Below are 113,647 nucleotides of genomic sequence, written 5' to 3' on the forward strand. Positions count from 1 at the left end.
CCGCCGCCCCGGGCCTCTCGTCCCCATCCTGCACCGCCCCCACCACATACTTCACATACGCCTCGATCCCCCGCATGAACGTCTTCAAATCCTCCTCACCCCGCGACAACCTCGCCAGCCGCGCCTCCCATTCCCCGGTCATCGCCGCGCTCTTCACGTGCGGATGAACCGACTCCACCAGCAGGATCCCCTTCTCCGTCGCCGCCAGACTCTTCCCCTGCCGGATTACGTATTCCCGCTTGATCAACGTCTCGATGATCGCCGCGCGTGTCGCTGGCGTCCCGAGCCCCGTGTCCTTCATCGCGTCCGACAGCTCTTTCTCCTCGACCGTTTTTCCGGCCGTCTCCATCGCCGTCAAGAGCGTCGCCTCCGTCAACCGGCTCGGCGGCTTCGTCGTCTTTTTTTCTGCTTTTGCTCCCACGACCCGCGCGGCTCTTCCTTCCGCGAGCCCCCGCGGCAGCTTTTGCGCCTCTGCCTCCTCCTCGGCCCCGTCCGCCTCGCTCTTTTTTCGTTTCTTTGGGCCTTCTTTCGTGCCTCCTCCCCCGAGGTCCAGCACCTTCCAGCCCGTTTGCTCGACGACCGTCCCTGCCGATCGGAATCGATCCACCGCGCGCTCACCGCCTTCGCTCGACGTCACCTCCGTGATCACCGTCGTCGTTCGTTCGATCAGATCGTCGTGCCACGCGCAGAGCAGCCTCCGGCAGATCAGGTCGTAAAGCTTCTGCTCCTCCGTGGAGAGCGACGCGCGGCTCGTCGGGGTCGTCGTTGGCACGATCGCGTGGTGGTCGGTCACCTTCGTGTCGTCCACGAACCGCCGCCCGAGTGGCCTTTGCCCCGTCCCCTGGGCCAGGAGCCCCTGGTAGTTCCCCTCGATCGCCTTCACCACCGAAGGCAGCGTCTGCGCCACGTCCGTCGACAGGTGCCGGCTGTCCGTGCGTGGGTAGCTGATCAGCTTGTGCCGCTCGTAGAGCGTTTGCGCGAGGTCCAGCGTCCGCTTTGCGCTCCAGCCGAACAGCCGGTTCGCGTGCCGCTGCAGCTCCGTCAGATCGTACAGAAGGGGCGGCGGGATCCGGCGCGTCTCCGCCGACACCTTCGTGATCTCGGCCTTGCCCCCGAGCACCCGCCGCGTGATGTTCCCGGCTTCTTCCCCGTCCGGCGGCAGCCGCCTTGGTTTTGCCGGGCCGCCTCGTTTTTCCGGGACATCCAGCAGGATCCCCTCGTACCGCCCCTCCGGCCCCTCCGCTGCGCCTTCGGGCGAGAACGTCGCTCGCACCTCCAGGTAGTCTTCTGGCACGAACGATCGGATCGCTTGTTCTCGCTCGACCACCATCGAGAGCGTCGGCGTCTGCACCCGACCCACCGAAAAATCCTCACCGTGCGACAGCGAGTACGCGCGTGACAGGTTCATCCCTACGAGCCAGTCGGCTCGGCTCCGGCCTCGCGCGGCGTTGGCGAGCGCGTCGTAGTCTCGCGCGTCGCGCAGCTTCTGGAAGCCGGCGCGGATCGCGTCCGGCGTGAGCGACGAGATCCAGAGCCGCCGCACCGGCTTCTTGCAGCCTGCGGCGTCGTAGATGTAGCGGAAGATCAGCTCCCCTTCGCGCCCTGCGTCCGTCGCGCAGACCACCCACTCCACGTCCTTGCGGTGCAGGATGGCCTTGACCACGTCGAACTGCTTGCGCGTCTCCTGCAGCACCTTGAGCGGCCAGGTCGGCGGCAGCATCGGCAGCGTCCGCAGGTCCCAGCGCTTCCAGGCCGGGTCCATCTGGTGCGGCTCTGCCAGGGCCACGAGGTGCCCGATCGCCCAGGTGACCACGTAACCTGCGCCTTCGAGCGCCCCTTCGCCCTTGTGGGTCGCGCCGAGCACGGAGGCGATGTCCCTGGCCACGGACGGCTTTTCGGCGACGACGGCGATGGTCATGGGCGAACGCCCCCGGCTCGGGGGCGGCGCATCATGACAAAGGGGGCGGGGATGGGCAATCCATGTCGCGTACGTGAAATTCATGCGCGACATGTCCGTGTTCGTACACACCGATCCGGCGTGACCTCTGGCTGGCGTCAGCAATAGCTCGACGTTTTGGACGATGGACCCGCGTCGCCGACGGGTATATCGTGCGTCCTCGCTCGGGGTGCGCCGAAAGGCGCAGCTTTGGGGGCGCAGCCCGGCTCGTCCGGCGCGCAGCCATCCACATTGAAAGGGGCTTCGATGAGCAGCATTGGCATCGTGGGAGCCGGGATCGCGGGGTTGCAGCTCGGGCTGTACCTCCGCAGCCGCGGTATTTCCTGTACCCTTTACACCGATCGATCGGGCGACGAGATCCGATCCTCGCGCCTCCCGAGCACCGCGGCGCTGCTCGGCTCCACGCGCGCCCGGGATCGCGAGCTCGGCATCCGCCATTGGGATGACGCCGCGTTTGGTTGTTTTCACGTCGATGTACGTGTCAAGGGATTGCCGGAGCTCTCCCTGCGGGGCCGGGTCGATCCTCCCGCGCTTTTCATCGACATGCGGCTCTACCTCCCGCGCCTGCTCGAGGATTTCGAGGCGCGCGGCGGCCCCGTGGTCCGTTCGGGGGCCCTCGGCCCTGCGGAGGTCGCGCGCCTCGGCGACGTGCACGACCTGGTCGTCGTGGCGACCGGCCGCGGCGAGCTCGGGGCCATGTTCCCGCGTGATCTCGACCGATCGCCCTGGCTCGAGCCCCAGCGCCGGCTCTTCGCGGGCCTCTTTCGGGGCATCAACTTCCCGGACGAGCTCGGTCTCCTGTTCCAGATCATCCCTGGGCAGGGGGAAATTTTCGAGAGCCAGCTCCTCACGGCGGACGGCCCCGTCAGTTGCCTCCTGTTCGAGGCCATCCCCGAGAGCTCGCTCGACGCCGTCACGCGTGTCCCTTGCGACGACGATCCGGGCGTCGTCGAGGGCCTCGTGCTCGATTTGCTGGAGGCGCATGCGCCCACGGTCCATGCCCGCGTCGATCGTTCGTCCTTCCAGCTCACGGGCGCCCTCGATTGGATGCAGGCCGCGATCGTGCCCACGGCGCGGCGCGCGTATGTCGCGCTCGGCGAGGGCCGCTTCGCCGTCGCGGTGGGCGATACCTTCGCGACGCACGATCCCGTGCTCTGGCAGGGCGCGAACGCGGCCTCGCGCGGGGCGCGGGCGCTCGGCGAGGCGATCGTGCAGGCGCTCGCCGAAGGGCGCCCCCTCGATCACGCGTTCTGCGCGGGCGTGGACGAGCGCCTCTGGTCGCTCGTCGGCCCCTCGATGCAGTGGACGAACGCCTTCCTCTCCCCGCCGCCGCCCCACGCGATGGCCATCTTCTGCGCGGCGTCGCGGGATCAGGGCATCGCGGACGCGTTCGCCTCGAACTTCGACGATCCTGCCTTGCAATGGCGCATCTTCCGCGGCCCCGAGGGCGCCTCTGCCTTCCTCGAGGGCTTCCGCGGGGCCCGGCCCTCGCGCGCCCGCGGCGCGACCTCGCAGGCGCCTGCTTCTGCCTAGCCTGCCCGTATGTGGTAGGCTGCGCGCCCCATGCGGCGCCGCCTCGAACGAGTCCTCCTGCTCCTCGGGCTGCTCGCCTTGCCGCTCGTGCTCCTGCGCATGCCGGCCGTGCGCGCCGCGCTCGCCTCGCTCGTCGGGTACATGCGCGAGGCGAGCGTCCTGGGCGCGCTCTTGTTCCTGGGCGTCGAGGTCCTCGCCCTCGCGATCACCACGCCCCTCTGGGTGATGTCGGGCCTCGCGGGCTACGCGTATGGCTTCGGCAAGGGGCTCGCGATCGCGTGGCCGGGCGTCACCCTGGGCGTCTGCGCGTGTTTCCTCTTCGGCCGCGCCTCGCTCGGCAAGCTCCTCTCGTCGCGCGCGGGCGAGTCCCATTTCTGGCGCGCCGTCGAGCGCGCCGTCCGCGCCGACGGCTTCAAGATCACCTTCCTCCTGCGCGTATGCTTCGCCCTGCCGCAGAACCTCGGCACGTACATGCTCTCGGCCACGCCGCTCTCCCTGCGTGATTTCGCGGCTGGCTCCTTCCTCGGCCTCTTGCCGGCCACCCTCTTTCACGTCTACGTCGGCGCGAGCGTCGACGACGTCGCCAAGCTCCTCTCCGGCGAGGCCAAGGCGCCCGGGGCGCTCGGCGTATGGACGCTCGTCCTCGGGTTCGTCGTGACGCTCGGCGCGCTCGTCGTCACCTCGCGGATCGCGCGCCGCTCCCTCGACAAGGCGCTCGCCGCGAACGCGAAGGCCATGGAGCCCTGATGGCGGCCCGGAAAAACACCTTCGACGACAAACTCTCTCGAATTCGCGCGCTCGCCCGCGCCGAGCCTCCCGCGGCCGCCGCGCCCGAGCTCGCGCGGCTCCTCGCCGATCCCAGCGCGTTCCTCGTGGGCGAGGCGGCCAAGGTCGTCGTCGATCTGGAGCTCCGCGCCCTCGTCCCCGACCTCGTCGCGGCCTTCGAGAGGCTGCTCTCCTCGCCGGCGACCGCCGATCGCGGCTGCCACGCGAAGACGAAGCTCCTCGAGGCGCTCGTCACGCTCGAAGCGGACGTGTGGGACACATATCGAAAGGGCCTGCGGTACGTGCAGATGGAGCTGACCGTGCCGCCGGCCGTCGATACGGCGGGGCTCGTGCGGGGCCTCTCGGCGCATGCGCTCGTCCGGACGAACTTCCCGCGGGCTGCCCTCGAAATCGCGCCCCTGCTCTTCGATGAAATGCCCGAGGCCCGCGCCGCCGCGGCGGACGCGCTGCGGGACACCTGCGAGGTCGTCTGCGCGGCCGTGCTCCACGCGCGGGTCCTCGTGGGGGAGGGCGAGCCCGACGTGCTCGCCGCTTGTTATCGCGGAATGCTCGCGCTCGAGCCGCGCCACTATTTGCCCATCGTCGCCGCCGCGCTCGAGGCGGGGAGCGAGGCGGCGGCGCTCGCGCTCGGCGAGTCGCGCTTGCCGGGGGCGCTCTCGGCGCTGAAGGAGGCCCTCCGGACCGCGGGCCCCGCGATGGAGAAGAGCATCCTCCTCGGCGTGACCCTGCTCCGCACCGACGAGGCCCTCGCCTATTTGATGGAGCTCCTCGCCGAGGCGCCCGAGCCCCGCGCGGTCGAGGCGATCCAGGCCCTCTCGCTCCACCGGCACGACACGCGGATCGCCTCGCGCGTCGCCGAGATCGTCTCCGCCCGCAAATCGCGAAAAATCGCGCGCGCCTTCGCCGATCGGTTTGGCCCGAAGGAAGAGTGATTCGTGATCGTGCCCGTGATCCGCACGCTGGGTCACGGCGCCGCGTATCATCCTTCGCTCCATGGCATCGAGGTGCAAAGCCTCGTTTGCATGGCGGCGTTTTTGCGACGGGAAAGTGACGAAATCGTGGACATCCGGGCGCGCGTGGTTTTATCTTTCGACTTCGCCCATGACGTCCGTCGCTTGCCGCAGCCATCGCCGTTCGTTCCGGGGGGGCAACGTGTTCTGGGAGGAGTGGGCTCCGCACGGAGGGAGCGCCCACGAGCGCCAGAGGCCCGCCGTCCTCGTGCACGGCCTCGCGGATACCTGCCGGACCTGGAACAAGATCGCCCCGGCGCTCGCGCGGGATCGGCGGCTTTATGCCCTCGATCTGCCTGGGCACGGGCAGTCGTGCCGCTACGACGCCTCGTACGACGTCTCCTGGTACGCGGGCCTCGTCGTCGAATGGATTCGTTCGCTCGGGCTCTCGGATTTCGACATCATCGGCCATTCCCTCGGCGGCGGCATTGCGATGCGCGTGCTGCTCGAGCAGCCGGGGCGCGTGCATCGCCTGGCGCTCGTCGCCGCGGGGGGGCTCGGCCTCGAGGTCGCCGCGCCTCTGCGCCTCGCCTCCTCGGCGGGCCTGCTCGACCTCGCGGCGCCCGCGCTCATGGGGATCGGCACGAACGCCGGGGTGCGCGTGCTCGGGGGCAATTTTGATGAAATGGAGCGCAAGCACCTCGTCGAGATGAACGCCCGCCCGGGCACGGCGCGCGCGCTCTTCCGGACGCTCCGCCAGGCCGTCGATCTGAAGGGGCAACGCGAGCACCTGCTCGACCACGCCCACCGGCTACGCGAGCTCCCGCCGCTCGCGGTGTACTGGGGCGATAAAGATCCGGTGATCCCCGTGCGGCACGCGGAGCGCGTGCACCATTACCTCGACGGCGCCGTCGTGCGGCGGTTCCCGAACGTCGGCCATTACCCGCACCGCGAGGCCGTGCCCGAGATCCTGTCCGAGCTCTTCCGGTTCCTCGACGAACCGCAAGCGCCGCCGCGCGTGCGGCCCGGCGCGCGTCCTCCGCGCGCGCCCGAGGACGCGCGCCCGTCGCTCTGGCGCAGGCTCGCGGGGGCGAGGCTCGCCGAGGTCGAGTGACGCGGCTCGACTATCGATCCGCGATCGCGTCGTAGCCCTCGGCCGAAAACTGAATCAGGCAGAGCCCGTGCCCGAAGGGATCGGAGAGCATCACGATCCGGCCCCAGGCGTTCTCGGCGACGTCTCCCTCTCGAAGGGCCCCCGCGGCCTCGGCCCGCGCGAGCGCCGCGTCGAGGTCGTCCACCACGAAATCGAGGTGGACCGGCGTCCAGTGGCGGGCATAGGACCGAGGCGAGGTCGAGCCGGGGAAGGGGAGGTGATCCGCCGGCTTCACGAGCAGAAAGATCGCGGCGTTCGCGCCGAGGAGCTCCACGCCGGCGCCGCCGAAGCGGCGGCCGATCCGGAGGTCGAAGGCGCCGGTGTAGAATCGGATCGCGCGGTCGAGGTCATCGACGTCGATGTTGACGAGCAGGTTTGTCATCGGGCTTCATGGGAGCACGTCTCGGCGCTGCTCTCCAAGCCACGAGAGCCCCGCGTTGTAGATCACGTCGTGCCCGCCCAGAAAAACCACCACCGTCGCGCGTTCGCTCGTGCGTTCGAAGACCACCTTCGCCTTCGCCGCGTCGTAGAGCGGGCGCGGGTCGGGGATGCCGAGGGCCTCGGGGATGCTCCGCGTCTTCTTGATGCGCACGATGGCGCCCTCCGGGACCCGATCCTCGGGCGCGGCGAGGTCGTTGAAGGCGCGTAATGCGTGGTCCGGGGGGACGAGCTGGTCCCAGATCCCCACGCCGAGATACACGTTCACGCGTCCCCGCGCGCCTCTCAGGTGCGAGCGTGGGCTCCGCCGCCGGCACTCCTCCTCCGCGGGCGTGCCCGGCCGAGGCGCGCCGCCGCACGCCGCGGCGACCTCGTGCGCGTAATGGCGATCGGGCATGTTCGAGCGGAGATGGCCGTACCAGTCCACGAGGTCGTAAATGGGCACCCAGGAGACGACACCCGCCCAGATCTCCGGGTGCCGGCCCGCGAGCACGAGCGACGTCATCGCGCTGCCCGAGTAACCGACGAGGTAGATGCGCGACGTGTCGATCCTGGCGCGCCGCCTGGCATAGGCCACGGCGTCGAGGACGTCCCCGAGCGCGAGCTCGGAGGCCACCGAATGGGGCGTCCGGTAGGGGCCGCGGTGATCGGGGTGGATCATCACCCAGCCATTACGCTCCGCGAAGATCCCGTACGGGATCCCGATGTTCTGCAGGTAGTTCTCGCTCCAGCTATGGAGCGCCACGAGCAGCGGCCGGGGCTCGTCCCGGCCCGGATCGTAAAAGAGGGCGCGTTGCCTGGTCCCGTCGAGGGACGAGGTGATCTCGACCTCCTCGATGCGCGGCACGCGGGAGCGCCACACCAAAAAATCCTGCGCGCCGAACGGGAACGGACCGCCGGTCGCGCGTGGAAACTCCGGAATCAAGGAGAGCCGCTCGACCGCTCGTTCGGCCGGCGAGGGCAATGGCTCTGGCGCCGGCGTAGGCGCAGGTGGGCGGGTCTCCGCGTGAGCCGTGGGCGTCTCCCGACACCCCGAGAGGGGGATCCCCGCGAGCAGCACGAGCATGGAAACGATGGGGCTACGCATTTCGCTCCACCCCGAATCGAAGAGCAATCGCCGTGCCGCCATTTCGATCCGAACGTGCACGGGCGGGCGGGCGCGGCGACGCGCATTTCCGTGCGAATGCATGGCCCTGGCCGGGTGATGCCGCTATACCTGCCCGCTTCGAGAGACGAACGCATGTATCGTATCCAGAATCGTGTTGGGATCCTTGCTCTGGCGGCGCTCGTTGCGCTCTTTTTGATCACACAGGGCCCTCCGGCGCGCGCCGAGGGTTTGAAGCGCGTGGAGCCCGCGTTCACGCTCGCCTCCCGATTTCCAGGCGGCGAGGGCGCTTCGGGGCTCGGGGCCTGGAAGCAGCGCGTGCCCGGGGTCGAGCCCGTGACGATACAATCGTCGGCCGACGGCGCCGCGCAGCGCGCGATGTTTTACGACTCCGGCTCGCCGGGGAAGCGGCCTCTGATCGTGGTCTTGCATAGCTGGAGCACCGACTGGCGGCAGAACATCGGCATCCCGTATGCCATGTTCGCGAGGCAAAACGACTGGGTCTTCGTGCACCCCGATTTCCGCGGACCGTACCTCCGGCCCGAGGCCGCCGCCTCGGACCTCGCCGTGCAGGACATCCTCGACGCCGTCGCGTACGCGAAGCAGCGCGGCCACGTGGACGAGACGCGTATCTATCTCGCGGGCTTCTCCGGCGGCGGGATGACCGCGCTCGCGATGGCGGGCCGGCACCCGGAGGTCTGGGCGGGCGTCGTGGCCTGGGCGCCCGTGTACGACATCCCCGATTGGTACGTGTACAACAAGAAACACGCGCCGAAGCGGCATTATGCGCGCTTCATCGAGGGCGTGTGCCGCGGCGCGCCGAAGCCCGGCACGAAGGCGTTCGAGGCGTGCAAGCGCCGCAGCCCGAGCGCGCTCGCCGCGCGGGCCAAGCAGGCCGGCGTGCCCGTCTACGTCGCCACCGGCATCCGGGACGACGTCGTGCCCCCGCAGCACTCGATCTCCGCATTCAACGACCTCGCCGATCCGGCCGATCGGGTGGCCGACGACGTGCTCCCGAAGCTCCGCTCCCAGAAGGCCACGCGGCGCGTATCGGCGACCTCCGCCGACGATCTTTATCAGCGCGCCGGCGCCCCGGCGTACCTCACGCGCACCTCGGGCAACGCCACGCTCGTGCTCTTCGAGGGCGGGCACGACGTCGTCTTCGAAGCGGGCCTCGCCTGGCTGCGCGACAGGCGCAGGACGACGTCGAAAAACCCGTGAGTGTCGGTCCCACGGGTGGATTGTCGTTGTGGTGAGGCGGGAGAGCCTGTAGGAAAGGGGCTTCCGGGCGACGCGGGCGACGCGTAGGCCCGCTGGAGGTTCCTCTACATGGTTCATTCTCGCCTCGGTTTTGCCTCGGTCCTCGGATGGGTCCTCGTGTGCGCGGCCATCGCTGCTTGCGGTGACGAAAACAGCGGCAGCGGCGGCTCGGGGGGCAATGCGGGCACGGGCGGCACGGGCGGCACCGGCGGCACCGGCGGCATGGGCGGCACGGGCGGCATGGGCGGCGCTGGCGGAATGGGCGGCGCTGGCGGCGCGGGGATGGACCTCGTGATGACCGATGCCGACTTCGATTGTATCCTCGATTGGCAGAAGGTCCGCTCCTTCCGCGTCACGAACAAGCTCGGCAACCTCGACGCGACGCTCGCTGCCGCGAACGACCCCGGCATGTCCGATTACCCCGTGGGGACCGTGATCCAGCTCGTCCCGACGGAGGCGATGGTCAAGCGCGCGCCGGGCTTCTCCGCGACGTCCAGCGACTGGGAGTTTTTCTTCCTGGAGGTCTCGGACATGGGCACGAAGATCGTGCAGCGCGGCGTGACCGACGTCGTGAACCAGTTCGGCGGCAATTGCCTCGATTGCCACGCGAAGGCCCTGCCCGAGTACGATTTCGTCTGCGAGAAGGGCCACGGCTGTGATCCGCTGCCCATCGGCGACGACGTCATCCAGATGGCGCAGAACGGAGACCCGCGCTGCACGATGCCGTGAGGCCGGCGCCGTTCCTCCAGGCTCCGCAGGACGGCCTGTTTTTTTCGGATGCGCAAGGGCCCGCCGTCCGCTAAGTAGGCGCCCCGCATGATCCGGCTCGACTCCATTGGCAAGCGCCACGGCAAGCAGATCCTCTTCGTCGAGGCCTCTGCCGCCGTCAACCGCGGCGAGAAGATTGGCCTCGTCGGCCCGAACGGCTCGGGCAAGACCACGCTCTTCCGGATGATCACCCGCGAGGAGCAGCCGGACGAGGGGCAGATCGCCATCGATCGTGGCGCCACGGTCGGGTATTTCCGGCAAGACGTCGGCGAGATGAAGGGCAAGAGCATCGTCGCCGAGACGATGGATGGCGTCGGCCCCGTCTCCGACATCGCGGCCGAGCTCGCCGAGCTCGAGGCGGCGCTCGCGGATCCGGACCGCGTGGACGAGATGGAGGAGCTGCTCGAGCGATACGGGCAAGCCCAGGCGAAATGGAGCGAGCTCGACGGTTATGCGCTCGACGCGCGGGCGCGCGAGATCCTCGCGGGCCTCGGCTTCTCGAACGAGCTCATGGACAAGGACGTCGGTACGCTCTCCGGCGGCTGGAAGATGCGCGTGGCCCTCGCGAAGATCCTCCTGCTCCGGCCCGACGTGCTCCTGCTCGACGAGCCGACGAACCACCTCGACATCGAGTCGATCATCTGGCTCGAGGGGTTCTTGAAGTCGTACGAGGGCGCGCTCGTCATCACCGCCCACGATCGCGCCTTCATGAACCGGATCTGCACGAAGATCCTGGAGATCGACGGCGGCGATCTGACGACGTTCACGGGCAATTACGATTTTTACGAGCGGCAGCGGCAGATCGCGGCCGAGCAGGCCGAGGCGCAATACGAGCGCCAGCAGGCGATGCTCGCCAAGGAGATGCGGTTCATCGAGCGGTTCAAGACCCACGCGGCCAAGGCGGCGCAGGTCCAGAGCCGGGTGAAGAAGCTCGACAAGATCGAGAAGATGGAGCCGCCGAAGAAGAGCAAGCGGCCGCCGATGTTCGATTTCCGGGCGCCGCCGCGCTCGGGCGAGGACGTCGCCAAGCTCGAGGGCGTGGTGAAGCGGTACGGGAGCCGCACGGTGTACGACGGGCTCGATTTCCTGGTCCGGCGGCGCGAGCGGTGGTGCGTGATGGGCGTGAACGGCGCGGGCAAATCCACGCTGCTCAAGATCATCGCGGGCGAGCTCTCGCCGGACGTGGGGGGCGCGTCGCTCGGCGCGAGCGTGAAGCTCGGGTATTTCGCGCAGCACGCGATGGACGTGCTCGACCCGACGCTCACGGTCATCGGCACCCTCATCCATTCGTTCCCCGAGGCCTCCCTCGGCACGCTGCGCACGCTGGCCGGCTGCTTCGGCTTCTCGGGCGACGACGTGGAGAAATCCGTGCGTGTGCTCTCCGGCGGGGAGAAGGCGCGGCTCGTCCTCGCGCGGATGCTCTACGATCCGCCGAATTTCCTCGTCCTCGACGAGCCGACGAACCACCTCGACATCACCACGAAGGAGATGCTGGTGGAGGCGCTCTCGAATTTCGAGGGCACGATGCTCTTCGTCTCCCACGACCGCCATTTCCTCGCGGCGCTCTCGAACCGCGTGCTCGAATTGACGCCGGAGGGCGTGCACAAGTACGGCGGCGGGTACCTCGAATACGTGGCCACGAGCGGGCACGAGGCGCCGGGGCTCCGGCGGTAGCGGGCCCTTTCTCCCACGATGCCGACGCACGATATCGTCATCGTCGAGGACGACGAGGCCCTGCGGGGCTGGGTCGACGTCGTCGACGCCGCCGACGTCTGGGGTGTCCCCTCGTTCGAGGATGCTCGGTATCTGCGCGGCCTTCACCCGGGCCGCGTGGATTGGGTATTGCAGTATGACGGGCGGCCCGTGGGCGCGGCCTTCGTTCGACCCGCCGGCGGCGGGAGCGCAGGGCCGTGCGGCGTCGCGGGCGTGTGGGTGATTCCCGCGTTTCGTCGCCGGGGCCTGGGCTCGATCCTGCACCACGCGCTCTCGGAGCACGCGCGGCGGCTCGGGTTGCGCGAGCTGCAGATCGAGGCCCACGAGAGCCAGCGCGACGCCCGCGCCTACCTCGAGCGGCGTGGTTACGAGGAGATCGGCCGTGAGGTCGAGCTCGTGCTCGAGCTCGATGCGGTGCCGATGCCCGAGGTGAATCCTCCGGCCGGGATCACGCTCGTGACCCGGGCCGAGCGGCCGGACCTCTTGCACGGCATGTACGAGGTCGCGCGGGAGGCCATTCCCGACATCCCCGTGGACGAGGCGGACGAGGTGGGCTCCTTCGAGGCGTGGCTCGCCACGGACATGGACCGACCCATCCATACCCACGATTTCACGTTCATTGCCCTGGAAGGCGCCGAGGTGGTCGGGTATGCGGTGCTCCAGCGGGGCCGCGGCGGCGTCGCATTCCACAGCCTCACGGGTGTGCGGCGGGCGTGGCGCGGGCGAGGCATCGCGAGCTCGCTCAAACGCGCGCAGGTGGCGGCCGCGAAGCGATCCGGCTTCCGGCGCCTGGTGACGGAGAACGCCGAGGGGAACGACCCGATCCGGCACCTCAACGACGCCATGGGGTACAGGCCCGTCATGAGCACGATTGTCTTCCGCGGGCCGCTCCTCGGGGGCTGCTAGGGCCTGGGCGGCGAGAGCGCGAGATAGACCGTGCTCCAGAGCTGGAGCGCATTCGATTCATCCACGTGGCCCCGCGCCTGACCAAACGGGACGAGCCTGACCTCGCCGCCCGCGGGCTCCCAGCTCCACAGCTCCTCGGCGCGCCGCGCGCGGACGGCCTCGATACCCTCCCATGACGCGCGCTCGGCCGCCCGGAGCATTTCGCGTGTCCTCGTCGGGAGGCCCTCGCGCGCGAGCTGTCGGGACAGACCCGCGACCATGGCGGCTTGTTGCCATGACCAGACCACGGTCCCGTGGTAATCGGCCCGCGTGAACATCGCGGCGAGGGCAGGATCACCCGCGTACGCTGGATTCGCGACCAGCATGCCGACGTCCGTGCGGAGCCCGGCGGGGAACGGCCGCAAGAGCTCGCGGGCCACGATTTCGAGCAGCTCGGGCGAGGGCTCGTCGAAGAGCAGGACGAACGCCGTGTCCGAATGCATCACCGGGATCGGTCGGCCTGCGTCGTCGAGCGCGAGGGCAAGCAAGGGGATCGGGCCTTCGATCGACGCCACCGCACGAGCGCCGTCGAGGCCGAGCGCGGCGGCGTATTCGTTGACGCGCGCGCGCGCGACTTCTTCCGGGATCTCCAATCTGAAATAACGCTCGGCCCCTCTCCAGGCCTGGGCGAGGGCGCGCGCCTCGTCGGCCGCGGCGGGGTCCGGGCCGAGGAGATCACTCGCGAAGAGGCGCGCCGCCGCGCGCAGGGCGGCCGGGACGAGGGCCACGTTGACGTCGAACGGGATACGCCCGCCGCCGAGCCCCTGATTCGAATCGCGCCAGTTGCCCACCGAGAGGCCCGGCCCGAGCGCGATCAACGTCTCCGGGCCCGGGCGGGCCGCGAACGGGGCCGCGCGCGCGAGGACCCGCGCGAGGTTTTGCCGGAGCGCGTCGCGATAAAACCCGCCCGCAGGCGTCTCGCGGGCGAGGAACGCCTGCGCGCGCGCGCGCCCCGCGGGTGTATCGAGCAAGTAAACGGCGGCCAGGGGCGCGAGGAGGAAGTCGTCGTCGATCATCTTGTAGTCGAGGACGGGCGCGCGTAGATCCGCGGGCCGCGGGCCCGCCATCGATTGGAGCCACACCGCATATTCGCCGATCGCCTCCTCGTGCGCGACGTCGCCGTCCGGGGCGAGCCGATCGAGCACCGAGCCGAGGCCCGCCTCGATGGCAGCGGGCTCGAGGGCGGGCAGGAGCATCTGCAGCGCGAGCAACGTGTCGCGCCCGAAATACGTCAAGAAGCGCCAGGAGCCGGCGAGGAATTTCTCTCGATAGGTGAGGAAGGCGAGGGCCCGGCGCGCCACGGGGTCATCCGCCGCATTCTCATGGACGATCGATTCGACCGGAAACGGCGTGAGCGGCGGTTCGTCGAGGAGCGCCGTGACGACGAACCGCACCTCGCCGCCGGGTCCGGCGGAGAGGACGACATCGTCGTCTTCGAGCGTGACGGTGGTCCCCTCCGAGGGCTCGACGCGAAGCTCGATGTGGTGGCCGTCGAGCATGGTGCGGCGCAAGGCGAGGGGCGGCCCGGGGTCGAGCGTGTGCGCGAGCGAGGGAGCGCCGGGGCCAAGGCCGCTCCCCATGGCGTCGCGCAAGAACCGGATGCCGCCCAGCAAGGCGTGGCGGACGCGCAAGGCGGGCGCGCGGGCGGCGAGGCGCGCCGTCACGCCACGTTTACCCTCGGGCTCCTCGACGCCTTCGAGCGTGGCGAGCGGCGCGAGGCCAAAGGCCACAGGCTCCTCGAGGGGCGCGAAATCGACGACGAGGCCGGCGTTGCCCGCGGGGAAAGCCACGAGCAGGCGCGGGGCAGGGCCGGAGGTCGTGAGGAGGTGCGCCGCGATCGGGCCGCGGCGATAAAAATGATTGGTGATGGATCCAGACATGATGTCGAAGCGCAGAAGCTCGGGGGCAGGGGAGGGCGCGTCGCGCGCTTTTGGCGTGACGTCCGCGCCGTGTCCTGCATAGCCGCTGCCCGTGCAGGCGGCGAGCGCCAAGAGCACGCCGCCTATGCGACGGAATCCATGAAATCGTGGAAGGTTCGACGTGGACGGCGCGCGCATGATCTCCCCCACGCCGCGAGAATGCAAGGAGGGCGCCCGGTCGCGCGTGAAAGCGATTACACGAGCTCTGCGATCGCGTCGATTTCTTCTCGCAGCGCCGTCACGAACGCGTCGAGCGCGCTCTCCTCGATATCGAGCCTCGGCTGCAGCCGGAGCGTGCTCCAGCGGTGCCCGCAGACGAAGCAGTAGTAGCCCCGCTTGTACATGCGGTGACAGACGAGCAGGCCGATCGGGGAGAACCCGTGGAGCTCGTCGATGCCGAAATGCTCGAACGAGAGCCAGGGGTGGTCGACCGCGAGGAGCTCCACGCCCGCGATGAGCCCCGCGCCGCGCACCTCCACGACGAGCGGGCAGCCCGAGAGCCCGCGCCGGAGCGCCGCCTGGAAATGATCACCACGCGCCCCGGCCACGGCGAAGACCTCGGGCGTGAGCAGATCCAGCATCGAGAGCGCCGCCACGCAGGACATCGCATTGCCGCCGAACGTCACGTTGTGCGCCTCCGCCGTGGCCATGTCCTTGCCATAAGCCCGCAGGAACGTCTCCTTCCGCGTGAGCATGGCCGAGCAGGGCAAGAGGCCCCCGCCGAGCGCCTTCGCCAGCACGACCACGTCCGGGCGGCGTGGCCAGGTCGAGGTCCCGAGGAATCGCCCGAGCCGGCCGAGGCCCGTCTGCACCTCGTCCGCCACGAGCAACACGCCGTGTTTCTCGGTGAGCTCGCAGAGCGCCGCAATGTAGGACTCGGACAAAGGGAACACCCCTCCTTCGAGCTGGATCGGCTCCACGATGATCGCGGCCACGTCCCCGGGCGTGAGCGCGCGCGCGAGCGCGTCGACGTCCTCGCGCGGGACGGGCGAGACCCCGGGGAGGTGGGGCGCGAAGGGGTCGCGGAACATGCCCGGGTTCATGAGCGCGCAGCTCCCCATCGTGGTGCCGTGATACGCGCCGACGAGCGAGAGCAAGCGCGGGCGGCCCGTGGCGGCGCGCGCGAGCTTCATCGCCGCCTCCACCACGTCGCTGCCCGACATCCCGAAGAAGGCGTTGTCGTAACCCGTCCGCTCGAAGAGCGCGCGCCCGAGCCGCCCCGCATAAGGATTGACCCGCGACGGATACCAGGACGGCGCGTCGGTCGCGAGATAATCACGCAGCGCGTCCGCCACGGCCGAGGCGCGGTGCCCGAGTGATTGCGTGCCGTGCAGATCCTCGATGAGCCGGCCGTCCGGGAGGAGGAGCCGCCCGCCCCGCGTCCCCGCGATTCGATGCGGCTCGCCCGTCACGAGCACCCGCGCCGCGACGAGCGGATTGACGAAATCGCGAAACTCCTCGACGCCCTTGCGCAGGATCTCGGCGTGATCGATCGGGGCCATGGCCTTGTTCACCTCGCGAGATCGAAGGGCTCGATCCCGGCTTCGCGGAGGAGGCGGCAGAGCGAGAGCAGAGGCAGCCCCACGATGGCCGACTCGTCCCCGCCCCGCACGGATTCGAAGAGGCCGATGCCGCGCTTCTCGAAGAGATACCCGCCCGCGCTGCCCACCGGGTCGTCGAGCGTGACGTATCGGTCGATCAGGGCCGGCGAGAGCGCGCGCATCGTGAGCTCCACGGTGACCGTCTCGCCGAGCATCCGGCCCCGTTCGGCCGACCAGAGCACCACGGCGGTGTGCAAGAGGTGCGTGCGCCCCGAGAGCTCTGCGAGCTGCGCGCGGCAATCGTCCGGGCTCTCGGTTTTCCGCAGGATACCGCCGTCGTATTCGGGCACCTGATCGGCGCCGATGACCCAGGCCCCGGCGCTCGCCTCGATGCTCCTCGCCTTGCCCTCGGCGAACGCGCGGGCGACGTCTCGCGGCGCGAGGCCCTCGGGCGGGTCCTCCTCGAACCGCGGGGAGCGGGCTTCATAGGGCAGGCCGAGGCGGTCGAGCAACGCGCGGCGGAAGCGGGACGTGGATGCGAGGATCAGCCGGTCCATCGCCGCGGAGCATACCCCTCGACCCGCGCGCCGCGAAGCGCGCGCGTGACGCCGTCCTGCAGCGTGCTGCACGTGACGAGCCCGCCGAAGCTCGCGTCGAGCGCGAGCAGCGTCTGCGCGACGGAGCCGCGGATGCCCGTCAGGAACACACGCGCGCCGAGCAGGGCGGCCGCGCGCGCGGCCCGCAGGATGCCGTGCGCCACGTGCGAGTCGACGTCGTCGACGCCCGTGATGTCGAGGATCGCCACGCGCGCGCCTCGCCGCGAGATCCCTTCGAGCAACGCCTCGAGCATCTGCTCGGCGCGCGCCTCGTTCAGCGCGCCCACGAGCGGCATCACGATCACGCCCTCGGCGATCGGCAAGAGCGGCGTCGAGAGCGCGCGGATCGCCTCCGCCTGCGACGCGATGATCTCCTCCTGGAGCCGCATCCGCGTCTCCTCCGCCGCGACGAGCGGGCCCTTGTCGCGCAGGAGCAAGAACCGCGCGGAGGCCCGATCCCCCGTCGCGCGCGCGTCGAACGCGGTCACGTCCGCCACGTAGACGCCTCCGTCCGCGCGCCGGAGGTGAAGCTCGCCGCGCCCGCGCCCCTCGCGATCGACCACGTCCGAGAGCCGCGCGAGCGCCTCTCCTGCGCCGTCCGCGAGGAACGAGACGAGCGGCTTGCTCGGGATCCCTTCGCCGCCGAACGTCTCCTTGAAGGCCGCGTTCGCGTAGAGCACGGCCTCGCTGCCCGCCGAGAGCGCGACCGGATCCGGCGAGGCGTCGACGAACATGCGGAAGAGCCTGTCGCCCACGGCCTCCTGCGCCGGAGCGCCGTGGAAAAACCCGTCGATCTCCGCGACGACCGCGGCGAACGCGTCCATCAACCGGAGCACGCCCTCCCGCACGCCCGGGACGCCTTGGGCGAGCGCGTCGAGCGCGACCTCGAGGTAGTCCTTCCGGATCGCCTCCACGGACGCGAGCACGAACGCGGCGCCGTTGCCCACGGTGATCTGGTTCTCGCACCAGCTCCGCGCGCGAGCGCGGAGATCGTCGAAATCGGTGGTGAGCAGGGCGCGGGCATACGCGAGCACATCCTCTCCGACCGAACCCATGAGCGCCTCCCTGGGCATGTCGGCGAGCCACGGCAGGTGCGGCCGCGCCCGCTCGATCGTGCGGTCGACGAGGGTGTCCTGCTGCGCGAGCAGCGCGTCGTGGAACGCCGCGAGGGGGTGTTCTCCCGAGGAGCGTCGGTTCTCTGCGCCCATACGCGCGCGGGGGAAGCGAAAATCGTGCGAGCGCCGGGCACGCACAGTTGCGGGCGAAGACGGCGCGCGCCTTTCGAGTCTGCGACGCGCGCGGGCGCGCCCCTTTCACTCGTGCACGGTCTTCAGACGGGCGGCATCTCCGCGCCCGCGAGATCGAGCTTGCGCCACGCGCCGCCGCGGAACCGCAGGAGGAGCACGAAGGCCATCAAGGCGATGTACCCGGTCAACCAGAAGACGACCCAGCCGATCCCGCCGCCGAGCACCCGCACCGAGACGTACGAGCCCGGCACGAAGACGAACCACGCGGCGATCCCGCGGACCCAGGCGGTGAAGGCCGTGTCGCCCGCGGCGCGCAGGGCCTCGGCGATGGTCATCACGGTCGCGTCGAAGAGCTGCCACGTGATCGAGAGCGTGAGGATCTGGGCCGCGATGTCGAGGAAGGCCTCGCGCTCGGCGCCCGGCGGCGCGAAGGGCAACATGCAGAGCCGCGCGAACGCGAGGTAGACGAGGCCCACGAAGCCCATCCAGCCGCACGTCACGAAGGCCGTGAGCTTCACCGTCTTCGGCACCTCGTCGAGCGCCTTCGCGCCGATCGATTGCCCCACGAGGATCGCCCCGGCGCTCGTCAGGCCAAACGCCGGCATGAACGCGACCTGGTTCACCTGCATCGCGGCCATGAACGCGGCGAGCGTCGTCGTGCCGAGCCCGTTGATCACGAGGTTGATGAACAAGGAGAACGCGGCGAACTCGACGAACCAGTTGAGCCCCGAAGGAAAGCCGAACCGCAGCATGCGCCCGAGCTCGGCGAGGCGCAGCTTCGCCTTGCTCTTGCGCGCGCTCGTGTGCTCGCCGTAGCCGGCGAGGAAACACCCGAGGAGCACGAGGAACGCGATCAACGTCGAGAGCGCGCTCGCGAGCGCCGCGCCGTACACGCCGAGCGCGGGCGCGCCGAGGTGCCCGAAGATGAGCACCCAGTTGAGCGCGATGTTGAGCGCCATGCAGAAGACCTGCGCGGCCATGGGCAGGCGCGTGTTGCCGAGCCCGCCGTAATAATTGCCGAGCGCCTCGAGCCCGATCGCCGCGCCGCCCGTGAAGAGGCGGCAGACGATGTACTGCGACATGAGCGCCGCCACGGCCGGCGAGTAGCCGATCGCGGCGACGGCGCGCGGCGCGAAGAGGGCCGCCACGAGGTAGAGGACCTGCGCCATCGCCGCGACCGCGAGGCCGTAAAACCCGTACCGTCGCGCGCCTGCGTGATCACCGCGGCCGTAGAGCTGCGAGGCGAAGCTCGACACGATGAAGACCACGCCCATCGGCAGGATGAAGAAGGCCATCAAGTTGAGCGCGCCCGTGGTCGTGGCGGCGAGGCCCTCCTCGCCGAGGTGCGCGACCATGGCGGCGTCGGCCACGCTGACCACGGTCTGCGCCGAGCGCGAGACGATGATCGGCCAGGCGAGATCGAGGAGCCGCCGGAGGGAGGGCGCGTGGGAGGCGGTTGCCATGAGAGGGGGCGAGGTTTGACATCGGAAGCGCAGCCGCGCCCGTGGGTCGCTCGCCTCGTGATGTACTTTGGTGCAAGAAACCGACATGCATCACGCGCCTCGCCTGGCGCTCGCCCGTCACTTGTCGGGCCGGGTCGGTTTCGGCATGGGTTTGCCCGTGAAGGGGTTGATACGTGGCTCCCGCGGCGGCGGCTCGGGGGGAAGCTCGGGCGAGCCGGGCCAGGTGATGCCCGCCTCCTGAAGGCGCCGTTGAGCGAAGAGCAGGTCCCCTGGGCCGAGCGGCTTGGGAAACAGCGTCGCGATTTCGTCGGGCGTGAACTCCGTGGGACCCTGCATCCGCCGATCGACGACCGCGTCGATGATCGCGTGAATGGGTGCGTCTCTGTTTCGGACGCGCTCCTCCCGAAACGCGGCGAAGTCCCGATTCCACCAGAGCGGCAGTTGACCGTTTTGGAGCTGGCCCCACGGGACCAGTCGGCGGACGCCAGCGGCCGTCGGCTTGTCGAAGAGCGTGCCCCCGACGCGATCGCCGTAGAGCCAGAAGCCGACGCCTGCATCCCTCTGCCCATGCTCGGGTCCCACGCCGAGCATGCCGACGGCCCTCACGAATGCCGGCTCCAGCTCGGCGGGAAGCCCTGGCACGGCCCCGCGCACATCGTCTGGCCCACCGGTCACCGCGTCGACCGACAGGCCGAGCTGCTCGATCGGACCGAACCCGAGCTCGTACGCGAGACCAACGACGCCCGCCTCGGTCCACGCTAGAACGGCGTAGGCTCCGCACCCGTCGTCGTCGAAGAAGGTGCCCCGCTGGATGTCGCCCGTCCAGTCCGAGTCCGAGCAGACCGGGTACGCCGGGCGATTCGCGAACTTTTTGAGGACGGCTTCCACGTAGGCGCGCAGCGCGGCGCGCACGATGGCATCTCGGTCGAAGACCAGGCGTCCGCGGGGATGGTTCCGTACGACCATGAGATCTCGACTAGGCCACGTGAATCTTGGCGTCAACGTGCTCGCTGCATGCGTCCGGCTGCCGCGTCAGGGCGTGTATACCGGCGCGGCGTTGAGCCGCTTCACCTCCTCCTCCGGCGGGTTTTTATTTGAAAGCCACCTGTTGAGCCCCCGCGAAATTACCGCAGCGTTCTTGTTCGAGTTCGTGCCCCACGGGCAATTGCGCTTGTCGGTCATCGGCACGACGTGGTGCACCTCCGCGACCAAGTCGGGGTGGAAGGGCGGCTTCCTATTCTTCGGATCGTGGAGGACGAGCGGCTCCTCGTACTCTACAGTCACTTTCTCACAGTTCTCGTTCATCACCGTGAAAGTCCACTTGAAGCCCGCGAGATCGGAGTGGATCTCGCCCACGCCCGCGTCGCCCTTGTGCGCGTCGCGGTTGACCTGGAGGATCCACTCCCTCTGCCTGAGGCCGTCGCCGTTCTCGCCGACCATGCCGCTGTTGCAGTAGAAGTTATTTCCGGGCCAGAGGTCTTTCAGCTCCGGCAAATTCCGGTACGGCCCACTCACCTCCGTCGGCACACCGTCGACCTCGACGAGCGGCGTCTGCCTCGGCGCGGGCTCGTAGTAGATGACGATGTGAATCGCGGGGTCCGGCCCGACCTGGCGAAAGTAGTTCTCCGTGCCGGGGATGGGCTTGCACGCCGGGTAGTTCTTGTCGTAGGCCGCCGCTCCGAAGACCTCTGGGACCAGCACGCCAGCGTCGCACGCTTCTTGCGGGGTCTCGTAGAAGCAGTTGAACGCGCCGCCCTCGGACAGGTAACAAGCGTCGCCGAACGCGGCGATGTACTGCTCGCGCAGCGCGAGGTCCATGCTCGGATTGCCCATGAGCTGGATGCGGTAGCGCATGCACGCATCTTCGATGGACATCGAGCATTCGGCCTTCGTCTCGGTCGGGATGTCGGCTGGAGTCGGGCACGATGAGAGAGACCCAGGCTCCTTCGAACCACACGCCCCCGCCATCCAAGCCCCACCCAAGCCCCACACCAGCACGCCCAGCATGACCGAGCGGCGTCTCGCCCTCGCTTGCATCATGTACCGAATCGCACGCTCATCGACGGGGCAGCAACGGAAAACCCGCCAGGGGGCTCACCGCTCCCGCCTCCGCTCCCGCGCGATTTCTCTTGCACTCTCGTTCGCTCCCCCTGTACCGTCCCCGACATGCGTTTCCTCGGACCGAAATCGACGCTCGCCGCGTTCCGCTGGGATCTCATCTATCTCTTCGCCAGCCTCAATGCCGAGGAGGAGAACCTCGAAATCAAGTCCCTCGCTCCCCTCGTGCTCGATCTCTTCCATCACCTCCAGACCGAGCGTGCCGCATTCGAGGAGGCCGAGAACATGCTCGTCGTCGCATTCGCGCTCCGGTCGAGGCGGGATCGGAAGGTCGACGCGAAGACCCTCGCGATCGGCGGCGTGGCGCGCGCGACGGACAAGGCCGTGTATGGGCGGCTCTTTCCCACGGCGAATCCGACCCAGGTGACGAAGATGGCCCTGGATCGCCAGCTCCAGGAGAACAAGCGGATCGCCAAGGAGCTCGGCGATTTGCCCGTCGATCACCCGCTCCGCGCCCCGTATGCCGTGGGGCTCGACGAGGATATCGCGGCCCTCGAGAAGGCCGACGAGAAGGTCGACGAGGCCGAGGTATCCCTCGCGCTCGCGCGGTCGAAGGTGCGACAGACGAAGCTCCACATCGACAAGCAGCGCCTCGACGTGCACGCGAAGCTGCTCCAGCTCCTCGGCGATAAGAAGGCGGCGGATTCGTTCTTCCGGCCCAGCGCGACCGCGCCCGGCGCGGCGGATACGGACGAAGAAGCGGCCCCGAAGGACGGCGCCGAAGCGTAATCGAGAGGAGAGGACGCAGGGGGCGCCTCCTCCTTTCGAGAATCAAGCTCTCCACATCCAGGAATCGCGCCCGCGCGGCGCGCGGACACGCTTCCACGAGGCCGGAGGGCCGTTTGCGTCGCGAGCAAATGCCTCTCCACGTCCCCGGAAGGGCGTTTGCGCGTGAGGCAACGCACCGCCGAGGCCGTGGAGAGGCGTTTGCGCGGCGAGCAAGTGCCTTTCCACGGATCGGGCGAGGCGATTTCCCGGCGCGCGGGTGGGGTGCCGCGGGCGTGGAGAGCCCGTTTCCCGTCGTGCGGACGCGCTGCACGGTCTGGGCGTGGGGTCGCTCACGGCGACACCCGCCGAAAACTGGCGCTGAGGGCGCTGCGGCTCGAACATGCGGCAGCAACATGTCGCATCGAGCTCGTTCTGGCGTAGGGTCCGCGGCGCGCCCGCCGCATCCGGCGACGGTGGTGCAGCCGAAGCTGCCGTTTGGTGTCGTCGCGGCGCGCCCGCCACATCCGGCGACGGTGGTGCAGCCGAAGAGGCCGCTGGGTGCCCTCGTCCAGAGATCACAAGCCGTGGACGTGGATGTGGAGGTGGACAGCGAGAAGGGCGCGAAATTCGAGCGGCGGGAGCAGGTGTGGGAGGGGAAAAGGAAGCCCGTGAGGGCCGTCGTGCACGTCGTGGCCCCGGGGATCGGCGTCGAGGTCCCGAACGACGACGTGTCGTTCCCCCTCTTCATCCACGACACGCTCGAACGAATCCGCAAGGTGCCCATCGGCGACCAGCTCATCCGCGAGTTCCACCCGAAGAGGGGGTTCCGTAGGCCCGCGGAGAAGCTCTACGAAAACATCACGCTCCTCATCGAGCCGATGGCGGACACGCAGCTCCTGGAGACGAAGAGTTTTTATGGGCGCAAACTGGACGGGAACTGGGACCCCGGAAAAGACAGATGGGCACGCACCCCGAAGATCGTCTTCCCCAACCGGCCGACGGACAAGGGCGCGTCGTTGACCATCGGAAAGGGGAAAATGATCGGCTTCAAGGCGATCCCCTCCAGCGTGAAGGTGACGCCCGACGGGATCACCGGGCACGACGATTTCCCGAAGGAGACCTGCGGATTCGAGGAGGTCCTCTTTCACGAGTTCTGCCACGCTTATTATTTCCAGATCGGCGCCTCCCCGGAATACTACGAGATGCCTTACCAGGTCGTCGGAATGCGCGAGGAGATGCTGGTGTGCGGGCTGAGCGCCGGGAGGGGGCTCGAGTATTGCGAAAACCATTACCGCGTCCAGAGCGACCTCCCCTTGCGGACGTCCTACAAAAGCCAAGGGCTCGAAGACAAGGACGTGAGCCCGGAGGATTGGCCCGGCAAGACGTTTGTCCATCCCCTCACCGTCCTCGGGATCTTGGAGATCAAAGAGGCCAAGATCCTCACCGAGGGGACCGGGAACTGGGACGAGGCGATTTATCCCTGAAGAATCAGGCCCACACGTCCGAGGCCGCGCGGCGGCTTGACCCTCCCGCCTCCTCGGTGCGACCATCGCCCTCATGCAGGATGCGATGAATCAGGTGGGGGCAGGCCTCACGAGCCTGAAGATCACGCTCGTCGAATTCGCCGTCCGTTACGGGCTGCAGATCCTCGGCGCGTCCATCATTGTCGTCATCGGGCTCAAAATCGCGGGGTATGCGACGCGCGCCCTCGATGGCTGGCTCGAGAGGAGGACCTCGATCGACGTCGCGCTCCGCACCCTCTTCGTGCGCCTGCTCCGGCTCGTCGTCATCGGCGCCACGGTCGTCATCGCGGCCGAGAAGATCGGCGTCCCCGTCGCCTCGCTCATCGCCGGCCTCGGCGTCGCGGGCGTCGGCATCGGCTTCGCCATGCAGGGCGTGCTCTCGAACCTCATCGCGGGCATGACGATCTTCTTCATCCGGCCCTTCAAGGTCGGCGAATACATCGACGTCCTGAAGGTGCACGGCGAGGTCGTCGACATCACGCTCTTTTCGACCACCCTGCGGCACACGACCGATCAATCCCGGATCGTCATCCCGAACCGCCAGATCGTGGGCGAGATCCTGCACAACTATGGCACGAAGCGCCAGCTCGACCTCGAGATCGGCATTGCGTATGCCTCCGATATCGGCAAGGCGATCGACGTCGCGACGGAGACGGTCCTCGAGGATGCGCGTGTCTTGAAGGAACCGGCGCCGCTCGTCGGGATTCGCAAGGTGGGCGAGGGCGCGCTCGTGGTCTCCGTCCGGCCCTGGGTGCCCGTCGCCGATTACGAGCAGGCGCTGCTCGGCCTGTATCGGTCGATCTTCGAGGCGTATCGCGAGCGGGGCATCGACGTGCCCCTCCCGCAGCGCGAGATCCGTATCCACGCAGAGACCGCCGCGGCGCGCGCGGCGCTCGGCGCGCCGGTCGTCAAGGTCAATTGAAGGTGAGGCTCACTCGTCGTGCACCTTGAGGCCGGGGATCCCCAGGATCACCGCCTGACCGCTCACGGCCGAGCCGGCGATGTGCAGGTTCTTCAGGCCCTTGAGCTCCTTCAGCGGCGAGAGATCGGCGATACGCGTGCGCTTCATCTGCAGCATCTCGAGCTTCTTCAGCTTGGAGAGCGGCGTCAGATCCGTCACCTCGGTCTCGTCGATCTGGAGCTCCGTCAGGTTCACGAGCGTCGCGAGCGGCGCGAGGTCCTTGACGGGCGTGCGGCCGATGTCGAGCCGGTCGAGCTTCACGAGGCCCGAGAGCGGCGCGAGGTCCTTGATCTGCGTGGCCGCGATGCGCAGCGACTCGATCGTCGTGAGCGTCTTCAGCGGGCTCAGATCCTCGATCTTGCCGGGGGGCAGGTAGAGGCCCTTCACCGACGTGAAGAGCGGGAAGAGGCAGGGGTCGATCTCGTCGAGCTTCACCTCGGTGAGGCTCAGCGTCTTCACTTTGCCGAGGTCCGCCTTCGTGATCGTCCCCTCGGGCTTCTGCGCCTGCACGCGCACGATCGCCTCGAACTTGGGATCCGTGAACGTGATGGTCGCGTCCTTCGAGCAAACGACGTCTTTCTTCTTCGGCGGCGGCGCGGGCGCTGCGGCGCTCGGCGTGGGCGCGGGCATGAGGACGGCCAGGTTGCTCGTCGTCGGCGCGGCGCTCGGCGAAGGCGCCGCGGCGTCGGGCTTCTTTTCGTCACATCCGAGGAGCGACGTGACGGCGATCGAGAGGGCGAGACCCGCGAGGGGGGCGATCGTTCGGGGCAGCATCGACGCGGATGGTACAAGGCCCTCGCGCTGGAGGGGAGGGGTAGATCCTGGCGAGAGGGGCGCCTCTCCGGACGAACGCGCGCGTTGCGTCGCGTCGCGATCCTTCGTAGCATCCGGTCTCCCGCGAAAGGGCGAGGGAGCACTTGACGGCCGCACGACTCGACTTCGGCAGCACGCTCAGCGAGGGGGCGCTCGCCCCGACGTACCGGGCGTTCGAGCATTTTCGCGAGGTGCGCGTCACGCAGGGCCTCGCGGAGGTGGCGCACGACAAGCTGCTCGCGGCGCTGAACGCCGCCGTCGCCGCGACGGCCAGGCGGCTCGGCCTGAAGCCCCGCGACGTCGAGGCGATCCTGCCGTGGTCCGGGTACATGGGCCAGCTCCAGCAGCTCGAGCGCGCGCGTATCGAGGCGCTGAGCGTCTTCGAGCAATACGCCGCGTCCGTCGGCGGGCTGCTCACGGGCCTCGCGGGGGCCACGATGGAGGTCGATCCCAAGCGCAAGAGCGCCGCGCAGACGCTCACCAACGTCGCGCGTCGTTTCTCGCGCGAGCGCGCGCTCGTGGGCCCGCTGAAGGTGCTCGCCGCCGAGCTCGAGGCCTGGGAAGAGGCCATGGAGAAGGCCGGTGAGCTCATCGATCGGAGCAAGCTCGTCCACCGGCACCTGCAGCGCCGGCAGCTCTTCCGCGTCTCGCTCGTGTTCCTGATCTTCGCCGTCTGCTCGGTCGCGGGCGCGTTCGTGATCCGCGAGCGCCGCATCACCACGGCCCGCGAGAAGCTCGACGCGAAGATCACGGCCGCGGTCGATCCGTGCTCGATCACGGACCTCGACGAGGACGAGAAGCGGCACGCGCTGCCTGCGCATTTCGCGCGTATCGACGAGAAAAAGAAGGCGTGCGAGGAGCGGCGGGCCCGCGAGCGGTACGAGGCGTCGTGCGACGCGCTCGCGAAGGCGGTCGAGTCGGGCAAGCTCGCCGCGGAGGACAAGGCGACGGCGAAGGCCGCCGCCGAGAAGCTCGAGCGCGCCGCGGAGGCCAAGCTCGTGGCCGCGGATCTTTTGGCCAAAGAGGCCGAGATGCCGTGCGGGGACACGAAGGCGAAGGGCCGCATCTGGCTCGCGTATGCGCGCGGGGCGGCGCGCTCCGTGGCCGCGTGGGCGGACGTGCCGGCGATCTCCGACGACCTGAAGAAGGCGCTCGCCTCGAAGGAGCTCGAGAAGGAGACGGCCTACAAGGAGGGCATCGCGCCCGACGCCGAGGAGGTCGCGACGCGCGCGATCAAGGGCGACGCGGCGGCGATGGTGCGCGCCGAGAAGCTCTGCAAGGGTCGCGCGGAGTACGGCCTCGAGAACGGCAAGAAGTGCCAGCGGTTCCTGCAGATCCTCGAGGGCCTCGCGAAGCAAAAGAAGCGGTGATCCGGCACTCGCCTTGACAGCCCCCGTCCGAGGCGGTTCGATCGGCTTGATGGACCACGTGGCCGCCGCCGACGTCTTGCAACGAGCCCGGGCGCGCGTGGGGCAGGTCTTGCGTGGCAAGTGGCGGCTCGACGGCCTGCTCGGCGTCGGCGGCACGGCCTGCGTCTACGCGGCGACGCACCGGAACGGCAAGCGCGGCGCGGTGAAGCTCTTGCGGCCCGAGTACGCGACCGACGAGGAGGCGCGCCGCCGCTTCCTGCGCGAGGGTTACGTCGCGAACCGCATCGAGCACCCCGGCGCGGTCGCCGTGCTCGACGACGACGCGGCCGAAGACGGCACGGTTTTCCTCGTGATGGAGCTGCTCGAGGGGCAGAACCTCGACGAGCGGGTGCGCTCGTTTCCCGGCGGTCGCTTGCACCCCGCCGAGGTCGCGTTTGTCGCCGAGCGGCTGCTCGACGTCCTCGCCGCCGCCCACGACAAGGGCGTCGTGCATCGGGATCTGAAGCCCGAGAACGTGTTCCTGACGCGGTCGGGCGCGGTGAAGATCCTCGACTTCGGCATCGCGCGTCTGCGCGAGACGACAAACGTCGGAGGCGTGGGGCGCGCGACGGAGGTCGGCAGCGTCATGGGCACGCCGGCCTTCATGCCGCCGGAGCAGGCGCTCGGGCACACGGCCGAGATCGACGCGCGCACCGATCTGTGGGCGCTCGGCGCGGTGATGTTTCACGCGCTCTCCGGCAAGCTCGTGCACGAGGCCGAGACGGTGAACAAGGTGCTGCTCCTGGCGATGACGCGGCAAGCGCCGCCGATCGCCTCGATCGTGCCCGGCCTGCCGCCCGAGTTTTGCGAGGTCGTCGATCGCGCGCTCGCCTTCCGTCGCCAGGATCGCTGGCCCGACGCGCGCGTGATGCAGCGCGCCTTGCGCGCCGCGATGCAACGTTTGCCGCCGGCGCCGCCGCTCGTGATCGGCCCCGGCGAGGGCCCTCCCGGCCCGCTGGAGCGCACGGGTTCGCCGCTCTCGCGGGACGCCTCGTCGGCCGCGTTTCCTTCACGCAAGCCCCTCGTCGTGGGCCTCTCGCTCGCCTTGGCCCTCGCGCTCGGCGGGGCCGTGGTTGTTTTCGTCCGCGTCCGCGCGGCGGCGCCCACGCCGGTGGAGACGAGGCACGCCGCCGCGCCCGAGCCTGCGCCGTCACCGACGTTGCCGCCGGCCCTCCCGCCGCCCGCGTCGGCCGCGCCGGTCGTGGCCTCCGCCGCGGCCGAGCCGACGCCTCCGCCTTCGGCGCGTGTGGCTCCGGCCGCGACGACGACGGGGGCGCGTGTCGCGCCGACCCCGGCACCTCCGACGACGACCACGAAGCCGCAACAAGGCGGGACGAAGGATATCTTCAGCGAATGGTGACCCGGAAGAACGCCCCCTCGACGTCTCGAAGGCGCCTCGTTTGGGCTCTCGGGATGGGCGCGGCTCTTGGTTCGGTCTTGCTCGCGCGTCCGGCCGCGGCCGATCAGATGGAAGACGACATGCGGCGGGCCGAGGAGCTCTTCAAGGAGGCGCGGGCCGCCGTCGAGAACAACGATTACGCCGCGGCTTGCCCCAAGTTCGAGGAGAGCCTCGCGCTCGCGCGCCGGGCCGGCACGCTCTTCAACCTCGCGCAATGCGAGGAGCACGAGGGGCGGCTCGTCACGGCGCTGCGGTATTACAAGGAGGGCATCGTCGTCCTCGACCCCGGCGACCCGCGCCTCGCGCCCTCGAAGCAGAAGCTCGCGGAGATCGAGCCGCGGATCCCGTTCCTCACGATCAAGCCGAAGGGCACGTTGCCCAGGGACAGCCGCGTCACGATCGACGGCAAGGAGGTCGAGGGCCTCGGCGTCGCGTTGCCGGTCAACCCCGGCACACGCACGATCGCCGTGCTCGCGCCGAAGCACACGGTGGAGAAGTTCGTCGTCGAGGTCGCCGAGGCCGAGCAGGTGGAGCTGCTCGTGACCGCCGGCAAGGTGATCGTCGAGCCGACGCGCCCCGTGGCTGCCGTCCTCGGGCCGCGGCGTATCGCGGGCTTCGCGGCGCTCGGCGTGGGCGCGCTCGGGTTCGTGGGGGCGATCATCACGGGCGGGATCATCGTCTCGGCGGACGGCCGCGTCGAGGAGGGCTGCCCGCGGGTGAAATGCGACACGGCCGCCGGGCACGAGGCGGCGGAGCTCGGCAAATCGATGCTCGTGCCGAATGCGATCATGTGGGGCGTGGGTATCGCGGGGGCGGGGACGGGGGCGGTCTTGTTGCTGCTCGAGGCGAAGAAGGGCCCGGAGAAACCGAAGACCGGCCATTCTTTCGTCGTGGGGCCTGGTTTCGTGGGGGTGCGCGGGAGTTTTTGATGCGATCCACGAAAAAGACGCGGGCGCTCGGCCAGGTCCTCGCCCTCTCGTTTGTCCTCGGCGCGGGCGGGTGCGTGGTCCTCGGGTACAACTTCGACAAGAAGCCGCCGGACTCGTGCGAGAGGACGGCGGATTGCCCGGGGGTGGACTCCGATTGCGGCAAACGCGCCTGCACGGAGGGCGTGTGCACGTACGTGGAGGTCAAGGACGCGGGGGAGAAGCCGCTCGGCCAGCCGCGTGATGATTGCCAGGACGTGACGTGTGACGGGAAGGGGCTCGCGGTGTCGAAGCCTGCGCCGCTGGAGGTCCCCTTGCCCGGGGACGAGTGCGCGGTGGGCCAGTGTTTTGATGGAACGCCGCTCGTCGTGCCCAAGGAGAAGGACACGCCCTGCGGCAAGGACGGCGCGCTCGCGTGTGACGGAGCCGGGTTCTGCGCCGGTTGCACGATGCCGAGCGAATGCGGAGACGACAACCTCTGCTTGAAGTGGTCGTGCACGGAGGGCATCTGCATCGGCGCGTACGAGCCGGTCGGTACGATCCTCGCGGACACGGTGAAGGGTGATTGCATGGCCGAGGCCTGCGACGGCGCGGGGGGGATCGACCAGATCCCGTATCCGATGGACGCGGCCGACGACATGAACCCCTGCACCGCCGACATCTGCAAGGGCACCACGACGGAGCACGAGAATGCCGCGAACGGCACGCCGTGCGAGACCGGGTGCAGGGCGTGCACGGATGGGGTGTGCGGCGAGTGCAGCGAGGGGACCACTTGCGTGGCCGAGGTCTGCGTCTCGAATGGTGCGCAACCCGTGGGCTCGGCGTGCGCCGGGCCTGCAGATTGCAAGACCGGCTTTTGCATCGACAATATATGCTGCGAGAGCGCGTGCGCGGAAGACTGCATGGGCTGCGGCAATACGACGACCGGGCAACCGAACGGCATCTGCGCGCCCGCGCTCGACAACACGAACCCGGGCGGCCGCTGCGAGGGGCTCGACGTGTGCATCGGCGGGACGTGCCGGTGCGAGAACGGCGTCCTGGATGGCAACGAGCTGAAGGTGGATTGCGGAGGGACCTGCGCGCCGTGCAAGGGTACGTGGGTGTGTAATGGCACTTCCGGATGCGGCGCCCCGGTCGCGAAGTGCTGCGCGTTCGACTGCATCGGCTGCGACGACGAGACGGCGGCGTGCTTCGAGCTCCAGAACACGCCGTGCTTCATCGGGGAGAATCCCAAGACGTTCACCGGCGGTACGTTTTGGGACATCTGCGCGAAATGCAATCGCATGACGTGCCTCTGCCAGTAATCGCGCCGTCGCGCTTGACCTTGCCGGGCCGCCGACCGAAGCTTCGCCCGTGCATCCGCTCCGTCCGCTCCGTGGCGTCCTCCTCGCGCTGATGTGCCTGGCGCTGCCGCTCGGCGCCGACGCCGCGCCGGACGCCTCGGCGCCCGCGCCGGACGCCGCCGCTGCTCCCGCGGCCGCCTCCGCGTCCGCCTCCGCCGCCGCCGCCGCGCCCGCCGCCGCCTCCGCCGCCGCGCCCGCCCCTCCCATCGTCGAAGGCGTCCCCGTTCGCCTCCGCGACGCGCGTATCTTCTCGCTTCACGCCTCCCGCGCGGGGGAGTCTCCCGAGGAGCGCGCGCGCGCCGCCTCGATGGCCCTGCGCGCCGCCTCCGAGAGCGGGGACGAGGCGCCCGTGCGGGTCGAGCGCCGCGGCGACGAGGCCCTCGTGGTCGTCGGGGACAAAACCATCGTCATCCTCGGCCCCGAAGACGCCGCCGCCGCCGGCGACGCCACCGTCGCCACCCTCGCCGAGGACGTCGCCGGCCGCGTCCGCGTCGCGCTCGCCAAGGAGCAATCGCGCAGCGCCGCCCTGCTCACCTTGCTCTCCATCGCGCTCGTCGTCCTCTCGGGCATGGTCGCCCTCTTTTTTGCCCGCAAGATCGGCCAGGTCGCCGATCGGGCCCGCGTCTTCCTGGAGCAGCACCCCGAGCGTATCCCCGCGATTCGCCTCCAATCCATCGAGGTCGTGCGCCCCGAGTCGCTCCGCGCCGCGCTGCTCATCGCCACCAAGGCCGCGCGTGTCCTCTTTCGGCTCGGCATCGCGTATGGATGGGTGCTCATCTGCCTCTCGCTCTTCGAGCCCACGCGCGGCTATGCCGAGCGGCTCTCGGGGTTCGTCTTCGGGCCCCTTTATTCGCTGCTCGCGCGCCTCATCGGCTCGCTCCCCTTGCTCGTCGTCGCGGTCATCGCCGCGATCGCCCTCATCGTCCTCGTCCGCTTCATCAGCCTCTTCTTCGAGGGGGTCGCGCGGGGACAGACCACCCTCGATTGGCTGCCGGCCGACCTCGCCCCGCCGACCAGCATCCTCGTCCGCGCCGCCGTGGTCATCGCTTTTTTCCTCGTCGCCGCGCCGCTCGTGCTCGGCGACGACGACGGGGCGCTCGTGCGCGCCGGGACGGCCGTCATCGCGGCCCTCGCGCTCTCCACCACGCCGGTCGTGGCCAGCGCCGCCGTGGGGATCGTGGTCGTGTATGGCCGGCGCTTGTCGGTCGGTGAATATGCCGAGATCGGCGGGCGCGAGGGCCGGGTCCGCGCCATTTCGCTCCTCGAGGTCGAGCTCGAGGGCGAGGACGGGATCCTCCGGGTGCCGCACCTGTATTCGCTCGTCCGGCCCACGCGCCTGCTCGGCGCCGAGCCGCCGGTCTCCGTCGAGGTCACGCTCGAAGAGGCGGCCCTCGACGAGGACGTGCGTGAGCTCTTGCGCGAGGCGGCGGGCGCGGTGGGGGCGCGGCCGTTCGTCGAGCTCGTGCGGCTCGACGCCGAGGGGGTTTGTTATCGGGTCACCACGCACCACGCGGGCCCGGGGGCGCAGGGCGCGCTCGTCGGGATCCTCGCCGAGGCGCTCTCCGCGGCCGGCGTGCCCCTCGCGCGGGCGGGCCTGCGCGCCTTGCCTACTTCTCGAGCTGCGCGCGCATGAACGCGCGCCAGCCGTCGGGCTTCATCGTCTCCCTGGAGAGCAATTTCAGCTTGTAGGTCACCCATTCGGGGTGGTTCGGCAGGCTCAATTCCATGTCGACGATGTGGAAATCCTTCTGGTCCACCCAGACGAAGCCGCCCCGGTTCTTCAATCCAGGGCCGTCGATCTCGTACTTGTTGCAGGGCGTGTTCTCGCGCGTCTCGTCGCCCACGTACGAGACCGTGACCTCGCCGCGATACACGAAGATCGGCCCCGTCTCGGCGTACGTCGGGTTCGCGATGCCGATCTTGAACGAGCCGAGCGGGTTCTTGAGGTAACGAAAGGACAGGTTCAGGCTCCCGAGATCGAAGCTGTGCACGTGGAAGGGGGCGTGCTCGATCGAGATGGTATTCGGCGCGAATCCATTGATCTCGGCCCGGAGCGTCCGCGTCATGGGCGTATACTCGACCACCGCCACCTCTCGCTCGGCCCCGCCGCGCGTCATCTGCCGGGATTCGAGGCGCGTCGCCAGGAAACGCGTCCAGTCCATCGTCGCCAGCACGTGGCTCGCGCTCTGGGGCCTCGGCCCCTGGAACTTGAAGGACTCGATCGTCTCGTGGTCGGCCACGTAAAACGACACGCGCTCCGGCTTCGAGCCGTCCGTGTTCGACTTGACGTAGTGGTAGGCGACGCCGACCGGGACCTTCGATTCGTCGAACTCGAACGCCTCGATGCCCGGCGCCTCGGGCTCGCCGCCGAAAAACGGAAACGCGCCGCCACACCCCGACGCGAAGAGCGCCCCCGCCAGACACGATGCCCGCAACAACGCTCGCATGGTTCGGCATCGTAACAACATTTTCATGCCAACCGAAAGATCCTGACGGGCTCCTTTCGCCCTCGCACGTGCAGCGGCGCCGTCGCCGTGGCCTCGGGCAGTTCGAGCGCGCACGCCTCGAAGACACGCTCGGTCACGAGGATCTGGGATCCGAGCTCCTTGTTGAGCCCCTCCACGCGTGACGCGACGTTCACCACGTCGCCGATCACCGTGTACTCTTTTCGCTCGGACGAACCCACGTTCCCGATGAGCGCCTTGCCCGACGCGACGCCGATGCCGACTCGCGTCGCCGGGATCGCGCCCTCCGCGACGAGGGCTTCGAGCTTCGTGACGATCTCGAGCGCCGCCTCGACGGCGTTCTTGCAATCGTTGTCGCCCCGCAGCGGCGCGCCGAAGACGGCCATGAAGCCGTCGCCGAGGAACTTGTTCACGATGCCGTGGTGCGCGTTGACGCTCTCGATCATGAAATCGAAGAGGGCGTTCAGGTAACCCACGACCTCCTCGGGGCTCTTGCGCTCGGAGAACGCCGTGAAGTTGCGGACGTCGAGGAACATCACGCAGACCTCGCGCAGCTCGCTCTTGACGTCCGCCTTCTGCGCGAGCAGCCGCTCCACCACCGCGGGCGAGACGTGCTGGCCGAAGACGCTCAGGATGCGGCTGCGATCTTCGAGCGACTCGAGCGTCCGGCGAAACCCCTTCTCCAGCCGCCGCGCCACGAACCCCGCGGCCACGCCGCTCGCGAGCAGGACGAGCGCCTTGCCTCCGTGGTGCGCCATCGAGGTGAGCGAGGCGCTCGTCTTGCTCGCGTGGGTCGCGCCGCCCGAGAGGAGCGCGAGCAGGCCGTACTCGGCCGCGGCCACGATGCCCGAGAAGACGCAGAGCTTCGGATCGAGCCGGAGCGTCGAGAGCAGGATGAACACGAAGTACACGAACGCCGGCGGCAGGAGCAGCGCCTCGAAGGGCTCGACGATCGACATGTAATAGACGATCGCCAGCGTCGGCAGGCTCGTCTCGACGAACGTATCGATGTAACGCCGCGCCGCGGGGGGCCTCGTGCGTGTCTTGATGAGCTTCTCGAACCCGCGCAACGCGACGAGCTCGTAGGCCGCGAACCCGCCGAGCAAGAGGCCCACGCGGACGCGGTCGAGGCGGCTGTGGAAGAGCTCGGCCATCGCGCCCGGGTAGGAGGCCGAGAACGCGAGGAACGCGATCAGCGCGCCGCCGAAGATGCCCGCGAGGAGCTGCGCCCGGAAGCGCTCGCTGATGAGGATCTCCCGCGCGAGGCTCGCGTCGATCGCCGCCGTCGCGCGCGGCGCGGCGCCCTGTCTCTGCTCCGTCACCAAGGACGGCGATGGTATCACCTCTCAGGGCTTGTACGGCGGCTCGTAACCCGGCGCGGACGCGTGGTGCGCCTCGAAGAAGAGCCGCAGCGCCGAGAGCGCCGGCTGGGCGCGCGCGTGGTCCACGTCGAAGAGGTTCCGCTTCTCGCGCGGATCCTGCGAGAGGTCGAAGACCTCGACGACCTTCCTCCGTGGATCGTCGATCACCTTGAGCCCCTCCCAGTAAAGCACGCGCCGGAGCCGCCCCTCGGCGAGCACGGGCCTCTCGAGCCGCACGTCGTGGCCCGCGAGCAGCGGCACGAGGCTCTGGCCGAGGAACGTCGACGGCGTCTCCACGCCGAAGAGGTCGAGGATCGTCGGCCCGAGGTCGACGAGCGTCACGTGCTCCTCGATGCGCCGCGCGGCGACGCCCGGCCCACGCACGAGGAGCGGGATCCGCAAAAGCTCCTCGTAGAGCGTCTTCGAGTGCTTGAGGGTCCCGTGTTCGCCGAAGGCCTCGCCGTGGTCGCTCGTGACGATGAGGTAGGCGCGGTCCAAAAAGCGCGCTTCGAGCAACGCGACGAGCTCACCGAGCCACCTGTCCGCGACGCCGATCTCCGCGAGATACCGCTGCGACGCCGGGCCGGTCTTGCCGCCGCGGTCGTACGGCGCGTGTGGCTCGAGGAGGTGCGCGTACAGGAAAAGTGGCTCGTCGCCGGCGCGGCGTAGCCGTTCGAGCAGCGGCTTCATCACCTGCTCGGCGTGGGCGTGTCTCCGGCCCTCGGTGACGACCGTCTCCTCGACGAAACCGCGCGCCACGCCGAATTCGTTGGTGAGGAACGTGAGGCTGCAAAAGCTCGCCGTCTTCACGCCCTGTCGCGCGAGGAGCTCGGGGAATCGCGGGGACGGGTCGGTCGCCGGATACAAGAACCGCGTCGGCCCTCGGCCGTGGTCACGAAAGACGAGCTGCGAGAAATACCGGCCGGAGAACATCGAGGAGAGCGAGACGGCCGTCTGGCTGCCCGGCGAGGTCGCGCGCGTGAAGGAGGCGCCCTCCTTTTTGAGCCGCGTGATCGTGGGGAAGTGCGCCTCGTTTTGCTCCCTGTCGATCGCGTCGGCGCGCACGGCGTCGAGGGTGATCAATACGACGAGCGGCGCCCTTCCGGCGAGCAGCGGCGGCGTGGTGGGCGGGGTCGGAAGGAGATCCTCCAGCGGGTGAAAATAAATCGACCCCAGGGCCTCGGAGGGCGGTACGGCGTAGGGGTCCCCGGGCAAACGCCAGATCGTCCGCGCGAAGGCCCACGCCGAGATCGCGCCCGGCTCGCGGAAGAGCTCGATCCGCACGGAGACGGGCGGCGCCACGGCGATCCCGAACAGGCCCGCGCCGAGGCCAAACGCGAGCAGCATTTTCCCCGCCCGCGGTCGTATTCGATATCGCGCCGCAAAGGCGAACGAAGCCGCCGCCTGCCCCCCGAGCGTCGCCGCGAGCCACGCGAGGGCCCCGTGCAGCCCTGCGTAATCGTCCCGCAAGACGAGGTGATTCGCGACCATGACGAACAGCGCGACCCCGAGCGCGACGATCCGCAGGATCGATCGGCGCGATACGAGCGCCCCGGCCACGTGCGCCGCCGGCACGGCGAACGTGAGGGCCGCCGCGCCGAGCGTGTACACGAGCGCGTGGTGACGGCCCCCGAAGCGGCTGTTCGCGAGCCGCTCGAGCTCGTAGCCGACGAGCTCGAACAGGATCACCGACGTGATCGCCGCATACCCGCCGAGCGCGAGCGAGGCCCAGAGCCACCACCTCCCGAGCTCGCGCGTGGTCCGCTCGACGAGCAGCGTCCCCGCCCCGACCACGAGCGCCGCGACGAGCCCGAGGCCGAGCACGCCGGCCGCGTCGAAGAGATGATGCTGAGCGCGAAGCCAGAGGCTCGGCGGGCGCGGGAGCCGGAGCGTGATGAACAGCGCGTTCGTGAGCGCGACGAGCGCGAAGCCGAGCCACGTCGAGAGCCCGGCGCGCAGGGCGCGATCGAGGGGTGTCAGAGGGGGTTCAGCGAGCATGCCGGGCCTCGGGGAGGTGTGATCGGCGGGCCACGGCGGAGGGGCATTTCAGGCGTGGATCACGCGATCTTTTCGTCGGCGATCGAGAGCGCGGCGTCGAGCGCGGCGATGCCCTCGTCGAGCTCCGCCTCCGTCACGATGAGCGGCGGGGCGATCACGAGGTGGCTCACCCACGAGAGCACCGTGACCCCGCGCTTCATCATCTCCCCGGCGACCGCGTCGATGACGAGTGGCTTGCGCGCGGCCTTGTCCTGCGGCGTGTTGAAGGGCTCCTTCGTCGTGCGGTCCTTGACGAGCTCCACGGCCCAGAAGAGGCCGAGGCCACGCACGTCGCCGATCGACGGGTGCTTCGCGGCGAGGGCCTTGAGCTTCTGCCCGAGCAGCTCGCCCATCTTCGCGCTCCGCTCGATGAGCCCGAGCCGCTTGTACTCGTCGATCGCCGCGACCGCGGGCGCGAGCGTGAGCGGGTGCGCCTCGTAGGTGTGGCCGTGCGCGAAGAAGTTGTCGTCGAAATGATCGGCGATCGCGCGGCTCGTGGCGACCACGCCGAGCGGCATCGCCGCGTTCGTCACGCCCTTCGCGGTCGTGAGGATGTCGGGCGTGACGCCCCAGTGCTCCATGGCGAACCACTTGCCCGTGCGGCCCCAGCCCGTCATGACCTCGTCCGCGATGAGCAGGACGCCGCGCTTCTTCGCGAGCTCGGCGAGCCTCGGCATGTAGTCGGGCGGCGGCACGAGCACGCCGTTCGTCCCGACGATGGGCTCGACGAGGACGGCGGCCACGTTCTCCTCGTGGTCGATCATGTACGCGAGGTAATCGGCGCAGGCCGTGGCGCACGTATCCGGCTTTTGCTGGAGCGGGCATCGATAACAATTCGCCTCGGGCCCGAAGATCACGCCGGGGATCTTCCCCGTCGGCTCCACGAACCAGCGGCGCATGTCGCCCGTCGCGGCGATCGAGCCCGCGGTCGAGCCGTGGTACGAGGTGTAACGCGCGATGATCTTGTGTTTGCCCGTGTAGAGCCGGGCGATCTTGATGGCGGCCTCGTTCGCCTCGGTGCCGGAGGTGGCGAAGAAGAACTTGTCGAGCCCCGCGGGCATCACCTCGAGCATCTTGAGCGCGGCCTTGGCGCGGATGTCGCAGGTGTACGAGGGGCCGATGAAGGCGAGCTCCTTGGCTTGCGCGCAAATGGCGTCGATGACCGCCTGGTTCTGGTGTCCCAGGTTCGAGCAGACGAGCTGCGACGAGAAATCCAGGTATCGTTTGCCGGAGGCGTCCCAGAAATGGCAGCCCTCGGCCTTCGTGACGTGCAGGGGCTTCCAGCCGCGCTGCGCGCGCCAGGTGCCGTAGGTATGCCTCGCCGTGAGCTCGGTGATGTCGTCGGTCATGGCGCGCATCCTAGGACATCGGCGCGCGCCAAGGAACGGCTGTCTTGGTGTCCGCACACCCCTCTCCACGGCGTGGAGAGGGGCGGGGGTGAGGTCAGGGCACCTTCACCACGTGGAACGTCTGGACGAAGCCCGGGTTCGCGGGCTTGGCGAACACGCCGAGCAGCTTCGTGTCGGGCACGACGTAGATCGCCTTCAGGCCCCATATCTCGAACCTCCCCACGGGCGGGAACACGACGGGCTTCTGCCCCTCCTTCACGCCCTCGATCTTGCCCTTCGACAACCGGAGCTTCATCCCGAGGCTCGACACGTCGAGCTCGTCGCGGTTGTCCGGCCAGCCGATGCTGCGGATCGCCACGAACTCGCCCTCCTCGACCTTCTGCGCGAGCTTCGGCAAGAGCTCGGTGAGCTTCTCGTCGAAGTGCTCGGCGCACTCGCCGAGCTGGCAGATCTGCATCGGATCGCGGACCTTCCCGTCGTCGCCGACGAAGTGCACCTCGATGCTGAAGGCCTCCTCCGTGCGCTTCTCCATCGGCACCATGAAGAGCTTCTTCGATGCCGACCAGCCGATGCGCCGGCCGCCGCCCTTCACGATCTCCTTCGCGAGAGACTCCGACTCGCTGAGCGCCTTCGCCTCCGCGGGCTTGCGCTCCGGGGCCTTCGCCTCGGCCGGCGCCTCGCCCTCGGGCTTCGCCTCGGCGGCCGCGGCCCCCTCGGCGGGTTTTGCTTCGGTCGCCGCGGGATCGGCTGCGGCTTCGTCACTGCCGCCTTCGGGCGTGACGGGCTCCTTGGCGGGGCCGCAGGCGGGCACGAGTGCGAGCACGAAGGTGAGGGCGGCGAGCGAGCGAAGCATGGGGGGAGACCTCCTGACGACGTGGTCCGCGCACGCTACTCCAGGCCGGGCCCGCGCGGAAAACCTTTTCCAGCGCGCGGAGGCCGGTACACTCGCGCATCATGCAGAACCACTCACGTTCTTTTTCTTTCGCCCTTCGACTTTCGGCGCTCTTCCTCCTCGCCGCGCCGCTCGCCGCGTGTGGCGACGACCCGCCGGCGGGCCCGGGGCCGATCCCGCTCGACGCGCTCCGGGACGAGCTCGCGACCGCGACGTGCGAGCTCAACGTGCGATGCGGGTTATCGCCGGACAAGGCCACCTGCGAGGCGACGCAGGGTGACGCGCAGGAGACGCTCCAGCTCCTCACGGACGCGGTGCTCGGGCGCGTGACGTACGACGAGGCCGCGGGGCGCGCGTGCGTCGAGGCGATCCGCGCTCACGCCTGCGACACGCGCGCCTCGGCGCTGAAGGCGGTCACCGACGCGTGCGCCGGCATGTTCGTGGGTACGGTCCCCGAGGGCCAGGCGTGCCTGCTCGCGGAGGAGTGCGCGGGCGACAGCACCTGCGACACGTCGATGTGTATGGGCGGCGGGGTCTGCTGCCTGGGCGTGTGCGCGAAGCGCCCCGCGCTCGTGGCGGTGGGGGGCGACTGCACGACGAACCCGTGTGTGGCGTCGGCCTATTGTGATCAATCGGCGATGCCGTTCACGTGCAAGGCGCGCAAGGACAACGGCGAGGCGTGCGACGCGGTCGATCAATGCAAGGACGGGATGCGCTGCGACGTCGGTGGCAACCCGCAGACGTGTTACCTCCTGCAGGAGCACGGCGGCCAGTGCAACCCCGCGCTCGCGCAGGGCGCGTGCATCCGCTTCGACGATTATTGCCACCCGACGGACCGCAAATGCGTGCAGCTCCCGGGCGACGGCCAGCCGTGCACGATGGACGACGAGTGCGTGCAGTACGCATTCTGCGATAACGGCACGTGCAAGCGGAGGGCGATCGAGGGCGAGGCATGCATGGACAGCAACAACTGCCTCGGCACGCTCCGGTGCGACGAGATGGTCTGCACGATGCGGCCCTCGAATGAGGTCTGCGCGTTTTGAAGGTCTGCAACGCCCTCCCTCTCCACGTGTGGAGAGGGAGGGCTGGGGTGGGTGAGGCTCAGCGGGCTCGGGCGGGTGAGGCTCAGAACTCCGTGACGCGCCCGCCCATCATCACCTTGCGCACCCCGTCGAGGACCACATTGACATCGGCCAGCGGGTCACCCTCGACCGCGATGATGTCGGCGTAATAACCCACCGCCACCTTCCCGATCTCGTTCTGGGCGCCGATGCTCTCGGCGCCGTTGATGGTGGCGGCGCGCAGCGCCTCGAGCGGCGTCATCCCGGCTTGCACGAGCCAACTGAGCTCCTGCGTATTCTGCCCGAACCCGGTGAACACGGCGTCCGAGCCCATCGCGATCTTCACGCCCACCGAGTGCGCCTGGGTCGCGGCCGCGAGGTTCTCCTGGATGTACGCCTCGAACTTCGCCTCCATGTCCGGCGTGTAGCCGAAGAACTCGATGTTGTCCTTGTAGTATCGATTGTGATCGATGGTCGGCACGTAGATCGTCCCCTTGTCAATCATGTTGCCGCAGTCCACCATGTCGATGCCCTCCGGGTGCTCGATCGAGTCCGGGCCGGCCAGGATGGCGAGCTTGGCCGTGTCCTCGTGGTACGCGTGAATCGCGATGGGCAAATTGTGCTGGTGGGACGTGTCGACGAGGAGCTTGAGCTGGTCGGCCGTGAACGTCGGCACGCAATCGAGCGTGTCGTCGGAGCACTGGTCGGCCCATACCTTCACGAGATCGGCGCCGCGCAGCTTCTGCATCTCCACCCAGCCCGTCAACTCGGTGTCCGTGAGCAGCGTCGGGAACTTGTAGCTGGAGATGCCGCCCATCGAGGCGTACATCCGCGGCCCCGGCGTCTTGCCGGACATGATCTCTTCGCGCAGGGGTTTCAGGAGGAAATCGGGGCCTCCCTTGTCGATCGCGGTCGTGACGCCGGTCTTGAGCGTCGCCAGCGCCGCGCCGCGGGCCAGCTCGAGGAGCTTCAAGGGGTTGTTGTTGTACAGCCAGCTGATGCGATCCCAGGGGAGCGTGCCCGGCTCCCCGTCCGTGTGGTAGGCCAAGTGGACGTGGGCGTCGATGAGCCCGGGCAGCCCCGTGTACGCCGACCAATCGACGACGCTGGCGCCGCACGGGATCTGCTTTTCATCCGTGCCGACGTAGCTGATCCGATCCTCGTGGATCACGACGATCGCATTCTCGAGGACCGAGCCGTCCTCCGGGTTGACGAGCTTGCCCAGCCGGATGGCCTTGTCGTCGGTCGTGCATTCGCCGCCGCCGGTGCCGCCGGTCCCTCCGCCGACGCCGCCGGTGCCGCCGGTACCGCCGTTGCCGCCGTTGCCACCTGCGTTGCCTGTGCCACCTGCGCCACCCGGGGTGCCCGGGGTGCCCTCACCGGGGCCGCAATGGGCGGTCGCGAGGAGGGTGCAAGCCAAGAAGGACGTCCGGAAAGCTATTTTCCACATGAGAGGCTCCTGATCCTGTCGAGGTGCGGCGCCACGGCGAGGCCCTGGATGTCCGCAGAAATTCGACGGTTTTTCGGTGCGGGCTCGAATGCCCGCAGGGACGCATCAGCAAGCGATGTGCCACACGGGCGGAAAGCCCAGGGCCTGCCCCTCTTGCGCGAATTGCGCAACCACGCTCCCTTGCGCGAATTGCGCAACCACGCTCCGTTGCGCGAATCGAGCAAGCGGCCAGGGCTCAGGCGCCGAGCAACAAATCGCGGTCGGCCCGCAGGGTGGCCACCAGAAAGTCGACGAGCACGCTCACCCGCGGGGTCTGCCGCAGGTCGCGGTGCACGGTCAGCCACAACGGCTGCCCGGGCTCGCGTGGCATGGGCACGTGCAAAAGGCCCGGCGTCCGGTCGCCGAGGAACCGCGGCAGCACCGCCACCCCGGCGTCGGCCTGCGCGGCCTCGGCGAGGGCCAGCGACACGTCGCTCACGAAGGCGGGCCGCGCGCCCGGCGACAGGTGTTGCAGCCAGGCCAGCTCGACGCCGCTCCCGGGCAGGAGCAGCGGGTGCGCGTGCAGATCCCCCGGCCCCCGGACCGGGTGCCGGTCGAGATACGCGGCGGACGCGTACAGGCCGTGCCTCACCTCGCCGACGCGGCGGACGCGCAGCGACTCGTGGGACGTACGCACGAAACGTAGCGCCAGCTCGGCCTCGCTGCGGCTGAGGTCGAGCACCGCGCCGGCCGGCAAGAGCTCGACGCAGAGCGCCGGGTACTGGTGGCCAAAACGCGCGAGGCGCGGGGCCAGGTAGGTGATGCCGAAGGTCTCGGGCGAGGTCACCCGCACCGTGCCCTCCAGCGCGCCGCGTTGCGCGTGCACCCCGCGCTCCAGCGCGAGCACCGCGTCCTCGACCTGCTGGAGAGGTGCGAGCAGCCGCTCGCCGTCACGCGTCAGCACGTAACCGGCGGCGGTGCGCGTGAACAGCCGCAGGCCCAGCGCGCGCTCGGCGGCCTCGACGCGCCGGCCGACCGTGGTGTGGTCGACGCCGAGCGCCGCGGCCGTCTTGGCGAGGGAACCCGCGCGCGAGAGCGCGGCGACGAAGCGAAGATCGTCCCAGTTCATGGGATGTGCATTCTTGCACGGCCGTCGGGTGCCGACGTGTATTCTCACCCGGCCGCGCGGGGGTTATGCCTCTCGGGTCCCTGAACCCCCGAGAGAGGTATTCATGCGCCGCTTCCTTCCGTTCGTCTTCGCCCTCGCCCTCGCCGCCTGCGCCGACGAGCCCGCCCCTGGCTCCGTCGCGCCCGTCCACACGTTGACCCTGCCCGCGGCTTATACGTCGTCGTCCGAGGTCCTCGTCTTCGCCGCGGTCGAGGACGGGCGGGCGAGCGACGAGGCCGAGTTGACCTACGGGCTCCTGGAGGGGTACCCGCGCGAAGTGACGCTCGTGCCGCGGCACGGCTACGTCGTTTTGCCCGCCTGCCAGATGCTGGAGCCTGGCCCGGTCGTCTGGCAATCGATCGCCGACGTGCAGGGCACGGCCGCGGCGGTCGAGCTCGTTGACGGCGCGCTCGCCGTCGAGCTGCGGGAGGAGGGCACCGTGACCGTGCTCCTCGAGGGCGAGATCTCCGGGCAGCATTGCACCTCCGCGGACGGCTCGATTGCGACGATGCTGCCGCTCCAGCACCGGATCGTGCTGCACGTCGAGCGCGTCACCGGCTTCGTGGTCGAGCAGATCCACCAGCAACGGGCCGGCTGCGAGGACACCGTGGTGCTGCCCTCGGGCGCGCCCTTCTGGGCGCCGACGGCGCGCCCGCTCGACGCGACGGGAGAGCCCTTTTCGCCGACGAACGCGCCCGCGCCCGTCGCCCTCACGCTTCAATCGGACGGGGGCCTCTCGCATGGGCCTTCGGATCCGCTCCTGATCGCGGGCCCGGGCGCGGTCACGGTGTCGGCCGAGACGACGCTGCCGGTGCAGGGGCTCTCCGCGTTCGAGGTGGTCGGCCCGGACGCGCTGACGTCCGTCGAGGCCTCGCTCTACCTGCGCAAGGTGGCCTCCAAGGGCAATGTCTCCGAGCTGATCGAGGAGGGCGCGTCGTACACGCTCTTCTACCCCGAGGAGCAGAATGGCGTCGACCTGCACGTCGAGGCGGCGACGACGACCCACGGCGCGCTCTGCGCGAACGTGCCGGGGGCCTGGTTCGTGTCGGCGTCGTCGACGCCCGCGCAATGCGAGGGGAGCGTGGGCATCGACGAGCCATTCTCGTCGACCACCATTCCGGTGGCCACGATCGGGGCCCCGGGCGAGTGCCGTCTCTCCGTGACGATCCCGGGCACGGCCGAGGGCTGGACGACGCGGTTCAGCGTCGCGCCGTGAGCGGGGTCTTCACATGAGGCAAAGGCACTTGGGGCAGCCGTTGACCCACGAACAGACGCCGGCCCCGGGGCCCCCGCACTCCTGATCACACGACGCCTCGGTGCAGTACCATCCGCACTTGTTCTGCTCGGCGGCGTCCGTGGGAGCGGCGGACATGGAGACCATCGCGAAGGTCATGGCCGCCGTGGCGGCGAGGGCTTGCAGGAATCGCTTCACTTGCTTCATTTTGGTACCTCCTCGACGAAGCCCGAGCCGGGCTCGCAGGGCGACGTTACCAGGGTCGATCGCGGGATTGAAGCGATGTCGGTGGGCGCGTCGATTTCGCAGTGATACGCCAAAAGTGTGATCGGGACGGTGGGTTAGGGATCCTCGGCGTCACGGCTTCGGCCGACCTGTCCAGAACGACCGCCCGATTTTATAAGGGAGGTCATCACACGCGAGGAGGAGGTCCTCGGACTCCGGAGGGGCCCAGCCCTTCGGCAGCATGCTTTCGTAGGTCGCGCGCGCCAGGGCGAGCCCGTCGAGGGCGGCCTCGATGAAGTCCGCGCCCATGCCATGGCGAAGGGGGGCGGTCTCGGAGGGACCGAAGGCGAAGGCGCATTTCCACGCGCCAAGCTCCGCCTGGTAGGGCTTGAAGACGGTGAGGAGCAGCGCGGTGGCGGCGCCGGTCTCGTCGGGATAGCGGAGCCTTCGGGTGGCGAAGACCTCCAGGGTGCCCGGGTTGTCCTCGGGCGGTGGGATCTCGGGCGGCTGAACCGGCCAGGGACCCTTGTTCATGGGCAAACCGCAGTCGCGTAACCCTTGCCAATGTCCCGTCCTCGACCACTTCGTCGTCTCGAAGTAGAGGCGCGCATCGAGCAGGCCGTCGACGAATGCCTGCAGGACGTCCACGCCGCGCGCCCTGGCGAGCCTCGGCTTGATGGGCGGCTCGAAATCGAACACGCACACCCAGTCCCCGTGGTCATTTTCGAAGGGCTCGAAGATGGTCAGGACCACGTCCTTCTCGGCCTCGACGCCCTCGTCGGTGTACCTCAGGGTTCGTGTCGTCAGGATATTCATCGGGTGCGCCGCGGGTTCAGTTCGGGATCTTTTTCATGCACTCTGCATTCTTGTCCGAGCACTCCCTGTTGCAGCGCCACAGGGCTTCACTGCCGCGCTTATGCGCCTTACCGCACCAATCGTAGCAGTGCTCGTAGAGCCGCGCGCATTCCTCTCTCCGTCGCTCCTTCTCCTCATCGCTCATTTCCTGGGGCACCACGGGCCGACGTCCCGTCGAGCCCGCTGCCGTCTGCACCGCCGCGTTCCCTTCGAGCTTGGCTTCCGTGGGCGCTGCCGTCGCCGCCGTCAATGACATGGGCGGCGGTTCCTGCTGCATGTCACCCACGCCCGACGCCACGCCGAGCGAGCCGTACAGAACAAGCGCCCCGAGGCCTGCGCTCAACTTCATAGGCTCCCTCCGGTTTCCGAGGTACAACCCCCGTACCTCTCCCGTCAAACTTTCGCCTTTCCAGGCGGTAGACCCGAACGACGCGTGAGGTGCGCAGCTCCCCATCGGCATTCCCCTCGCGGCAGCCGGACGCATGCTTCGAGCCCGTTGACGCCGATACCCACGTGGCTTAGGCGAGGCCTCATGGTCGTGCGTAACCATCGCCGCGGACGCCTCGTGTTCGACCGAGATGCCATCGTGCGCGCCGCGCTGCGCGCTTACGTGGAAGCCCGCGTCGCAAAGAGGAGCGCGCCCGCACGACGGACGCACCCATCCACGCGATCATCGACGCGGTGGTCGATCGGCGAATGCAGGGCCCCACGGAGCTCACGACCGACGAGCTCGCCACGCTGATCCCCAAGCCGCACGACCCTTCGCTCCAGCTCAGCGTCCAGCGCATGCTTCAAAAAATCGGCATCACCTGGCCCGGCTCGCCCGAGCTCCCCCCCGAGCCGCCGCCGCGGGAGCCACGTATCAACCCCTTCACGGGAAAGCCCATGCCACCGGCCGGACGGCAGAGCGGTCGGGGGTGAGGACATCTCAACCAGAATCGCGGCTCCGACGAGCGCGGCGAGCACGTCGACAAAGCCCCCGACCCTCGTCGACAAGGCCGGCGGGGACGTCGACAAAGCCCCCGACCCTCGTCGACATGGCCGGCGGAGACGTCGACAAAGCCCCCGACCCTCGTCGACATGGCCGGCGGAGACGTCGACAAAGCCCCCGACCCTCGTCGACAAGGCCGGCGGGCATGTCGACAAAGCCCCTGCCCGTTGCCGACAAGCCCGGCGGGCACGTCGACAAAGCCCCACCCCATTGCCGACAAGCCCGGCGGGCACGTCGACAAAGCCTCTGCCCGATGTCGAGAAGGGTGGCGGGCCTCTCGACAAGGCCCCTCCCCTTTGTCGACAAGCGCGGCGAGCATGTCGACAAAACCCCACCCCGTTGCCGACAAGCCCGCCGGGCTCGTCGACGAAGCCCCGCCCCCTTGCCGGCAACCCCGGCGCGGTTGCTTTCGACCCCCCCGGGCGCTCCCACCTTGACGCCGGCCGTCTGCTTCGTTACGCCGCTTCTCCCATGAAACCTCGTCTTTTCCTGCTCGCACTCCCCCTCGCGCTCGGCATTTCGACAGAGGAGGCCCGCGCCTCCAACTATCCCCCCAGCTACCCGACCTGCGGCATCGTCGACAGCGTCGACGCGGGGCCCTTCGAGATCCTGCGGAACAACGTGGATCTCTACGATGCCCACGCCACGCTCACGATCGCGTACCGCGGATACCTCCGCGACATGTACCCGGACGACGAGATCAACATCTACGTCAAGCTGAACGGCAACGACGCGTTCCTGCCGGCCAGCGCCGGGACGAACGACGACGCCTACGTGATGCTCGATTCCGGGCCGCGGGCCTGCGTCTGGTGCAGCAGCGGTGGGGGCAACCCCTATCCGCAATGCGAGGGGCTCACCTTCCCGCAATATTCGAGCGGGCGATGGGTCTGCGGCGACATGACGCCCACCGAGGCGCACGTCTTTTACTGGGCGTTCAACTCGTCCGGCGCGCAGAACGCGTGGGACATCGAGCTCGCGGCCGAGTCCCACGGAGACTGGGATAGCAACTGGGGCTGGAACCATTACGGCCGCCTGGAGCCGCGCCTCGCCTGTTACTGAGCGCGGAGCGCGGCTCTCGGCCTACGATCAGCAGCAGCGCCTGAAGACCGCCAGGTGGGGGTGCGGTTTCGTGGGGCTCGTCGAGTCGTCCGGGAAATTCGACACGAAGGCATCGGGGTCGATCCTCTTGCCGTTCGACCAGGTACCGTTCACCTCGAGCTCCGATATGAACTCGGGGTGGACGTTGTAAGGATCGTCGGAGAGCGCGACGAAGTCCGCGAGTTTGCCGACCGTGATGGAGCCGAGATCGTGGTCGCGCCGCAGATGATACGCGGCGTTCATCGTGTGCGCCATCAGCGCGTCGTGCAGGGTCACCGCCTGCTCGGGACCATGCACCTTGCCCTTCGGCGACGTGGGGCGGCGCGTGACCATCATTTGAATGTTGAGCAGCGGCTTGGGCGGGCTGACGCTCCCGTCGTTGTGGAAAGACACCCGCGCGCCGGCCCTCACTGCGTCCCCGGCCCGCACCCACTGACTGCCGATCTCGGGCGAGAAGATCTCGCCGTCGAGCAGATCGCCCCAGTAGATGAACTGGAACGGCGGGAGCGAGATCATTATGCCGAGGCCGGCGGCGCGCGCGAACTGATCGCCGCGACAAGCTCCGCAGTGCTCCACGCGCCAGCGATGGTCGGTGCCGAGCCGGCCGTATCTGACGAGTGCGCGCTGGTAGGCGTCGAGCACCACATCGAGCGCGACGTCGCCATTGCAGTGGAAGGCGAACTGCCAGCCCATCCACACGTACTTGTCGAGGATTGCATCGAGCTGTGCGGGCGTGTAGTTGAGATTCTTCGTGCCGCCGGGGTCGCGCGGGATCTGCGCGTCATTCACCGTTTTGGAGTCCTGGTACGGGAACGACGCGGCGAGGTTGCCGACCCACGGCGACCCATCGGCCCAGAGCTTGATGCCCTGCTTCCAGAGCCGGGCCTCCAGGCCGGGAGAATCGGAGGGGTACTCGAGTTTGTCACCGGGCTCCCCGGACGTGTCGGTGGACATGTGGTACAGCCCCACGCGCAGCGGCGAGTGGGGCGCTTTCGCGAGCGCGACGTAGTACTCGAGCATATTCGCCCCGTAGGTGTGCTCCGACGTCATCGTGATGCCGTTCTTGGCCATCAACGCGTACCAGAGCGCAGCGGAGCGTAGCGCATTCGGGATCGCCAGTCCCAGCTGGGCTTTGTTCAGGACCGACATGATCGCGGGCGTCTCGTAGGCACGGCCGTTCGATTCGCCGACCACCAACTTGTTGTCGTCCTTTTGGTCTTCGGCCGTATACGTGCCGAAACTCCCGCCCGTCGGATTCCCGATGGGCTTCTTATCGGGAAACGTATCTGGGTTTCCCTCGATGAGCTTGGTGTTGAAGTACGCCGCGTGCCCGGAGTTGTCGAGGACCAGCACAGGGCGGTCGGGGAAGTAATTATCGAGGGTGTCGCGGCGGAGCTCCGGTGCGCCCTGGAGCATCCGATCGAGGCCGTTGAAGATCAACGGCTGGTCGTGGGGGATCTTCTCGTCGCCATTGATGGTGCGGAAGAAATCCTCGACCAGCGGCCAGGTCTTGTACGGGTACTCCTTCTTCCCATTCGTCTCCCTTGTGACGTAGGGGGCGATCCAGTACGCCGGGGGCTGGGTGGTCGCGCCGGAGCTCACCGGGTGGTTGTGCGGATCGATGAAGCCCGGCATCAGCACCTTCACGGTGGTCACGTCGTCCGTGTGGACATCGGGGAACTTGGTGCACAAATCCTTGAAGTCGCCCACGGCGAGGATGACACCGGTCTCCGAGTCGAAGGCGACGGCCTCGGCGCGCGGCTTGGCCGGGTCCATCGTGATGATGGTGTTGGAAGCCTTGATGATCTTGATCGCGGACATTGGAGCGCCCTTTCCGTTCGGAGTTTCGCGCGCGGCGTTCAGCAAGGCCGATGCCAGGCCGAAGAGCCCTTCCGAGGGCCGACGCGACCGCGTTTCCGGGGGGAGGGGCGGGGGGCGAGGTGTACGTGTACTCGTACGTGTACGTGCGGGCAGGCTCACCCTCGATAATCGTCGAGGTGGATGCCGAGCTTCTCCATCCACCGATGGATGTGAATTCGCGACTTTCCCATGACGCGCGCCACGGCCGTCACGTTGCCCCGGTGCGCCTGGAGCAGGGACACGAGCCGCTCGCGAAGGTCCCCCTGGCTCGAGGGCGCCTCGCTCGTGGGCCTGAGCTTCGCCGGAGCCTTCACGACGCCCTCGGGGAGGTGCGATGGCTCCACCACGCCACGCTCGGCGAGCCCCACGCCCATCGTGAGTGCCTGTTTCAGCTCGCGGATGTTGTGGTGCCATGCATACGAGAGCAGCCGTCGCCCGGTCGCGACGCTCAGGCGGGCATCCATCACGCCTGGTATATTCGTGCGTCGAAAGAGGTCGCTGATCAACAGCCCGACATCCTCGATTCGTTCGCGGAGCGGCGGGAGCGTGTGCTGGTAGCCCGCGAGGCGCGCCAGAAGATCATCCCGGAATTCGCCCCGCAGGCAAAGCGCGTCGAGGGACTTGTGCGTGGCCGCGAGGACGCGCACGTCCACGAGGGTCGGGCGCGTCCCGCCCACGGGGACGACCTCGCGCTCCTGGAGGGCGCGGAGAACGGTGGCTTGCGCGGGCAAGGGCAGATCACCCACCTCGTCGAGGAACAAGGTCCCCCCTTCCGCGCTGCGGATGTAGCCCGGCTCGTCTCGTTGCGCCCCCGTGAACGCGCCTTTGACGTGACCGAAGAGCTGGGACTCCACGAGCGACGACGGCAAGCCGCCGCAATTGACGGCGACCAGAGGCCCTGGGCGGCCCGAGAGCGCGTGGATCCCTTTCGCGAGCACCTCCTTGCCGGTGCCCGTCTCGCCGAGAAGCAGGGTCGAAATCGGCAAGCGTGCGACACGCGCGAGCGTGCCGAGCCCCGCGGCGACGGCAGGCAAGAGGGTCGAAAACCCGAAGGCCTCCGGAGGACGAAGCGCGCTGTCGAGGTCCTCGGCCGCGTCCGGCGGCGCGGGCAAGGCCGCACGATACCGCAGGACGACCGATCCTATCTCGATGAAATCCCCGTCCCGGATGTGCGCCCGGGCGACGCGCTCGCCGTTGACGCAGCAGCCATTCTTCGAATCGAGGTCCTCGAGCAGCCATTCGCCATACGTGCGGACGAGGCGCGCGTGCGCCCGCGAGACGGTCGACGACGGGAGGCGCAGCGCGAGCCGCCGCGCGCCGCGCTCGTCCACGCGCGACGCCTCACGCGTGGAGCCGCGCCCGATCGTGATCTCGTCGACCCCGGAGAGGTCGTAACGAGCGCCGCCGAGGGTCGGGTTGTCGCAGTGGAGCACGACGAAGAGAAAAGGGAGGGGGCGGGCGGCAGGGCGCAGGTCGTCCTCCGGCACGTCCTCGGTCGTGGTGAAGGTCTCGTTCATGATGATCACCTCCCAGGCCTTTCAGCGCGCGCTTCGGTCACGCGGCGCTTGCAGGCCTCCTCGTCTGCGCGCGCGTCGTCGTCCGTCACGTCCAGGAGCTCGATCCGGGTCGCGGGGGGTATACAATAGGAAGTCGCCCTCCAGAGCCGCGGATCGTCGGGGCCGGAGAAGGGGTGCACGTCGGGCCAGAAGCGGGCGACCGTCTCCTCGGATTGAACGGCGATGTGCTCGCCGTCGGGGCTCCAGAACGAGTACCTGACGTGGGCCTGCGCGCCGACGAGGACGAACGGCACGCCCGAGCCGTCGGCATTCCACACGCGCGTCAACCTGTCCCGTGAGTTGGTGAGGAGGCGCGTGCCGTCCGGGCTCCACTGGACATAGGTCTGCTGATTCCCCCGAATACCGAAGACGACGTCCGGCTCCCGGGCACCATCCGTCTTCCAGACCTGCACCGCGCCGTCGTCGAACGCCATGGCGACGCGGCGGCCATCGGGGCTGAAGCTCGTATGCGTCACGGGACCGGACACCGGGAACACGAAGGGCGGAGCCCCGTCGACGTTCCAGATTCGCACGGCGTGATCCACATAGATCGCGAGGACACGAGAGCCGTCCGGGCTCCATTCCGCTGTGTAAACGGCGGCGTCGCGCTCGCCGAGGGTGAGGAGCTCTTCGCCCTCGTCCACGTTCCAGACCTGGATGATTCCGTGCTGCGTATCCCAGACGAGGAGCCGTTTGCACGATGGATCGAAGCTCGTGACCAGGAAATCGGTCCTGACGGGTCTCGTCGTCGTCGAGAGCAGACGCCCGTCCGGGCTCCATCGTCGGAGCATCCCGTCCTGCGACGCCGTGGCGATGGCGTCGCCTTGGGAGCACCACGCGACGGCTCGAACCGCGTCCGGATGACCTCCAAGCACGATGGGCACACCGGAGCCGTCCGCGTTCCATATTCGCGCTGTCTTGTCGGTGAACGCCGTGACGATGCGAGTGCCGTCGGGGCTCCACGCGGACTGCGAGGCATCGGAAGCGGGCAGGACGCTCTCGTCCGTTCCATTCACGTTCCATACATGCGTCGCGCCCGACACCATGACGAAACGTTTGCCATCCGGGCTGAAGGCGGAGGGGCCGACGATGGCCGTGCTGCCTGGAAGGACCAGGGGGGCGAGGATATCGTCGAGGTTCCATACACGCAGGGTATTGTCGAGCGAGGCCGTGACGAGCCGGCGGCCCTCCGGGCTGAATCTCGCCGTGTACACCCAATGGCCGTGGCCACGCAGGACGAGCGGCCCTGCGCCGCCGTTTGCATTCCAGATTCGAGCCGTCTTGTCCTTGCTCGCCGAGGCAATCCGACGGCCGTCGGGGCTCCAGGCGACGGTCATGATCTTGTCGTCGTGCCCGCGCAAGACGAGGCGCTCGGCGCCGCTCGAAGCGTCCCATATCCGGATCGTCCGATCCGCGCTCGCCGTCGCGATGCGTGTTCCATCCGGGTGAAACGCGGCCGCGATGACCGCCCCCGTATGCCCGCGCAGCAGCAGCGGTTCGCCCGCGCCGTCTGCATTCCATACCCGCGCAGCGCCGTCCGCTCCCGCCGTGACGATGCGCCTGCCATCCGGGCTGAATTCAGCAAAGTTGACATCGTCGACGTGGCGAAGAGCGACGAGCTCCTTTCCAGAGGCCGCGCCAAAGACGCGCGCGGTGCCGTCTTCGGACGACGTCACGACGAGCTTCCCATCCGGGCTCATCAAGGCGGAGTTCACGGGAGCTTCGTGGCCACGCAGGACGAGCGGCTCCCCCTTGCCATCCGCAGGCTCTACCCGTGCTGTCTTGTCGCCGGATGCCGTGAGGATGCGCTCGCCGTCCGGGCTCCACGCGGCTCTCCACAAGTGGGCCTCGTGTCCGCGCAAGACCCTTTGCTCTTTGAGGTCCTTGGCATCGAGGACCCGCGCGGTCTTGTCTCCGAGCGCCAGGACGATACGCTCGCCGTCCGGGCTCATGGTGGCGTCATAGACGAGCGGTTTGGGGGCTCCCGGCGCGACCCACGCCGCGCTCGCGACGCCCTGCGAAAGCGCGGCGCTCACGAGCTCGGACCATTCCTTCGGGATGTCCTCTTTTTCGACCTCCCGCAGGAGCGCGAGCACGAGCATCGGATCGTCCTGCCGCTTGCGCGCGGCGAGGATGCGCATCGCATTGCGGCCTCGGAGCGCTTGAAGCGCGAGGGCCTCGTTCTGCTCCTTGACCCGCGCGGCTTCCGCGTCCGCGCGCGTTGCCTGGGCGTCCGCGCGCATCGCCAAGAAAAACACCACGACGGCCACGGCGCTGACGAACACGAACGCCCCCGCGAGGAGCCGCGTGCGCTGACGTCGCGCGCGGTCCGCGAGGGCCAAGACGGCCTCGAGGTACCGCTCCTCGACCTTTCCCACGAGGTTGCCGCGCGCCTCGGCGCCGTCCCCGCGATGCCGTTCATAAAAGACGCGCGCCTCCTCGGCGGCGCGGTCGCGCCAGAGCAAACCCGAGGGCGCTCCGCTCGCCTGCCATTGCGAGGCCGCGGCGCGCAATCGAGCCAGAAACAGAGCGTCCTCCGCATTTTCGCCGAGCCAGCGCGCGAGCGTGGGCCAGCGCTCGATGAGCGACTCGTGCACGAGCTCGACCGTCGCCGAGCCCGGCTCCCCGTCCGTATCGAGGAGCAAGAGCCGCGCGTCGCAGAGCTCTCGCACCACGGCCTCCACCGCCGTCGCGTCATTGGCGAGCTCGGCGAGCTCGCGCATGCCGACGATGGCGCGTGTGCGCTCCGGCGTCACGAGGCGCAGGAAAATCGCCCGGCACAAGCTTTGGTCGGTCGCCGAGAGCCGCGCGACGACGGCGTCCGCGTGCGTCGCGAGCGCGCCGGCCACGCCGCCGAGTGTCTCGTGGCTTTGCCGCGTGAGCAGCTTTTGCTCCTTGTCGCGCGCGTCCCAGAGGTGCGCGGCCGAGAACTGCAAGAGCGGCAGGGGGCTCCGGGCGCGCTCGAGCTCGTCGAGGATTTCCTCGATCATCGCCTCGCTCTCGAATCGATGACCTGCCGCCTCCACCGGCCGCGTCAAAGCCTCACGCAGCTCCGCGCGTCCCACGGGCGTCAAGAAAAAGAGGCCGGCCCGCACCTGCGACATGAAAGGGCGATCCTCGGCGACGCGATCCAGGAAATCGGAGCGGATCGCGAGGATGACGCGCAAGGGCGACGACGCGTCGTCCGCCGCGCCGAGCAGGGCGGCGAGGAACGCGGCGCGCTCGTCCGCGTCCGGGACGAGGGTATAAAGCTCCTCGAATTGGTCGACGAAGACGAGCATGCGGCGCGAAAGGCCCCGCCTGCGACAGTGGGCGCGCAGATGCTTGCCGAGCAGGCCCGGCTGCGTCTCGAAATGGCCGTCCACGTCCGCGGGCGCGAGCGCCGTGGCGAGCGCCTCGCGGAGCGCCGAGAGCGGCGCGCGGCCCGGGCGGACGACGAGGGCGTCCCATTCCTCGCCCGACCGCTTCAAGGCGGGGATCACCCCCGCGCGAATGAAGGAGGATTTGCCCGCGCCCGAGGGCGCCGCGACCACGACGAGCGCCTGACGCGCGAGGCTGCCCAGGAGCGCGGCCACGTCGGGCGCGCGGCCGAAGAAGCGGTCGGCGTCGGCCTCTTGAAAGGCGGCGAGCCCAGCGAACGGGCGCGCGTCGCCCTTCACCACGACGGCGCCGTGGACCGCGAGGCATGCTTCGAGCGCGGCGAGCAGCTCCTCCGCCGAGCGGAAGCGTTCTTCCTTCTTCTTGCGCAGGCAGCGATCGATGACCTCCGAGATCTCGGCGAGCTCCGGCCGAACGTCGGCGAGGCGCGGCATCGGCGTCTCCAGATCGGAGAGGGCCCAAAGCCGCTCCATCGTGAGCGGCGCGAGGGGATGGGCGCCGGCGAGGAGCTCGTAAAAAACGACGCCCGCGGCCCATAGGTCGCAACGCGCGTCGATCTTGTCGCCGCTCCATTGCTCGGGCGACATGTAGGCCCGCGTGCCCGCGCGCCGCTTCGGCTCCTCGGAATCGACGGGCCTCGCGAGGCCGAAATCGAGGACCTTCACCTGCCCGGCGTCGAGCAGCATGATGTTTTCGGGCTTGAGGTCGCGGTGGACGACGCCGCTTTTGTGGGCCGCGGCGAGCGCCCGAACGACGGAGACCATGATGTCGAACACGAAGCCCCGTGGCAGCGCGCGCCCGTCGCCCCGTCGGCCCTTGGAAAGGACCTCGCGCAACGTGCGTCCTTCGACGTATTCGAGGACCATGTAGGGGCGCCCGTCGAGCTCACCGACCTCGTAGATGACGACGATGTTGTCGTGCCTCGCGCGGGCGGTCGCCTGGGCCTCCGCGCGCAGGCGGGGCGCGGCCTGCCCGCCGCCGTGGAGGAGCTTGATGGCGACGAGGCGCCCGAGCTTCGTGTCCCGCGCGAGGAGCACGACCCCCATGCCGCCTTCGCCGAGCTCGCGGATGATTTCGTAGTGTTTGATGAACCCACCGGGCGGGGAGGGGTCGAGCGAAGGCGGCGCGGCTTCGGGCGGCGTGGGGGCCTCGGCCGAGGTGGAGAGCGTCGAGGTGGCGGACGTGTCTGTGGAGTGCGGCTGGGTGAGCGTGCGGGTGGCGCACTCCATCGATACGCGCCCTTGCTCCGCGGACGACGGGCGCGCTTGCAGGGCTGCTTGGTGCTCGCTCCTCATGACGCGGGGGGCTGAACGTATCACGCGCCGAAGAGGGATTGCACAGAAGCCGGCGAGCCGAGATCGACGTCTCGGAGCCCGACCACGCGCCCTACCACACGACCCGCGCCGTGCTGCTCGACGCCCTGGGTCGAGCGTCATCGCGTAAGGAAGCTCGGAGAGGGCCGCGAGGAGTCAGAGCGCCGCGAGCGCCGCGAGCACCTGATCGGCGTGCCCGTCGACCTTCACGTTCGCGAACCGCTTCGTGATCCGCCCCTGCTCGTCGATGATCACCGTCGTGCGGAGCGCCCCTTCGAACGTCCTGCCATAATTCGTCTTCGTGCCCCAGGCACCATAAGCGCGGTGCACCGCGCCGTCCGTGTCGGCGAGCAGCGGGAAGGTGAGGTCGTGCTTCGCCTTGAAGCCCGCGTGGGTCTTCGCCGAATCTCGGCTCACGCCGAGCACCACGGCGCCCTGCTTCCGGAGCGCGGCGAGGCTCGCCTGGAACGCGCACGCCTCGCGCGTGCAGCCGGGGGTGTTGTCCTTCGGGTAGAAATAAAGGACCACACGTTTCCCGGCGTAATCGGCGAGCGAGACGTCCTTGCCCTCGTCCGAGGGCAGGGTGAAGGCGGGGGCCGCCTCGCGGCTGCCCTCCGCCTCCGCCGGGGCCGCCTTCTTCGCGGGGGCCGCCTTTTTCGTGGGGGTGGTGGTCTTCTTCGTGGTTGCTTTTTTCTCGTACGACGTCGCCATGCCCGGTCCTCCTCTCGCGCGCGGGCGAACCGTAGCGCAGGAGGAAGGCCGGGCGCAATGGCCGCTATTCGGGGTCGCAGGCGCCTTCGCAGGTGTTCTGGATCTGCCCGTCCGGCTGGAAGAACAGGTCGAGCTGGTCCTTCACCTTCACGTTGCGCCGGACGCCCTCGTGCACGTCGTTCTTGTCGGCCTCCGTGGGCACGCGGCATTCGATGCCGGGCTCGGTGGCGAGCTTGAAGTCGATCACCACGAGCGCGTCGTCCGCGGGCGCCGTCGTGCTCTCGAGCCCCCAGATCGGCCGCGGCGCGGGGTCGAGCAGGGCAATACCCGTCGCGCGCGCGACGAGGTGGCTCGAGAGGTTGTTCACCGAGTGATCCCCGATTCCGATCTGCATGAGGATGTGCCGGTTCGCCGGGCTCTTCGGGTAGGTATTCGTGAGCAGATGCGGGGCGTAGGTCATGGGGTCGACGCGGTCCCAGGTGCCCTGGCTGAGCGCCATCAGCTTCATGACGGTGAGCGGGTTCTGGAGCTGGCCCTGGAGCGCGCCGTAGAGCGGCGCATAACTCGCGGAGCGCGACATCATCAGCGAATACGGGCCGCCGCCGACGCCGAGCGCCGCGCGGTCGAGCAGCGGGTTCAGGGCCATCATGGTGACGCCGAAGATCGAGCCCTGGCTGATGCCGTAATAGTAGAGCTGGTTCGTGTCGTAGAGGGGCTTGCCGAACCGCTGGAGCTCGGGCAGCGCGGCGATCGGGCCCTTCAGGGCATAGCTGAGCGCGATGTAGTTGATGATGCCCTGGTGCGTGCGGTCGACGAAGCCGAAGACGTTCCCGACATCGGAGAGCGCCCGCCCGAGGACGACCGGCATGTCCGGCTCGCTCATGCCCCAGAGGTCGACCGCGGCGGCGATGAACTTGCGCTCGTTCTCGTAGCCGCGCATGAAGCCATAATCGATCTCCTCGCGCAGGCCGAAGAAGCCGTGGCCGTACTGGAGGATGCGGGCCGGCTCGAAGGAGTCGTCCGCGGGCTTCAAGCTGTGCGGGACCTGCAAGACGAAGGGGACGTCGGCCTCGCCATTCTGCGTGACCTTGCCGCTCGCGTCCCGATGGAGCATCGCGCTCGGCTCGACGCTCTCCATGTAGAGCGGCACCTTGATCTTGCCCTCGATACGCAGCCAGACGTTCTCGTTCTGCTCGGGCGTGTTCTCCTCGACCACGACGACGTCGAGCACCTCCGGCGCCTTCGCCTCGAGCTTCGTGAGGAGGTCGTCGCGCATCGTGAGCAGGTCGCGCGTGTTCATCTCCTCGCTCGACGTGGTGAAATCCCAGGCGAGCTGGAGGTTTTCACGATCGACGCCGTGGGCGACGAGCGCCGGGAAGACGTCTTTTTCGTAGCGGCTCGCGATGGGGTCGAGCACGGAGTCGCCCGACGTCTGTTTGTCGCGGATTCGCTTGAAGCCCTCGGGCGGCGCGAGGAGCGGGCCCGCGGACGCGCTCGTATCCGGCGCGAGCCCCTGGACGGCGACGATGTATCGCTTGCCGTTCTCGAGCCGCACGAACGGGCGGATGATGAACGCGCGCTCCGAGGGCTCGAGCGTGTTCATGTCGACCTCGGCCCACGCCGGCACGGGTTTGCCCGTCTCGGCGTCGAGCAGGATCACCTTGCTGTCGGGCAGCAGGCTCTTTTCGGGGTCGTCCGTGTGGAACACGACGCCCTCGGTGCTCACGCCTTCCTTGAAATGGACGAGGATCGGCTGGTGGTGCGAGAACCCGTCGATCGGGTGTGTCTCCGTGAAATCGAAGGGCACCTCGTTCTTGTCCTTCATCCGGGCGGGCTCGGGGATGGCGACCCGCTTGCCGCTCGGCATGGACGCGTCGTCGACGAGGTAAAAATCGGACGGGTAGGGAAGCAGGCAGTCGTGTTCGAATGCGATCGGGTTGCAGCCCTCGGGGACGGCGAGCGGCGCGAGCCCGGCGGGCGGCGGGGTCGTCGTATCGTCCGAGCACCCGAGCGCGGCGAGCGACGTGAACGAAATGAGGCAAGCGAGAAGGGACCGAGACGGTAGCATGGCAAGCTCCTCCGCCTGCCATGCTAACACGACGGACGGAGGAGCAAAGCCTCAGCTCTTGCGGACGCGGTGGGCCTTCTCGTAGAGGCCGGGGAAGACGCCGTGCGGGTCGAGCCTACGCTTCGCGGCCTCGTAACGCTCGCGGTCGTAGATCTGCCAGAACCGCTCCTCGGTGTAATGGTTGCGCGAGATCAAGGTCTTCACGCCGCCGAGCTCGTAGGTCTTCTGCTCCAGCACCTCGGACCCGTCGACGCGCGGATCGTCATTGGGCTTGCCGTAGACCGCGCAGTCGATCCAGAGCTCGTCCCCGTGCCGCGCGTGCGATTCGCGGATCCAGGGGTAGGGGCGCGGCATGCGGTACGGGACGACCCAGAGCGGCCAGAAATCGAAATCACGCTCGTACCACTCGTAGAACGCGCCGAAGTTCCGCTGCGGGACGAAGACGTCGCAGACGACGTCGGGGCGCGATTTCAGGCCGAGCACGCGATCGAGCCGCTTCGACCATCGAATGAGGTTGCGCGAGCCGAGCACGTGGCGCCCGACGAGCCAGCGCACGGGCCTCGTCTCGAGCCCCGGGACGGTGCGGCTGAGCCAGTGGCACTCGGCGTCGTAACGGAAGAAATAGTCGGGCGTGCTGAGGAAATCGTCCGTCCGCCCGCGCGTGCTCTTGTAATAGATGTCGAGCCAGCGGTAGCTCGAGGTGTAGGGCGCGTCGTCGACGAACGCGCCGAGGCAGAGCACGAAGTCGCGCGGGCCGTGCACGATACCGTCCACGAACTCGAAATCACCCGCCTTGCAGCGCTCCACCATCGCCGCGTTGAAGGCGTCGAAATGGTCGAAGCGGCGGTACTCCATCCGCACGAAGCGCTTGGCCGGCACGAGCTCGAACGTGAGGCGCGAGAGGACGCCGAGCGTGCCGTACGAGCCGTGGATCATGTCGAAGAGCGAGGGCTCCTTCTCGCGCGAGCAGGTGACGATCTGGCCGTCGCCGGAGATCACCTCGTATTCGAGGCAGCCATCGTGAAACCCGCCGTGGCGGTACGAGCTCGACTCGATGGAGCAGCCCGCGACCGCGCCGCCGAGCGTGATGTCCTCGAGCTCGGGGACGACCGCGGGCACGAGGCCGTGCTCGAGCGTGCGCGGGACGAGCTCGGCGAACGTGACGCCCGGCTCGGCGACGCAGACGCGGCGCTCGGGGTCGATCGTGAGCACGCGCCGGAGCCGCGAGGCGTCGATCGGCGTGGCCCGCTCGCGAGGGTCGCCCGGGACGGGCACGAAATGGGAGACGCCGCCCTTGTCGATACGGACGGGCCCGCCCCGGCTGGCCTGAACACGAATGGTCGTGGCGACGCGCGAGACCTCGCGCTCGTGGGAAGAGAGATCCATTGGTTGCCCCCCGTGCCCCGGAGAGGTGGCATCCGAGCAAAGGAGGGTCAAGCAGGCTTATCGTGAATTCGCGGCGCCGTGCGGGACGGCCTCACCCCCAACCCCTCTCCACTCCGTGGAGAGGGGAGCCAGAGGCGCTTTTCTCCCCCTCTCCACGGAGTGGAGAGGGGGATGGGGGGTGAGGCTAGCTCGCCATGAGGAGGGCCTTGAGCTGCGACGGCTGGATGCCGTATTCCTTGCGGCAATAATCGCAGGTGATCTCGAGGGGCTTGTTGTCGCGGAGCAGCTCCTCGATATCGGAGCGCGGCAGCGTCGCCAGGCTGGAGAGGACGCGGAGCTCGCTGCAATGGCACGCATACCGGAGCTCGCTCTCCGCGAGCAGCGTGTACGGCATGCCATAAAGGAGCTCTTCGATCAGCAGGTCCGGCGAGAGGTCACCTTTGCGCAGGAGCTCGTCGAGCTTCGGAAAATCCTCGAGCCGCTGCGTCATGATCATGAGCGGCCCACGCTCGACCTCCGGCAGGAGCTCGACGATGTAGCCGCCCGCCGCCACGACCTCGTCGCCTTCGAGCAGCGTGGCGACGGCGATCGTGGAGACGATCTGCTCGGAGTGCTGCATGTACGCCATCAGCGCCCCCGAGATCCCGCCGTCGGGCGTCTCGAACGAGACCTCGACGATGCCCTGGTGGAGCGCGCCGTTCGGCAGCGTGCGCATCATCTTGAGAAGCGCGCCCTTGCCGCCCGCCATGTCCTCGCCGGTCTCGCCGCTGAAGCCCACGAGGCCGCGGTTCGTCCCGTCCGGGTGCGCGTCCGCCACGAGGCTGCCCTTGCCGCTCGCGCCCTTCAAGATGCCCTGCACGCGCAGGTTCGGGCTCATCGCCTCGCGGATCAGGATCGCGCCTGTGACGAGCTCGCCGAAGCGGCTCGCGACGGCGCCCTTCGCCTTCTGCGAGGCGATCGCGCCGCGCACGGTCTCGGTCGTCAGCGCGCTGATGACGCGAAACGCGCCGTCGTTCGTCATCGCGCGGATGACCTTGTCGGTTCCCTTGTTCGTCTCGTTTCGCTCGGTCATCAAACGGCCACCGCCGTCCCGGACGCGATGAGGCCGTCGCGTTCGAGCAGCGCCTCCAGGGTTGGCTCGCGCCCCATGAAGCGCCGATAAAGGACCATCGGGTCCTCGCTGTCGCCTCGCGCGAGGATCTCGGAGCGGAAGGCCTCGCCGACCGCCCGGCTGAACAGTCCCTCGCGCTTGAACCGCGAGAACGCGTCGGCGTCGAGCACCTCCGCCCACTTGTACGAGTAATAGCCGGCGGCATACCCCACCGGGCTCGAGAAGAGGTGCGAGAACGACGCGATCATCGCGTGATCGGAGGGCAGCGCCGCGGGCGAGTGGCGCGAGAGGATCTCGCGCCCGTACGCCGTCGGATCCCCGTCCCGCGCCGGATCCCAGTCCACGTGCAGCGCGAGGTCGACCTCCGCGAAGCCGAGCTGCCGCATCATCGCGTTCGCCGCGCGGAACGTGCGCGCCGCCCGCATGCGCTCGAGCAGCGGCGCCGGGATCGGCGCGCCGCTCTCGTGGTGCCGCGCGAAGAGGTCGAGCGCGTCCTTCTCCCAGCACCAGTTCTCCATGATCTGCGAGGGCAGCTCGACGAAGTCCCAGGCCACGTTCGTCCCGGCCAGCGTGCGCACCTCCACGCGGCTCGACGCGTGGTGCATGAGGTGGCCGAACTCGTGGAAGAGCGTCTCGACCTCGCGGTGGTTGAGAAGCGCGGGACGATCGCCGATCGGCGGCGTGAGGTTGCCCGCGAGCACCTCCACGTGCGTCGCGGGGACCTCGGTCGACCACACGCCCGTCACGAGCCCCTGCATCCACGCGCCGTCGCGCTTCGACTCGCGCGGCCAGAGGTCGACGTAGAACACCGCGCTCGTGTGCCCGTCCGGCTCGACGATGCGGTAGGTCGAGACGCCCTCGTGCCACGCCTTCGTCTCGGGCGAAGGCTCGATGCGCACGCCGTAGAGCGAGGAGGCGATCGCGAAGACGCCGTCGAGCGCCTTGTCCGCGGCGAAATAAGGGCGGAGCGACTCCTCGTCGAAATCGTACCGCGCGCGGCGGAGCTTCTCGGCGTAATACGCGACGTCCCACGGCTCGATCTTCGGCGCGCCCGGGCCCTCGAGCTCCTTGCGGTACGCCTCGAGCTCGGCGTTCTCCCGATCGAAATGGGCGCGCGCCTTGTCGCGGAGCGTCTGCACGAACGTGCGCGCGGCGTGCCCGGACTTCGCCATGCGATCTTCGAGCACGAGGTCGGCGAAGCTCTCGAAGCCGAGCAGGCGCGCCTTCTCGCGCCGCAGCTCCAGGATCTTGCGCACGAGGGGCCGGTTGTCCCAGTCGCCCTCGGTCGCGCGCGTGGCGTAGGCGCGGTACATGCGCTCGCGGATCGAGCGATCGTCGAGGTACGTCATCACGGGCAGGTAACTCGGCGCCTGCATCGTGAAGCGATACCCTTTGATGCCCTTGGCCTCCGCGCTCGCCCGCGCCGCGAGCACCGCGCCCTCGGGCAGGCCCGCGAGTTTGTCGTGATCCTCGAGCACGAGCTCGAACGCGTTCGTCGAGTCGAGCACGTTCTGGCCGTAACGGAGGGTGAGCTGCGCGAGCTCGACGTCGATCTCCGCGAGGCGCTTCTTGCCGGCCGGATCGAGGTCCGCGCCGCTGCGCTTGAAGTCGGCGATCGTCTTGTCGACGAGGCGCCTCTTCGTCCCCGTGAGGCCCCTGGCCTCGTCCGTCGCGGCGTACGCCTTGAGCGCGCTCCACACGGGCTCCGAGAGCGCGATGCCGCAGAAGAACTCGCTCACCTCGGGCTGCACCGCTACGTATGCGGCGCGTAGCTCCGGCGTCGTCGCCACGCTCTCCAGGTGGCCGACGACGCCCATCACGAAATCGAGCTGCTCCGTCACGCGCTCGAGCGCGGTGATGGTGTTCTCGAACGTGCGTGGTCCCTCGTGGGCCGCGAGGGCATCGAGCCGCGCCTTCGCCTCGGCGAGCAGCGCCCTCACGGCGGGCTCGACGTGCTCGCCGCGGATGCGATCGAAGGGGATGTCGTTGCCGAGGCCGAGCAGCGGATTTTCGTGAGATTCAGGCATGTTCGGTGCTCTCGCGGCGAGCGCGCCTCCTCTGGGGACTACTTCGTCCTTGGTACCTACGATCGCCTCCGGACTCGCGCAACGCTTGGTTGAATCTCCAGCGTTTTCCGCGGTCTCCGGTTCCGCTACCCTCGCGCCGTGAACGTCGCGCTCTTCCTCATCGGGATCGGCAAGATCCTCTTCGGCATCGTCGTCGGCGCCCTGGGCGTCTGGCTCGGCTCGCGCGTGCTCGGGCGGCTCTTGCGCCTCGGGGAGATGGACGAGGAGCTCGCGAAGGGGAACAGCGGCGTCGCCGTGATCTCGGCCGCGGGCCTGCTGTCGCTCGGGCTCCTCGTGCAGCACGCGGTGAGCGCGACGTTCGCCGCGATGGACCTCATGTACCGCGGACAGAAGCTTCAGCCGGCGATGCTGAGCAAGTTCGCGTTTTACGGCCTTTCGCACGTCGCGCTCTCGCTCGCGGTGGGCGCGCTGGCGATCGCCGTGGGTACGTTCCTCTTCGTCCGCGTCACGCGTGGCGTGGACGAGCTCGCCGAGATCCGGAAGGGCAACGTCGCGCCTGCGCTCGTGCTCGGCGCGGTGATGGTGGTGATCGCGCTCGTGGCCGCGCCGGGGCTCGAGACCGCCCTCGACGGCCTGCTCCCGCTGCCCGAGCTCGCGCGTGACGAGGTGATGGCGCCGTCATGAAGGAAGGCAAGCTCCTCGCGCTCGCCGCGACCACGTGCCTCTTCGTCACGGGCTGCTGCTGCGGCCTCGGCGACCTCGCCGAGCTTCTCACGCAAGAAGGCGACGAGGAGCCCGCCGCGGGCGAGGCGGGCGTCGATCTCGGCGTCGCGGTGTACCCCGAAGCGACGCCCCCGTCCGGCGCGACGAGGTATACGTGGCGGGATCGCCGCCTCGAGCCGCCCGTCTATCGCGCAGGGTACGCGCTCGGCGCGGACGAACAGCGGGACGTCGACCAGGCGCACCACGAGCTCGCGAAGCGCCTGCGCTACCAGGACGCGGGCAACGGCGCGTTCAAGTGGGTGCCGCCGCCCGGCTGCGACGCGAGCATGCAGTGCATCTTCGAGTCGCTCGCGGAGCGCAGCAAGCCCGACATCGATCCGCTGGCCGCGCGCTTCAAGGCGCGTATCCGCGAGGCGAAGATGAGCACCCTCGACGCCGTCGAGCTCCTGACCTCGTTCGTCCAGACGATCCCTTACGAGATCCCCAAGGAGCGCCCGTTTGGCCTCATGCCGCCGGCGCTCGTCGCCTCGGCGAAGAAGGGCGACTGCGATTCGAAGGCGCTGCTCTTGCACATGCTGCTCGACGCGATCGGCGTGGACAGCGTGATCGTGAACTCGAATGCCCATCGCCACGCGATGCTCGGCGTCGCCGTGCCTGCACAAGGCCAGAAGATCCGCTACCAGGGCCGCGAGTACGCGTTCGTCGAGACGACCGCGAAGGACGCGCCGGTCGGGTGGATCTCGAAGGAGCTCTTGAAGCCGAACGACTGGGTCGTCGTGCCCGTGCGTATCCGCTCGAAGGAGTCTTCGCCGAAGAACGAGGCCGCGACCGGGAAGGCCGCGGAGCCGCCGAAGACGAGGTCGACGAAGAGGCGTTGAGGATCGCTACGAGCCGAGCGCGTCGGAGAGGACGTGCACCGCGGCGATCATCCCTTCCGTGAGGCTCTCCGGGCGCGTGTCGGTCGGGGACTCCCGGGACATGCGCGCGCGGTACACCACGAGATCAACGAGCGTGAGCAGATACGGCGAGGCCTTCGCCCTGTTGAGGGCCTGTTTCAAGGCGCCAAACCGCTTGCGCGCCTCCTCGGTCGTGTCGAGGGCCGAGAGCGCCGCGAGCATGGCGGCCGCGCGTGGTTCGTCCTTCGTTTTGATGGCGTCGCGAGCGGCGTCGACGAGCACGTGCCCGAAGGCCGCGAGCCGCGCCTCGTCGAGCTCCGCCGAAACACCGGCGCCCTGCGCCACGAGCTCCTGCAGCTCCGGGAAAGCGCGCCTGCCGACGAGCGCCAGAAAGAGCCCGGCGCCGTTCGTCTCCCAGTCCGCCTTCGAGGCGAGCTTCTTTCCAATCCACGCGACGACGGGCGTCGCCACGGGCCCGCGTTGCAGGGAGGCGAGCGCGGCGTTCATGAGGCGCTCGGCGTCGACGCTCTGCGCGTCGAGCCATTCGAGCAACATCGCGCGCTCGTCGCCGTTCGTCCCGCTGTCGACCTTCTCGAACGCCTCCTCCACGGTGAGCCCCGCGAACGGATCGGCGAACAGCGGGTCCCCTTCGTCGCCGCCGAGATCGAGCCCGAGCTCGTCGCCGAGCGAGCCGCCGCCGAAGAACGAATCGTCGTCCGCCTTCGAGGCCGGCGCTGCGGGCGCGGTCGCGTCGTCGAGGTCGAACATCGCCGCGAGATCGACGGGTTCGTCCGCGGATGAAAAGAGCGCGGGCGCCGGCGCGGGGGCGCGGGTCTCTCGGCGCTCGATACGCGCGAAGAGCGCGGGGGGGACCTTGCCGCGCACGAGGTCCGCGAGCGTCGCCCATTCCCGATCCTCGAAGGAGAACCCCGGCGCGTTCAGCACCTCGTGCTCGAACTCGGCGGGTTTGTCCTCGGCGAGCTTCGCGAGCGCGACGAGGATCGGCGGGCGGCCCACGTACGGGGTGCGCGCGCGCCAGCGCAGGAGATCCGCGGAGGTGAGCTCGTGGGCGTGCGTGGCGAGGAAGGCGTGATCGTCCGGCCCGAGCGCGCCCTGCCGGAGGACGTGCAGGAAGGCCACGGCGCGGGCGTTTCCTCGATGGGCGCGTTTCAGGGCATCGATTTCGGCCTTATCCATGGGAGCTCTCACCTTACCAGGGATGGGCCCTCGCGAGCGACGCTCGTATCGTGCTCCGTCGGGTGGGCTCCGGGCGCGCTCCGCCCGGGGCGATAACGTGGACCGAGGGCCAAAAGGATTGCATTCGTTGGAATCGAGTTGACGGGGCGCGCGGGGCGGGCTTCCATGACCTCGATCGCGATTGTTCCCGCTCGGCGATCCAGCCCCGCGGCTCATGGGGAGCCCGGGGCTGTATTATTTCGGGCCGCATGACCGATCGGGCGTGCCACCCTGGGCCGCCTTCGGACATCGTTGCCTCGCTCGATGCCCGCGCGCCTTGAAATCGCGGAAAATCGCTCGTGGCACACCGGTTGCTCAGGGCGCCGGCATGCGAAAACTTCCCCTTCTTTCTCTGCTCCTCTCGCTCTCGGCCCTCGCTTGCAGCTCGTCTGCGCCGCCCGAGCCCCCCGGGGCCACGAATGAAGAATGCCATGACGCGAACACGCCCGGCTGCGTCGTGACCTCCGGGCAGCAGCGCATCACGAGCCCCAATGTCTCGAGCGCCGACCTCGGCACCCTCGTCGACGGCAACACGGCGTTCGCCACGGACATGTACAAGGTCCTCCGCAGCGAGCCGGGAAACTTCTTCTATTCGCCGCACTCCATCTCGAGCGCCCTCGCGATGACCTGGGCCGGCGCGCGTGGACAAACCGAGACGGACATGGCGAAGACGCTGCACTTCGACCTCCCGCAGGACAAGCTCCACCCGGCGTGGAACGAGCTCGACCTCGAGCTCGCGAGCCGCGGCGAGGACGCGATGGGCTCGGACGGCCAGAAGTTCCGGCTTAACGTGGCGAACGCGGTCTGGGGCCAGGTCGGTTATCCCTTCGAGAAGGCGTTCCTCGACGTGCTCGGCCTGCATTACGGCGCCGGCATGCACGTGGTCGATTACGTGGGCGCGGCCGATCAGGCCCTCGAGCTGATCAACGGCTGGGTCGCCACGAAGACCGAGGACAAGATCCAGAAGATCCTCTCGCCGGGCTCGATCAACTCCGGCACGCGGCTCGTCCTGACGAACGCCGTGTACTTCAATGCCGCCTGGCAGACGCCGTTCGAGGAGGCGAACACGAAGAACGCGCCGTTCACGACGAGCGCGGGCGCCACCGTCGACGTCCCCATGATGCAGGGTCACATCGAGGCGCCGTACGCGCAGGGCGCGGATTACGCGGCCGTGGAGCTGCCTTATGACGGTCGCGAGCTCTCGATGGTGCTCGTCCTGCCGAACGACCTCGACGCCTTCGAGGGCAGCCTCGACGCGGCCCGTATGAACGAGGTGGTCTCCGCCCTGTCGGAGAAGCTCGTCGACACGCGGATGCCGAAGTTCAAGTTCGAGTCGAAGTTCAGCCTGGTCGACCCGCTGAAGACCCTCGGCATGGGCGTCGCGTTCTCGGAGGGCGCCGATTTCTCGGGGATCAACGGGACGGGCGGGCTCGTGATCACGGACGTCATTCACCAGGCGTTCGTCGCGGTGAACGAGGCGGGGACCGAGGCGGCGGCGGCGACCGCGGTGATCGTCGGCGAGACGAGCGCGCCGGAGCCCGCGGCCATCACCTTCGACAAGCCGTTCCTGTTCTTCATCCGCGACATCGCGACGAAGCAGGTGCTCTTCGTCGGCCGCGTGGCCGATCCGAGCTGAGCCTCTCCAGACATCCAGCCGGGCGGGGCGTATCTTGCGGGGCGGAGGCTTCCGCCGCAAGATACGCCCATGTTCTTCAAGGACCCTCGCAAGCTGCAGATGCCCACGAAGGCGCAAGCCCTGCCCGGGCGGAGCGCTCGTATGCGCGTGCCCGAGCGGCACTTCGTGAGCGGCGCGCGGATCGTGCCTCCGTTCCCCGAGGGCACCGAGCAGGCCATGTTCGGGCTCGGGTGCTTCTGGGGGGCGGAGCGCAAGTTCTGGCAAACGAACGGCGTGTACGCGACGGCGGTCGGATACGCGGCCGGGTTCACGCCGAACCCCACCTACGATGAGGTCTGCACGGGCCTCACCGGCCACAACGAGGTCGTGCTCGTGGTCTTCGAGCCGGCGAAGGTCTCGTACGAGGACCTGCTCAAGGTCTTCTGGGAGAGCCACGACCCGACGCAGGGCATGCGCCAGGGCAACGACGCCGGCACGCAGTATCGCTCGGGTATTTATTGCTTCGGCCCCACGCAAAAGACGGCCGCCGAGCGCTCGCGTGTCGCCTACCAGGAGGCGCTGCGCGCGGCGGGGCACGGCGACATCACGACGGAGATCCTCGAGGCGCCCGAGTTCTATTACGCCGAGGACTATCACCAGCAGTACCTCGCGAAGAACCCCGGCGGTTACTGCGGGCTCGGCGGCACCGGCGTGAGTTGCCCGGTGGGTCTCGTTTCGACGGGCTGAGCACGCCTCCGGCGTGACACGCGCCGCGCCTCGCGGATACCATCCCCTCCATGATCGAGACACGACGACACACGGGTCGGATGGGGCGGTTTGCGCTCGTCCTTTCGATGATGGGCCTGCTCGGCGCGGCGGCCGCGTGCGGGGGCGACGAGCCGAACGCCGCGGGCGGCGGCCTCGGCGGATCGGGCGCCGGTGGAAACGGCGCCGGCGCCTCGGGCGGGATGGGCCAGGGAGGAATGGGCGGCGGCCAGGGCGGGCAAGGCGGAGAGCTCTTCCCCTCGGGCGTGGGCGGCGCGGGCGGCGGCGCGGGCGGCGGCGGCCCGAGCTGCGACCCGATCCTCAAGGCCACGGTGCGTGATTTCCAGGTCGCGCACCCCGATTTCGAGTACGTCGTCGGCACGGACAAGGGCATCGTCGGGGGCGAGCTCGGGCCCGACGGGAAACCCGTCTATGCGGGCAACCCGACGACGCCGACGACGACGGGCAAGGCGAATTTCGACCAATGGTACAACGACGTGTCCGGCGTCAACATGGCGATCCCCGTGGAGATCCCGCTCATGGCCGCGGGCGGGGGGACGTACACGTACAACAACTCGGCCTTCTTCCCCATCGACGGTCAGGGCTTCGGCAACGAGGGCAACGTCCACAATTACCATTTCACCCTCGAGCTCCGGACGCAGTTCATCTACGAGGGCGGCGAGGTCTTCACGTTCACGGGCGACGACGACCTCTTCACGTTCATCAACGGCAAGCTGGTCATCGATCTCGGCGGCGTGCACGGCGCGCAGAGCGCGACGGTGGACCTCGACGAGCGCGCGGCGGAGCTCGGCATCGAGAAGGGCAAGACGTATCCGCTCGATTTCTTCTTCGCCGAGCGGCACACGAGCGAATCGAATTTCCGGATCGACACGACGATCGGCTGCTTCTCGGAGCCGCCGATCCCCGAATGAATCAATCGAAGGGCCGGGCCGTGACCGCGTGATTCAGCGGCCCGTGCCCGTGCCCGAGCCCCGGCGCCTGCTCGATCGCGAGCCGCAAATAACGCCGCGCCCGCCCGATGGCCGCCTCCATCCCGAGCCCCTGCGCGATCCCCGCGGCGATCGCCGACGCCAGCGTGCAGCCCGTCCCGTGCGTCGAGCGCGTCTCGATCCGATCCGCCTCGAAGAGCCGCGCCTCCCCCGCGGCCGTGACCAGCACGTCCGTCACGACCGGCCCCTCGAGGTGCCCGCCTTTCAAGAGGACCGCCTTCGGCCCGAGCGCGAGCAGCGCCTCGGCGACACGTCGCATCGCCGGCACACCGTCGATCGTTTGTCCTGAAAGCACCTCGGCCTCGGGCAGGTTCGGCGTGATCAGCGCCGCGCGCGGCAGGAGCCGTCCGAGCAGCGCCTCCCGCGCCTCCGGCAAGAGGAGCGGCGCGCCGCCCTTGGCCACCATCACCGGATCGACGACGAGCGGGACGTCCTCCGCGAGGCGCGCGTGCACGCCGGCCACGGTGTCGATCACCTCGGCCGAATGCAACATGCCCGTCTTGATCACGTCCGCGCCGATGTCCTCGAGCACGAGGCTCATCTGCTGCTCGATGAACGCGGGCGGGACCGGAGAGACCCCGAAGACGCCGCGCGTGTTCTGCGCCGTGAGCGCCGTGATCGCGGTCGCCCCGAAGGCGCCGAGGGCCGTCACGGCCTTCAGATCCGCCTGGATACCGGCCCCGCCGCCCGAGTCCGAGCCGGCCACGATGAGGACACGCCCTCTCATGCCGAGGCGCGTACCAGCGCCGCTCCCGACGCGCAAGCCGCCCGCGCCTACTTGCTCGACATCGCCAGCGTCGCCCGCACCCTTCGTTGCTCGAGCGGCGTGAACGACTCGTCGAGCAGCGCTTGCTCGGCCGCCTTGAACGTGGCTTCGTCCTCGGTCTTCGCGGCGAGCGCGTCGCGCTCCTTCCGGAACGCCTCGACACGCGCCTTCCACGCCGCCCGCTCCGCGTCGAGCGCGGCGAGCCTGTCCGCCGCCTCCACGCCGAGCGTCTCCACGCGTTTGGCGTGGACGTCCTCGTCCGTCGCCCCTTCCGCGCGTAACGCCTCCGCCTCGGCCCGCGCGCGCAGCGGCAGCGTCGCGGCCTCCCGCGCCTCGCGCGCCCCCGCGGGCAAGCTCTCTTCGAGCGCGGCGATCTTGCGCTCGCGCTCCTCGGCCGAGAGCGCCTCGTCCTTCCGGATCCGGCTCGCCTCGGCGGCCACCTCGCCCTCGCGCTCCTCGTCGCCGAAGAGCGCCTCCGCCGCCTCCTCGCCGAAATGCTTCCGGCGGAGCTTCTTCAGCGCTTCGAGCCGCGCCGTCGGGTCGCTCTCCTCGTCTTTCGGCAGCGCGAGCCCGTCCTTGTCCTTTCGATAAGCGAGATAGTCGTCGAGCAGCTTCGCGGCCTCGATCGCGGCCGGGCCATCGACCCGCTCTCGAATCGCGGCCAGGATCCGGGCGCGGATCGTCTCGTCGCTCTCCTCGCCCTCGGTGGTGAACCAGTAATCGAAGAGGCGCAGGATCTCCGGCCCGAGCAGGAGCGATCCGTCGGGACCGACGCGCAAGGCGCCGTCCTCGCTCGTGCCGCGCAGCGACCGGGCCTTGTCCGTGAAAGGGCTCTTCTCGCGGGTATCGACCCTCGCCTCGGCGCGGCGAGCCGGCGGCGCCGAGGTCCTCCGATCGACCACGTGATTCGAATGGCTGCCGCGCGCCTCGGTCGTCGCCTCGACCCGTCGTTCGGGTTCGTCCGCGCCCGTTTTCCACACGGCGAGGCCGGCGGCGAGCGTGACGACGAGGACGATCCCCGTGGTGATGCGGCGGCTCTTCAAAGGCTCCTCGTCAGAGGCCGAGGTTCTTCAAGCGGTTCGCGTGCGAGCGAAAGACCGACTTCGGGCTCGTCTGGAAGGGCGCCGTGATCCCGAAGAGCTGGTTCACCTCGTCGAGGTGGTTCATCTTGTAATCGTCGCGGATGACGTCGCCGAGGTGCGAGCTGCAGCGGCCGACGAGCCCGTCGTTCGCGTCGTCGTAGATGATGCCCGTGAGCCCCATCGGGTAATCGGAGACGTCGAGCACGTTCGTCACCCGCGAGGTGCCGGACCACGAGAAGTACCGGACCCCGTTCACCGTGTGCGCGCCCTCGCCGCACCAGACGCCCGGCAAGCCCGCGGGGTAAACCGCGTTGTACGCCGTGGTCCCTTCGATCGAGAGCGACTCCAGCGCGGCGATGGAGTCCTGCGGGTCCGTCTGGCCGGAGAGCAGGCCGAGGATCGTCCCGAGCGAGTTCGCGAAGAGCGAGAGCACGGCCTCGGAGAAGCCACCCTCGCTCATGTTGTTGCGGAGGAAATCGGCGAGGTCGGCGCCCTGGTGCGGCGAGCCCACGCTCGTCACGCTGGCGACGAGGTCGGGCCGCATCGCGGCGACGTACCGGATGTCGAGGCCGCCGTGGCTATGGCCGATGAGGTTCACCTTCTTGGCGCCCGTCGTCGCCACGATGTCCTCGACCTGCTCGAGCAGCGCCTCGCCGCGCGCCTCGGTCGACGAGAAGGCCGGCACCTGCGTCACGAAGACACGCGCCCCGCCCGACGCGAGCGAGGACTCGATGCCGTGGAAATAATCCACGACGCCGAAGAGCGCGTCGAAGCCCGCCATGCCGTGCGCGAGCACGATGGGGTATTTCGTCTGCGTGTACGTGTCGGTGTACGCGTTCGCGGCCGACGTCGACGTCTCCTCGGCCGCCGCGAGCGCGTCCGGCGACTCGCCGCCACACCCGCTCGCGAAGGCCGACGCGAACATCGCCGCGCCGAACGCCACAGCCCGACCCAACCGAACCCCCAAGCCAATGTTCCAGCGCATGTTCAGGCCCTCCAACCTATCCGAATGGCACCGTTCATGCCAGAGGGTCCTGAATGACGCGCGTCGTTCGTCATGACGCGCTGCGCGTGGAACAAACCACCGACGCTGCAACGCGGCCGCGTGATGGTGGTCTGGAATGGCTCATGAAGGATCCAGGGTGGATCCTCCGCGTATCAGCCCCGCCGATCCACGCGGCGCCTCACTGCAGCTTGAATTTGAACGTGAGGTTGTAGCGGACGCTGACGGGCCGGCCGCCGTACGTCATCGGGCTGTAACGTTGCTGCGCGAGCGTGGTGTTCACGGCCGAATCGAGGAACGGGTGCCCCTTGAGGATGCGGCAATCCCGCAGCCGGCCCTCCGTGGTGATGGTGCATTGCGCGATGACGGTCCCTTCGACCCGCGCGCTCCTCGCCTCGTTCGGGTAGGGCGGCTGGGCCGGGCCCCCGATGAGGACCGGGCGGCCCATTTCGGAGGCCCAGTTCATCGTGATGTGTCGCGGCGGCTCCGGCGGCGGCTCCGGCGGCGGCGGCCCCTTCCCGCCCACCTCGCCGCCCACGACGCCCTCCGGGACCCCGTTCGGATCGCCCCCATTACCCGCGCCGTCCGGCGCCGTCGCTCCGCCCCCGGAGAGACCCGGATCCGGCGCCTCGGGGGGCTCGGGCGGGGCCGGCTCGGCCTCCGGCGGCTCGGCCGTCAGGACCGGGACCTGCGGGCGCTTCGGCCGGGGCGGCTTCGGTCGCGCCGCCTGCTGCGGCTCGGGGGCCGCGGGGCCCGGGGAGCCCAGCAGCGCCGGTGGCTTCGGCAGCGTGAACACCACGACCGGCTCGTCCTCCGTCGAGGTGGCCTTCTTGCCGGGCAGGGCGAGCACGATGAACGCCGCGAGCGCGTGCGCGCCGATGGAAAGAAATGCTCCGGTGCCGAGGCGCGAGTGGGCGCCCTCGTACCGGCCCAGGGCCGATTCGAACACGAATGCCTCCTTTCCGGGACGAGCGGAGCCGCCCCGGAGAAACCTATTTCACGCTCCGATTCACTTCACTTCGGCGGAACGGGGTGGACCTTCGAGACGTACCGCACGGAGACGGGCCGCCCGCCCTGCGTCGCAGGCGAGAATCGCCAGGTGCGCGCCGCCGCGAGCAGCTCGCCGTCCATGTGCGGCAAGGATTTCAAGAGCCGACAATCCCTCGTCGCGCCCTCCGCCGTGACCTCGCATTCGAGGAGGGCCGCGCCTTCCACGCGGGCCTCGAGCGCCTCGCGGGTGTACACGGGATCCCGTCCGCCGATACGCTTCGGCTCGGTATCGACGAGGACAGGCGCGTCGTCGTCGTGCGCCGGCGCCGCCGCCGCCGAGGAGCGGCCCTGCGCGCCGAGATCGAGCTCCGCATAACGACGCGGCTCGTCGATCGGGCCCCTCGACGTCCGATCCCCCGACGTCGGCTGCGCGAGCAGCACGACCCCGAAGACGGCCGCCGCGAGCGCGGCTCCATTGCGGATGTCCTGGAAGCGCCCGGCCTGCCTCCCCGTCGGCCCGAGCACGCTCTGGAAGAGCGCGCGTGGCGCCGCCTGCGTCGCTCGCCTCGTATTCGCCGAGAGCGCCCGCGCGGGCACAACGGCGGCCCTCGCCGCCCGTACCGGCTCGATCCCGAGCGCGGCGAGGGCCCGCGCCTTCGACGCGGCGGGCGCCCGATCGGCCCGCGCCGAGGCGAGCAGCGCCGTCGCCGGATCGTCGCCCTTCTCGTCCAGCAGCCTGCGCATCTCGCTCATGGCCGCCCCCTTCCTTGTGTATTCACGACCCGCGCCGAGAGCTTCGTGAAGACCTCCCGCGCGCGCCGGAGCCGCGACGCCACCGTGCCCATGGGCAGGTCGAGCGCCGCGCTGATCTCCTGCATCGTGAGCTCCTCGAGCTCGAACAAAACCAGCGCCGTCCGGAGCTCCTCCGGCATCGCCGCGAGCACCTCGTCGAGAAGAGCCCGCAGGCGCCGCTGCTCCACGATTTCATCGGGCTGCGGCCCCTCATCGGCCTTCCCGTCCGCCGCCTCGTCCCCCTCGGGGACCTCGCGCCGCCTGCGCTGCGAGCGCCTGGCGTGTGAGGCGACGTGCACGGCCGTGCCCATCAAAAAAGCCTTCTCGCGCCCCGGCTGGATGACCGCGAGTTTGCCCGAGGCCACGACGAAGACCTGCTGCGCGCAATCGTCGAGCTCCGCCGCCGGCACGCCGAGCCTGCGCAGCGCCACGTAGACGGCGTCGAAGTGCGCCTCGACCATCCCCCGGAGCCGGGCCTTCTCCGCGGCGGGCTCGCCGCTCCGGGCCCAGCCGTCTTCGACGAAACGAGGCTCGTCCGCCTCGCAGATTTCCACGTCCTCGACCACGAGGGACGCGGCGGACGCAGGGCAGAGGTGGGCGAGGAGCGGGGCCACGTCTCTACCATGCCCGGTCGAGCGCTGCTTGATCACAAAAAAGTGATCAGCGGAAGAAGCGCCGGATCGCGTCCTCGATCCTCGGCCAGAAGGAGCCCATCGAGCCCGAGATGGACTCGTCGTAGAGGATCATGGGCCCGAGATCGGGCCGCGCGATCCAGCGCGCGCGCCCGTCTCCCTCGGCGGGGCGGCCCTCTTTGGGCGCGAGGACGGCGGTGAGGCGAACCGCGTCGTCCTTCGTGAGGGCGATCTCCTGATAGGCCGCCAGACCCCGCTTGAAGCGGTGCGCGGCGACGGCTTCCTTCAGATCGTCGGGCAGGCGCCCGTCGATGGGCATGGCCGACGCCCCGTCGATCCCCGGGATCCGGACCTCGAGGTCCTCCGCGGGGACCGTGACGAGCCCCTCCTCGGTCTCGATGAGCAGGCTGTCGCCGACGAGCAGGGACGTGATCTCCTCGAAGACCACGACCTCCCGCTCGTTGCCCTCGTGGTCGCGCTCGCGATCGGTGTACTTCTCGCCGACGCTGATCCGGAAGAGGGCCGCGCGCATGCCGGTGACGGGGCTCGTCGCCTTGCTCGCGGAGGCGACCCGACCGGTGATCGTCATCTCCTCGGGTCCACGCAGGGACGCGAGCGTCTTTTGTCGGAAGAAGCTCCCCATGGCGTGAAGCTTACACCACTCCTCCACCGGGGTATCGACCCTCTTCGAAGAGGGTCGCGACCGTCTCCGGCCGGGGCCCATCTCTCTCGGCGCGCACTTCCAACCGTCCGCGCCCTCGTCTCGACGGTTTCCCGGTCACACCGGACCCACCCTGCACCGGATCGACCGGTCTCCGCAGGCGCGTGGACCTGACGTCCGCGTGGCTCTCGACCCTCTTCGAGCGGCCTTCGAACCCGGCTCCGCCCCGGATCGCCCCGTCTCCCGACCGGATCCACCCCTCGTGGAGGCGACTCTCGACCCTCTGCGAGAGGGGGCCTTCTGTCTCCGGAGACAGCACGACCCTCCGCGGGACACGGCGGACGGTCGCGGAGACCGTCGCGCCGCTCCCCATTGGGGGACGAAACCTCGTATTGGCTCAGTCGCGCAGGAGCGAGGGGAGGCTGACGAGCAGGTAGGCCGCGGACGCGCCGGCCATGATGGATTGGGCGATCACCGCCGCGGGCCGCTCGATACGTCGAGGGCGATTGTCAACCCTTTTTCTTCGGCGCGGGGACGCGGCCCTCGATCTCCTTGCGGAGCTTCTTCCACTCGGACTTCGGCAGCTTGCGCACGGCGTCGGCGATGCGGGCGCGCTCGTCCTCCCCGGGGAAGGCGAGGATGTAGAGCGGCGGGATATCGAGCGCGCGGGCGATGCGATCCACGGTCTCGATCGTGATTGCCGCGAAGCCGTGCTCGATGTTCGAGAGGTGGCCTTTCGAGATCGAGCTGGCCTCGCCGAGGGCCGGCAGCGACATGTTGCGCTCGAGCCGCAGCTCGCGGATGCGCGCGCCGACCTTGGAGGAGAAGGGGCTGGGTTCGGTTCTTCGGGGCATGGATCACCTCTCGTCAGCGAGGATTCCCCCCTACCACAACATGCGCGGAAGACAAACCCCCCTGTTCGTCCGACCCGCAGATTTCGGTTCGGGCGTCCGAGGACCCGCCAGCGCCCAGGGGCGCGGGGGGACGTTTGGCCCCCCCGCACATAAGGCTTGATCGTTCCAGGGGGAGCTGGCATGGGCGCGGCCGGGGGGAGGCTCACCTCATCCGTGTCATCCGTGGCGCGGGCGGGGCGTGGGGGCCACCACGGGCAAGAAGGGCAGCCGGCCACGGCCGGGCGGGGTCCACGCGCCACGAAGCCGCGCACCCGCGGACGTTCTCTGGCCGACCCCCCGAGCCTCGCCCTTGCGGCCCCGCCGAATCCGGCATACGCATTCGGTATCGAACACGTTTTGCCGGAGGGTGCACGCTTGAATTCGTCTCGATACCTCGTCGCCATTTCATTCGCCGTCGCCCCGCTCGTCCTGTTCGCCTGCGCCAAAGGAAGCACCCGCCCAGGCGGCGGCGGGGGCGAAGGGGGCGAAGGGGGAGACGATTGGGGCGGGCCTGCACAATCGTCGAGCAGCAGCGCGGGGATGGGCGGCGGCGGAGGCACCGGCGGCGGGGCGAGCTCGTCCGTCGGCGGGGGCGGCAGCGGCGGCGGCGGCGCGCCATTGCCCATCGTGCTCCTGCGCCTCGGAGATGGCGTGACGGCGCTCTCGTCCGCGGCGGCGCCGGTCTCGCTCGAGTGGCGGCTGACGGACGGCTCGGCCACGCCCGGCGGGCCCGGGACGACCGGCATGCCGCAGGCGACCTCGGGATCGAATTACACGTTCACGCTGTCGGGGACGGCGACGTCGGAGGGTCACCTCTCGCTCTCGGCGAACGGCAAATACGTGCTGCTCGCCGGGTATGCCGCAGGCGTGGGGACGCTGAACGTGAGCACGCAATCGGCGGACGTCGTCCCGCGTGTCGTCGGCCGGGTCGACGCGTTCGGCAACGTGAACACGTCGACGCTCGTCTCGGGGGCCTTCAGCGCGAGCAACGTGCGCGGCGCGACGTCGACGGACGGCTCGTCGATCTGGGTCTCGGGCAACAGCACCACGACCGGCGGCGTCCATTTCATCACGGTCGGCTCGACGTTCGGCGCGCAGGTCCTCGCGAATCCGCTCAATACCCGGTGCGTGCACGTCATCGACGGCCAGCTCTACGGGACCTCGGGCGCGGGCACGTTCGTCAACGTCTTCGAGGTCGGCGCGGGCGCCCCCACGTCGAGCGGGCAAACGGCGACGTCGCTGCCGGGCCTGCCCACCGTGGGCGCGAGCCCGTACGGGTTTGCCCTGCTGGATCTCTCGGCCGCCGTGTCCGGGCCGGACACGCTCTACGTGGCGGACGACAGGAGCCCGGCGAGCGGCGGAGGAATCCAGAAATACGTGTTCGACGGCGGCACGTGGTCCCTCGTGGCGACGTGGAGCGACGGGACGAGCGGCGTGCGGGGCCTCGCGGCGACGTCCACGGGGGCGGGCGTGCGTGTCGTGGCGACGACCTCGGACAGCAGCGCGAACAAGCTCATCACGCTGCTCGACGACGGCTCGGCGTCCCCCCCGGTCACGGTCGCCACGATCGCGCCGACGAATACCGTCTTCCGCGGCGTCGCATTTGCGCCCCAGTGACCCTTGACAAGGGCCCGGGCGCCCGGGACCCTTCCGCCCGATGTCTGCCCACCTCGCGCACGCGCCGTCGGATCTCCTCGAAGGTCAATGGGTCCCGCTGCCCGGCGACGCCCTCACCTCCCGGAGCCCCGCGCGTCCGGCCGAGGTCGTCTGGCAGGGTAGCCCCGCGCCCGCGCACGCCGACGCGGCCGTCGCGGCGGCCCGGCGCGCGCTCTCCGCCTGGGCGGCGCTGCCTGCCGAGCGGCGGTTCTCGGCGCTCCGCCGCTTCCGCGACCTCTGCAAGGCGCGCGCGGCGGAGATGGCCCGCCTCATCAGCGACGAGACGGGCAAGGCCCTCTGGGACGCGCGGGCCGAGGCCGATCTGCTCGCGGCCAAGGTCGACATCACGCTCGACGCCTCCGAGCACGGTGGCCTCCGGCGCGTCTCGGGCTTCGAGATCACGCTCTCGCCCTCGCGCACGGGGCGCGCGTGGTTCCGGCCGCACGGCGTGATGGCCGTCCTCGGCCCCTTCAATTTCCCGGCGCACCTGCCGAACGGGCACATCATCCCGGCGCTCGCGCTGGGCAACACCGTGGTGTTCAAGCCGAGCGACAAGGCGCCCGCGGTCGGACAAACCCTCGCGGCGTGGCTCTCCGAGGCGCTCGTCGCCGAGGGCGCGCCGCCCGGGGTGTTGAACCTCGTGCACGGCGGCGCGAGCGTGGCGTCGCGGCTCGTCGCGAACCCCGATATCGACGGGGTCCTCTTCACGGGCTCGTGGCCCGTGGGCCGGCACATCATGGAGGCGAGCCTCGACTTTCCAGGCCGTATCCTCGCGCTCGAGATGGGCGGCAATGCCCCGTCGGTCGTGCTGCCCGACGCGGACCTGCGGCAGGCGGCGATCGAGGTCGCGCGCTCGGCGTTCGTGTCGACGGGGCAACGCTGCACGTGCACGCGGCGGCTCGTCGTGCACGGGGCCGTGGCGGAGAGATTCGTCCGGACGATCGAGGCGATCGCGTCGCGGCTGCGGGTGGGCGATCCGCTCGCGGATCCGCAGCCCTTCATGGGGCCGATCATCTCGGCGGAGGCGCGCGCGGGCGTGCTCGCGGCGCAAGAGCGATTCGCGGGCGGCGGGGCCGAGGTCCGGCTCGCGGCGCGGGCCCTGCCGGATGCGTCCGGGGGCCATTACGTCTCGCCGGGCATCGTCCGCGTCGATCGGTTCACGCTCGCCGAGGAGGGGCCGGGCGCGGACGTCGAGGTGTTCGGCCCGCTGCTCCGTTATGTCGTCGTCGATTCGCTGGAGGAGGCGATCGCGCAGGCCAACACGACACGTTTCGGGCTCGCGGCGTCGATCTTCACGAAGGATCCGGGCGCGATCGAGCGGTTCCTCGCGGAGGCGCGCGCCGGGTGCGTGAACGTGAACACGGGCACGGCGGGCGCGAGCAGCAAGCTGCCGTTTGGCGGGGTTGGTTTGTCGGGCAATCACAGGCCGGCAGGGTCGTTCAGCCTGGATTATTGCGCGTATCCGGTGGCGGGGATGATCGAGGCGGGCGCGGCGGCGCCGGTGCCGACGGGGATGACGTTCGAGGAGAGCTGGCTCGGGTAGGATCAGGCCGCTCGCCTGGCGGACGCGGCGCGCGTCACGGCGGAGACGAGGGTGTCGACCGCGTGCGGGCAGTTCCGGAGGTCGATCGCCTCGCGCAGGAGCGGCTCGTGCTCGTGGCCCGCGGTCGTCGTGAGGACGAACGTGGGGCGCGAGCCGACCTTGGTGCTGCGCAGGAACGTGAGAAACGGGACGCTCTCGTCGTTCGGCGAGACGTCGTAAACGACGACACGCGGGTCGTGCCGGGCGAGGAGCGCGAGCGCCTCGTCCGGCGCCGAGACGAGCGCGCCGAGCGCGGCCGTGACCGCGCGGAGGCCCGACGCCTCGATCTCTTCGGCGAGCAACCTCGCCACGGCTTCGTCTTCGTGAATGATGGCCACGACGGCAGAGTGCTGCATGAACGCGATCGCAAGGCAGGGCGCGTGCCTGCTCGCGCCGCGTCGTGATCGCACGCTCGCCTCGTCCGCCCCGATCGATTAGTCTCTCGATCACTCGCCATGTTTTCTCGCCGCGCCATCCTCTCCTCGGGCCTCGTCTTCGCGGGATCTTTGCTGCTCCCGAGGCGCGCCCTCGCGAAAAAGGGGGAACCAGCGCCGATCCCCCCGCTCCCGCTCTCGTTCGCCGTCGCCGAGGAAGACGCGGTCGCGGTGCAAAACGAGGCGTGGATCAACGAGCAGATCGCCGAGGTCACGCGGCTCTTCACGCCCCTCGGCGTCACGCTGCGCAAGACGAGCGCCCGCGCGCTCCCGGCGGCCCTCGCCAGGCTGGAGACACGCGCCGACAGGGACGCGCTCGCCGCGCACCTCGAGGCAAAGCGGATCAACGTGATGATCGTGGCATCCCTGCGGGACGTGGACGATCCGAAGCTCTTCCGGATGGGCGTGCACTGGCGGCACAGGAAGACGCCGGCCAAGCATTGGGTGATCGTCGCGGCGAGCGCGCGGCCGAGCACACTTGCACACGAGCTCGGCCATTTCTTCGGCCTCGGCCACAGCGACGTGACCGACAACGTGATGAGTTATTCGCGTACGGGGAAGGTGCCCCCGTTCCTCGACGCCAGGCAGGCCGAGCGGATCCAGAGCATGGCCCGGATGTACGTGGGGTCGAAGCTCCTCGAGCCCGCGTGAGCGGCGCGCGTGATTCGCTCGCCACGGAGACCGGGATCGTTGTACGCTGCGGATCGTCCGGCCGATCGGGCCCGGGTTCTGGCATGCAAACGCCTCCACGTCGAACGACCCCACCGCCGTCCCTCGTCGCGCCCGTCTCTGACCGCGCGGGGCCGAGTGATCGCGCGCCCGCAGGTCCGGCGTGGAGCGCCCTCAGGCCGAGCCGGCCGCCGCCCTCGTCGAGCGAAGGCGCGCCGCGCTCCTCGGAGACCTGGGCGCCGAGCTCGTCCGAGCGCCCGTCGCGCCCCTCGACGCGCCCGCCGACGGCGACGGGCGAGCGCTCCTGGTACCTGGATCTACCGTCTCCGCCGGGAGAGGGGACGTTCCGGATCAAGGGGATCGCGTATCGGGGCCTCGCCCACCTCGTGACGAGCCGCGTCGAGGGCGGGACGTCGGCGTTCGCCGCGGCATTGCCGACGCCAGCTTTGCAGGCCTTCTTCGGTCAGCCGTTCCTCGCGAGCAGCTTCTACGACGTGTATCCGCTCGTCGCGGGCAGCGGCGTCCTCGCCTCGCTCGCGCGCACGCCGATCGACACCTTCGCGCAGCAGCAGGGGCGCGCGCAGGCCGCGTACGACGTGGAGCACGCCTATCGGGCCTTGTTGCAGGGCAAATCGAGCGACGACATGCATTCGCGTCTGCGCCCGCTCGCCGGCCGCTATTACGATTTTGGTGAATGGGACGTCGAGCGGCAGGGCCCGGGCCGGATCCGCATCGTCGAGCGGAACCTGCCCGTCTGGATCATGCCGTGGTTCGTCCCGATGCAGCTCGGGTATTTCTCCGGCCTCATGGCCGCGATGGGCAAGCCGGGCTCCACCGTGACGATGCAATCGTTCCGCCGCGAGGGCCTCGCGGGCGTGATGCCGCTCGTCGTCCTGGAGCTCGAGGTCTTATTGCGCGACTGATCGGGCATTCGAGCGTACAAACGGGTCTTCTCGCGCGGGCCTCTCCGTGGTAGGCCGGGGCATGCGGTTCTTCCTCGGTGCCTCCTCTTTATGCCTCCTCGGGGCGCTCGGCTGCGGCGGCGGCGAGACCCCGGCCCCGCCTTTCTTCGACGTCACGGGCAAGATCGTCGATGTCCACCTGACCGACGGCGGAGAGGTGACGAATGTCCGTGACCCCGGACAATTCGAGATTGCCGCGGTCGTCCTCGACGCGGACGGCGCCGAGCAGGAGTTTCTGGCCGAGGTCGCGGAGGACGGCTCCTTCGTCATTCGAGACGTGCCGGAGGGGCCCTACGATCTCCGATTCATCGAGCTCTTCGGCACGGGGACGCGGCCGCCGCGGTTCGTCATGAACGCGCCGCGCACGGTGGACCTCGGCCGCGTCTTCGTGGGCCGCCCCGACGCCGATCCGATCACGCTCGACGCCACCGAGCTCGAGGTCACGTTCGACGGATTGAGCCCGTGGGGGGAAGGTTCGAGCCTCGAAATCTTCTCGCTCGGCGCGGGCACGATGGGCACGCTCGAGCCGGCGACCATGCTCCCTGCCATGGACACCACGGAGCTCACGAATCACCGCTTCCTCACGTCCGGGCTCACCGTGCCGAACATCATCGCGGGGGGCGCCGGGGATCAGGCCTATTTCACGCAGATGGTCGGGACGACCGGCCTGAGCACGCCTTATCGAGCGGTGCGCAAGGGGCTGGGCCCCACCTCGTTCACGCTCGCGGAGGGCGCGACCACGCCCGTCCAGGGCTCGTTCGTGGATGCGCCCACGAAGAAGCTCGCCGTTTCGTTCGACGACGCCGCGTTCGGGGCCCTCGCCGAGAGCGTCCATCCCGAGGCGACGATCGCGGGTAAGGACGTTCGAATCGGCGTGGAGCCGGGCGGCCTCGAAAAGACGTCCGTGTCGCCCACGCCCGATCTGCTCCTGTTCTCCGGCCTCCCGAACGCGCAGCCTCCCGCCGAGCTCGTGTATGGCAATCCATTCCCCGCGGAATGGGCGGAGGTCGCCGCCGTGCAGGTCTCGTATGCCGTGACGCACGTCGCGCCCACGGGGGTCCCGAAGACCACCGCCGTGGCCGTGGGCCGCACCGGCCCCGCCTCCTCGTTCTCCGGCGCGATCGCGCCGACGCTCGGCCCTCCGCTCGACGTCCGGGTGAATGGCGAGCCCGCGTATGCAGAGCGCCTCGGCATCGGAAAGACGCCCACGGTGACGTGGAGCGCGCCCTCGCTCGGCAAAGCGGCGGCGTACGTCATCACGCTCCGGCGCCTCGATCCCGGAGGGGCGCTCACGCGGACCATGGCCTCGTTCTCGACGCGGGACACCACGTTCCGGATCCCGGACGGCCTGCTCGACGTGGGGTATTATTATTATCTCCGCATTGGCGTACGGGAGGAGTTCGACAGCGCGGCGCCGCTCAAGGTCCAGGCGAAGCGCGTGTACGCCGAGGCGATCACCGGCGTCCTCTCGCCCTGAGGCGCGCTCCTTTTCATGGACGTTCCTACCTACTCGATTTCCTCGATTCAGGTCCTCGGCCTCGCCTGCTTCGGCCTCGTCCTCGGCCGGGGGATCCGGCGCCTCGCGCCCGTCTTCGAGCGGCTCAGCATCCCCGCGTCCATCCTCGGCGGCCTCGTGTACGCGATCGTCGGCCTCGCCTTGCGGGATCGCGTCTGCAATTTCAAGTTCGACCTCGCCCTGCGCGACATCCTCATGATCGCGTTCTTCACGACCGTGGGGATGACGGCGAGCCTGAGGCTGCTCGCGCTCGGCGGCAGGCGCGTGGCCATTTTCCTCGGCGCTGCGGTCCTCGGCCTGCTCGCGCAGATGGGCTGGGGCGCAGGGGCGGCGAAGGTGATGGGTTTGCCCCCGCTGCTCGGCGTCATTCCGGGCGCCGTGTCGCTCACGGGCGGGCCGGCCACCGCGCTCGCGTTTGGCCCGGTCTTCGAGGAGGCCGGCGTCCCGGGCGCGACCGCGATTGGCCTCGCGTCGGCCGTCTTCGGGATCACCGTGAGTGGTCTGCTCGGCGGCTTCGTCGGCAGCTTCTTGATTCGCCGCCACGCCTTGCGTCCGGGCGCGAGCGACGCGATGCCCGCGCCCGCGATCGACATCGACGCGGGGCCCTCCGAGAGGCACGGCGATTACCTCTCGCACATCATCGCGCTCGGCGTGGCGATGGCGCTCGGCTCGCTGCTCTCGGCGCAGTTTTCCGCCTGGAAGCTCACGCTCCCCGCGTACATCGGGGCGATGATCGTGGCCGGCGTGATGCGCAACCTCGACGATCGCCTGCAGTTCGCCGGTATCGATCAGGACAAGATGGAGGCGATCGGCGGCATCGCGCTCGAGCTCTTCATCGTGATGGCGCTCCTCACGCTGGAGCTCTGGCAGCTCCAGACGCTCGCGCTGCCCGTGCTCTTGATCCTGATCGGCCAGGTGGTGCTCACGATCGGGCTCTGCTGGACGGCGATTTACTGGATGATGGGCCGGAGCTACACCTCGGCGGTCATGGCGGGCGGGTATTGCGGGTTCATGCTGGGCACGACGGCGAACTCGCTCGCCTGCATGAACGAGATCGTGCGGAAATCGGGCCCGGCGCCGCAGGCGTTTTTCGCGGTGAGCATCGTGGGCGCCTTCCTCATCGATTTCATCAATGCGCTGCTCGTCACGCAGGCCCTGAACGTGCTGCGCTGAGCGCGATCGCTTGTCGGGCCGGCAGCCTTCGGGTACGCTTCGCCGGCTCGTCCCGGAGGCCCATGACCACCGTTCGCAGGACCGTCCTCGTCACCGGCGGCGCCGGGTACATCGGCTCGCACGCGGCCCTCGCCCTCGCGGAGCGCGGCTACCGGCCGCTCGTGCTCGACAATTTGAGCAAAGGCCACCACGAGCCGATCGAGCAGGCCCTCGGCGCGCCCGTGATCCAGGCCGATACCCGTGACCGAGCCGCCCTCGACGCGATCTTCGCGCGCGAGCGGATCGACGCCGTGATGCATTTCGCCGCGTTCATCGAGGTCGGCGAGTCCGTCGCCGATCCGCTCAGGTATTACGAGAACAACGTCTCCGGCACGGTCACGTTGCTCCAGGCGATGCAGGCGGCCGGCGTCGGGACGTTCGTGTTCAGCTCGACCTGCGCGACCTACGGCGTGCCAGAGGTCATCCCGATCCCGGAGGATCACCCGCAGAATCCGCTGAACCCGTATGGCCGGTCGAAGCTCGTGGTGGAGGCGATCCTCTCCGAGTGCGAGACCGCCTGGGGCCTCAGGTCCGTGAGCTTTCGATATTTCAATGCGGCCGGCGCGCACCCGAGCGGCTTGCTCGGCGAGGATCACGACCCCGAGACGCACCTGATCCCGCTCGTCCTCCACGCCGCCCTCGGCAAACGTCCGTCGATCCGGATCTTCGGCGAGGATTACGATACGCCGGACGGGACGTGCATCCGTGATTACGTCCACGTCTCGGACCTGGCGGACGCGCACGTCCTCGGGCTCGAGTATCTGCTCGGCGGCGGGGCGAGTATGGCGGTGAACCTGGGCAATGGTCGGGGTTTTTCGGTCCGGGAGGTGATCGCGGCGGCAGAGCGGGTCACGGGACGCACGATCGTCGTGGAGAAGGCCGCGCGCAGGGCCGGGGATTCACCGGCGCTCGTGGGGTCGAGCGAGCGCGCGCGCACGCGGCTCGGCTGGTCGCCGCGGTATCCCGAGCTCGAGACGATCATCGCCCACGCGTGGGCGTGGCATCAGAAGAAACACGGCTGACGGCCTCGGCGGGCGCCTCGGGGAGGGACGCGGCCGGGATGGCGACGAGGCTCCCGCGGCGACCGTGAGGTTTGGCGGAAATGAACACACCGTTCACCCGGGCGCCGGGCTCGCCCGCGTGGGGGCGCAGGAAGACGAGGCCGCGGCCGCGGGCGCGCGGTGCGCGCAGGGCGCGGAGGCCGCCCTCGCCGTCCGGCGCGAGGGAATGGATGTCCGAGCCGGGAAAGAGGCTCGACGTGGAGCCGACGAGGCGGGCCTCGGCTCCGCCGTCCTCGAGCAGGCAGATCGACGCGTGGGGCGGGAGGGAGACGACCTCGCCCGCGGAATGAAAACACGCCTCGCCGCGGATGCCGCGCGAGAATGCGTCCTTTTCGAGGGCGCGGCGCGCGGGCGCGTCCGAGAGGTTCGCGAGGACCGTGTACCGGAGCTCGCCGATGCGAAAATGGACCTCGTAGAACCCGCCGACCTCCCCGAAGGCAGGCGGGGCGCCGGCGAGCGAGGCCCGCACGTCCTCTTTTTCACGGAGCGGGAAGGAGGAGAGATAGAGGTCCATCACCTCGTCGTCGTATTCGTCGATGTCGTCGGAGGTGAACACGAGCCGGCCGAAGAGGTTGTTCAGGAGAAACAGAGTGTATTTCTCGTCGCGCGAGAGGGGCTGCTTCTTTCCCCAGCGGGCCTGCTGGAGGGCCAAAAAAGGGTCGAATCGCTCGTGCCCGAAGGAAAGGTCGCGGAGGAAAAACACGTCGGGGTCGTTCAGGAAGGCTCGCCCCGAGAGGTGATGACGGCCGACGGCGTTCTCGAGGGCCGTCACGGTGGAGATGGTCTCGCGGATGCCGAGGCCACGCGTGAGGGTATTCTTCCATTCATGGCCCACGTCGGGGCCGATACGGCAATACTCGACGCGGCCGAAGGCAGGCCCGAGCGGGACGCCGCAGCCGAGGATCATCTTGTCGCCCACGAGCTCACGCGCGAGCTCCATCGCGCAGGTCATCATCTCGCCCCGGGTCTTGCCGTGGCGGGGGACGAGGCAGGCGCCGTAGAGAAAATCGAGCTTCACGAGGTCCATGGCCCAGGCGCCGAGGATCGTGTCGAAGACCCGCGCGAGGTGATCACGGAGGCCCGGATGAAAGGGGTCGAGGCCGTAGAAATCGCCGCTCCAGAGCGCCGAGTTTCCCGCGGGGACGGGCTCGCCGCGCTCGTCGCGGAGCAGCCACGCGGGGTGATCGGCGACGAGGCGCGACGATTTCTCCGCGACGAACGGCGCGAGCCAGAGGCCGGCGCGATACCCCGCCTCGTGAATACGCTCCGCGAGGAACGCGAGGCCCCGCGGGAACTTCGTGTTCACGTCGAGCCAATCACCGACGGCGCCTTGCCAGCCGTCGTCGAGCTGGAAGACGTCGATCGGGATCCTGCGCCGCGAGAACGCGTCGAGGTTCTTCAGGGCGATCGACTCGTTGATGTTCGTGTAATGGTAATACCAGCTCGTCCAGCCGGTCCCGGGCGCGGCGGGGCGAGGCACGACGCCGCTCGTGGCGTGGAAGCGGCGGAGATACGTATCGAAGACCTGGTGTTCGTCGCCGACGCCCCGGTGGAGCCGAAGGGCCTTCCACGTCGACCCGGCGCGGAGGTTCAGCCCCTCGCAATCCTTCTGGACGACGAGCCGTCCTTCCTCCGGCAGGACGCGGAAGACGGTGAACCCCTCGCGCTCGGAGAGCGAGCCGAGGAGCTCGATCGCCGAGCCCTCCGCCTCGCGGAGGTAGAAATAGGTGAAGCCGTGCAGGCTCCGTCCCGAGGGCGGGACGATATCGTAGTCGCCGTAATGGTTCGTCCGAAAGAACCGTTCGAGCGCGGGTCGGGCGAGGGGCGGGAAGGGGTGGATACGTTCGTCCGGGGAGAACTCGCGCGTGTCGGTCCAGGACTGGTAACCATTCAGGAAAAACCGATCGCCCTCGCGAACGGGGAACTCGTAACGCAGGGTGAGCGCCTCGACCGCGAGGTCCACATCGGCGTGGAGCGTGACGGAGAGGCCATCGCCCGCGTCCTCGGCGATGGCGAGGCGGACCTTCCCGTCCTCGACGAGGCCCGGCCGTGAAGCGTCGAAATGCAGAAAAAACGTGCCGCGGCGCGTGCGGTACCGGAGCTCGCCGCGGGGGCGCGAGAGTCGCATGTCGGGCCCTAGCCCGCTTCGGGCTCGAGCCCGAGCCCGCGCGCGATCTCCTGGAAGGTCTCGACGGCGGGCGTGGGCGAGCGCCGTTTGTCGGGGCTGTCGAAGTCGACGCGGAAGAGGCCGAAGCGAGGCTCGTAGCCCTCGGCCCATTCGAAGTTGTCGAGGAGAGACCAGTGGAAATAACCACGCACGTCGACGCCCTCGCGAGCGGCGCGCACGAGCGCCTCGAAGTGGGAGCGCAAGAAGGAGGGGCGGACGTCGCCGCTCTTGTCGGGGATGCCGTTCTCCGTGACGTACACCGGCAGGCCGAGCGCGCCATAACGCTTGAGGACCTGGTAGAGGCCCTCCGGGTAGATCTCCCAGCCGAGGTCGTTGACGGGCCGATCGGCGGGCACGAACTGTTTCGACAAGGCAGGATCGCGGAGGTCGGCCTTCACGTGGTCGCGCGTGTAGTAATTGATGCCCATGTAATCGAACGAGCCGAGGAGGCCGGGGACGGCCTCGTCGACCTCGACGACGCCGGGGATCGCGAGCTCGATGCGGCCCGTGAAGGGCGCGGACGCGACGGCCTCGTTGAAGAAGCGGTCGGTGAGACCGGCGACGAGCCGGTCGAGCGGGGAGCGCGTCGCTGGCTGGAAAATGCGGACGTGGTGCGCAATGCCGATACGCGTGGCCCGCCCATCGCCGTCCGCGTCCGTGGTGTCCACCTCGCGGATCGCCTCGGTCATGCGCGCGTGAGCCTTCAGCATGCGGGCCATCACGTGCGCGGCGATTCGAGGATCCTCGAGCCCGGGCGGGAAGATCCCCTTCACGTACGAGAGCGCCGCGACCACGCTCGGCTCGTTGATCGTGCACCAGAGATCGACGGCCGATCCGAGCTTCTTCGCGACCCTGCGCGCGAAGGCCGCGAGGAGCTCGATCGTCCGATCGTTCATCCATCCGCCCTGCGTCGCGACCCAGCGGGGCAACGTGAAATGGTGGATCGTGACCATGGGCTCGATCCCGGCGGCGCGCAGGGCGTTCGCCCAGGCGAGGTATCGATCCGCGGCGTCCTCGTTCCAGGCGCCCTCCGTGGGCTCGAGGCGGCTCCACTCGACGCTGAATCGATATGCGTTCGCGCCGAGGCGGCGCATGAGCCCGATGTCCTCGTCGATGCGGCTCCACGAATCACACGCGGCGCCCGAGACCGCGCGATCCTTGATGTGCGGCTCGCCGCCCGGGTGGGCGCCGCGCTCCCAGTCGGTCCAGTCGTTATCGAGCCCGCCCTCGATCTGGTGCGAGGCCGTGGCGGTGCCGAGCAAAAAACCCGCCGGCAGGGCCGAGCGTAACGAGGAGAGCGCGTCCTCGGCGCCGAGCACGCACGGCGGCGGGTGTGGATCCCTGGTGAGCGCGGCGTAACCGAGGCGGGCGAGGCGGGCGATGTTCATGATGCAGGCAGCTTTATAGGCCGGCCGCGCGCGGGCGAAAAGAGGTTTTGCGGCTCAGCCATCGATCTCGCGCGCGCCCGCCCCGCCGTGCGTGACGAGGAAGCCGGGCTCGACGCCGAAGCGGCGGCGATAACCCTCGCGGACGGCGGCCATGACCGCGCCTTGCGCGGATTCATCGACGAGGGAGACGGTCGAGCCCCCAAAACCGCCGCCGGTCATGCGAGCGCCGTGGACGCCCGGCTGGGCGATGGCGAGGTCGACGAGCGCGTCGAGCTCCGGACAGCTCACCTCGTAGTCGTGCTGCAAGGATCGGTGGGACGCGACGAACAATACGCCCACGGCCGCGACGTCGCCGCGGCGGAGCGCGTCGACCGCCGTGAGCGTGCGGGCATTCTCGGTGACGACGTGACGCACGCGGCGGAGAATGGGCTCGGGGAGGAGGGAAACGTGCCTTTCGAAGGCCTCCAGCGTGACGTCGCGGAGCGCGCGAACCTCGGGGAGGGCGGCGCGGAGGAGCTCGACGCCGCGCTCGCACTCCGCGCGGCGGGTATTGTATTCGGAGCTGGCGAGGGCGTGTCTCTTGCGGGTGTCGGTGACGAGAATGGAAAAGGGGCCGCCGGGCAAGGGGACGGGCTCCGTCGTGAGCGAGCGACAATCGATGAGCAACGCCGATCTCGCGTCGGCACACGTGGAGACGAGCTGGTCCATGATCCCGCAACGTGTACCCACGAAGCCATGCTCGGCGGCCTGGCCGGCGAGGGCGAGGGCGACGCGGTCGACCGAGGCGCCCGCGAGCGACAGGAGCGCGAAGCCGGTCGCGATTTCGATGGCCGCCGACGAGGAGAGGCCCGCGCCCCGCGGCACGTCGCCCGCGACGAGGAGGTCGGCGCCGCGGAGCTCCTGGATGCGCGAATCGACCATGTGCGCGACGCCCTCGATGTAATCGAGCCAGCGCCCGGTTTTTCCGGGGCCGGGCCTGTCGAGGTCGAGCTCGGCGGTCTGTCCGAGGTCCTGGCTGTGCACGCGGATGCGGCGGTCGTCGCGGGGCGCGGCGATGACCGTGACGCCGAGCTCGAGGGCGACCGGCAGGACGAACCCGTCATTGTAATCGGTGTGCTCGCCGATGAGGTTGACGCGGCCCGGGGCGAAGAACGCGCGGAGCGGCCGGCCCTTGTTCCCGAAGCGGGCGCGGAACCTGGACCGGAGGTCTTCGGTGTCTCTCATGGATGGCTCGTGCGCCGATCCTGGGCTCGGGTCTTCGATTTGTACAGGTTGAAATCAGCGCCGACGACGAGGATCCAGGAGAACGCGTATTGCCACATCGGGTCGATGAGGTTCGTGCCGAGCTGCGCGATGGCGAAGGGCGAGATGCGGTCCTGCGAGAACTTCTTCGGCAGCCGGAAGAAGGCGACCGCATTGAGCGAGAGCTGCTCGAGGCCCGTGCCGAGGACGCGTTGATACCGGCCGCTCAGGCCGAGCAGGAGCTCGCCCGGCCGAGGGACGGGGGCCGAATAGGCCACGAGGAGCTCGTGCGCGTGGCTGAAGTCCCGGATCTTGCGCAGCGTGAAGGTGAACGTATCGTGATAAACGTCGTCGGCGCCGGCGCCGGGCGCGCTGTAGAAATTCCAGTCGCCGGTGAGGTTGTATTGAAAGGCGATGGGGCCGACCTTGCCCTGGAGGGTGGGCAGGACCCGGAGCCGGAGACCGCCCTGGTTGATGGGGGCGAGGAAGTTGTCGCGGTTATCCATTCCATTGCCGTCCTCCTGGTTCACCCAGTCGACGGACGACGTGTCCCCTCGCCGGATCTGGCGGGAGGCGACGCGCTGGCGGCCGAGCGGGGTCATGACGCGGAGCCCACCATTGAACGGTTCGCGAATGAAGTAATCGTAGGCGCCCTGGACCTGGAGGCGGAAGAAGGCGATCGGCGTGATGTCGACGAAGGGCCCGAAGGTGTTGTTGACGAAGCCGTAGACGTCACGCACGCCGAAGGTGACGTTCGTCGAATCCCACAGGATCCCCTTCTTTTGCACGAGCGGGATCTTGTAGCCGAGCGTCGCGCCGAGGGCCGCGCGGGTGTAGTGCATTCCCCAGGGGAGCCAGAAGACGCCGAGGTCGAGCGAGCGCGGGCGGGGCTCGTCGGGCGGCGCGGGCGCCTCTCCTTGCTTCGCCGCGAGGGGTTTGTCCTTCGCGACGGTTTTGGTCGCGCCGCCCGCGGGGCGGCCCGCATCGGCGTCGTCCGCGCGGGCCGCGAAGGAGAGCGAGAGGAGGGTGAGCGCCGAGAGACCGCAGAGGAGGGTTCGCATGACGTGCGCCGCGCGGCCCGCGTGATCAGGTTTCGGCGCGGCGACAGGTGATGTCGACGATTTCGCGCTGCCAGCCCACCGACGAGCTCGCCTGGATGCGGCGGAACTCGGCGATGGCGCGGACACGCGCGTCGTCCTCGTCGGCGGCCTCGATCCGGAACGTGCCGCGGAAGATCCGGGCCTCGTGGCCCGCGTGCTCGGCGAACGTCGGCTCTTTGTACGATATGACGATCTCGTAGAGCGCGCCGCGCGGGGCAGGGGCCGCGTGGGAAGTGCGCTCGGCACGCTCGCGCTCCAGCGTATCGGGGAGGAGCTTCCGCGTGCTCGGCGCGTCGTCCATCACGTCGTTTGGCGTCGTCACGAGGACCATCCTAGCAGAGGCGGGGAGCCTCTCCCAAGAGGCTTTCGCCTCGATCGAGGGCCTGGCAAAAGGTTGCACCTCCAAGGATCGTGATCGGCGCATGTTCTCGGGCACGCCGATCGGCGCGGACGAGGAGGCGCCGATCGCCTCGGCGGCGATGAGGGCGCGTCGCTCGGCGAGCCAGGCGCGGGCCTCGGCTTCCGTCGCGAAATAACGTGTGGGAACGGCGTCGATTCGGCGGATGAAGTTGCCGGCGCGCACGACGAGGTCCGCGAGGACGCGGATCGCGAAGTGCGCGCCGAAGATGGCCACGCCGAGGACGGGGACGTCGTGCACCTTCTCCGCCCCCGCCTTGCGCGCGCCCGCGCTGACGGACCCGATGCGCGAGAGGTCCACGAGCTTGAGGAGATAGGGGCGGCCCTCGATGAAGGACCTTTCCAGCAGCGTGAGCTCGCGCATCTCCGCCTCGCGGATGTCACCGACCATCCTCCACACGGTCGTATCTGGCTGCTCGAAAAATACCGTATGCCTCTCCCTCATCGGGCGTCCCGAGAAACGACCAGGCCGATGGATCGTGCCGAAACCGATCCATGAAACCAAGCAAAAACGGCGCGTAAAACGGGCTCGCACGGGGGAATCCGCATCACCTCGAAGCCGCGGCGTCAGCCGGGGCGCCCTTGACAGGGCGCGGCTCCTGTGCCTGTTGATCGCGCTGGAGATCATGAGCACGATGGTGGACAAGCTCGATGTCGCCCGAGCGCTTCGCGAGATCGGCGCGCTTCTCCGATGCAAAGGGGAGAGCTCGTACAAGGCGCAAGCCTACGAGAATGGCGCGGCCTCGGTCGAGGCCCTCTCCGAGGACCTCGCGCGGCTGGTCGAGGAGGGGCGGTTGACCCAGGTGCCAGGCATTGGCGCGTCGCTCGCCTCGGTCATCACCGAGATGGTCCGCGCCGGGCGCTCCGAGCTGCTCACCAAGCTGCGCGCCGAGCTGCCGCCCGGCGTGCTCGAGCTCTGCGAGATCCCGGGGCTCAGCCCGAAAAAAGTGCAGGTGCTGCACGACGCCCTGGGGATCACGAGCGTGGAGGACCTCCGGCAGGCGTGCCTCGCGGGGCGCGTCCGGTCGGTGAAGGGATTCGGCCCGAAGACGCAGCAGAGCCTGCTCGAGGCCATCGCGCAGCGAGAGGCGCGCGAGGCGAGGGTGCTGCTCGTCGACGCGCTCGGCGTCGCGGAGCCGCTGATCGAGCACCTCCGCGCCCTCCCCGAGGTGAAGCAGGCGGATCTCGCCGGCGAAGCGCGTCGTTTTTGCGAGACGGTCACAGGCGTGCAGGTCGTCGTGGCGAGCGACGAGGCGGACGCCGTGCTCGACCACGCGGCGCGATTCCCGCGGGTGACGCGGGTGCGGAGCCGGGGAGCTTCACGAATCGATCTTTTCCTCGCCGGAGACGTGCCGGCCGCGGTGCACGTGGCGCCCCCCGCCCATTACGCGGCGGCCCTCTTGACGTGGACCGGCGCTCCGGCGCACCTCGCCGAGCTCGGGCGAGCGAGCGTGGAGCGCGGCGGAGGCGGGGCGAGCGAGCTCGTGGGCCTGGAGAGCGAGGCGCAGATCTACAGGGCGCTCGGCCTCGCGCCCGTGCCGCCCGAGCTCCGCGAGGGAGACGGCGAAATCGAGGCCGCGCGCGGGGGCGGCTTCGACGATCTCGTCACGCTGGGCGACATCCAGGGCATGGTGCATTGCCACACGGTGTTCTCCGACGGCAACGACACCATCGAGGACATGGCGCGCGCGGCCGAGGCGATGGGGATGAAATACCTCACGATCACGGATCATTCGCCCACGGCGCATTACGCGAGGGGCGTGGAGCTCGATCGCCTCAAATCGCAATGGGACGAGATCGCGCGCGTGCAGGAGCGGGTGAAGATCAAGCTCCTGCGAGGGACGGAGTCGGACATCCTCGCGACCGGCGCGCTCGATTACCCCGACGCGATCCTGGAGCAGCTCGACGTGGTGATCGCGAGCGTCCATTCACGCATGAAGATGGACGAGGCGGCGATGACGCAGAGGCTCGTGGAGGCGATGCGGCAGCCGATCTTCAAGATATGGGGCCACCCGCTCGGCCGCCTGCTGCTGCGGCGCGAGCCCTTCGCTTGCCGGGTCGAGGAGGTGCTCGACGTGATCGCGGAGTCCCGGGCGGCGATCGAGGTCAACGGGGACCCCTACCGGCTCGACATGGAGCCGCGCTGGCTGAAGGAGGCGAAAAAGAGGGGGATCCGCTTCGTCGTCTCGACCGACGCGCATTCGACGAAGGGTTTTTCCTCGCTGCGTTTCGGCGTCGGTGTGGCGCGGCGAGGCGGGCTCCGGAGGGGCGAGGTGTTGAACACGCTCGACCCCGAGGGGTTCCGCGCGGCGGTCAGGCCCATCGGCTGACGTGGGCGCCGAAGGCGCAGATCGTCCCGGTACGATCTTCGCAGCGCCTTCGGCATGACCCCGAAAGCGAAAAATGCCATCCGCCTCCAGAGCCCGGCCCGCCCGCGGACCCTCCCGCGTCGAGCTCCCGCCTCGAACGCTTGCCCGATGTTTTTCCGGGTCCTCGTGTACGCGGCGCGCTCGGGCGAGAAGAGCTTCACCGATTGCGGCTACGAGCTCGGCCGGCAGATCTTCTCCATCGTGGGGAGCGACCTGGGCGAGGACGTGATCGGCGAGCTCATGGTGCTCGTCATGAAGCGCGACACGCTGGCGATCCTGCAATGGCTGAAGGCGCGCGTGCCGCGGATGATGGACATGATCCCGACGCGTGAATATCGGGCCTTCATGAAGGGGTTCATGCAGGCGGTCGTCGAGTGACGCGCGCTCAAAAGAGCTCGAGCGTGAGCTGGAACGTGCCGGTCTCGCCCATCCAGCCGTCGACGACGACGTAATAGGTTTCGCCGGCCTGGACCTCATCGACCTGGTTGACGTCGGTGTCCTCGGTCGTCGAACCGAACGAACAGTCGAGCAAGTCCGCGTCGCTCCCCGGGCACGCGTCCCACGTGTGCAGCCAGTGGTGCGCGTAATCGGACTGGACCGTCGCGACGAGCTTGCCCGACTTCGTGGGCATGACGCCGAAGATGAGCTCCTTGCCGCGTCGCTCCCCCGCCATGCACTCGCTGAAATCCGGGCTCTCGGTCACGAAGTCCCTCCCCCGGCCCGTGTCATCCACCAGGTCCTGCGGCTGGCCGGGGACGAGCTCGGTGATCGACGTGCAGTCCGGCCCCTCCACGCCCGGGGGTGTGTAATCGTCGGCGATACAAGCCGGGAGGGAGAGGCCGAGCAAAAGGCAGATACCGGGGCGTTCGAGGCGCGAGCGTCTGGACATCACGTGCGAGTTTTCCACCGCGGCGTCCTCGGGACAAGAGGGAAGTTCCGGCGTTCTGGCCGGTCAAAAGAAGCTCTTCACCGTGCGCTCCACGCGCGTCGGCTCGAAGAGCCAGGTGAGCAGGGCGCCGTAGACCGCGCCGGAGAAATGGGCGTCGTGATTGATGTCGTCCCCGGCCGCGATGGAGTGCCATGCGCTATAGGCCAGGTAGAGAAAGGCGAAGATGATGCCCGGGATCGGAATGGGCAGGAACATGAGCTGCAGCTTCAGGTTCGGGACGAGGAGGACGGCGCTGAACATCACGGCGGCCACGGCGCCCGAGGCCCCGAGCGAGTTGTAATTCGGTTTCTTCATGTGCCGCAGGGTCGTCGGGATGAACGCGACGACCACCGCGGAGACGTACAGCACGAGGTAACGCGTCACGCCGAGGACGCGGATGGCTTGTTCCGTGAAAAAGTACAGCGAGAACATGTTGAACGCCAGATGCGAGAAATCCGCGTGCAGCCATCCCGCGGTCAGCAGGCGATGGAGATGGCCTTTCTTGCGGACCTGATAGGGGTTCAGGATCAGCGCGCGTTTCACGGGCTCGGAGACGAACCCGAGCAGGCTCACGATCACCACGGAGGCCATCAGCAAGAGGGAAACGGGCAAGGCGAGGACGCGCGCCGGGAGGTCGTTCATGGCGCGAGGATAACACGGTCCGGACGCACCGCGGCGCCCGGTCGTGGCAGGCAGCTCGGCGGCGCTCAGCGCGGAGCCCCGAGCATCCGGCGGAGCTCGGGGACGGCGGCGCGGGCCTCGGCGAGGTCACGCACGAAGCGGGTCGGGCTCGGGTGCGCGGGGCGGAGCGCGCGGACCGCGCGAAAGAGGAGATCGGCGAGGGTCCGCAACATCGGATTGGCCCCGATCACGACGATGGCCCGCCGAGGCCCGATGTCGCGTGTCTCGGCGAAGGCGCGACGTGCGGCCATGGTCAAGTGTTCGAGGCCGGAGACGTCGCAAAGCACGATGGCGTGAGGCCACTCGGCGCCGGCCGCGAACTGCGCCGCGAGCAGGGGCATGGCCTCCGCCACGTCGACGGTGCCGCGCATCGTGACGTGCAGGATGTCGGGCCGCTCGATCCACACGTCCGGGTGGTCCGTGGGCAAACGCTGGGCAGGGGCCTCTCCGGGCGGCGCCGGTTCACAATCGCTCATCGACATGGCGTCCCGAATCGATCCGTCATCCACGCCGCGCCGAACTCCACGAGGTCCGCGGCCTCGATGAGCTCGCTCGGCGCCCGGCCGACGGTCCCGCGGCGCGCGCGGCCCGTGGCCAGGTAGTCCTGCAAGATCCGCGCGAAATAATCCTCGCCGGGCCAATCGACGATCCCCTCGCTGTCGTCGAGGCAATCGACATACCGGATCTCCGGTCCCGCGTCTCCGAGGACCCGACGGTATCGGCGCACCCGCCGTTTGTTCGGTACATCTGCGAGATATTCTGCCCAGTGAAGCACGGTGGTGGTATTCGGATCCGCGCCGAGGCGGAGGACACGTCCGCCTGCCTGGCAGAGCCGTTCGAGTGGTGATCCGGGCCCGTAGTAATCGTGCCATGGCGGATCACGGAGGAGCTCTTCGGCCCGCGCGCCCCGGGCGCCGAATCGCCCCTCGGGGTGGTCCGTCACCCGCGTCCCCGGCCGCTGCCGGAAGGCTTCGGCGAGGTGACCGACCTCCGGCTCCGCGGGCGTCCTTTGCGCGTCGAAGGGCTCGGCGTCGGCGAGCCGGGCCGCGCGTTCGCCCTCGGGCAGCTCGTTCACCCAGGCCCAATCGTCGCGCGCGCCGAGGACCATCAAGAGCGTTCCGTCGTCTCCGACGGCCTCGTCGAGGGCGTCGAGGACGCCGCGCGCGCCACCTTCAGCCGGCCCGATGGCGCGGAGCGACGCGTGGATCATCAACGTGTCGCCCGCGCGGACGCCGAGCTGAAAGAGGTCACGCGCGAGATCCGTGGGGCGTGCTGGCGAGGGGGGCGGGGACATTCGATCGGGCGTCCTTCGTTCCTGGAAACTGCGGGGAGCGTACCTCGGAACGGAGAGCCGACGAAGAAGAACTCCTTGCGGCGAGCCGTGAGATTTCGTGCTAGTGCCGGCGCCGCGATGATCACGCTCGACAAGCTCTCCAAGCGGTTCGGTCCGAAGGTCCTCTTCGAAAATGTCTCGATGCGCTTCGATCCCGGCAAGCGTTACGCCCTCGTTGGGGCCAACGGCGCGGGAAAGTCGACGCTGCTCAAGGTGATCTCGGGCGAGCACGACTCGGATCAGGGCTCGGTCGAGATCCCGGGCAAGCTCAAGGTCGGCGTGCTCTCGCAGGACCACTTCGCGTACGAGTCCGTCCGCATCCTGGACGCGGTCCTCATGGGCAACCGCGTCTTGTGGGACGCCATGCAAGAGAAGGATCGGCTGCTCGCCGGCGAGATGGACGACGAGGTCGGCATGCGCCTCGCCGAGCTCGAAGGGACGATCGGCGAGGAGGACGGCTACACCGCCGAGGCCCGCGCCGCGGAGATCCTGGAGGGCCTGGGGATCGCGACGCATCGGCACCTCGATACCGTCAGCACGCTCGCGGGCGGGTACAAGCTGCGCGTGCTCATCGCGCAGACGCTCTTCGCGGGGGCCGACGTGCTCCTCCTCGACGAGCCGACGAACCACCTCGACCTCGACTCCATCCGGTGGCTCGAGTCGTACCTGACGCACGACTTCCGCGGGACGTTGCTCGTCGTGAGCCACGACCGGCATTTCATGAACGCGATCGCCACGCACGTGGCCGACGTCGATTACCAGACCGTCACCGTGTACACGGGCGACTACGACGATTTCGTCGAGCAGAAGACGACGGGCAAGCGCCAGTCGGAGGCCGACGCGGCCCAGAAGAAGAAGAAGATCGCCGAGCTCAAGGACTTCGTGGCCCGCTTCGGCGCGAGCGCGAGCCGGTCGAGCCAGGCCCAGTCGCGCGTGAAGGAGATGGAAAAGCTCGAGGCCAGCATCCAGGTGCGCCGCTCGAGCGTCGTGCGGCCGTACATCAAGTTCGAGATCGAAAAACCCTCCGGCCGCGACGTGCTCCGCGTGGAGGGGCTCTCGAAGAGCTTCGGCGACCTGAAGGTCATCGACGGGCTCGACCTCAACCTGAATCGCGGGGACAAACTCGCGGTGATCGGGCCGAGCGGCATCGGCAAATCCACGCTGCTCAAGCTGCTCGTCTCGGAGCACGCGGCGGACGCGGGCACGGTCGTGTGGGGCCACGACACGAGCGTGGGATACTTCGCGCAGGATCACCACGAGGCGCTCGAGCCCGGCTTCTCCGCGTACGAGTGGCTGCACCGCTTCGATCCGGAGGCGAAGCTCGAGGACGTGCGCTCGGTGCTCGGGAAGCTCCTGTTCAGCGGGGACGCGGGGCTCAAGAAGACGGAGAGCCTGTCGGGCGGGGAGGCGGCGCGGCTGCTCCTGGCCAAGCTCATCCTGCTGAAGAACAACGTGGTCGTCCTGGACGAGCCCACGAACCACCTCGACGTCGAGAGCATCGACGCGCTCCTGCAGGCGCTCATCGCCTTCAAGGGGACCGTCGTCGTGACCAGCCACGACCGGCACTTCATCGGCAAGCTCGGGACCCGCGTGCTCGAGCTGTCCCGCAAAGGGCCGCGGCTCTTCAATGGGACGTACGAGGAGTTCCTCGAGCGGTTCGGCGACGAGACGAGCGCCCACCGCGGGAATTGATGAACGGAGGCAGGCTGTGATACGTCCCTCGGAGCGATCCGATCGGAGGTATACCATGCGAGCTCCGCCTCCGGCGCCGAATGCTGGGCGCTGGACCATCCACGAGATCATCGACGCGGCTGTTCTGGCCCTCCTTTCGGCCGCGGGGCTCCTTCACCCCGAGAGCCCGGGGACCTGGTTCTCGAGCCTCGCCGTCTCCTTCGCCGTCCTCGTGGTGCCCGTTTTGTCGGGCGCGGCCATCGTGACGGCCCTCTCGCTCCGCCTCGGGACGCGGATCCAGGGGCCACGCCTCAAGCCGGCGCCCATGGCGCGGGAGGCCTTCGAGACGGCGCGCGCCATGTACGTCGCCGCCTGCCTCATGGCCTGGCCCCTCACGGCGTGGCGATTGGGCCACCCGACGGGGCTCGTCTGGGACCTCGGCGAACACGGCGTGAGCGTGTGGCAGGTCCTCTTGCAGACCGTGCTCGGCGTCGTCGTGATCGACGCGTGGCTCTACTGGAAACACCGGCTCTTGCACACGCGGCTGCTCTTCGGCTTCCACAAAGGCCACCACGCCTTCCGCGACCCCACCGCCTTCGCCGGCTTCGCCGTGGCCCCGGTCGAGGCGCTGCTCACCTTCTGGCCGATTCTTTTCTTGTGCATGCCCGAGGCCGTGCACTGGGCGCCGCTTTATTTCGGGCTGGTCGTGGGGTTCGTGAACCTCAACTTCTATCTCCACTGCGGCGTGACCCTGTCGTGGGTCGAGAAGACGTTGCCGCGTATCTTCCTCAACACCTCGGCCTTCCACAACGTGCACCACGCCCGGGCGAACACGCATTTCGGCGAGGCGCTTTACCTGTGGGACGTCCTCTGCGGCACGCGGCTCACGGGAAAACCGGCCACGGAGCCGGCCGCGGAGTCCGCGCCGGGGTGACGGGAGGGGCGGCGGCTCGGATTCACCGCCGCGACGAAGATACCACGTTCGATCGAGGCGCGTGGTAGCCTCTGCCAATGCGCACCTCGATCCTTTGGCTCCTCGGCTCGCTCCTCGTCCTCGGTTGTTCGTCTGGTCAGGGCGGCGGTTCCCCGGCGGGTGGGGCCACGGCATCGTCCGGCTCCGCTTCGGGGGGCGGGGGGAGCGGCGGCGCGGGGGCGGGCGGCGTGGGCGGCGAAGGCGGCCTCAACCTCACGACCTCCAGCGGCACCGGCGGCGATACCGGTGAGGAGTGCCTGAGCACCTTGACCATGCGCGTCCGCGACTTCTCCGAGAGCCACCCCGACTTCCAGTGGGGCGGACACCCCCATTTCGCCCAGCTCGTCGGCGTTCGTCCGGGCATCCTGGCCGCGGAGCTGGCCCAGGAGCCCGACGGCAGCTTCAAGCCGGTGTACGTCGCCGGCAACGACGTCGGCCCCGAGGGCCCGACCTACGCGCCCTTCACCGGCGCCGCCAGCTTCGATACGTGGTACCGGGACACCCCCGGCGTCAATTTCGCCACGAACGTGCAGATCCCGCTCACGGGCAATGGCTCCACGCTCGTCTACGACGACGCCGATTTTCATCCGATCGACGCGACCTTCGGCTTCGGGAACGAAGGTTTCGAGCTGAATGGCATGCCGAACAACTGGCACTTCACCTCCGAGGCGCGGGTCTCTTTCCGTTACAAGGGCGGCGAGGTGTTCACGTTCCGCGGCGACGACGACATCTGGGTGTTCATCAATCACCGCCTCGCCATCGACCTCGGCGGCCTGCACGGCCCCGAGCAGGGCACGGTCGATCTCGACCAGCGCGCCGCGGAGCTCGGCCTTTCCCTCGGCGGCGTGTACGATCTCCAGGTCTTCCACGCCGAGCGGAACTACTCGGGATCGAATTACCGATTCGAGACGAGCAACTTCTGCTTCTTGCCGGTGGACCCGCCCAAGTGACACGAGGGAAAGGCCGGGGAGGTGGGAGGCGGCGGGGAGGGAGCGCTCCCTATTTCACTTCGCGATCACGCGGCCGGTCGCGAACTTGAAGAAGGCCGAGTACGCCGCGGCATTGAGGCAGGTATTGAGGTCGACGGTCTGGTTGCCCGCGTCACGGCAGCCGGTCACCGCCTTCGTCATCGCGTTCGTCGTGAGCGTGTAGGGCGCGCCCGCGCCCGCGACCGGCGCGTCCGGATCGGACTCGTCGGGCTGGCTCGCGGTGATGACGTTGACGAAGCCGAAGACGGTGCATCCGCCGACCATGACGTCGAGCAGGGAGTTCTGCGTCGTATAATCCTGGTCGCACGCGATCATGCCGCCCGCGGCGAGGTCGGGGGGGACCGGGACCTGGTCGAGCGAGGTCGCGCTGACGTTGCCGCAGAGCTTGCCGGCGCCCAGGTCGTCCGGCTGCCCCATGCTCGCAAAGCTCTGGAGCGCGGGGTCGAGGTTCTCCGAGGCGAGGTGGCCCGGCGGAGTGCCGGCCGACGCGAGGGGCGTGCTCGCGGAGCCGATGGATGCCGTGAGCCGCGCATTGCTCATCGCGAGCGCCGCAGGGATACCGGCGAAGTTGATGCCGATCGAGAGCTTGCCCGGGCCCGCGGTGAGCGTGCTGGCGCTGATGAAACCCGTGAGCTTGTCGAGCGGGTCGCGGTTCGCGTCGATGGAGAGCGGATTGACCGTGTACCACCAATCGAGATCGGCCGTGCCGTCGTACATGGCGCCCATCGGGAGGACGGGAGCGCCGCCGAGGACGCCGATCTCGATCGCCGGGTCGGAGGCGCCGCTGAGGTCGCCGAGGCCGAGCGTCTTCAGCATGATGTTGATCGAGCCATTCTGGACGCCGGTGTCGAGCGAGGTCTGGAGCTGGCCCTGCGCAGCGGCGGAGATGGCGCTGCCGAGCCGGTTCGCGGCGCAGAAAGGAGCCTCGGTGGCGAACTGCATCTTGAGCCAGGTCGCGCGCTGGACCTGCTCGAACTTGCACGTGGAGTCGCAGCCGTCGAGGTTCGTCGTGTTGCTGTCGTCGCATTGCTCGTCCGCCTCGCGGACGCCATCGCCGCAGACCCCCGCGGGGGGCAGCGTGCAATCGGCCTGGCAACCGTCGCCGTCGACGACGTTCCCGTCGTCGCAGGCCTCACCGGGATGCATGACGCCGTCGCCGCATACGATGGGGGAGCAGGCGCCATTCACGCAGGCGGCGGCCATCGCGCAGACGTCGCCTTCGCTGACGGGATTGCCGCAGGTATGCGTGGCGTCGTCGCAGGTGGTGGCGACGCAGGGGTCGAGGTTCGAGCAGTCGCGCGTCGGGTCCTCCGAGGCGCAGCTGAATTTGCAGGAATCACAGCCGTCGCCGTCCACCATGTTGGTGTCGTCGCACTCCTCGGCCTGGCTGACGAAGCCGTCGCCGCAAATGTCGTCGAGGCAGGCGCCCGAAATGCAGATCTTGCTGTCGCCACACGAGGAGCCGTCCTCCTCGTTCACCCCGGGCGCGCAGGCGTGGTCGTCGCCGCAGGTCTCGGCGCCGTTGCAGGGATCCCCGTCGTCACATTTCGTGTCGCCGGTGTCCGGGTTCTTGTTGTCGCAGCTATAAGAGCAGTCGGCCTCGCAGCCGTCGCCGCTCACGTCATTGCCGTCGTCGCACGCCTCGTCGCCGTCGACGACCGCGTTGCCACAGGTCTCGCCGCCGCCGCCCGCGCCGCCGCCGCCCCCGCCACCGGGGCCCGTGGACGTGACCGCGCCGTCGCCACCACAACCGGCCACGGGTGCCATCACGCCGAGCCCTGCGATCGCCATCAGGGCCCCAAGTCCAAGCGAATTCGAAAACATCCGCACGTCATACCTCCTAAGTGCCGCGGCCCGCGTCGAGCGGAGCCGCGACGCCATCCTACCCGGATCCGTCCACGAACCGGGTCCCGGAAGAAGGTGCCCTCGAGGTATCCCGGAGCGTGAAGGAGGCGACCGCGCTCGGGGACGTGGAGGCTGTGAGCGTCGCCGCTCTGGCGCTCGGTACGTTGCTGTGCGTACCTTCCTGAAGGCTCGGGGACGCCGAACAGGCTTGACACGGCCTGCCAGCGTGCGTCCTTCCGTGCGTGTGCTCACAGAAAATGCGCCAAAGAGAGGTCCGGACGTCCCGACCTGGCTTTGGCGCAGGTGCAAAGCCACCTCCGGGCGTCCCGAGACGCGTATGGCGCAGGTGCGAAGCCACCTCCCGACGTCCCGACCTCTCGTTGGCGCAGGTGCAAAGCCAGGTCCGGGCGTCCCGACCTCTCGTTGGCGCAGGTGCAAAGCCAGGTCCGGGCGCCCCGACCTCTCGTTGGCGCAGGTGCAAAGCCACCTCGGGGCGCCCCGACCTCTCGTTGGCGCAGGTGCGAAGCCACCTCGGGGCGTCCCGACCTCTCGTTGGCGCAGGTGCAAAGCCAGGTCCCGACGTCCCGACCTGGCTTTGGCGCAGGTGCAAAGCCACCTCGGGGCGTCCCGACCTCTCTTTGGCGCGGGTGCAAAGACTTCTCCGGGCGTCCCTGCGCTTGTAAAGCGTGGCCGGGCATGGCACCATCGCCCGCGGCTTGGACATGGATTATCACGATTTCACGTTTGCGTGGGAGGGCGCCGTCGGCGGCGCGCCCTTCGCTCATCTTCAGGTGGTCCAGTTCCGCGGCACCGAGGAGCTCTCGGGCCTCTATCGTTACGAAATCGTGCTGCTCGCGCGTGTTCCCGCGCCGGAGGTCGATCCGGCGGAGCTCGTCCACGCGCGGGCCACGTTGCGGATCGCCACCACGACAGCGCCCGCGTACAAGGTCGTGCATGGGGTCATCGTCGAGGCCGAGGAGCTCGGCGGCGTGCCCGAGGGCATGCTTTATCGCGTGGTGCTCCTGCCGCCCCTCGTCCGCGCGAAGTACCGCAGGCGCTGCCGGATCTTCCTGGAGAAGACGTTGCGGCAGATCATCGACGCGGTCCTCACGGGTGATCCGCTCCTCACGCGCCTCGACGGCGCCTCCGTTGATCCCGACGACGGCGACATGGCGGCGTTCACGCCCGCGGCCGAGCATTTCACCTGGCGCCTCACGAAGAGCCCGCGCGCCGATCTCGCCTCCGCCCGGCCGTACTGCGTGCAATACAACGAGAGCGACCTCGCCTTCGTGTCCCGCTTGCTCGAGGAGGAGGGCATCTCCTACCATTTCGAGAACGGCGACGGCGCCTGCCTGCTCGTGCTCTCCGATCAGGACACGGGCAAATCGCGGCTCGACGGGCCGCTCGGGCCGGGCCTGCCGGGGCGCGAGGTGGGGAGCGTGAAGCTCGGCGGGAGGCTCCGGCCCAAGGTCGTCGCGATCGACGATTACAACTGGAAGACGCCCGCGCTCGACATGCGCGTGGAGGCCCAGGCCTCGGCGGGGACGGGCGGCCTCTTCGAATACCACTGGCCGGGCGGCTTCCCGGAGGGGCCGTCGCAAGGCGCGCCGCTCGCGCGCGCCGCGGCCGAGCGTTATGGCGTGGAGGCCGCTTATGCGGTCGGGGAGGGGCCTTGCCGCGTGCTCTCGGCCGGGTCCGTCTTTTTCCTGCAGCACGCGAAGGGCCGCTACGAGGGCGAATACCTGGTGACGCGGCTCGAGGTGCGCGGGGAGCAGCAGGGCGTGATGGCCCCCGGGGGGTTTTCCTGGTCCGGGGTGCCTTTCTCTTGCAGCTTCGAATGCGCGCGACGGGGGCGCGACGGGGGCGTGGCCGAGTCTGGCTTCCGGCCGGAGCGGCGCACGCCGCGGCCGCGCGTCCAGGGGACGCAGACGGCGTTTGTCACGGCGGAGCCCTCGGCGCGCGACGCGATCGTACACGTGGGCGACCTGGTCGGCTGCGTGCGGCTGCGTTTCCACTGGGATCACGACACGGAGCGGCTCGCGAAGGAGCCGAGCTCGTGCTGGGTGCGCGTGAGCCAGATGTTCGCGGGCGGCGGCGAGGGCGCGGTGGGGCACCCGCGCGTGGGGGTCGAGGTCGTGGTGGAGTTCCTCGACGGAGATCCCGACAGGCCCATCGTGACGGGGCGCGTCTACAATGGCGCGAACCTCCCGCCGGTGCAGGCCGTGGGCTCGGCGACGACGACGGCGTGGAAGACCACGTCGGTCCCGGGCGGCGCGCAATACAACGAGCTCGCCTTCGACGACGCCGCGGGCGCCGAGGAGATTCGCTTGCACGCCGGCCGGGACCTGAACACGGTCGTCGAGCTCGATCGGCAGGAGGTCATCAAGCGGGACAGCATCTCCACCGTGCAGCAACATCGCTGGGAGAACACCTACGGCGATCGAATGTCGTCGGTGACGGGGGACAACACCGAGCGGGTCCAAAAGAACGAGCGTATCAAGATCGGCAAGAACCAGGCGCTCGCCGTCCTCGCCAATCAATCGGTCTCCGTGGGCGGGAACCAGACGGTCAACGTCGTCGCCAACCAGAAGACGAAGATCGGGGGCAGCCAGACGATCGTCATCGGAGATCCGCCGCCGCCGCCCGGCGCGGGGGAGGGGGACGCGCCGCCGGCCCCGCCGCTCGAGGGGCAGGAGGTCGAGATCGTCGGCGAGCAAAAGACGACGATTCACAAGGGGCAATCGATCACGATCCTGGAGGGGGGCCAGAAGGTCGAGATCAAGGGGGGCCAGACGGTCGGGATCGAGGGGGACCAGACGGTCGAGGTCACGGGCAACCACAAGACCACGGCGACGAGGAGCTTCGAGGCCGGCGCGGCGGAGACGATGTTCTTGAAGAGCCCCATCCAGAGCTTCGAGGCGGTGAACGGGGGCGCGGGCCAGCAGATGCACACGGCCGATTTCATGATGGTCACGGCCCTCGACACGGGCTCCTTCTCCGCGCAGAACGCGCTCGCGCTGCAGACGTCGAGCGCAGGCGGCGTCGTGACCATCAAGGGCGGCGTGATCGACGTCGTCGACGCCAGCGGCACGAATCACATCTCGATCAGCGCGGGATCCGTGACCATCCAGAATGCTGCGATCACGATCCAGGGCAACCCCGTGATCGTTCAGGGCGGCTCGCTGGTCAAGCTGCAGGCAGACACGATCAAGCTCAACAGCGAGTAAGCTAGGCGCGCCGCAGGGACGAGCCCGTGGAATACACCAATCGCACCCGTTTCCCAGCGCATCTCTTCCGCACGGCCGTCGGCGAGCACAAGATCGCGGCGTCGCTCCTCCTGCGCGTCACGTACGACGTCAGGGGCGGCGCGCTCGTCCCGAGCGAGGAGCAGCCCTGGCCCACGTCGACCGCGCCTTTCGAGACCGAATACGGCGTCATGCCCCCCGAAGGGGTCTTCTACCGCGGCGGCGTCGATGTTTTCGTCTTCGGCAGCGCCCACGCGCCCGGCGGCCGAAAGACCTCCGAGCTGAACGTGTCCGTCGAGATCGGCGACGGTTTTCGTCGTGACGCGCGTATCTTCGGGCCGCGGGTATGGTACCGGCGCATCTCGGGGCTGGTCCCCGGGCCACCCCAGCCGTTCACGTCGATCCCGCTCACGCTGGCGCATGCGTATGGCGGCAAGGAGCCCTGGGACGGCACGGAGGTCCCCTTCTCGGACAACCCCGACGGCACGGGTTTCTACACGACCGAGGAGCGCGCCGAGGGGCGCCCGCTGCCCTGCATCGAGGATCCGGCCCAACTCATCAAGAAATGGGACGACCGCCCCGCGCCCGTGGGCTTCGGGTTCGTCCCCCCGTATGCGAGCGCGCGGATGCGTGAGGTCATGCGCGCGGGGCAGGACGGAAAGATCTCGCTCGACATGCCGGCGTTCTTCAACGCGGCCTTCCCGGGGATGGTCGCCCGGCGCGTCGAGCCGGGCGCTCCCGTGCGGCTCTCCGGCGTGCACCCCTCCGGTCCCTTCACGTTCGAGCTGCCGAACACGTTGCCCGTCGCTCGCCTTCGTCTCGGACCATCGACGGCGGAGCGGCCCATGGCCATCGACCAGATCGGCGTCGAGGTCGAGCGGCGCCGCGCCTTCGTCTCGTATCGTTACCCCTTCCGGTACGTCGTCCGCCCCCTCGAGCGGCGTATCTTCGAGATCTCGCTCGAATAGCCGCGGAGACGTCGCCATGCCGTATTGCAACGTTCACCTCCAGAGGCACGCGATGCTGGGGGTGGATCTCCACCCCATCCTGACCATCACCATCCCACCCCTTCCGTTCGACGCCCAGGGGCACGGTGTGCTCGCCAGGCTCAATGATTGGGGATGGGGCCTGATCACGGCCATGCGCGCCGATACGATCGAGGTGGACAACGGCTCGTACATCATGCAGCGGGGAACGGATATCGGGCCCGGCGTGATTCACTGGCCCCTCCTCCCCCCCGCCCCACACTGGTTGATCCCCGCGCACATCCTCTTCGCTGCCTCCAAATCCGAGTTCGGCGCCAATCAAGTGCTGGTCGGCGGGTCCCCCGTCGCCGTGGCGATGGGCGTGACCATGGGGCTCAACCTGAATTGCAGCGGGCTCTTGGTGCCGCCGCTGCCGAGCGGGCTGGTCGATGCGCCGAGCACCGTGCAGGCCTGGACGACATGGCGGGACATGCTGGCCGGCCTGTTCTACATGGCCCTCGACTCGGGCATCCAGTACGGCATCAACAGGTTCCTCGGCGGCAAGCCCGGTCAATGGCTCGGCACGAAAGTCGAGGGGTTCGTCGCGAAGGCGCTCGGCCAGGAATGGCCCGTCCTGATGGGGGGCATTCGTCAGCTCGGTGGGAGGTTCGGCCAGGCCATGCCCGAGGAAGCCTTCACGGCCATCTTCAGCGGGTCGAACATCGCCGGGTTTTTCCTGGGCTCCCCGCTCGGGATGTCGTCGGGGAACTTTGGAATGCCTTCGGCCTTCGTGCCGGCTGGCCACTTGTCCGGCCTCCTCTCGTCCTTGATCGTCGACCACACCGCCTATTACAATTCGCCCGACGTCGAGGAGTTCGGCGTGGATCCAGCCATGCTCGTCCCGGAGCCCGTGCCTCCCCCGCAGACCCCTCCGGCGACGCCCACCGCGACGCCGACGTACACGCCGCCCGGCACGCCCACGCCCACGGCGCCGAGCGAGCCCACCCCGCCCACGCCGGTCCCCGGACCGCGCGATGGAAAGCGTTGAGCTGGACCCCATGACCAAGCCGATGGCCGCTCCTTCCCCCGCGACGCGTCAGGTCTCGACCCAGAATGAAGAAGACCAGTTCGAGCTCGTCGTGCTGGCGAAGCGCACGTACAGCATCACGAGCGCGGGCCGCTGCGTCCCCGCCGACGCACAGCTTCCGCTCGTCGAGGAGCCGCGCGACGAGCCCGACGCTCCGGATCTCCTCGCCCACGACAGCGATCTCTGGCCGATCAAGAGATTCACCGACGTCGTGGTCCGGGGTCACGCGCACGCGCCGCGCGCGGCGAGCACCTTCGAGGCGGCCATCGCCGTCGGGCGCGTCGAACGAAAGGTGCTCGTCGTCGGCGATCGCCGCGCTTCGCTGTCGATCCGCGGGCGGCTCGTGTTTTCGCCCCCCGCGCCTGTCGAATCCGTGCCCCTGCGTTACGACCGCGCTTATGGGGGCCGGGATCGGGTCGCCGAGGAGAAATGGGGCAATCCCTTCGCGCTCTTCCGTGCGTACTTCCAGTCCCCCGCGAGCGCGGACCAGGCGAGCCCGTACGTTTACCCCCGGAATGCTGCCGGTCGAGGTTACCTCATGGAGCCGACGCGTGAGGCCGTCGACGCGCTCGTCTTGCCGAACCTTGAGGACCCGACCGATCCGCTCACGCCGGAGCGTATCGTCGTCGGCAGCCCGACGCGCTGGCACCTCATGCCCCTGCCGCGCTCGTTCGGGTTCGTTCATCCCGGCTGGTTTCCGCGCGTCGGGTATCTCGGCTTCATCGCCCCGTATGACTCCGTCGGTGTGCCTTTCCAGGAGGTCGCGCGGGGCGAGGCGCTCTCCGAGGCGACGCGGGGCCTGCTCCTGCCGCCCCGCTACTCCGTCCGCTTCTTCAACGGCGCCTCGCTCGGCCTGCAGCTACCGTTCGTGTCGCCCGGGGAGCGCTGCGTCCTCACGAACCTCATGAAGGGCGCCCCGAGCTTCGCCTTCGATCTGCCGCGCGAGCGACCGAAGTTGTGGGCGGACGGTCGCAATGGAAAGCTCGTCGAGACCGACCCGGTCATCTACACCCTGGTCATCGAGCCGGACGAGCGCCGCCTGACCGTCCTCTGGCGGGGCGCGGCGCGCGCGCCGCGACGTTATGCCGACGAGGAGCTCGCGAAGATGCCGTTCCTCGTGGAATGGTGACTATTTCCCGCCCTTCGGCCAGGGCATGGGCGGCGCTGCATCCGGCGAGTTCAGCCGGATGCGCTCGCCGTCGAGCTGCACGTCGTCATTGGCGCGCACGTTCACATTGCCCAGCGTGGCCTGGATGTTCTGGATGCGGGCCTCGCTATGCAGATCGCCCTCGGCGCGAAGGACCGCGTCGCCGCCCGTCGTCACCGAGACCCCGCGTTCGCCGTGGAGGGAGAGCTCGTCGGCGCGCACCGCGAGCTTGCCCGTGGTCTCGAGCAGGAGATCCGCGCCGGCGAGGCTCACCGTGATTGCCTGCGGTGTGATCGTGATCGAGACACCGACGGCGCCATTCGGACCCACCACGCGTAATACGTTGTTCTGAGGATTGCGCTCCACGGTGAGCGCGTGGCCGCCGACGAGCGTGAGGGATTCGCGCGCCGACGCGTGCTCGTCGCCGGCGGGCTGCGAGTTTTTCGGGTCGCTCATGGCATCCTCCGGGCCCGCGCGAGGGCCTTTTCGACCTCTTCATCGAGCGCCCGATCGTGTCCGATCCGGCGCATGAAGGCACGCTCGACGGGGAAGAGCGCCTCGCGCGGAAGGCCGAGGGCCGCGAGCGCGCGATCGGCGTCGCCGCGCTCCATGCCCACCGAGATGCGCGCATATTCGTCGGCCGTGAGCGCCCGGCCGCGCGCCTTCTCCAGGGCCGCGACGTACGCGTCGTCGTGAGCGTCCTGCAGCGCGAATTCGTCGCGGCGCGTCTCCGCGTGGATGGCGTCGGCCCAGTGGCGCGCCGAGGAGGCGAGATCCCCGGGCGTGGCGTCGTGCGCGCGCAGCGAGGGCGAGATATCCCGCTTCATGCCCCGCTCGGCGGCGAGGGCGGCGCAGAGGGCGAGAGGCAGGGGCTCGCGCGGGGCCTTGGGGGCCTCGGGCTCGGGCGCGGCCGGCGCGGCGGGGGAGGGCGGCTCCGTCGGCGGGGGCGAAGGCTGAATCGATTCCAGCAGCGCGGGCGGCTCCGGGAGCGGAGGCGGCTCCGGGAGCGGGAGAGGCTGCGCGAGCGGAGGCGGAGGTGAAAGCGGCTGCGCCGGCGCGAGGTTTGGCCCGGCTTGCCCTTTCGGGAAAGGCAATGCCGGCACCGCGGGCGCCCCGCCGATGGGCAGCGTGGTTCGACCCACCTCGTCGTTCTCCGGCGCGGGTTCGGCCGGACGAATCGGCATCGGGCCAGCAGGGAGGTTTTTCAAGCCAAAGCCCGGCGGCGCGCTCGCGAACGGCAATGTGGGCCCCTGGGGGACGGACGTGCCCATCACGGTGGAGCCGCCGACCTCCTCTGCCGGCTCCTTCCCCAAAGGAGCCTCGCCGCCCGCGCCCGCCCGCGCGCGCATGAGGCGCGAGAGCTCGTCCATGCCCACCTTCGCCCCCGGGCCCTCGAGCAGGACGCCGAGCACGCCGGCGGCGCGCTCGTCCGCGCGGCCGAGCGGGATCGTGCCGCGATAGGTGAGCAGGGCGCGGCCGCGATCGGTGTCGATGCGGAGGGTATCGCAGCGGAGCCGGATCTCGGCGAGCTGATCCGCGCCGGGCTCCAGGCGAAATGCGCGCGGCAGAAGGGCGGGCAGGCGCGTCTCGAGGCGCGGAATGGTGGGGTGCAGGTTCTCGAGCACGATATGCGGCGCGGTCCCGAGCGCCGCGAGCTGCTGATCGCGCGGGGCGCTGTTGAAGAAGGACCAGTCGACCTGGGCCGGCGGCGGCGCGGCGCTCGCGCGGGGGCCGAGCGTCTCGGCCCAGCGCAGGATCTCCGCTCCGCGTTCGATCTCCCGCGCGCGCGCCGCGGGAGAACGCGGACCAAACCCCGCGGGCGGGGCCGCGCCTGGGCCACCTCGCGCCTCGCGGATCGGCTGGTGGACGAAGGGCGCCTCCCCGCGGAAGCCGTGCGATTTCGAGAAATCGTCCACGGAGACGCGCGCCTCGACAACCGCGACTGCCCTGCCGGCCGGCGCATGGACGTGACCCGAGAGGAGGATATCGACCCGGGGTTTGGTCGGCACGTAATCGCTGGGCGCGTAGAGGCTCGCGCCGGGGGCGTCGTCCCAGGGGATATCGTTCTGGAGCGGCTCCTGCTGCGAGGAGAGCACCGAGGTTTGCCCGTGCACCAGGGAGAAGGTGGCCTTGATGCAGAGCGTGAGCACCCGCTCGCCGGGCCGGGGCTCCCAGAGCAGCGTGCCGACGGCGAGGGGGGTCGGGGAGACGATGTCCATGCGGCTTCTCTCACCAGCTATCGGAAAAGAGTTTGACCGTGGGGAGGGCGTCGCCCATTTCGTTCATGTCGTCGCCGCGGTCGTTCGTATCGAGGGCGCGGGTGCAAGAGGCAAAAGCGGGCATGGCGGGCTACCAGAGGCTGGGGCGATGGGGCTTCGTGGGCGGCGACGGCCGGGAAGCCTGCACCTTCACCGGCGGCGCTGCGGGCGCGGCGGATGCAGAGGGAGCGCTCGAGGGCGCGGGGGCTTGTTCGGGCGCGGCGATCGCGGCGATCGGGGCTGTCTCGCGGGGCGGGGGCGCGGGCGCGGCTGTCTCGACCGGCGCCGCCGAGGCCGCAGGCACGTCTGCGGCCGGCGTCGGCCCAGAGGAGCGGCCGAGGACAAACCAGCCGCCGCCGCCGAGCAACACGAGCGCCGCCACGGCGCCGATGGCCACGGCAAACCTTCCGCTCGGGCGCGGGGCCGCCGCTTGCACGTAGCCGGTCTGGCCCCACGCCTGGTTCGTGGACGCCTGGATCGCCGGGGTCGAGGCGAAGGGCGGGCGCGCGAGGGCCGGTGCAGACGCGAGGGGCGCGACGGGCATCGGCATCGGAGGCGCGACGGGCATCGGCAAGCTGGGCGCCGCGGGCGGCTGCACGAAGAGGTTCGGCGCCGACGGCGCGCTCGCCCGCGCCGGCCCGGGGAGCAGCACCGTTCCGCCGGCGAGCACGGCCGCGGCCGCCGGACGCGAGGCCTCGTCGAGCGCCGCCGCGAGCTCGCCCATGCTCTGGAACCGCTCCTCGGAGCGCTTGCGCAGGCAGCGCAGGATCACCGCCTCCAGGGCCGCCGGCAGGTCCGGGCGCAGCTCGGAGGGCCGCGGCGGCTCCTCCTGCAGGATGGCCGCGACGAGCTCCAGCACCGTCTGCCCCTGGAACGGCCCGCGCGCCGTCAAGAGCTCGTAGAGCACCACCCCCATCGCCCAGATGTCGCTGCGCGCGTCGACCGATTTCGAGCGCGCGATCTGCTCGGGCGCCATGTACATCGGCGAGCCGAGCATCACGCCCGTGGCCGTGAGGGCGACCTCCTCGACGCCCGTCTGCCGGGCGACACCGAAATCGAGGACCTTGACGCAGGGGCTGCCGTTGGGGCGGCGGATCAGGAAGAGATTGGCGGGCTTCAGGTCACGATGCACGATCCCGGCCGCGTGCGCCTCGGCGATCCCGTCGCAGGCCTGGAGGACGTACGCGACGGCCTCCTCGACCGGGAGCGGCCCTCGCCGCCGCACGAGCGCGTGCAGGTCGCTGCCGTCGAGGTACTCCATGATCATGTACGGCGCGCCGTTCTCCATGCGGCCGACGTCGTGGACCCGCGCCACGTGCTCGCCCCGGAGCCGGGCCGCCGCGCGCGCCTCGCGCTCGAAGCGCTCGATCACCTCGGCGTTCTCGATCGTGGAGGTCGAGAGGAACTTGATGGCGAAGAGCTCGCCGAGCGAGAGGTGGCGGGCCGCGACGACGAGCCCCATGCCGCCTTTTCCGAGTACGCGCTCGACCCGGTACTTGCCGAGGAGGACCTCACCTGGCCTGACGGAGGTATCCATGGGAACCATCGGTAAGAATGCCCGGCGCGCCCGCCGGAAAGAGGCCCTGCTGCAAGACCCATCCACCCTACCAGCAATGGGCCGAAGGTCCAAGCGAGGGGCCCCTCGCGGATGCGCCCGCCCCGGGCGCCCGAGGGAGCAGGCAGACCGGGAGGCTGCATCGGTATTCGGACCTTGACAAGGGCTGAAGAAGGTGCATGCGCGCTCCGAGGTCGATGCAGCCCCGCCGACGCTCGGGGGCGTCGGACTCGAAGGCTCGTTTGCCATACGCCAACCTCTCCATGGGTTTGGAGGGACAACGGTTTGGCTCGACCGGCTGCGCCAAGGTCTGGCCGGGCACACGGAAGGTTTGCCCTCGGGAACGGGGGAAGCCAAGATCCACTTGACAGGGAGTACGTGCAGGTGAAACCTGGCCTCGCCAGCCCACGCGCTGGGGCGTCCGTGCAGGAGCTCGACGTCCGCATCGGACGTCCGATCTCGCGGCCCGAATTCGAGGGTGCATTGCAGCAAATGGCCCCGAAAACCCAGGACTCGGAACGTGCCTCGTGCCCCCCACCTCTTCCAACCATTGAATACGCAGATCGTCGACGACGTGGAGCGTGCGGTGCGGATCGCGAATGCCGTGCCCCTCACGCGGCTGACGAAGACCAAGCTTGCCCCCGAAGCAAGCGCCGAACTGGTAAAACAGCTCGTCGCTCGTGGTCTGGAACGCGGTCCGAAGACGATCCGCGTTCCCCTCGCGGCGCAGATCGAGAGCCTCCTCCAGGGAGGCGCGCGTGTTCCACTCAAGGACGTCGGAAAACGCGTCAAGGGGGGCACGAAGGCCGAGATCCATGCTGCACTCGCCAAGCTCGCCCGGGAAGGACGCGCGCGCGTCGTGGTGCGAACGCAGGTGGAGGTGCTGGTCGGGCCCGCCGAGCGTGCGCTCGATCCGGCCGAGATCACGCAACTTTCGAAGATGGCCGCGCAGGTCGGCAAGACGCTCAAGAAGGTGCAGGCCAAGGGCTTACCACGATCGATCTTGCAGGAAGATCTGGCGGCTCTCTTCGCGCCTCTCCTGCCCTCGCTTCGTTTGGCCGCTGCCATGCCCGACGATGCGTCATCGAATCTCGTCGACGAGGCCCTGCGCCGCCTCGAAGATCCGGCGCTCAAGCTCGTGCGCATCCCGGATCTCGTGCGCTCCTTGTCCAGCCGTCTCCCGCTCGACGCCATTCACCGCGCGCTCGCCGAGGGCGCGAAGGACGGGACGCTCGAGCTGCGGCCGGAGGCGGGCGCCGAGTTCCTGAAGCCCGAGGACGTCCCCCTCTGCCCGCCTGGCCCTCGCGGCACCGTCCTCTCCTACGCGAGGCGTGTTTCTCCGTGATGGATGACCCGTTCCAGACCATCCACGCGGATGCATGGGACCCCGCTCCGATCGATGTCCCCTCGATCAACACGCGCGCGAGCTCCCTCGTGCGCGCGCACATCGAACAGCTCCGCGACGTTGGGGTCCGCGAGGGAATGGGGGCTCGCTCGACGTCGATCCTGCTGCTCGGTCCTGCCGGGATTGGCAAGACACACCTCTTCACGCGGCTACGCAAGCAGGTGGGTCCACGCGCCGTCTTCGTGCACACGCGGCCCGAGGTCGGCGTCGATCCATCGCCCCGCCACGTGCTGTCAGCGACGCTGCGCTCGCTCAGGCAGCCGGTGATCCAGCAGCAACACCGGCAGATCGACGTCATCGTGGGGGCCATGCTGGCGACGCTCGAAGGCGGTCGTCCGCGCTTCCCCTTGTCCTTCATCGACGACTGCCTGAGGCAGCCGCTCGACACGCAGCGTGAGATCCTCTCGCGTGCCGTCGCGCAGGTCGAGGATCGTTTCCCCGACGTATCCGCGCGTTACCTCGAGCACCTCCTGCGCCTGCCCTTCGCGGACCGCCTGCACCAGCGTGCTCTCTTTGCGTGGCTCTCGGGTGAGGAGCCGAGCCAGGCGCAGCTCGACATGATCGGCGAGCGTGTTGC

The 113,647-nt window shown here is 69.2% G+C and carries 95 protein-coding genes (1 of these 95 cut by a window edge); 43 read left to right on the forward strand and 52 right to left on the reverse strand.

All coding sequences use genetic code 11. From position 1 onward, the window contains the following. A partial coding sequence (locus tag GF068_RS30765) for a DNA topoisomerase 3 (protein WP_240807655.1) occupies nucleotides 1-1,918 on the reverse strand: 1,918 nt, incomplete at its 3' end. A gap of 285 nt (nucleotides 1,919-2,203) precedes the next feature. On the opposite strand from GF068_RS30765, the gene GF068_RS30770 reads away from it, so the two are divergent. The 4 genes from GF068_RS30770 (at nucleotide 2,204) to GF068_RS30785 (ending at nucleotide 6,340) form a co-directional block, all read left to right on the forward strand. After that, nucleotides 2,204-3,490: a styrene monooxygenase/indole monooxygenase family protein gene (locus tag GF068_RS30770; protein WP_153823081.1), complete on the forward strand. Its 1,287-nt coding sequence runs from the start codon at nucleotides 2,204-2,206 to the stop codon at nucleotides 3,488-3,490. A 30-nt stretch (nucleotides 3,491-3,520) separates the two neighbouring features. Then, nucleotides 3,521-4,237 (forward strand): TVP38/TMEM64 family protein, encoded by a 717-nt coding sequence (locus GF068_RS30775; protein WP_153823082.1) that lies wholly within the window; start codon nucleotides 3,521-3,523, stop codon nucleotides 4,235-4,237. Continuing rightward, nucleotides 4,237-5,208, forward strand: a complete 972-nt coding sequence (locus tag GF068_RS30780; protein WP_153823083.1) for a hypothetical protein — start codon at nucleotides 4,237-4,239, stop codon at nucleotides 5,206-5,208. Before GF068_RS30775 ends, GF068_RS30780 begins: the two co-directional genes overlap by 1 nt. 169 nt (nucleotides 5,209-5,377) lie before the next feature. After that, nucleotides 5,378-6,340, forward strand: a complete 963-nt coding sequence (locus tag GF068_RS30785) for an alpha/beta fold hydrolase (protein ID WP_153823084.1) — start codon at nucleotides 5,378-5,380, stop codon at nucleotides 6,338-6,340. Nucleotides 6,341-6,350: 10 nt separating this feature from the next. Here GF068_RS30785 and GF068_RS30790 read toward each other — a convergent pair whose 3' ends face one another. Both GF068_RS30790 and GF068_RS30795 read right to left on the reverse strand, forming a co-directional pair. Next, a complete protein-coding gene (locus tag GF068_RS30790) occupies nucleotides 6,351-6,761 on the reverse strand; it encodes a VOC family protein (RefSeq protein ID WP_153823085.1) in 411 nt (136 codons plus the stop codon). A gap of 6 nt (nucleotides 6,762-6,767) precedes the next feature. After that, on the reverse strand, nucleotides 6,768-7,904 hold the full coding sequence (locus GF068_RS30795; RefSeq protein ID WP_170319765.1) for an alpha/beta hydrolase family protein: 1,137 nt from the start codon (nucleotides 7,902-7,904) through the stop codon (nucleotides 6,768-6,770). Nucleotides 7,905-8,162: 258 nt separating this feature from the next. On the opposite strand from GF068_RS30795, the gene GF068_RS43815 reads away from it, so the two are divergent. The 4 genes from GF068_RS43815 to GF068_RS30815 all read left to right on the forward strand — a co-directional run bounded on the left by GF068_RS43815 (nucleotide 8,163) and on the right by GF068_RS30815 (nucleotide 12,569). Then, on the forward strand, nucleotides 8,163-9,143 hold the full coding sequence (locus GF068_RS43815) for an alpha/beta fold hydrolase (RefSeq protein ID WP_170319766.1): 981 nt from the start codon (nucleotides 8,163-8,165) through the stop codon (nucleotides 9,141-9,143). Nucleotides 9,144-9,251: 108 nt separating this feature from the next. Further along, nucleotides 9,252-9,911 (forward strand): hypothetical protein, encoded by a 660-nt coding sequence (locus tag GF068_RS30805; RefSeq protein ID WP_153823087.1) that lies wholly within the window; start codon nucleotides 9,252-9,254, stop codon nucleotides 9,909-9,911. An 87-nt stretch (nucleotides 9,912-9,998) separates the two neighbouring features. After that, complete coding sequence (locus GF068_RS30810; protein WP_153823088.1) at nucleotides 9,999-11,624, forward strand: ABC-F family ATP-binding cassette domain-containing protein; 1,626 nt, start codon at nucleotides 9,999-10,001, stop codon at nucleotides 11,622-11,624. An 18-nt stretch (nucleotides 11,625-11,642) separates the two neighbouring features. Next, a complete protein-coding gene (locus GF068_RS30815) occupies nucleotides 11,643-12,569 on the forward strand; it encodes a GNAT family N-acetyltransferase (protein WP_153823089.1) in 927 nt (308 codons plus the stop codon). Here the strand turns inward: GF068_RS30815 and GF068_RS30820 are convergent. From GF068_RS30820 to GF068_RS30850, 7 genes are all read right to left on the reverse strand, one after another. Beyond that, nucleotides 12,566-14,605 (reverse strand): hypothetical protein, encoded by a 2,040-nt coding sequence (locus GF068_RS30820; RefSeq protein ID WP_338046643.1) that lies wholly within the window; start codon nucleotides 14,603-14,605, stop codon nucleotides 12,566-12,568. The two genes, GF068_RS30815 and GF068_RS30820, sit on opposite strands and share 4 nt — an antisense overlap. Nucleotides 14,606-14,721: 116 nt before the next feature. Continuing rightward, a complete protein-coding gene (locus GF068_RS30825) occupies nucleotides 14,722-16,029 on the reverse strand; it encodes an aspartate aminotransferase family protein (protein WP_153823090.1) in 1,308 nt (435 codons plus the stop codon). A gap of 8 nt (nucleotides 16,030-16,037) precedes the next feature. Continuing rightward, entirely contained in the window at nucleotides 16,038-16,625 is a 588-nt protein-coding gene (locus tag GF068_RS30830; RefSeq protein ID WP_153823091.1) for a Maf family protein, read from the reverse strand. Further along, a complete protein-coding gene (locus tag GF068_RS30835; RefSeq protein WP_153823092.1) occupies nucleotides 16,613-17,872 on the reverse strand; it encodes an STAS domain-containing protein in 1,260 nt (419 codons plus the stop codon). The genes GF068_RS30830 and GF068_RS30835 overlap by 13 nt, the downstream gene beginning before the upstream one ends. A 122-nt stretch (nucleotides 17,873-17,994) precedes the next feature. Beyond that, nucleotides 17,995-19,374 carry an MATE family efflux transporter gene (locus GF068_RS30840; protein WP_170319767.1) on the reverse strand — a complete coding sequence of 460 codons (1,380 nt, stop codon included), beginning with the start codon at nucleotides 19,372-19,374 and terminating at the stop codon, nucleotides 17,995-17,997. 117 nt (nucleotides 19,375-19,491) lie between these two features. After that, the gene (locus GF068_RS30845) at nucleotides 19,492-20,340 is read right to left on the reverse strand and encodes a hypothetical protein (protein WP_153823094.1); all 849 of its coding nucleotides are present in this window, start codon (nucleotides 20,338-20,340) and stop codon (nucleotides 19,492-19,494) included. Nucleotides 20,341-20,406: 66 nt separating this feature from the next. After that, nucleotides 20,407-21,249 carry a hypothetical protein gene (locus GF068_RS30850; protein ID WP_153823095.1) on the reverse strand — a complete coding sequence of 281 codons (843 nt, stop codon included), beginning with the start codon at nucleotides 21,247-21,249 and terminating at the stop codon, nucleotides 20,407-20,409. Between the two features lie 291 nt (nucleotides 21,250-21,540). Here GF068_RS30850 and GF068_RS30855 point away from each other — a divergent pair, with 291 nt between their 5' ends. The 3 genes from GF068_RS30855 to GF068_RS30865 all read left to right on the forward strand — a co-directional run bounded on the left by GF068_RS30855 (nucleotide 21,541) and on the right by GF068_RS30865 (nucleotide 24,645). Next, complete coding sequence (locus GF068_RS30855) at nucleotides 21,541-22,221, forward strand: hypothetical protein (RefSeq protein WP_153823096.1); 681 nt, start codon at nucleotides 21,541-21,543, stop codon at nucleotides 22,219-22,221. 452 nt (nucleotides 22,222-22,673) lie between these two features. Then, complete coding sequence (locus GF068_RS30860) at nucleotides 22,674-23,684, forward strand: hypothetical protein (protein WP_153823097.1); 1,011 nt, start codon at nucleotides 22,674-22,676, stop codon at nucleotides 23,682-23,684. Nucleotides 23,685-23,757: 73 nt separating this feature from the next. Further along, the gene (locus GF068_RS30865; protein WP_153823098.1) at nucleotides 23,758-24,645 is read left to right on the forward strand and encodes a mechanosensitive ion channel family protein; all 888 of its coding nucleotides are present in this window, start codon (nucleotides 23,758-23,760) and stop codon (nucleotides 24,643-24,645) included. 9 nt (nucleotides 24,646-24,654) lie between these two features. Here GF068_RS30865 and GF068_RS30870 read toward each other — a convergent pair whose 3' ends face one another. Further along, nucleotides 24,655-25,458 carry a leucine-rich repeat domain-containing protein gene (locus GF068_RS30870; protein WP_153823099.1) on the reverse strand — a complete coding sequence of 268 codons (804 nt, stop codon included), beginning with the start codon at nucleotides 25,456-25,458 and terminating at the stop codon, nucleotides 24,655-24,657. Nucleotides 25,459-25,601: 143 nt separating this feature from the next. Here GF068_RS30870 and GF068_RS30875 point away from each other — a divergent pair, with 143 nt between their 5' ends. The 5 genes from GF068_RS30875 to GF068_RS30895 are packed head-to-tail and all read left to right on the forward strand — an operon-like array spanning nucleotide 25,602 to nucleotide 32,207. Then, a complete protein-coding gene (locus GF068_RS30875; RefSeq protein ID WP_153823100.1) occupies nucleotides 25,602-26,867 on the forward strand; it encodes a hypothetical protein in 1,266 nt (421 codons plus the stop codon). 49 nt (nucleotides 26,868-26,916) lie between these two features. Beyond that, nucleotides 26,917-28,266 (forward strand): serine/threonine-protein kinase, encoded by a 1,350-nt coding sequence (locus GF068_RS30880; protein WP_153823298.1) that lies wholly within the window; start codon nucleotides 26,917-26,919, stop codon nucleotides 28,264-28,266. 53 nt (nucleotides 28,267-28,319) lie between these two features. After that, a complete protein-coding gene (locus tag GF068_RS30885) occupies nucleotides 28,320-29,234 on the forward strand; it encodes a tetratricopeptide repeat protein (RefSeq protein WP_153823101.1) in 915 nt (304 codons plus the stop codon). Next, nucleotides 29,234-30,535, forward strand: a complete 1,302-nt coding sequence (locus GF068_RS30890; RefSeq protein ID WP_153823102.1) for a hypothetical protein — start codon at nucleotides 29,234-29,236, stop codon at nucleotides 30,533-30,535. Before GF068_RS30885 ends, GF068_RS30890 begins: the two co-directional genes overlap by 1 nt. Nucleotides 30,536-30,584: 49 nt before the next feature. Next, nucleotides 30,585-32,207, forward strand: coding sequence for a mechanosensitive ion channel domain-containing protein (locus GF068_RS30895; protein WP_153823103.1), 1,623 nt, complete (start codon nucleotides 30,585-30,587; stop codon nucleotides 32,205-32,207). Here the strand turns inward: GF068_RS30895 and GF068_RS30900 are convergent. From GF068_RS30900 to GF068_RS30920, 5 genes are all read right to left on the reverse strand, one after another. Further along, complete coding sequence (locus GF068_RS30900) at nucleotides 32,182-33,021, reverse strand: hypothetical protein (RefSeq protein ID WP_153823104.1); 840 nt, start codon at nucleotides 33,019-33,021, stop codon at nucleotides 32,182-32,184. The genes GF068_RS30895 and GF068_RS30900 overlap by 26 nt on opposite strands. Before the next feature lie 23 nt (nucleotides 33,022-33,044). Continuing rightward, nucleotides 33,045-34,361, reverse strand: coding sequence for an adenylate/guanylate cyclase domain-containing protein (locus GF068_RS47195; protein WP_153823105.1), 1,317 nt, complete (start codon nucleotides 34,359-34,361; stop codon nucleotides 33,045-33,047). A gap of 24 nt (nucleotides 34,362-34,385) precedes the next feature. Then, nucleotides 34,386-36,398, reverse strand: a complete 2,013-nt coding sequence (locus GF068_RS30910; protein WP_153823106.1) for a sulfatase — start codon at nucleotides 36,396-36,398, stop codon at nucleotides 34,386-34,388. A gap of 59 nt (nucleotides 36,399-36,457) precedes the next feature. Continuing rightward, on the reverse strand, nucleotides 36,458-37,786 hold the full coding sequence (locus GF068_RS30915; protein WP_153823107.1) for an aminotransferase class III-fold pyridoxal phosphate-dependent enzyme: 1,329 nt from the start codon (nucleotides 37,784-37,786) through the stop codon (nucleotides 36,458-36,460). 94 nt (nucleotides 37,787-37,880) lie between these two features. Next, entirely contained in the window at nucleotides 37,881-38,639 is a 759-nt protein-coding gene (locus GF068_RS30920) for a hypothetical protein (protein ID WP_153823108.1), read from the reverse strand. A gap of 101 nt (nucleotides 38,640-38,740) precedes the next feature. On the opposite strand from GF068_RS30920, the gene GF068_RS30925 reads away from it, so the two are divergent. Next, complete coding sequence (locus tag GF068_RS30925) at nucleotides 38,741-39,721, forward strand: hypothetical protein (protein ID WP_153823109.1); 981 nt, start codon at nucleotides 38,741-38,743, stop codon at nucleotides 39,719-39,721. An 82-nt stretch (nucleotides 39,722-39,803) separates the two neighbouring features. Here GF068_RS30925 and GF068_RS30930 read toward each other — a convergent pair whose 3' ends face one another. After that, the gene (locus GF068_RS30930) at nucleotides 39,804-41,189 is read right to left on the reverse strand and encodes an amidohydrolase family protein (protein ID WP_153823110.1); all 1,386 of its coding nucleotides are present in this window, start codon (nucleotides 41,187-41,189) and stop codon (nucleotides 39,804-39,806) included. A gap of 235 nt (nucleotides 41,190-41,424) precedes the next feature. Then, nucleotides 41,425-42,297: a LysR family transcriptional regulator gene (locus GF068_RS30935; protein WP_153823111.1), complete on the reverse strand. Its 873-nt coding sequence runs from the start codon at nucleotides 42,295-42,297 to the stop codon at nucleotides 41,425-41,427. Nucleotides 42,298-42,400: 103 nt separating this feature from the next. On the opposite strand from GF068_RS30935, the gene GF068_RS30940 reads away from it, so the two are divergent. Further along, a complete protein-coding gene (locus GF068_RS30940; RefSeq protein WP_153823112.1) occupies nucleotides 42,401-43,552 on the forward strand; it encodes a hypothetical protein in 1,152 nt (383 codons plus the stop codon). A gap of 9 nt (nucleotides 43,553-43,561) precedes the next feature. Here GF068_RS30940 and GF068_RS30945 read toward each other — a convergent pair whose 3' ends face one another. The 3 genes from GF068_RS30945 to GF068_RS30955 all read right to left on the reverse strand — a co-directional run bounded on the left by GF068_RS30945 (nucleotide 43,562) and on the right by GF068_RS30955 (nucleotide 44,999). Next, entirely contained in the window at nucleotides 43,562-43,777 is a 216-nt protein-coding gene (locus tag GF068_RS30945) for a hypothetical protein (protein ID WP_153823113.1), read from the reverse strand. 150 nt (nucleotides 43,778-43,927) lie between these two features. Next, nucleotides 43,928-44,611, reverse strand: coding sequence for a DUF6968 family protein (locus GF068_RS30950; RefSeq protein WP_153823114.1), 684 nt, complete (start codon nucleotides 44,609-44,611; stop codon nucleotides 43,928-43,930). 16 nt (nucleotides 44,612-44,627) lie between these two features. After that, nucleotides 44,628-44,999 (reverse strand): hypothetical protein, encoded by a 372-nt coding sequence (locus tag GF068_RS30955; RefSeq protein WP_153823115.1) that lies wholly within the window; start codon nucleotides 44,997-44,999, stop codon nucleotides 44,628-44,630. A gap of 332 nt (nucleotides 45,000-45,331) precedes the next feature. Between GF068_RS30955 and GF068_RS30960 the strand changes: the two genes are divergently transcribed. Both GF068_RS30960 and GF068_RS30965 read left to right on the forward strand, forming a co-directional pair. Further along, on the forward strand, nucleotides 45,332-45,571 hold the full coding sequence (locus tag GF068_RS30960) for a hypothetical protein (protein WP_153823116.1): 240 nt from the start codon (nucleotides 45,332-45,334) through the stop codon (nucleotides 45,569-45,571). A gap of 541 nt (nucleotides 45,572-46,112) precedes the next feature. Further along, on the forward strand, nucleotides 46,113-46,700 hold the full coding sequence (locus GF068_RS30965; RefSeq protein ID WP_153823117.1) for a hypothetical protein: 588 nt from the start codon (nucleotides 46,113-46,115) through the stop codon (nucleotides 46,698-46,700). A gap of 27 nt (nucleotides 46,701-46,727) precedes the next feature. Here the strand turns inward: GF068_RS30965 and GF068_RS30970 are convergent, their stop codons facing one another. The 8 genes from GF068_RS30970 to GF068_RS31005 form a co-directional block, all read right to left on the reverse strand. Then, nucleotides 46,728-48,560, reverse strand: a complete 1,833-nt coding sequence (locus GF068_RS30970; RefSeq protein WP_153823118.1) for an amidohydrolase — start codon at nucleotides 48,558-48,560, stop codon at nucleotides 46,728-46,730. Nucleotides 48,561-48,715: 155 nt separating this feature from the next. Then, entirely contained in the window at nucleotides 48,716-50,116 is a 1,401-nt protein-coding gene (locus GF068_RS30975; protein WP_153823119.1) for a sigma 54-interacting transcriptional regulator, read from the reverse strand. Nucleotides 50,117-50,121: 5 nt separating this feature from the next. After that, entirely contained in the window at nucleotides 50,122-54,828 is a 4,707-nt protein-coding gene (locus tag GF068_RS30980; protein WP_170319768.1) for an nSTAND1 domain-containing NTPase, read from the reverse strand. A 174-nt stretch (nucleotides 54,829-55,002) separates the two neighbouring features. Continuing rightward, nucleotides 55,003-55,557 carry a thioredoxin-dependent thiol peroxidase gene (gene bcp, locus GF068_RS30985; RefSeq protein ID WP_153823121.1) on the reverse strand — a complete coding sequence of 185 codons (555 nt, stop codon included), beginning with the start codon at nucleotides 55,555-55,557 and terminating at the stop codon, nucleotides 55,003-55,005. Nucleotides 55,558-55,621: 64 nt separating this feature from the next. Beyond that, a complete protein-coding gene (locus GF068_RS30990; RefSeq protein ID WP_153823122.1) occupies nucleotides 55,622-57,625 on the reverse strand; it encodes a hypothetical protein in 2,004 nt (667 codons plus the stop codon). Between the two features lie 51 nt (nucleotides 57,626-57,676). Further along, nucleotides 57,677-59,011: an FAD-binding oxidoreductase gene (locus tag GF068_RS30995; RefSeq protein ID WP_153823123.1), complete on the reverse strand. Its 1,335-nt coding sequence runs from the start codon at nucleotides 59,009-59,011 to the stop codon at nucleotides 57,677-57,679. Between the two features lie 184 nt (nucleotides 59,012-59,195). Next, nucleotides 59,196-60,083 (reverse strand): Hsp33 family molecular chaperone HslO, encoded by an 888-nt coding sequence (gene hslO, locus GF068_RS31000; RefSeq protein ID WP_153823124.1) that lies wholly within the window; start codon nucleotides 60,081-60,083, stop codon nucleotides 59,196-59,198. Beyond that, nucleotides 60,083-62,149, reverse strand: coding sequence for a M3 family metallopeptidase (locus GF068_RS31005; protein WP_153823125.1), 2,067 nt, complete (start codon nucleotides 62,147-62,149; stop codon nucleotides 60,083-60,085). Before GF068_RS31005 ends, hslO begins: the two co-directional genes overlap by 1 nt. Nucleotides 62,150-62,287: 138 nt before the next feature. Between GF068_RS31005 and GF068_RS43820 the strand changes: the two genes are divergently transcribed. Together GF068_RS43820 and GF068_RS31015 are read left to right on the forward strand one after the other, a co-directional pair. Next, a complete protein-coding gene (locus GF068_RS43820; RefSeq protein WP_170319769.1) occupies nucleotides 62,288-62,833 on the forward strand; it encodes a DUF350 domain-containing protein in 546 nt (181 codons plus the stop codon). Beyond that, complete coding sequence (locus GF068_RS31015; protein ID WP_153823126.1) at nucleotides 62,830-63,750, forward strand: transglutaminase-like domain-containing protein; 921 nt, start codon at nucleotides 62,830-62,832, stop codon at nucleotides 63,748-63,750. The genes GF068_RS43820 and GF068_RS31015 overlap by 4 nt, the downstream gene beginning before the upstream one ends. A 6-nt stretch (nucleotides 63,751-63,756) precedes the next feature. Here the strand turns inward: GF068_RS31015 and GF068_RS31020 are convergent, their stop codons facing one another. Beyond that, complete coding sequence (locus tag GF068_RS31020; RefSeq protein WP_153823127.1) at nucleotides 63,757-64,965, reverse strand: hypothetical protein; 1,209 nt, start codon at nucleotides 64,963-64,965, stop codon at nucleotides 63,757-63,759. A gap of 367 nt (nucleotides 64,966-65,332) precedes the next feature. On the opposite strand from GF068_RS31020, the gene GF068_RS31025 reads away from it, so the two are divergent. The 3 genes from GF068_RS31025 to GF068_RS31035 all read left to right on the forward strand — a co-directional run bounded on the left by GF068_RS31025 (nucleotide 65,333) and on the right by GF068_RS31035 (nucleotide 68,316). Further along, nucleotides 65,333-66,640, forward strand: a complete 1,308-nt coding sequence (locus tag GF068_RS31025) for a serpin family protein (protein WP_153823128.1) — start codon at nucleotides 65,333-65,335, stop codon at nucleotides 66,638-66,640. 69 nt (nucleotides 66,641-66,709) lie between these two features. Then, nucleotides 66,710-67,366: a peptide-methionine (S)-S-oxide reductase MsrA gene (gene msrA / locus GF068_RS31030; protein WP_153823129.1), complete on the forward strand. Its 657-nt coding sequence runs from the start codon at nucleotides 66,710-66,712 to the stop codon at nucleotides 67,364-67,366. Between the two features lie 50 nt (nucleotides 67,367-67,416). Then, nucleotides 67,417-68,316: a fibro-slime domain-containing protein gene (locus tag GF068_RS31035; protein ID WP_240807657.1), complete on the forward strand. Its 900-nt coding sequence runs from the start codon at nucleotides 67,417-67,419 to the stop codon at nucleotides 68,314-68,316. Between the two features lies 1 nt (nucleotide 68,317). Here the strand turns inward: GF068_RS31035 and thiD are convergent, their stop codons facing one another. The 8 genes from thiD to GF068_RS31075 all read right to left on the reverse strand — a co-directional run bounded on the left by thiD (nucleotide 68,318) and on the right by GF068_RS31075 (nucleotide 75,174). Continuing rightward, complete coding sequence (gene thiD / locus GF068_RS31040) at nucleotides 68,318-69,121, reverse strand: bifunctional hydroxymethylpyrimidine kinase/phosphomethylpyrimidine kinase (RefSeq protein ID WP_153823130.1); 804 nt, start codon at nucleotides 69,119-69,121, stop codon at nucleotides 68,318-68,320. 47 nt (nucleotides 69,122-69,168) lie between these two features. Continuing rightward, nucleotides 69,169-70,203, reverse strand: a complete 1,035-nt coding sequence (locus GF068_RS31045; RefSeq protein ID WP_153823131.1) for a lipase secretion chaperone — start codon at nucleotides 70,201-70,203, stop codon at nucleotides 69,169-69,171. A gap of 10 nt (nucleotides 70,204-70,213) precedes the next feature. Further along, nucleotides 70,214-71,167, reverse strand: coding sequence for an esterase/lipase family protein (locus GF068_RS31050; protein WP_153823301.1), 954 nt, complete (start codon nucleotides 71,165-71,167; stop codon nucleotides 70,214-70,216). Between the two features lie 259 nt (nucleotides 71,168-71,426). Continuing rightward, complete coding sequence (locus GF068_RS47200) at nucleotides 71,427-72,194, reverse strand: TonB family protein (protein ID WP_153823132.1); 768 nt, start codon at nucleotides 72,192-72,194, stop codon at nucleotides 71,427-71,429. A gap of 65 nt (nucleotides 72,195-72,259) precedes the next feature. Next, nucleotides 72,260-72,988 (reverse strand): energy transducer TonB, encoded by a 729-nt coding sequence (locus tag GF068_RS31060; protein ID WP_153823133.1) that lies wholly within the window; start codon nucleotides 72,986-72,988, stop codon nucleotides 72,260-72,262. Beyond that, on the reverse strand, nucleotides 72,985-73,641 hold the full coding sequence (locus tag GF068_RS31065) for a sigma-70 family RNA polymerase sigma factor (RefSeq protein WP_153823134.1): 657 nt from the start codon (nucleotides 73,639-73,641) through the stop codon (nucleotides 72,985-72,987). Before GF068_RS31065 ends, GF068_RS31060 begins: the two co-directional genes overlap by 4 nt. A gap of 46 nt (nucleotides 73,642-73,687) precedes the next feature. Beyond that, nucleotides 73,688-74,302 carry a hypothetical protein gene (locus GF068_RS31070; RefSeq protein WP_153823135.1) on the reverse strand — a complete coding sequence of 205 codons (615 nt, stop codon included), beginning with the start codon at nucleotides 74,300-74,302 and terminating at the stop codon, nucleotides 73,688-73,690. A 527-nt stretch (nucleotides 74,303-74,829) separates the two neighbouring features. Continuing rightward, nucleotides 74,830-75,174: a helix-turn-helix domain-containing protein gene (locus tag GF068_RS31075; protein WP_153823136.1), complete on the reverse strand. Its 345-nt coding sequence runs from the start codon at nucleotides 75,172-75,174 to the stop codon at nucleotides 74,830-74,832. A 414-nt stretch (nucleotides 75,175-75,588) separates the two neighbouring features. Between GF068_RS31075 and GF068_RS46545 the strand changes: the two genes are divergently transcribed. Both GF068_RS46545 and GF068_RS31085 read left to right on the forward strand, forming a co-directional pair. Then, the gene (locus tag GF068_RS46545; RefSeq protein WP_153823137.1) at nucleotides 75,589-76,830 is read left to right on the forward strand and encodes a hypothetical protein; all 1,242 of its coding nucleotides are present in this window, start codon (nucleotides 75,589-75,591) and stop codon (nucleotides 76,828-76,830) included. 40 nt (nucleotides 76,831-76,870) lie between these two features. Then, the gene (locus GF068_RS31085) at nucleotides 76,871-78,412 is read left to right on the forward strand and encodes an aldehyde dehydrogenase family protein (RefSeq protein WP_153823138.1); all 1,542 of its coding nucleotides are present in this window, start codon (nucleotides 76,871-76,873) and stop codon (nucleotides 78,410-78,412) included. Nucleotides 78,413-78,414: 2 nt separating this feature from the next. Here the strand turns inward: GF068_RS31085 and GF068_RS31090 are convergent, their stop codons facing one another. Further along, entirely contained in the window at nucleotides 78,415-78,807 is a 393-nt protein-coding gene (locus GF068_RS31090; protein WP_153823139.1) for a DNA-binding transcriptional response regulator, read from the reverse strand. 99 nt (nucleotides 78,808-78,906) lie between these two features. Here GF068_RS31090 and GF068_RS31095 point away from each other — a divergent pair, with 99 nt between their 5' ends. From GF068_RS31095 to galE, 5 genes are all read left to right on the forward strand, one after another. Further along, nucleotides 78,907-79,536 carry a M10 family metallopeptidase domain-containing protein gene (locus GF068_RS31095; RefSeq protein WP_153823140.1) on the forward strand — a complete coding sequence of 210 codons (630 nt, stop codon included), beginning with the start codon at nucleotides 78,907-78,909 and terminating at the stop codon, nucleotides 79,534-79,536. A gap of 83 nt (nucleotides 79,537-79,619) precedes the next feature. Next, nucleotides 79,620-80,477, forward strand: a complete 858-nt coding sequence (locus GF068_RS31100) for a hypothetical protein (RefSeq protein ID WP_153823141.1) — start codon at nucleotides 79,620-79,622, stop codon at nucleotides 80,475-80,477. A gap of 61 nt (nucleotides 80,478-80,538) precedes the next feature. Continuing rightward, nucleotides 80,539-81,993 (forward strand): peptidase associated/transthyretin-like domain-containing protein, encoded by a 1,455-nt coding sequence (locus GF068_RS31105; RefSeq protein ID WP_153823142.1) that lies wholly within the window; start codon nucleotides 80,539-80,541, stop codon nucleotides 81,991-81,993. Nucleotides 81,994-82,008: 15 nt separating this feature from the next. After that, the gene (locus tag GF068_RS31110) at nucleotides 82,009-83,205 is read left to right on the forward strand and encodes a sodium/glutamate symporter (protein ID WP_153823143.1); all 1,197 of its coding nucleotides are present in this window, start codon (nucleotides 82,009-82,011) and stop codon (nucleotides 83,203-83,205) included. Nucleotides 83,206-83,267: 62 nt separating this feature from the next. Continuing rightward, nucleotides 83,268-84,266, forward strand: a complete 999-nt coding sequence (gene galE / locus GF068_RS31115; protein ID WP_153823144.1) for a UDP-glucose 4-epimerase GalE — start codon at nucleotides 83,268-83,270, stop codon at nucleotides 84,264-84,266. Here the strand turns inward: galE and GF068_RS31120 are convergent. Genes GF068_RS31120 through GF068_RS31140 form a run of 5 tightly spaced genes read right to left on the reverse strand, consistent with a single transcriptional unit; the run spans nucleotide 84,223 to nucleotide 91,010 of the window. Beyond that, a complete protein-coding gene (locus GF068_RS31120; protein WP_153823145.1) occupies nucleotides 84,223-86,433 on the reverse strand; it encodes a glycoside hydrolase family 36 protein in 2,211 nt (736 codons plus the stop codon). The genes galE and GF068_RS31120 overlap by 44 nt on opposite strands. 8 nt (nucleotides 86,434-86,441) lie before the next feature. After that, nucleotides 86,442-87,860 carry a glycoside hydrolase family 1 protein gene (locus tag GF068_RS31125; protein WP_153823146.1) on the reverse strand — a complete coding sequence of 473 codons (1,419 nt, stop codon included), beginning with the start codon at nucleotides 87,858-87,860 and terminating at the stop codon, nucleotides 86,442-86,444. A 54-nt stretch (nucleotides 87,861-87,914) separates the two neighbouring features. Beyond that, nucleotides 87,915-89,084, reverse strand: a complete 1,170-nt coding sequence (galK, locus tag GF068_RS31130) for a galactokinase (RefSeq protein ID WP_153823147.1) — start codon at nucleotides 89,082-89,084, stop codon at nucleotides 87,915-87,917. Beyond that, nucleotides 89,081-90,163, reverse strand: coding sequence for a hypothetical protein (locus GF068_RS31135; RefSeq protein ID WP_153823148.1), 1,083 nt, complete (start codon nucleotides 90,161-90,163; stop codon nucleotides 89,081-89,083). Before GF068_RS31135 ends, galK begins: the two co-directional genes overlap by 4 nt. 25 nt (nucleotides 90,164-90,188) lie before the next feature. Next, nucleotides 90,189-91,010, reverse strand: coding sequence for a SpoIIAA family protein (locus GF068_RS31140; RefSeq protein WP_153823149.1), 822 nt, complete (start codon nucleotides 91,008-91,010; stop codon nucleotides 90,189-90,191). 235 nt (nucleotides 91,011-91,245) lie between these two features. Between GF068_RS31140 and GF068_RS31145 the strand changes: the two genes are divergently transcribed. Both GF068_RS31145 and GF068_RS31150 read left to right on the forward strand, forming a co-directional pair. Beyond that, nucleotides 91,246-92,949: a PHP domain-containing protein gene (locus GF068_RS31145; RefSeq protein WP_240807660.1), complete on the forward strand. Its 1,704-nt coding sequence runs from the start codon at nucleotides 91,246-91,248 to the stop codon at nucleotides 92,947-92,949. A gap of 147 nt (nucleotides 92,950-93,096) precedes the next feature. Continuing rightward, on the forward strand, nucleotides 93,097-93,366 hold the full coding sequence (locus GF068_RS31150; RefSeq protein WP_153823150.1) for a hypothetical protein: 270 nt from the start codon (nucleotides 93,097-93,099) through the stop codon (nucleotides 93,364-93,366). A gap of 7 nt (nucleotides 93,367-93,373) precedes the next feature. On the opposite strand, the gene GF068_RS31155 is transcribed toward GF068_RS31150, so the two are convergent. From GF068_RS31155 to GF068_RS31170, 4 genes are all read right to left on the reverse strand, one after another. Then, nucleotides 93,374-93,877 (reverse strand): hypothetical protein, encoded by a 504-nt coding sequence (locus tag GF068_RS31155; protein WP_153823151.1) that lies wholly within the window; start codon nucleotides 93,875-93,877, stop codon nucleotides 93,374-93,376. A 63-nt stretch (nucleotides 93,878-93,940) separates the two neighbouring features. After that, nucleotides 93,941-94,558 carry a rhomboid family intramembrane serine protease gene (locus GF068_RS31160; protein WP_153823152.1) on the reverse strand — a complete coding sequence of 206 codons (618 nt, stop codon included), beginning with the start codon at nucleotides 94,556-94,558 and terminating at the stop codon, nucleotides 93,941-93,943. A 65-nt stretch (nucleotides 94,559-94,623) separates the two neighbouring features. Continuing rightward, on the reverse strand, nucleotides 94,624-95,079 hold the full coding sequence (locus GF068_RS31165) for a hypothetical protein (RefSeq protein ID WP_153823153.1): 456 nt from the start codon (nucleotides 95,077-95,079) through the stop codon (nucleotides 94,624-94,626). Next, on the reverse strand, nucleotides 95,070-95,891 hold the full coding sequence (locus GF068_RS31170) for an AAC(3) family N-acetyltransferase (protein ID WP_153823154.1): 822 nt from the start codon (nucleotides 95,889-95,891) through the stop codon (nucleotides 95,070-95,072). The genes GF068_RS31165 and GF068_RS31170 overlap by 10 nt, the downstream gene beginning before the upstream one ends. 117 nt (nucleotides 95,892-96,008) lie before the next feature. Here GF068_RS31170 and GF068_RS31175 point away from each other — a divergent pair, with 117 nt between their 5' ends. The 3 genes from GF068_RS31175 to GF068_RS31185 all read left to right on the forward strand — a co-directional run bounded on the left by GF068_RS31175 (nucleotide 96,009) and on the right by GF068_RS31185 (nucleotide 99,524). After that, on the forward strand, nucleotides 96,009-97,622 hold the full coding sequence (locus GF068_RS31175) for an ABC-F family ATP-binding cassette domain-containing protein (protein ID WP_153823155.1): 1,614 nt from the start codon (nucleotides 96,009-96,011) through the stop codon (nucleotides 97,620-97,622). A 55-nt stretch (nucleotides 97,623-97,677) separates the two neighbouring features. Then, the gene (locus GF068_RS31180; protein ID WP_170319770.1) at nucleotides 97,678-98,535 is read left to right on the forward strand and encodes a sterol desaturase family protein; all 858 of its coding nucleotides are present in this window, start codon (nucleotides 97,678-97,680) and stop codon (nucleotides 98,533-98,535) included. 77 nt (nucleotides 98,536-98,612) lie between these two features. Then, on the forward strand, nucleotides 98,613-99,524 hold the full coding sequence (locus GF068_RS31185) for a fibro-slime domain-containing protein (protein WP_153823157.1): 912 nt from the start codon (nucleotides 98,613-98,615) through the stop codon (nucleotides 99,522-99,524). A 54-nt stretch (nucleotides 99,525-99,578) separates the two neighbouring features. Here GF068_RS31185 and GF068_RS31190 read toward each other — a convergent pair whose 3' ends face one another. Continuing rightward, nucleotides 99,579-101,387 carry a DUF4215 domain-containing protein gene (locus tag GF068_RS31190; protein WP_240807690.1) on the reverse strand — a complete coding sequence of 603 codons (1,809 nt, stop codon included), beginning with the start codon at nucleotides 101,385-101,387 and terminating at the stop codon, nucleotides 99,579-99,581. 743 nt (nucleotides 101,388-102,130) lie between these two features. Here GF068_RS31190 and GF068_RS31195 point away from each other — a divergent pair. From GF068_RS31195 to GF068_RS31210, 4 genes are read left to right on the forward strand one after another with little or no spacing between them, the layout of a single operon-like run. Beyond that, nucleotides 102,131-104,635: a type VI secretion system Vgr family protein gene (locus tag GF068_RS31195; protein ID WP_153823159.1), complete on the forward strand. Its 2,505-nt coding sequence runs from the start codon at nucleotides 102,131-102,133 to the stop codon at nucleotides 104,633-104,635. 26 nt (nucleotides 104,636-104,661) lie between these two features. After that, on the forward strand, nucleotides 104,662-105,621 hold the full coding sequence (locus GF068_RS31200; RefSeq protein WP_153823160.1) for a DUF2169 domain-containing protein: 960 nt from the start codon (nucleotides 104,662-104,664) through the stop codon (nucleotides 105,619-105,621). Between the two features lie 16 nt (nucleotides 105,622-105,637). Next, a complete protein-coding gene (locus GF068_RS31205) occupies nucleotides 105,638-106,666 on the forward strand; it encodes a hypothetical protein (protein WP_170319772.1) in 1,029 nt (342 codons plus the stop codon). 10 nt (nucleotides 106,667-106,676) lie between these two features. Next, the gene (locus tag GF068_RS31210) at nucleotides 106,677-107,834 is read left to right on the forward strand and encodes a DUF2169 family type VI secretion system accessory protein (protein ID WP_170319773.1); all 1,158 of its coding nucleotides are present in this window, start codon (nucleotides 106,677-106,679) and stop codon (nucleotides 107,832-107,834) included. Here the strand turns inward: GF068_RS31210 and GF068_RS31215 are convergent, their stop codons facing one another. The 3 genes from GF068_RS31215 to GF068_RS43825 form a co-directional block, all read right to left on the reverse strand. Then, the gene (locus GF068_RS31215) at nucleotides 107,835-108,308 is read right to left on the reverse strand and encodes a hypothetical protein (protein ID WP_153823163.1); all 474 of its coding nucleotides are present in this window, start codon (nucleotides 108,306-108,308) and stop codon (nucleotides 107,835-107,837) included. Further along, nucleotides 108,305-110,071, reverse strand: a complete 1,767-nt coding sequence (locus GF068_RS31220; protein WP_153823164.1) for a DUF2169 domain-containing protein — start codon at nucleotides 110,069-110,071, stop codon at nucleotides 108,305-108,307. The genes GF068_RS31215 and GF068_RS31220 overlap by 4 nt, the downstream gene beginning before the upstream one ends. A gap of 130 nt (nucleotides 110,072-110,201) precedes the next feature. Further along, the gene (locus GF068_RS43825) at nucleotides 110,202-111,647 is read right to left on the reverse strand and encodes a serine/threonine-protein kinase (protein WP_170319774.1); all 1,446 of its coding nucleotides are present in this window, start codon (nucleotides 111,645-111,647) and stop codon (nucleotides 110,202-110,204) included. 538 nt (nucleotides 111,648-112,185) lie between these two features. Here GF068_RS43825 and GF068_RS43830 point away from each other — a divergent pair. Together GF068_RS43830 and GF068_RS31235 are read left to right on the forward strand one after the other, a co-directional pair. Beyond that, nucleotides 112,186-113,010 (forward strand): hypothetical protein, encoded by an 825-nt coding sequence (locus tag GF068_RS43830; protein WP_170319775.1) that lies wholly within the window; start codon nucleotides 112,186-112,188, stop codon nucleotides 113,008-113,010. Continuing rightward, nucleotides 113,010-113,647, forward strand: partial view of a hypothetical protein gene (locus tag GF068_RS31235; protein WP_153823167.1) — the start only. It continues 1,402 nt past the right edge of the window; only the first 638 of its 2,040 coding nucleotides appear in the window; its start codon is at nucleotides 113,010-113,012; its stop codon lies off the right edge, out of view. Before GF068_RS43830 ends, GF068_RS31235 begins: the two co-directional genes overlap by 1 nt.

Source organism: Polyangium spumosum (assembly GCF_009649845.1).
Classification (GTDB): domain Bacteria; phylum Myxococcota_A; class Polyangia; order Polyangiales; family Polyangiaceae; genus Polyangium; species Polyangium spumosum.

What these genes read in the sequence shown, in the direction of transcription:
- GF068_RS30935 (WP_153823111.1), bottom strand. Translation starts at nt 42,297, where the DNA reads ATGAACTGGGACGATCTTCGCTTCGTCGCCGCGCTCTCGCGCGCGGGT.
- GF068_RS30910 (WP_153823106.1), bottom strand. Translation starts at nt 36,398, where the DNA reads ATGCTCGCTGAACCCCCTCTGACACCCCTCGATCGCGCCCTGCGCGCC.
- GF068_RS30915 (WP_153823107.1), bottom strand. Translation starts at nt 37,786, where the DNA reads ATGACCGACGACATCACCGAGCTCACGGCGAGGCATACCTACGGCACC.
- GF068_RS31110 (WP_153823143.1), top strand. Translation starts at nt 82,009, where the DNA reads ATGGACGTTCCTACCTACTCGATTTCCTCGATTCAGGTCCTCGGCCTC.
- GF068_RS31210 (WP_170319773.1), top strand. Translation starts at nt 106,677, where the DNA reads ATGACCAAGCCGATGGCCGCTCCTTCCCCCGCGACGCGTCAGGTCTCG.
- GF068_RS31070 (WP_153823135.1), bottom strand. Translation starts at nt 74,302, where the DNA reads ATGGGGAGCTTCTTCCGACAAAAGACGCTCGCGTCCCTGCGTGGACCC.
- GF068_RS30940 (WP_153823112.1), top strand. Translation starts at nt 42,401, where the DNA reads ATGCGCCGCTTCCTTCCGTTCGTCTTCGCCCTCGCCCTCGCCGCCTGC.
- GF068_RS31165 (WP_153823153.1), bottom strand. Translation starts at nt 95,079, where the DNA reads ATGTCGATGAGCGATTGTGAACCGGCGCCGCCCGGAGAGGCCCCTGCC.
- thiD (WP_153823130.1), bottom strand. Translation starts at nt 69,121, where the DNA reads ATGAGAGGGCGTGTCCTCATCGTGGCCGGCTCGGACTCGGGCGGCGGG.
- GF068_RS30815 (WP_153823089.1), top strand. Translation starts at nt 11,643, where the DNA reads ATGCCGACGCACGATATCGTCATCGTCGAGGACGACGAGGCCCTGCGG.
- GF068_RS31220 (WP_153823164.1), bottom strand. Translation starts at nt 110,071, where the DNA reads ATGGACATCGTCTCCCCGACCCCCCTCGCCGTCGGCACGCTGCTCTGG.
- GF068_RS30795 (WP_170319765.1), bottom strand. Translation starts at nt 7,904, where the DNA reads ATGCGTAGCCCCATCGTTTCCATGCTCGTGCTGCTCGCGGGGATCCCC.
- GF068_RS31125 (WP_153823146.1), bottom strand. Translation starts at nt 87,860, where the DNA reads ATGAACATCGCCCGCCTCGCCCGCCTCGGTTACGCCGCGCTCACCAGG.
- GF068_RS31140 (WP_153823149.1), bottom strand. Translation starts at nt 91,010, where the DNA reads ATGGTCGGTGACATCCGCGAGGCGGAGATGCGCGAGCTCACGCTGCTG.
- GF068_RS30865 (WP_153823098.1), top strand. Translation starts at nt 23,758, where the DNA reads ATGCAGGATGCGATGAATCAGGTGGGGGCAGGCCTCACGAGCCTGAAG.
- GF068_RS30890 (WP_153823102.1), top strand. Translation starts at nt 29,234, where the DNA reads ATGCGATCCACGAAAAAGACGCGGGCGCTCGGCCAGGTCCTCGCCCTC.
- GF068_RS31215 (WP_153823163.1), bottom strand. Translation starts at nt 108,308, where the DNA reads ATGAGCGACCCGAAAAACTCGCAGCCCGCCGGCGACGAGCACGCGTCG.
- GF068_RS31085 (WP_153823138.1), top strand. Translation starts at nt 76,871, where the DNA reads ATGTCTGCCCACCTCGCGCACGCGCCGTCGGATCTCCTCGAAGGTCAA.
- GF068_RS30965 (WP_153823117.1), top strand. Translation starts at nt 46,113, where the DNA reads ATGAAACCTCGTCTTTTCCTGCTCGCACTCCCCCTCGCGCTCGGCATT.
- GF068_RS31050 (WP_153823301.1), bottom strand. Translation starts at nt 71,167, where the DNA reads ATGTTCGCGTCGGCCTTCGCGAGCGGGTGTGGCGGCGAGTCGCCGGAC.
- GF068_RS30780 (WP_153823083.1), top strand. Translation starts at nt 4,237, where the DNA reads ATGGCGGCCCGGAAAAACACCTTCGACGACAAACTCTCTCGAATTCGC.
- GF068_RS30870 (WP_153823099.1), bottom strand. Translation starts at nt 25,458, where the DNA reads ATGCTGCCCCGAACGATCGCCCCCCTCGCGGGTCTCGCCCTCTCGATC.
- GF068_RS30810 (WP_153823088.1), top strand. Translation starts at nt 9,999, where the DNA reads ATGATCCGGCTCGACTCCATTGGCAAGCGCCACGGCAAGCAGATCCTC.
- GF068_RS30845 (WP_153823094.1), bottom strand. Translation starts at nt 20,340, where the DNA reads ATGGTCGTACGGAACCATCCCCGCGGACGCCTGGTCTTCGACCGAGAT.
- GF068_RS30775 (WP_153823082.1), top strand. Translation starts at nt 3,521, where the DNA reads ATGCGGCGCCGCCTCGAACGAGTCCTCCTGCTCCTCGGGCTGCTCGCC.
- GF068_RS30990 (WP_153823122.1), bottom strand. Translation starts at nt 57,625, where the DNA reads ATGCTACCGTCTCGGTCCCTTCTCGCTTGCCTCATTTCGTTCACGTCG.
- GF068_RS31150 (WP_153823150.1), top strand. Translation starts at nt 93,097, where the DNA reads ATGTTTTTCCGGGTCCTCGTGTACGCGGCGCGCTCGGGCGAGAAGAGC.
- galE (WP_153823144.1), top strand. Translation starts at nt 83,268, where the DNA reads ATGACCACCGTTCGCAGGACCGTCCTCGTCACCGGCGGCGCCGGGTAC.
- GF068_RS30970 (WP_153823118.1), bottom strand. Translation starts at nt 48,560, where the DNA reads ATGTCCGCGATCAAGATCATCAAGGCTTCCAACACCATCATCACGATG.
- GF068_RS31145 (WP_240807660.1), top strand. Translation starts at nt 91,246, where the DNA reads ATGAGCACGATGGTGGACAAGCTCGATGTCGCCCGAGCGCTTCGCGAG.
- GF068_RS30840 (WP_170319767.1), bottom strand. Translation starts at nt 19,374, where the DNA reads ATGGCAACCGCCTCCCACGCGCCCTCCCTCCGGCGGCTCCTCGATCTC.
- GF068_RS31160 (WP_153823152.1), bottom strand. Translation starts at nt 94,558, where the DNA reads ATGAACGACCTCCCGGCGCGCGTCCTCGCCTTGCCCGTTTCCCTCTTG.
- GF068_RS30785 (WP_153823084.1), top strand. Translation starts at nt 5,378, where the DNA reads ATGACGTCCGTCGCTTGCCGCAGCCATCGCCGTTCGTTCCGGGGGGGC.
- GF068_RS31185 (WP_153823157.1), top strand. Translation starts at nt 98,613, where the DNA reads ATGCGCACCTCGATCCTTTGGCTCCTCGGCTCGCTCCTCGTCCTCGGT.
- GF068_RS31095 (WP_153823140.1), top strand. Translation starts at nt 78,907, where the DNA reads ATGTTTTCTCGCCGCGCCATCCTCTCCTCGGGCCTCGTCTTCGCGGGA.
- GF068_RS30945 (WP_153823113.1), bottom strand. Translation starts at nt 43,777, where the DNA reads ATGAAGCAAGTGAAGCGATTCCTGCAAGCCCTCGCCGCCACGGCGGCC.
- GF068_RS31205 (WP_170319772.1), top strand. Translation starts at nt 105,638, where the DNA reads ATGCCGTATTGCAACGTTCACCTCCAGAGGCACGCGATGCTGGGGGTG.
- galK (WP_153823147.1), bottom strand. Translation starts at nt 89,084, where the DNA reads ATGAGAGACACCGAAGACCTCCGGTCCAGGTTCCGCGCCCGCTTCGGG.
- GF068_RS30925 (WP_153823109.1), top strand. Translation starts at nt 38,741, where the DNA reads ATGCAGAACCACTCACGTTCTTTTTCTTTCGCCCTTCGACTTTCGGCG.
- GF068_RS31020 (WP_153823127.1), bottom strand. Translation starts at nt 64,965, where the DNA reads ATGGATAAGGCCGAAATCGATGCCCTGAAACGCGCCCATCGAGGAAAC.
- GF068_RS31155 (WP_153823151.1), bottom strand. Translation starts at nt 93,877, where the DNA reads ATGTCCAGACGCTCGCGCCTCGAACGCCCCGGTATCTGCCTTTTGCTC.
- GF068_RS31060 (WP_153823133.1), bottom strand. Translation starts at nt 72,988, where the DNA reads ATGAGCGAGATGCGCAGGCTGCTGGACGAGAAGGGCGACGATCCGGCG.
- GF068_RS30885 (WP_153823101.1), top strand. Translation starts at nt 28,320, where the DNA reads ATGGGCGCGGCTCTTGGTTCGGTCTTGCTCGCGCGTCCGGCCGCGGCC.
- msrA (WP_153823129.1), top strand. Translation starts at nt 66,710, where the DNA reads ATGTTCTTCAAGGACCCTCGCAAGCTGCAGATGCCCACGAAGGCGCAA.
- GF068_RS43825 (WP_170319774.1), bottom strand. Translation starts at nt 111,647, where the DNA reads ATGGATACCTCCGTCAGGCCAGGTGAGGTCCTCCTCGGCAAGTACCGG.
- GF068_RS31035 (WP_240807657.1), top strand. Translation starts at nt 67,417, where the DNA reads ATGATCGAGACACGACGACACACGGGTCGGATGGGGCGGTTTGCGCTC.
- GF068_RS31090 (WP_153823139.1), bottom strand. Translation starts at nt 78,807, where the DNA reads ATGCAGCACTCTGCCGTCGTGGCCATCATTCACGAAGACGAAGCCGTG.
- GF068_RS30980 (WP_170319768.1), bottom strand. Translation starts at nt 54,828, where the DNA reads ATGAGGAGCGAGCACCAAGCAGCCCTGCAAGCGCGCCCGTCGTCCGCG.
- GF068_RS31180 (WP_170319770.1), top strand. Translation starts at nt 97,678, where the DNA reads ATGCGAGCTCCGCCTCCGGCGCCGAATGCTGGGCGCTGGACCATCCAC.
- GF068_RS30830 (WP_153823091.1), bottom strand. Translation starts at nt 16,625, where the DNA reads ATGGACCGGCTGATCCTCGCATCCACGTCCCGCTTCCGCCGCGCGTTG.
- GF068_RS30950 (WP_153823114.1), bottom strand. Translation starts at nt 44,611, where the DNA reads ATGAATATCCTGACGACACGAACCCTGAGGTACACCGACGAGGGCGTC.
- GF068_RS31175 (WP_153823155.1), top strand. Translation starts at nt 96,009, where the DNA reads ATGATCACGCTCGACAAGCTCTCCAAGCGGTTCGGTCCGAAGGTCCTC.
- GF068_RS31075 (WP_153823136.1), bottom strand. Translation starts at nt 75,174, where the DNA reads ATGCCCCGAAGAACCGAACCCAGCCCCTTCTCCTCCAAGGTCGGCGCG.
- GF068_RS30855 (WP_153823096.1), top strand. Translation starts at nt 21,541, where the DNA reads ATGCGTTTCCTCGGACCGAAATCGACGCTCGCCGCGTTCCGCTGGGAT.
- GF068_RS30995 (WP_153823123.1), bottom strand. Translation starts at nt 59,011, where the DNA reads ATGGATCTCTCTTCCCACGAGCGCGAGGTCTCGCGCGTCGCCACGACC.
- GF068_RS31025 (WP_153823128.1), top strand. Translation starts at nt 65,333, where the DNA reads ATGCGAAAACTTCCCCTTCTTTCTCTGCTCCTCTCGCTCTCGGCCCTC.
- GF068_RS30850 (WP_153823095.1), bottom strand. Translation starts at nt 21,249, where the DNA reads ATGTCCATCGAAGATGCGTGCATGCGCTACCGCATCCAGCTCATGGGC.
- GF068_RS30835 (WP_153823092.1), bottom strand. Translation starts at nt 17,872, where the DNA reads ATGGGCGCAGAGAACCGACGCTCCTCGGGAGAACACCCCCTCGCGGCG.
- GF068_RS31100 (WP_153823141.1), top strand. Translation starts at nt 79,620, where the DNA reads ATGCAAACGCCTCCACGTCGAACGACCCCACCGCCGTCCCTCGTCGCG.
- GF068_RS30975 (WP_153823119.1), bottom strand. Translation starts at nt 50,116, where the DNA reads ATGAACGAGACCTTCACCACGACCGAGGACGTGCCGGAGGACGACCTG.
- GF068_RS31195 (WP_153823159.1), top strand. Translation starts at nt 102,131, where the DNA reads ATGGATTATCACGATTTCACGTTTGCGTGGGAGGGCGCCGTCGGCGGC.
- GF068_RS31170 (WP_153823154.1), bottom strand. Translation starts at nt 95,891, where the DNA reads ATGTCCCCGCCCCCCTCGCCAGCACGCCCCACGGATCTCGCGCGTGAC.
- GF068_RS30930 (WP_153823110.1), bottom strand. Translation starts at nt 41,189, where the DNA reads ATGTGGAAAATAGCTTTCCGGACGTCCTTCTTGGCTTGCACCCTCCTC.
- GF068_RS30955 (WP_153823115.1), bottom strand. Translation starts at nt 44,999, where the DNA reads ATGAAGTTGAGCGCAGGCCTCGGGGCGCTTGTTCTGTACGGCTCGCTC.
- GF068_RS31120 (WP_153823145.1), bottom strand. Translation starts at nt 86,433, where the DNA reads ATGCGACTCTCGCGCCCCCGCGGCGAGCTCCGGTACCGCACGCGCCGC.
- GF068_RS30770 (WP_153823081.1), top strand. Translation starts at nt 2,204, where the DNA reads ATGAGCAGCATTGGCATCGTGGGAGCCGGGATCGCGGGGTTGCAGCTC.
- GF068_RS31005 (WP_153823125.1), bottom strand. Translation starts at nt 62,149, where the DNA reads ATGCCTGAATCTCACGAAAATCCGCTGCTCGGCCTCGGCAACGACATC.
- bcp (WP_153823121.1), bottom strand. Translation starts at nt 55,557, where the DNA reads ATGGCGACGTCGTACGAGAAAAAAGCAACCACGAAGAAGACCACCACC.
- GF068_RS31135 (WP_153823148.1), bottom strand. Translation starts at nt 90,163, where the DNA reads ATGCGAACCCTCCTCTGCGGTCTCTCGGCGCTCACCCTCCTCTCGCTC.
- hslO (WP_153823124.1), bottom strand. Translation starts at nt 60,083, where the DNA reads ATGACCGAGCGAAACGAGACGAACAAGGGAACCGACAAGGTCATCCGC.
- GF068_RS31015 (WP_153823126.1), top strand. Translation starts at nt 62,830, where the DNA reads ATGAAGGAAGGCAAGCTCCTCGCGCTCGCCGCGACCACGTGCCTCTTC.
- GF068_RS30825 (WP_153823090.1), bottom strand. Translation starts at nt 16,029, where the DNA reads ATGGCCCCGATCGATCACGCCGAGATCCTGCGCAAGGGCGTCGAGGAG.
- GF068_RS30900 (WP_153823104.1), bottom strand. Translation starts at nt 33,021, where the DNA reads ATGCGAGCGTTGTTGCGGGCATCGTGTCTGGCGGGGGCGCTCTTCGCG.
- GF068_RS30920 (WP_153823108.1), bottom strand. Translation starts at nt 38,639, where the DNA reads ATGCTTCGCTCGCTCGCCGCCCTCACCTTCGTGCTCGCACTCGTGCCC.
- GF068_RS30790 (WP_153823085.1), bottom strand. Translation starts at nt 6,761, where the DNA reads ATGACAAACCTGCTCGTCAACATCGACGTCGATGACCTCGACCGCGCG.
- GF068_RS30805 (WP_153823087.1), top strand. Translation starts at nt 9,252, where the DNA reads ATGGTTCATTCTCGCCTCGGTTTTGCCTCGGTCCTCGGATGGGTCCTC.
- GF068_RS31190 (WP_240807690.1), bottom strand. Translation starts at nt 101,387, where the DNA reads ATGTTTTCGAATTCGCTTGGACTTGGGGCCCTGATGGCGATCGCAGGG.
- GF068_RS31105 (WP_153823142.1), top strand. Translation starts at nt 80,539, where the DNA reads ATGCGGTTCTTCCTCGGTGCCTCCTCTTTATGCCTCCTCGGGGCGCTC.
- GF068_RS30880 (WP_153823298.1), top strand. Translation starts at nt 26,917, where the DNA reads ATGGACCACGTGGCCGCCGCCGACGTCTTGCAACGAGCCCGGGCGCGC.